Origin of the sequence: Pseudooceanicola nitratireducens (assembly GCF_900109195.1) — a bacterium.
Taxonomy (GTDB): domain Bacteria; phylum Pseudomonadota; class Alphaproteobacteria; order Rhodobacterales; family Rhodobacteraceae; genus Pseudooceanicola; species Pseudooceanicola nitratireducens.
Map to the genome: position 1 here is coordinate 121,141 of NZ_FNZG01000002.1, position 110,230 is coordinate 231,370.

The 110,230-nt window shown below is 64.0% G+C and carries 115 protein-coding genes and 1 tRNA gene (2 of these 116 running past the window's edge); 69 read left to right on the forward strand and 47 right to left on the reverse strand.

Going from position 1 to position 110,230, the window contains the following annotated elements:
- From paaA to BMX99_RS06435, 8 genes are all read right to left on the reverse strand, one after another.
- A protein-coding gene (paaA, locus tag BMX99_RS06400; RefSeq protein WP_093448881.1) for a 1,2-phenylacetyl-CoA epoxidase subunit PaaA crosses the window boundary here: on the reverse strand, positions 1–415 show its 5' end (the start). 560 nt of this gene lie to the left of the window's left edge; 415 of the gene's 975 nt are visible here — the first part of the coding sequence; the start codon lies at positions 413–415; its stop codon lies off the left edge, out of view.
- A gap of 168 nt (positions 416–583) precedes the next feature.
- Complete coding sequence (locus BMX99_RS06405) at positions 584–1,456, reverse strand: PaaX family transcriptional regulator (protein WP_244525482.1); 873 nt, start codon at positions 1,454–1,456, stop codon at positions 584–586.
- A complete protein-coding gene (paaK, locus tag BMX99_RS06410; protein ID WP_093448884.1) occupies positions 1,428–2,723 on the reverse strand; it encodes a phenylacetate--CoA ligase PaaK in 1,296 nt (431 codons plus the stop codon). Before paaK ends, BMX99_RS06405 begins: the two co-directional genes overlap by 29 nt.
- Positions 2,720–3,118 (reverse strand): hydroxyphenylacetyl-CoA thioesterase PaaI, encoded by a 399-nt coding sequence (gene paaI, locus BMX99_RS06415; RefSeq protein ID WP_093451133.1) that lies wholly within the window; start codon positions 3,116–3,118, stop codon positions 2,720–2,722. The genes paaK and paaI overlap by 4 nt, the downstream gene beginning before the upstream one ends.
- A 476-nt stretch (positions 3,119–3,594) precedes the next feature.
- Positions 3,595–3,670: transfer RNA gene (locus tag BMX99_RS06420), tRNA-Thr, on the reverse strand.
- A 45-nt stretch (positions 3,671–3,715) separates the two neighbouring features.
- Entirely contained in the window at positions 3,716–5,245 is a 1,530-nt protein-coding gene (locus tag BMX99_RS06425) for a heme biosynthesis protein HemY (RefSeq protein ID WP_093448888.1), read from the reverse strand.
- A 12-nt stretch (positions 5,246–5,257) separates the two neighbouring features.
- The gene (locus BMX99_RS06430) at positions 5,258–6,541 is read right to left on the reverse strand and encodes a COG4223 family protein (RefSeq protein ID WP_093448892.1); all 1,284 of its coding nucleotides are present in this window, start codon (positions 6,539–6,541) and stop codon (positions 5,258–5,260) included.
- Positions 6,542–6,589: 48 nt separating this feature from the next.
- A complete protein-coding gene (locus BMX99_RS06435; protein WP_093448896.1) occupies positions 6,590–7,318 on the reverse strand; it encodes a uroporphyrinogen-III synthase in 729 nt (242 codons plus the stop codon).
- Between the two features lie 97 nt (positions 7,319–7,415).
- On the opposite strand from BMX99_RS06435, the gene tsaD reads away from it, so the two are divergent.
- From tsaD to BMX99_RS06460, 5 genes are read left to right on the forward strand one after another with little or no spacing between them, the layout of a single operon-like run.
- Positions 7,416–8,504 carry a tRNA (adenosine(37)-N6)-threonylcarbamoyltransferase complex transferase subunit TsaD gene (gene tsaD / locus BMX99_RS06440; RefSeq protein WP_093448901.1) on the forward strand — a complete coding sequence of 363 codons (1,089 nt, stop codon included), beginning with the start codon at positions 7,416–7,418 and terminating at the stop codon, positions 8,502–8,504.
- Positions 8,501–9,454, forward strand: a complete 954-nt coding sequence (locus BMX99_RS06445) for an NAD(P)H-dependent glycerol-3-phosphate dehydrogenase (RefSeq protein ID WP_093448905.1) — start codon at positions 8,501–8,503, stop codon at positions 9,452–9,454. Before tsaD ends, BMX99_RS06445 begins: the two co-directional genes overlap by 4 nt.
- A gap of 2 nt (positions 9,455–9,456) precedes the next feature.
- A complete protein-coding gene (locus BMX99_RS06450) occupies positions 9,457–9,729 on the forward strand; it encodes a YciI family protein (protein ID WP_093448909.1) in 273 nt (90 codons plus the stop codon).
- Positions 9,729–10,142 carry an EVE domain-containing protein gene (locus BMX99_RS06455; protein WP_093448915.1) on the forward strand — a complete coding sequence of 138 codons (414 nt, stop codon included), beginning with the start codon at positions 9,729–9,731 and terminating at the stop codon, positions 10,140–10,142. Before BMX99_RS06450 ends, BMX99_RS06455 begins: the two co-directional genes overlap by 1 nt.
- Positions 10,143–10,170: 28 nt before the next feature.
- Positions 10,171–10,602 (forward strand): DUF1761 domain-containing protein, encoded by a 432-nt coding sequence (locus BMX99_RS06460; RefSeq protein WP_322788136.1) that lies wholly within the window; start codon positions 10,171–10,173, stop codon positions 10,600–10,602.
- Positions 10,603–10,617: 15 nt separating this feature from the next.
- On the opposite strand, the gene BMX99_RS06465 is transcribed toward BMX99_RS06460, so the two are convergent.
- The 3 genes from BMX99_RS06465 to ahcY form a co-directional block, all read right to left on the reverse strand.
- Positions 10,618–11,061 (reverse strand): GNAT family N-acetyltransferase, encoded by a 444-nt coding sequence (locus BMX99_RS06465; RefSeq protein ID WP_093448925.1) that lies wholly within the window; start codon positions 11,059–11,061, stop codon positions 10,618–10,620.
- 92 nt (positions 11,062–11,153) lie between these two features.
- Positions 11,154–11,495 carry a DUF2853 family protein gene (locus BMX99_RS06470; RefSeq protein ID WP_093448929.1) on the reverse strand — a complete coding sequence of 114 codons (342 nt, stop codon included), beginning with the start codon at positions 11,493–11,495 and terminating at the stop codon, positions 11,154–11,156.
- Positions 11,496–11,721: 226 nt separating this feature from the next.
- Positions 11,722–13,107 carry an adenosylhomocysteinase gene (gene ahcY / locus BMX99_RS06475; RefSeq protein ID WP_093448933.1) on the reverse strand — a complete coding sequence of 462 codons (1,386 nt, stop codon included), beginning with the start codon at positions 13,105–13,107 and terminating at the stop codon, positions 11,722–11,724.
- Between the two features lie 191 nt (positions 13,108–13,298).
- On the opposite strand from ahcY, the gene BMX99_RS06480 reads away from it, so the two are divergent.
- From BMX99_RS06480 to BMX99_RS06490, 3 genes are all read left to right on the forward strand, one after another.
- On the forward strand, positions 13,299–13,982 hold the full coding sequence (locus BMX99_RS06480) for a VPLPA-CTERM sorting domain-containing protein (protein WP_093448937.1): 684 nt from the start codon (positions 13,299–13,301) through the stop codon (positions 13,980–13,982).
- Positions 13,983–14,103: 121 nt separating this feature from the next.
- Complete coding sequence (locus BMX99_RS06485) at positions 14,104–14,700, forward strand: hypothetical protein (RefSeq protein WP_093448941.1); 597 nt, start codon at positions 14,104–14,106, stop codon at positions 14,698–14,700.
- Positions 14,697–15,179 carry a GNAT family N-acetyltransferase gene (locus tag BMX99_RS06490; protein WP_409371774.1) on the forward strand — a complete coding sequence of 161 codons (483 nt, stop codon included), beginning with the start codon at positions 14,697–14,699 and terminating at the stop codon, positions 15,177–15,179. Before BMX99_RS06485 ends, BMX99_RS06490 begins: the two co-directional genes overlap by 4 nt.
- Positions 15,180–15,186: 7 nt before the next feature.
- On the opposite strand, the gene BMX99_RS06495 is transcribed toward BMX99_RS06490, so the two are convergent.
- The 3 genes from BMX99_RS06495 to BMX99_RS06505 all read right to left on the reverse strand — a co-directional run bounded on the left by BMX99_RS06495 (position 15,187) and on the right by BMX99_RS06505 (position 16,923).
- Complete coding sequence (locus BMX99_RS06495) at positions 15,187–15,570, reverse strand: hypothetical protein (RefSeq protein WP_093448947.1); 384 nt, start codon at positions 15,568–15,570, stop codon at positions 15,187–15,189.
- A gap of 94 nt (positions 15,571–15,664) precedes the next feature.
- Entirely contained in the window at positions 15,665–16,213 is a 549-nt protein-coding gene (locus BMX99_RS06500; protein ID WP_093448953.1) for an ActR/PrrA/RegA family redox response regulator transcription factor, read from the reverse strand.
- Positions 16,214–16,296: 83 nt separating this feature from the next.
- Positions 16,297–16,923, reverse strand: coding sequence for an SCO family protein (locus BMX99_RS06505; RefSeq protein WP_093448957.1), 627 nt, complete (start codon positions 16,921–16,923; stop codon positions 16,297–16,299).
- Positions 16,924–17,012: 89 nt separating this feature from the next.
- On the opposite strand from BMX99_RS06505, the gene regB reads away from it, so the two are divergent.
- The 8 genes from regB (at position 17,013) to trxA (ending at position 28,866) form a co-directional block, all read left to right on the forward strand.
- Positions 17,013–18,410 (forward strand): sensor histidine kinase RegB, encoded by a 1,398-nt coding sequence (gene regB, locus BMX99_RS06510; protein WP_093448962.1) that lies wholly within the window; start codon positions 17,013–17,015, stop codon positions 18,408–18,410.
- Between the two features lie 83 nt (positions 18,411–18,493).
- Positions 18,494–20,020, forward strand: a complete 1,527-nt coding sequence (locus BMX99_RS06515; protein WP_139199449.1) for a PAS-domain containing protein — start codon at positions 18,494–18,496, stop codon at positions 20,018–20,020.
- A 43-nt stretch (positions 20,021–20,063) separates the two neighbouring features.
- Entirely contained in the window at positions 20,064–20,531 is a 468-nt protein-coding gene (tsaE, locus tag BMX99_RS06520) for a tRNA (adenosine(37)-N6)-threonylcarbamoyltransferase complex ATPase subunit type 1 TsaE (protein ID WP_093448970.1), read from the forward strand.
- Complete coding sequence (locus BMX99_RS06525; protein ID WP_093448974.1) at positions 20,524–21,534, forward strand: aminoglycoside phosphotransferase family protein; 1,011 nt, start codon at positions 20,524–20,526, stop codon at positions 21,532–21,534. The genes tsaE and BMX99_RS06525 overlap by 8 nt, the downstream gene beginning before the upstream one ends.
- On the forward strand, positions 21,534–22,205 hold the full coding sequence (locus BMX99_RS06530) for a nucleotidyltransferase family protein (RefSeq protein WP_093451135.1): 672 nt from the start codon (positions 21,534–21,536) through the stop codon (positions 22,203–22,205). Before BMX99_RS06525 ends, BMX99_RS06530 begins: the two co-directional genes overlap by 1 nt.
- Entirely contained in the window at positions 22,198–25,125 is a 2,928-nt protein-coding gene (gene addB / locus BMX99_RS06535; RefSeq protein WP_093448978.1) for a double-strand break repair protein AddB, read from the forward strand. The genes BMX99_RS06530 and addB overlap by 8 nt, the downstream gene beginning before the upstream one ends.
- Positions 25,122–28,484, forward strand: coding sequence for a double-strand break repair helicase AddA (gene addA, locus BMX99_RS06540; RefSeq protein ID WP_093448983.1), 3,363 nt, complete (start codon positions 25,122–25,124; stop codon positions 28,482–28,484). The genes addB and addA overlap by 4 nt, the downstream gene beginning before the upstream one ends.
- Before the next feature lie 61 nt (positions 28,485–28,545).
- Complete coding sequence (gene trxA, locus BMX99_RS06545) at positions 28,546–28,866, forward strand: thioredoxin (protein ID WP_093448987.1); 321 nt, start codon at positions 28,546–28,548, stop codon at positions 28,864–28,866.
- A gap of 70 nt (positions 28,867–28,936) precedes the next feature.
- Here trxA and BMX99_RS19470 read toward each other — a convergent pair whose 3' ends face one another.
- On the reverse strand, positions 28,937–29,452 hold the full coding sequence (locus BMX99_RS19470) for a hypothetical protein (RefSeq protein WP_139199451.1): 516 nt from the start codon (positions 29,450–29,452) through the stop codon (positions 28,937–28,939).
- An 83-nt stretch (positions 29,453–29,535) separates the two neighbouring features.
- A complete protein-coding gene (locus BMX99_RS06550) occupies positions 29,536–30,411 on the reverse strand; it encodes a hypothetical protein (RefSeq protein WP_244525483.1) in 876 nt (291 codons plus the stop codon).
- A gap of 137 nt (positions 30,412–30,548) precedes the next feature.
- On the opposite strand from BMX99_RS06550, the gene hslV reads away from it, so the two are divergent.
- The 3 genes from hslV to BMX99_RS06565 all read left to right on the forward strand — a co-directional run bounded on the left by hslV (position 30,549) and on the right by BMX99_RS06565 (position 33,627).
- Positions 30,549–31,106: an ATP-dependent protease subunit HslV gene (gene hslV, locus BMX99_RS06555; RefSeq protein ID WP_093448996.1), complete on the forward strand. Its 558-nt coding sequence runs from the start codon at positions 30,549–30,551 to the stop codon at positions 31,104–31,106.
- 9 nt (positions 31,107–31,115) lie between these two features.
- Entirely contained in the window at positions 31,116–32,423 is a 1,308-nt protein-coding gene (hslU, locus tag BMX99_RS06560; RefSeq protein WP_093449000.1) for an ATP-dependent protease ATPase subunit HslU, read from the forward strand.
- A 94-nt stretch (positions 32,424–32,517) separates the two neighbouring features.
- The gene (locus BMX99_RS06565; RefSeq protein WP_093449003.1) at positions 32,518–33,627 is read left to right on the forward strand and encodes an alpha/beta hydrolase; all 1,110 of its coding nucleotides are present in this window, start codon (positions 32,518–32,520) and stop codon (positions 33,625–33,627) included.
- 19 nt (positions 33,628–33,646) lie between these two features.
- Here BMX99_RS06565 and BMX99_RS06570 read toward each other — a convergent pair whose 3' ends face one another.
- From BMX99_RS06570 to BMX99_RS06580, 3 genes are read right to left on the reverse strand one after another with little or no spacing between them, the layout of a single operon-like run.
- Positions 33,647–34,243, reverse strand: a complete 597-nt coding sequence (locus BMX99_RS06570) for a Smr/MutS family protein (RefSeq protein WP_093449009.1) — start codon at positions 34,241–34,243, stop codon at positions 33,647–33,649.
- A complete protein-coding gene (gene mltA, locus BMX99_RS06575; RefSeq protein WP_093449013.1) occupies positions 34,240–35,274 on the reverse strand; it encodes a murein transglycosylase A in 1,035 nt (344 codons plus the stop codon). Before mltA ends, BMX99_RS06570 begins: the two co-directional genes overlap by 4 nt.
- Complete coding sequence (locus BMX99_RS06580; protein WP_093449018.1) at positions 35,271–35,933, reverse strand: Tim44/TimA family putative adaptor protein; 663 nt, start codon at positions 35,931–35,933, stop codon at positions 35,271–35,273. The genes mltA and BMX99_RS06580 overlap by 4 nt, the downstream gene beginning before the upstream one ends.
- Positions 35,934–36,064: 131 nt before the next feature.
- Between BMX99_RS06580 and BMX99_RS06585 the strand changes: the two genes are divergently transcribed.
- Positions 36,065–36,577, forward strand: coding sequence for an FxsA family protein (locus BMX99_RS06585; RefSeq protein WP_093449023.1), 513 nt, complete (start codon positions 36,065–36,067; stop codon positions 36,575–36,577).
- A gap of 104 nt (positions 36,578–36,681) precedes the next feature.
- Complete coding sequence (secB, locus tag BMX99_RS06590) at positions 36,682–37,173, forward strand: protein-export chaperone SecB (protein WP_093449028.1); 492 nt, start codon at positions 36,682–36,684, stop codon at positions 37,171–37,173.
- Between the two features lie 47 nt (positions 37,174–37,220).
- On the opposite strand, the gene dnaQ is transcribed toward secB, so the two are convergent.
- From dnaQ to BMX99_RS06610, 4 genes are read right to left on the reverse strand one after another with little or no spacing between them, the layout of a single operon-like run.
- A complete protein-coding gene (dnaQ, locus tag BMX99_RS06595) occupies positions 37,221–37,913 on the reverse strand; it encodes a DNA polymerase III subunit epsilon (RefSeq protein WP_093449034.1) in 693 nt (230 codons plus the stop codon).
- Positions 37,906–38,499: a dephospho-CoA kinase gene (coaE, locus tag BMX99_RS06600; RefSeq protein ID WP_093449038.1), complete on the reverse strand. Its 594-nt coding sequence runs from the start codon at positions 38,497–38,499 to the stop codon at positions 37,906–37,908. The genes dnaQ and coaE overlap by 8 nt, the downstream gene beginning before the upstream one ends.
- On the reverse strand, positions 38,496–39,341 hold the full coding sequence (locus tag BMX99_RS06605) for a shikimate dehydrogenase (protein ID WP_093449043.1): 846 nt from the start codon (positions 39,339–39,341) through the stop codon (positions 38,496–38,498). Before BMX99_RS06605 ends, coaE begins: the two co-directional genes overlap by 4 nt.
- Positions 39,338–39,934 carry a Maf family protein gene (locus BMX99_RS06610; protein ID WP_093449049.1) on the reverse strand — a complete coding sequence of 199 codons (597 nt, stop codon included), beginning with the start codon at positions 39,932–39,934 and terminating at the stop codon, positions 39,338–39,340. The genes BMX99_RS06605 and BMX99_RS06610 overlap by 4 nt, the downstream gene beginning before the upstream one ends.
- Before the next feature lie 406 nt (positions 39,935–40,340).
- Here BMX99_RS06610 and BMX99_RS06615 point away from each other — a divergent pair, with 406 nt between their 5' ends.
- From BMX99_RS06615 to BMX99_RS06645, 7 genes are all read left to right on the forward strand, one after another.
- Positions 40,341–40,787: a CopD family protein gene (locus BMX99_RS06615; protein ID WP_093449053.1), complete on the forward strand. Its 447-nt coding sequence runs from the start codon at positions 40,341–40,343 to the stop codon at positions 40,785–40,787.
- 121 nt (positions 40,788–40,908) lie between these two features.
- The gene (rho, locus tag BMX99_RS06620) at positions 40,909–42,180 is read left to right on the forward strand and encodes a transcription termination factor Rho (RefSeq protein WP_093449058.1); all 1,272 of its coding nucleotides are present in this window, start codon (positions 40,909–40,911) and stop codon (positions 42,178–42,180) included.
- Positions 42,181–42,205: 25 nt separating this feature from the next.
- Positions 42,206–43,489, forward strand: coding sequence for a tRNA uridine-5-carboxymethylaminomethyl(34) synthesis GTPase MnmE (gene mnmE, locus BMX99_RS06625; protein ID WP_093449062.1), 1,284 nt, complete (start codon positions 42,206–42,208; stop codon positions 43,487–43,489).
- Between the two features lie 11 nt (positions 43,490–43,500).
- Complete coding sequence (mnmG, locus tag BMX99_RS06630) at positions 43,501–45,366, forward strand: tRNA uridine-5-carboxymethylaminomethyl(34) synthesis enzyme MnmG (RefSeq protein ID WP_170848670.1); 1,866 nt, start codon at positions 43,501–43,503, stop codon at positions 45,364–45,366.
- Between the two features lie 2 nt (positions 45,367–45,368).
- Positions 45,369–45,968 carry a 16S rRNA (guanine(527)-N(7))-methyltransferase RsmG gene (gene rsmG, locus BMX99_RS06635; protein ID WP_093449070.1) on the forward strand — a complete coding sequence of 200 codons (600 nt, stop codon included), beginning with the start codon at positions 45,369–45,371 and terminating at the stop codon, positions 45,966–45,968.
- A complete protein-coding gene (locus BMX99_RS06640) occupies positions 45,961–46,770 on the forward strand; it encodes a ParA family protein (RefSeq protein WP_093449073.1) in 810 nt (269 codons plus the stop codon). Before rsmG ends, BMX99_RS06640 begins: the two co-directional genes overlap by 8 nt.
- An 11-nt stretch (positions 46,771–46,781) precedes the next feature.
- Positions 46,782–47,675, forward strand: coding sequence for a ParB/RepB/Spo0J family partition protein (locus tag BMX99_RS06645; protein ID WP_093449076.1), 894 nt, complete (start codon positions 46,782–46,784; stop codon positions 47,673–47,675).
- On the opposite strand, the gene BMX99_RS06650 is transcribed toward BMX99_RS06645, so the two are convergent.
- The 4 genes from BMX99_RS06650 to rph are packed head-to-tail and all read right to left on the reverse strand — an operon-like array spanning position 47,659 to position 50,492.
- Complete coding sequence (locus tag BMX99_RS06650) at positions 47,659–48,018, reverse strand: YbaN family protein (protein ID WP_093449084.1); 360 nt, start codon at positions 48,016–48,018, stop codon at positions 47,659–47,661. The genes BMX99_RS06645 and BMX99_RS06650 overlap by 17 nt on opposite strands.
- Positions 48,019–48,021: 3 nt before the next feature.
- Positions 48,022–49,176, reverse strand: a complete 1,155-nt coding sequence (gene hemW / locus BMX99_RS06655; RefSeq protein WP_244525484.1) for a radical SAM family heme chaperone HemW — start codon at positions 49,174–49,176, stop codon at positions 48,022–48,024.
- Entirely contained in the window at positions 49,169–49,777 is a 609-nt protein-coding gene (gene rdgB, locus BMX99_RS06660) for an RdgB/HAM1 family non-canonical purine NTP pyrophosphatase (RefSeq protein WP_093449099.1), read from the reverse strand. Before rdgB ends, hemW begins: the two co-directional genes overlap by 8 nt.
- 1 nt (position 49,778) lies before the next feature.
- On the reverse strand, positions 49,779–50,492 hold the full coding sequence (rph, locus tag BMX99_RS06665; RefSeq protein WP_093449104.1) for a ribonuclease PH: 714 nt from the start codon (positions 50,490–50,492) through the stop codon (positions 49,779–49,781).
- 145 nt (positions 50,493–50,637) lie between these two features.
- On the opposite strand from rph, the gene hrcA reads away from it, so the two are divergent.
- Positions 50,638–51,702 (forward strand): heat-inducible transcriptional repressor HrcA, encoded by a 1,065-nt coding sequence (gene hrcA, locus BMX99_RS06670; RefSeq protein WP_093449108.1) that lies wholly within the window; start codon positions 50,638–50,640, stop codon positions 51,700–51,702.
- Positions 51,703–51,711: 9 nt separating this feature from the next.
- Complete coding sequence (locus BMX99_RS06675) at positions 51,712–52,269, forward strand: nucleotide exchange factor GrpE (RefSeq protein WP_093449113.1); 558 nt, start codon at positions 51,712–51,714, stop codon at positions 52,267–52,269.
- Positions 52,270–52,356: 87 nt separating this feature from the next.
- On the opposite strand, the gene mutS is transcribed toward BMX99_RS06675, so the two are convergent.
- Positions 52,357–54,975: a DNA mismatch repair protein MutS gene (gene mutS, locus BMX99_RS06680; RefSeq protein ID WP_093451138.1), complete on the reverse strand. Its 2,619-nt coding sequence runs from the start codon at positions 54,973–54,975 to the stop codon at positions 52,357–52,359.
- Between the two features lie 147 nt (positions 54,976–55,122).
- On the opposite strand from mutS, the gene BMX99_RS06685 reads away from it, so the two are divergent.
- The 5 genes from BMX99_RS06685 (at position 55,123) to BMX99_RS06705 (ending at position 60,687) form a co-directional block, all read left to right on the forward strand.
- Complete coding sequence (locus BMX99_RS06685) at positions 55,123–57,384, forward strand: NADP-dependent malic enzyme (RefSeq protein ID WP_093449117.1); 2,262 nt, start codon at positions 55,123–55,125, stop codon at positions 57,382–57,384.
- Complete coding sequence (locus BMX99_RS06690; protein ID WP_093449121.1) at positions 57,384–58,256, forward strand: ribokinase; 873 nt, start codon at positions 57,384–57,386, stop codon at positions 58,254–58,256. Before BMX99_RS06685 ends, BMX99_RS06690 begins: the two co-directional genes overlap by 1 nt.
- Positions 58,257–58,342: 86 nt before the next feature.
- Positions 58,343–58,756, forward strand: coding sequence for a DUF7282 domain-containing protein (locus BMX99_RS06695; RefSeq protein ID WP_093449126.1), 414 nt, complete (start codon positions 58,343–58,345; stop codon positions 58,754–58,756).
- Positions 58,757–59,074: 318 nt separating this feature from the next.
- Positions 59,075–59,971, forward strand: a complete 897-nt coding sequence (locus BMX99_RS06700; protein WP_093449131.1) for a D-amino acid aminotransferase — start codon at positions 59,075–59,077, stop codon at positions 59,969–59,971.
- Entirely contained in the window at positions 59,968–60,687 is a 720-nt protein-coding gene (locus tag BMX99_RS06705) for a sulfotransferase-like domain-containing protein (RefSeq protein WP_093449135.1), read from the forward strand. The genes BMX99_RS06700 and BMX99_RS06705 overlap by 4 nt, the downstream gene beginning before the upstream one ends.
- 22 nt (positions 60,688–60,709) lie before the next feature.
- Here BMX99_RS06705 and BMX99_RS06710 read toward each other — a convergent pair whose 3' ends face one another.
- On the reverse strand, positions 60,710–60,994 hold the full coding sequence (locus BMX99_RS06710) for an SCP2 sterol-binding domain-containing protein (RefSeq protein WP_093449139.1): 285 nt from the start codon (positions 60,992–60,994) through the stop codon (positions 60,710–60,712).
- A 317-nt stretch (positions 60,995–61,311) separates the two neighbouring features.
- Complete coding sequence (locus BMX99_RS06715) at positions 61,312–62,535, reverse strand: argininosuccinate synthase (RefSeq protein WP_093449144.1); 1,224 nt, start codon at positions 62,533–62,535, stop codon at positions 61,312–61,314.
- A 161-nt stretch (positions 62,536–62,696) separates the two neighbouring features.
- On the opposite strand from BMX99_RS06715, the gene ilvA reads away from it, so the two are divergent.
- Positions 62,697–63,932, forward strand: a complete 1,236-nt coding sequence (ilvA, locus tag BMX99_RS06720) for a threonine ammonia-lyase IlvA (RefSeq protein ID WP_093449148.1) — start codon at positions 62,697–62,699, stop codon at positions 63,930–63,932.
- 21 nt (positions 63,933–63,953) lie between these two features.
- Here the strand turns inward: ilvA and BMX99_RS06725 are convergent, their stop codons facing one another.
- The gene (locus BMX99_RS06725) at positions 63,954–64,292 is read right to left on the reverse strand and encodes an Hpt domain-containing protein (RefSeq protein WP_244525485.1); all 339 of its coding nucleotides are present in this window, start codon (positions 64,290–64,292) and stop codon (positions 63,954–63,956) included.
- Between the two features lie 120 nt (positions 64,293–64,412).
- Between BMX99_RS06725 and BMX99_RS06730 the strand changes: the two genes are divergently transcribed.
- Positions 64,413–65,708, forward strand: coding sequence for a PP2C family protein-serine/threonine phosphatase (locus tag BMX99_RS06730; protein WP_093449152.1), 1,296 nt, complete (start codon positions 64,413–64,415; stop codon positions 65,706–65,708).
- A gap of 39 nt (positions 65,709–65,747) precedes the next feature.
- Here the strand turns inward: BMX99_RS06730 and BMX99_RS06735 are convergent, their stop codons facing one another.
- Complete coding sequence (locus BMX99_RS06735) at positions 65,748–66,182, reverse strand: NUDIX domain-containing protein (RefSeq protein WP_093449157.1); 435 nt, start codon at positions 66,180–66,182, stop codon at positions 65,748–65,750.
- Between the two features lie 84 nt (positions 66,183–66,266).
- Here BMX99_RS06735 and hslO point away from each other — a divergent pair, with 84 nt between their 5' ends.
- The 6 genes from hslO to BMX99_RS06765 all read left to right on the forward strand — a co-directional run bounded on the left by hslO (position 66,267) and on the right by BMX99_RS06765 (position 72,736).
- The gene (gene hslO / locus BMX99_RS06740) at positions 66,267–67,256 is read left to right on the forward strand and encodes an Hsp33 family molecular chaperone HslO (protein ID WP_093449161.1); all 990 of its coding nucleotides are present in this window, start codon (positions 66,267–66,269) and stop codon (positions 67,254–67,256) included.
- A complete protein-coding gene (locus BMX99_RS06745; RefSeq protein ID WP_093449165.1) occupies positions 67,246–67,848 on the forward strand; it encodes a CoA pyrophosphatase in 603 nt (200 codons plus the stop codon). Before hslO ends, BMX99_RS06745 begins: the two co-directional genes overlap by 11 nt.
- Positions 67,848–69,014 (forward strand): CCA tRNA nucleotidyltransferase, encoded by a 1,167-nt coding sequence (locus tag BMX99_RS06750; protein WP_093449169.1) that lies wholly within the window; start codon positions 67,848–67,850, stop codon positions 69,012–69,014. Before BMX99_RS06745 ends, BMX99_RS06750 begins: the two co-directional genes overlap by 1 nt.
- A 42-nt stretch (positions 69,015–69,056) precedes the next feature.
- Positions 69,057–70,904: an ABC transporter ATP-binding protein gene (locus tag BMX99_RS06755; RefSeq protein WP_093449173.1), complete on the forward strand. Its 1,848-nt coding sequence runs from the start codon at positions 69,057–69,059 to the stop codon at positions 70,902–70,904.
- A 39-nt stretch (positions 70,905–70,943) separates the two neighbouring features.
- Positions 70,944–72,167 carry a class I SAM-dependent RNA methyltransferase gene (locus BMX99_RS06760; RefSeq protein ID WP_093449177.1) on the forward strand — a complete coding sequence of 408 codons (1,224 nt, stop codon included), beginning with the start codon at positions 70,944–70,946 and terminating at the stop codon, positions 72,165–72,167.
- 68 nt (positions 72,168–72,235) lie between these two features.
- Positions 72,236–72,736 (forward strand): L,D-transpeptidase family protein, encoded by a 501-nt coding sequence (locus BMX99_RS06765; RefSeq protein ID WP_093449182.1) that lies wholly within the window; start codon positions 72,236–72,238, stop codon positions 72,734–72,736.
- A gap of 80 nt (positions 72,737–72,816) precedes the next feature.
- Here the strand turns inward: BMX99_RS06765 and dalA are convergent, their stop codons facing one another.
- A complete protein-coding gene (gene dalA / locus BMX99_RS06770) occupies positions 72,817–73,365 on the reverse strand; it encodes a divisome-associated lipoprotein DalA (protein WP_093449186.1) in 549 nt (182 codons plus the stop codon).
- 190 nt (positions 73,366–73,555) lie between these two features.
- Between dalA and BMX99_RS06775 the strand changes: the two genes are divergently transcribed.
- Together BMX99_RS06775 and BMX99_RS06780 are read left to right on the forward strand one after the other, a co-directional pair.
- The gene (locus BMX99_RS06775; RefSeq protein WP_093449189.1) at positions 73,556–74,176 is read left to right on the forward strand and encodes a L,D-transpeptidase; all 621 of its coding nucleotides are present in this window, start codon (positions 73,556–73,558) and stop codon (positions 74,174–74,176) included.
- Positions 74,177–74,318: 142 nt separating this feature from the next.
- On the forward strand, positions 74,319–74,498 hold the full coding sequence (locus BMX99_RS06780; RefSeq protein WP_093449191.1) for a hypothetical protein: 180 nt from the start codon (positions 74,319–74,321) through the stop codon (positions 74,496–74,498).
- A 170-nt stretch (positions 74,499–74,668) separates the two neighbouring features.
- Here BMX99_RS06780 and hemH read toward each other — a convergent pair whose 3' ends face one another.
- Positions 74,669–75,712 carry a ferrochelatase gene (gene hemH, locus BMX99_RS06785; RefSeq protein ID WP_093449195.1) on the reverse strand — a complete coding sequence of 348 codons (1,044 nt, stop codon included), beginning with the start codon at positions 75,710–75,712 and terminating at the stop codon, positions 74,669–74,671.
- 51 nt (positions 75,713–75,763) lie between these two features.
- A complete protein-coding gene (locus BMX99_RS06790; RefSeq protein ID WP_093449198.1) occupies positions 75,764–76,597 on the reverse strand; it encodes a methyltransferase domain-containing protein in 834 nt (277 codons plus the stop codon).
- Positions 76,598–76,644: 47 nt separating this feature from the next.
- On the opposite strand from BMX99_RS06790, the gene BMX99_RS06795 reads away from it, so the two are divergent.
- From BMX99_RS06795 to BMX99_RS06810, 4 genes are read left to right on the forward strand one after another with little or no spacing between them, the layout of a single operon-like run.
- Entirely contained in the window at positions 76,645–77,343 is a 699-nt protein-coding gene (locus tag BMX99_RS06795) for a ComF family protein (protein WP_244525486.1), read from the forward strand.
- Between the two features lie 29 nt (positions 77,344–77,372).
- A complete protein-coding gene (gene grxC / locus BMX99_RS06800) occupies positions 77,373–77,627 on the forward strand; it encodes a glutaredoxin 3 (protein ID WP_093449206.1) in 255 nt (84 codons plus the stop codon).
- Positions 77,627–78,460: a carbon-nitrogen hydrolase family protein gene (locus tag BMX99_RS06805; protein ID WP_093449209.1), complete on the forward strand. Its 834-nt coding sequence runs from the start codon at positions 77,627–77,629 to the stop codon at positions 78,458–78,460. Before grxC ends, BMX99_RS06805 begins: the two co-directional genes overlap by 1 nt.
- On the forward strand, positions 78,457–78,897 hold the full coding sequence (locus tag BMX99_RS06810) for a MarR family winged helix-turn-helix transcriptional regulator (RefSeq protein WP_093449214.1): 441 nt from the start codon (positions 78,457–78,459) through the stop codon (positions 78,895–78,897). Before BMX99_RS06805 ends, BMX99_RS06810 begins: the two co-directional genes overlap by 4 nt.
- Before the next feature lie 35 nt (positions 78,898–78,932).
- Here the strand turns inward: BMX99_RS06810 and ubiG are convergent, their stop codons facing one another.
- Positions 78,933–79,673 carry a bifunctional 2-polyprenyl-6-hydroxyphenol methylase/3-demethylubiquinol 3-O-methyltransferase UbiG gene (gene ubiG, locus BMX99_RS06815; protein WP_093449217.1) on the reverse strand — a complete coding sequence of 247 codons (741 nt, stop codon included), beginning with the start codon at positions 79,671–79,673 and terminating at the stop codon, positions 78,933–78,935.
- 50 nt (positions 79,674–79,723) lie between these two features.
- Between ubiG and pip the strand changes: the two genes are divergently transcribed.
- Both pip and BMX99_RS06825 read left to right on the forward strand, forming a co-directional pair.
- Positions 79,724–80,707, forward strand: a complete 984-nt coding sequence (gene pip, locus BMX99_RS06820) for a prolyl aminopeptidase (protein WP_093449220.1) — start codon at positions 79,724–79,726, stop codon at positions 80,705–80,707.
- Complete coding sequence (locus tag BMX99_RS06825; protein ID WP_244525487.1) at positions 80,704–81,639, forward strand: glycine reductase; 936 nt, start codon at positions 80,704–80,706, stop codon at positions 81,637–81,639. Before pip ends, BMX99_RS06825 begins: the two co-directional genes overlap by 4 nt.
- 34 nt (positions 81,640–81,673) lie before the next feature.
- Here the strand turns inward: BMX99_RS06825 and holA are convergent, their stop codons facing one another.
- The 3 genes from holA to leuS are packed head-to-tail and all read right to left on the reverse strand — an operon-like array spanning position 81,674 to position 85,835.
- Positions 81,674–82,699: a DNA polymerase III subunit delta gene (holA, locus tag BMX99_RS06830; protein ID WP_093449223.1), complete on the reverse strand. Its 1,026-nt coding sequence runs from the start codon at positions 82,697–82,699 to the stop codon at positions 81,674–81,676.
- Positions 82,700–82,705: 6 nt separating this feature from the next.
- Entirely contained in the window at positions 82,706–83,197 is a 492-nt protein-coding gene (gene lptE, locus BMX99_RS06835; protein ID WP_093449225.1) for an LPS assembly lipoprotein LptE, read from the reverse strand.
- Complete coding sequence (leuS, locus tag BMX99_RS06840) at positions 83,184–85,835, reverse strand: leucine--tRNA ligase (RefSeq protein WP_093449228.1); 2,652 nt, start codon at positions 85,833–85,835, stop codon at positions 83,184–83,186. The genes lptE and leuS overlap by 14 nt, the downstream gene beginning before the upstream one ends.
- A gap of 137 nt (positions 85,836–85,972) precedes the next feature.
- Between leuS and BMX99_RS06845 the strand changes: the two genes are divergently transcribed.
- Positions 85,973–87,217, forward strand: coding sequence for a glycosyltransferase (locus BMX99_RS06845; RefSeq protein WP_093449231.1), 1,245 nt, complete (start codon positions 85,973–85,975; stop codon positions 87,215–87,217).
- Positions 87,218–87,322: 105 nt separating this feature from the next.
- Here BMX99_RS06845 and BMX99_RS06850 read toward each other — a convergent pair whose 3' ends face one another.
- A complete protein-coding gene (locus BMX99_RS06850) occupies positions 87,323–87,808 on the reverse strand; it encodes a DUF3576 domain-containing protein (RefSeq protein WP_093449234.1) in 486 nt (161 codons plus the stop codon).
- A gap of 269 nt (positions 87,809–88,077) precedes the next feature.
- Between BMX99_RS06850 and BMX99_RS06855 the strand changes: the two genes are divergently transcribed.
- Together BMX99_RS06855 and BMX99_RS06860 are read left to right on the forward strand one after the other, a co-directional pair.
- Positions 88,078–88,944, forward strand: coding sequence for a porin (locus BMX99_RS06855; RefSeq protein ID WP_093449236.1), 867 nt, complete (start codon positions 88,078–88,080; stop codon positions 88,942–88,944).
- Positions 88,945–89,146: 202 nt separating this feature from the next.
- Positions 89,147–89,794, forward strand: coding sequence for a YggS family pyridoxal phosphate-dependent enzyme (locus tag BMX99_RS06860; RefSeq protein ID WP_093449239.1), 648 nt, complete (start codon positions 89,147–89,149; stop codon positions 89,792–89,794).
- A 6-nt stretch (positions 89,795–89,800) separates the two neighbouring features.
- Here BMX99_RS06860 and BMX99_RS06865 read toward each other — a convergent pair whose 3' ends face one another.
- Positions 89,801–90,277, reverse strand: a complete 477-nt coding sequence (locus BMX99_RS06865; RefSeq protein WP_093451145.1) for a L,D-transpeptidase family protein — start codon at positions 90,275–90,277, stop codon at positions 89,801–89,803.
- A gap of 2 nt (positions 90,278–90,279) precedes the next feature.
- Positions 90,280–91,356 carry a GTP cyclohydrolase II gene (gene ribA / locus BMX99_RS06870; RefSeq protein ID WP_093449242.1) on the reverse strand — a complete coding sequence of 359 codons (1,077 nt, stop codon included), beginning with the start codon at positions 91,354–91,356 and terminating at the stop codon, positions 90,280–90,282.
- A 202-nt stretch (positions 91,357–91,558) separates the two neighbouring features.
- Between ribA and BMX99_RS06875 the strand changes: the two genes are divergently transcribed.
- Entirely contained in the window at positions 91,559–92,245 is a 687-nt protein-coding gene (locus tag BMX99_RS06875) for a response regulator transcription factor (protein WP_093449245.1), read from the forward strand.
- A gap of 249 nt (positions 92,246–92,494) precedes the next feature.
- Positions 92,495–93,358 (forward strand): DMT family transporter, encoded by an 864-nt coding sequence (locus tag BMX99_RS06880; RefSeq protein ID WP_175480268.1) that lies wholly within the window; start codon positions 92,495–92,497, stop codon positions 93,356–93,358.
- A 32-nt stretch (positions 93,359–93,390) separates the two neighbouring features.
- Here the strand turns inward: BMX99_RS06880 and BMX99_RS06885 are convergent, their stop codons facing one another.
- On the reverse strand, positions 93,391–94,578 hold the full coding sequence (locus BMX99_RS06885) for a MalY/PatB family protein (protein ID WP_093451148.1): 1,188 nt from the start codon (positions 94,576–94,578) through the stop codon (positions 93,391–93,393).
- Positions 94,579–94,733: 155 nt separating this feature from the next.
- On the opposite strand from BMX99_RS06885, the gene def (BMX99_RS06890) reads away from it, so the two are divergent.
- The 5 genes from def (BMX99_RS06890) to BMX99_RS06910 all read left to right on the forward strand — a co-directional run bounded on the left by def (BMX99_RS06890) (position 94,734) and on the right by BMX99_RS06910 (position 97,289).
- On the forward strand, positions 94,734–95,252 hold the full coding sequence (gene def, locus BMX99_RS06890) for a peptide deformylase (RefSeq protein ID WP_093451151.1): 519 nt from the start codon (positions 94,734–94,736) through the stop codon (positions 95,250–95,252).
- Complete coding sequence (def, locus tag BMX99_RS06895) at positions 95,249–95,746, forward strand: peptide deformylase (RefSeq protein WP_093449250.1); 498 nt, start codon at positions 95,249–95,251, stop codon at positions 95,744–95,746. Before def (BMX99_RS06890) ends, def (BMX99_RS06895) begins: the two co-directional genes overlap by 4 nt.
- 125 nt (positions 95,747–95,871) lie before the next feature.
- Positions 95,872–96,777 (forward strand): methionyl-tRNA formyltransferase, encoded by a 906-nt coding sequence (fmt, locus tag BMX99_RS06900; RefSeq protein ID WP_093449252.1) that lies wholly within the window; start codon positions 95,872–95,874, stop codon positions 96,775–96,777.
- An 11-nt stretch (positions 96,778–96,788) separates the two neighbouring features.
- Positions 96,789–97,028: a hypothetical protein gene (locus BMX99_RS06905; RefSeq protein ID WP_093449255.1), complete on the forward strand. Its 240-nt coding sequence runs from the start codon at positions 96,789–96,791 to the stop codon at positions 97,026–97,028.
- Positions 97,029–97,052: 24 nt separating this feature from the next.
- Entirely contained in the window at positions 97,053–97,289 is a 237-nt protein-coding gene (locus BMX99_RS06910; RefSeq protein WP_093449258.1) for a GlsB/YeaQ/YmgE family stress response membrane protein, read from the forward strand.
- A 13-nt stretch (positions 97,290–97,302) separates the two neighbouring features.
- Here BMX99_RS06910 and radC read toward each other — a convergent pair whose 3' ends face one another.
- The 3 genes from radC to dnaK all read right to left on the reverse strand — a co-directional run bounded on the left by radC (position 97,303) and on the right by dnaK (position 101,494).
- Positions 97,303–98,067: a RadC family protein gene (radC, locus tag BMX99_RS06915; protein WP_093449261.1), complete on the reverse strand. Its 765-nt coding sequence runs from the start codon at positions 98,065–98,067 to the stop codon at positions 97,303–97,305.
- A 291-nt stretch (positions 98,068–98,358) separates the two neighbouring features.
- A complete protein-coding gene (gene dnaJ / locus BMX99_RS06920; RefSeq protein ID WP_093449264.1) occupies positions 98,359–99,501 on the reverse strand; it encodes a molecular chaperone DnaJ in 1,143 nt (380 codons plus the stop codon).
- A 79-nt stretch (positions 99,502–99,580) separates the two neighbouring features.
- Entirely contained in the window at positions 99,581–101,494 is a 1,914-nt protein-coding gene (dnaK, locus tag BMX99_RS06925) for a molecular chaperone DnaK (protein WP_093449267.1), read from the reverse strand.
- 223 nt (positions 101,495–101,717) lie between these two features.
- Here dnaK and BMX99_RS06930 point away from each other — a divergent pair, with 223 nt between their 5' ends.
- Positions 101,718–102,323 carry an alpha-ketoglutarate-dependent dioxygenase AlkB family protein gene (locus BMX99_RS06930; protein WP_093449270.1) on the forward strand — a complete coding sequence of 202 codons (606 nt, stop codon included), beginning with the start codon at positions 101,718–101,720 and terminating at the stop codon, positions 102,321–102,323.
- On the opposite strand, the gene BMX99_RS06935 is transcribed toward BMX99_RS06930, so the two are convergent.
- Complete coding sequence (locus tag BMX99_RS06935; RefSeq protein WP_093449273.1) at positions 102,320–103,141, reverse strand: ABC transporter permease; 822 nt, start codon at positions 103,139–103,141, stop codon at positions 102,320–102,322. The two genes, BMX99_RS06930 and BMX99_RS06935, sit on opposite strands and share 4 nt — an antisense overlap.
- Positions 103,142–103,257: 116 nt before the next feature.
- On the opposite strand from BMX99_RS06935, the gene cysQ reads away from it, so the two are divergent.
- From cysQ to BMX99_RS06970, 7 genes are all read left to right on the forward strand, one after another.
- Entirely contained in the window at positions 103,258–104,091 is an 834-nt protein-coding gene (cysQ, locus tag BMX99_RS06940; RefSeq protein ID WP_093449275.1) for a 3'(2'),5'-bisphosphate nucleotidase CysQ, read from the forward strand.
- Between the two features lie 13 nt (positions 104,092–104,104).
- Entirely contained in the window at positions 104,105–105,346 is a 1,242-nt protein-coding gene (locus BMX99_RS06945; protein ID WP_093449278.1) for a glycosyltransferase family 2 protein, read from the forward strand.
- A gap of 136 nt (positions 105,347–105,482) precedes the next feature.
- The gene (gene galU, locus BMX99_RS06950) at positions 105,483–106,376 is read left to right on the forward strand and encodes a UTP--glucose-1-phosphate uridylyltransferase GalU (protein ID WP_093449281.1); all 894 of its coding nucleotides are present in this window, start codon (positions 105,483–105,485) and stop codon (positions 106,374–106,376) included.
- Between the two features lie 13 nt (positions 106,377–106,389).
- The gene (gene galE / locus BMX99_RS06955; protein ID WP_093449284.1) at positions 106,390–107,373 is read left to right on the forward strand and encodes a UDP-glucose 4-epimerase GalE; all 984 of its coding nucleotides are present in this window, start codon (positions 106,390–106,392) and stop codon (positions 107,371–107,373) included.
- Positions 107,333–108,616 carry a glycosyltransferase family 4 protein gene (locus tag BMX99_RS06960; RefSeq protein WP_093449286.1) on the forward strand — a complete coding sequence of 428 codons (1,284 nt, stop codon included), beginning with the start codon at positions 107,333–107,335 and terminating at the stop codon, positions 108,614–108,616. Before galE ends, BMX99_RS06960 begins: the two co-directional genes overlap by 41 nt.
- A 28-nt stretch (positions 108,617–108,644) precedes the next feature.
- A complete protein-coding gene (locus BMX99_RS06965) occupies positions 108,645–109,673 on the forward strand; it encodes a glycosyltransferase family 2 protein (protein ID WP_093449289.1) in 1,029 nt (342 codons plus the stop codon).
- On the forward strand, positions 109,670–110,230 hold the start of the coding sequence (locus BMX99_RS06970; protein ID WP_093449291.1) for a DUF5927 domain-containing protein. The gene runs 1,146 nt beyond the window's last position; the window shows 561 of its 1,707 coding nt (coding positions 1–561); it begins with the start codon at positions 109,670–109,672; its stop codon lies off the right edge, out of view. The genes BMX99_RS06965 and BMX99_RS06970 overlap by 4 nt, the downstream gene beginning before the upstream one ends.

The following is a 110,230-nucleotide window of genomic DNA, read 5'->3' on the forward strand; positions in this document are numbered from 1 at the left end:
CGACCAGCCAGCCGATCATGCCCACGTCGGCCCAGGTCAGGGTGGGATAGTTGAAGATCGAGGAATACTTGGCCTTGCCCGAGAGCAGCTGTTCCGTCAGCTCATCCCGCGACACGCCAAGGGTTTCGGCGGCGCAGTACAGGTACAGGCCATGCCCGGCCTCGTCCTGGACTTTGGCCAGCAGGATCGCCTTGCGCTGCAGGCTGGGGGCGCGGGTGATCCAATTGCCCTCGGGCAGCTGGCCAACGATTTCGGAATGGGCATGCTGGCTGATCTGGCGGATCAGCGTCTTGCGATAGCCCTCGGGCATCCAGTCGCGCGGTTCGATCCGCACGTTCCGGTCGATCTTGTCCTGAAAGGCCTTGTCCTGGTCCGACGTGCCCGCCTGACCGCTTTCAACCATCTGAGCATACATGATGTGATCCTCCTCGCGCAGAGGAAATACATCACATATTTTAGCTTGGGTCAATAATTGCGTGATGCTTTTGGAAAAGACCCGGCCGGGGCGGCGGCGGAGAGATGCGCCTCCGGCGGGGATATTTCGGGCAAGAGGATGTCAGGGGCGCGGGAAGGGCCGGAGATGTCAGGCCTCGGCCAGGTCGGCGATGCGGCGGGCCATGCGCGCCTGATCGGGCAGAAGCGGGCCGTTGCGGTCGACGAATCCACTGGTGACGGCCTGATCCGCGGCGGGCGACAGCGCCAGGTAGAGCCGGGCAAAGAGGCTGCGGGCCTGCGGCGCGGGCCAGCCTTCGGGCAGCATGCCAAGCGGCAGGGCCGGGTCGCGCAGGGCGATGCGGCGGAAGGCATGGACCAGCAGCAGCCGCAGGCCCAGGGCCGCCGCGCTGTCGGCGCGCACGGCCGAGAAGCCCGAAACGAATCGCGCCATGTCGTCCTGAAGGCCGGGCAGATCCCAGGCCTGGGCAGCCAGCGCGGTCAGGTCGTCTTCGGTCGTGGCGCGGAAATGCGGGGTGCCAAGGGGGGGCAGCGGTTCGCCCCGGTCGGGACGGATGGCCAGATGCGGACGCGCCAGCCCGAAACGCAGAGCAGTGAGCCGGGAGAGCAGCGCATCCCGGTCCTCGCCCACGGGCAGGACGACCATGTGCCAGCCGCGCAGTGGGTCGGCGCGCGGCGGCGCATAGATCAGCCGGGCGGCGCGCTGGAATTCGCGCTCGGCCTCGGGCGAAAGGCGGTAATAGCTGCGCCGGCCCTCCTTGAACCCGACCAGCTGGCCGCCGCTGACAAGGCGGCTGACCGCCGTGCGTACGCGGCTTTCACCGATGCCGACGGCGGCGCAGGCCTCGATGATATTGCCCATCCAGAGTTCGCCGCCGCGCGGCGCGACCACGTCGCCGTAGAGCGTGACGATGAAGGCCCCGGCCGAGACCGGGAAATCCCGCAGGATGGCGGCAATGGCGGGATCGCCGCTGCTATCGGGCTGGGCGGTTGTCGAAGACACGTCTGGCTTTTCCTTCCGATCGCGACAGCGTGCCGGGGCGCGTCAGTTCGACCTTGGCGGAAATGCCGATCACAGATTTGATGTGATGCGCCAGTTCGCGATCCTGGGCCCCGTCCCCGGTCCCTACCGCTTCGCATTTCACCAGCATCGTGTCCATCCGGCCCTGACGATCCAGGTGGATTTCGTAATGCGGGGACAGGCCGCCGACCTTGAGGATCTGTTCCTCGATCTGGGTGGGGAAGACGTTGACGCCGCGCAGGATGATCATGTCGTCGGACCGGCCCGTGACCTTTTCCATCCGCCGCATGCTGCGGGCGGTGCCGGGCAGAAGGCGGGTCAGGTCGCGGGTGCGGTAGCGGATGATCGGGAAGGCTTCTTTCGTCAGCGAGGTGAAGACCAACTCGCCCATTTCGCCATCGGCGACGGGTTCGCCGGTCTCGGGGTTCACGACCTCGGGGTAGAAGTGGTCTTCCCAGATGTGCAGCCCGTCCTTGGTTTCCACGCATTCCTGGGCGACGCCGGGGCCGATGACCTCGGACAGGCCAAAGATATCAACGGCGTCGATGCCGAAGGCGTCCTCGATTTCGGTCCGCATGGAATTGGTCCAGGGCTCCGCGCCGAAGATACCGACGCGCAGGTTGGAGGCACGCGGGTCCTTGCCGGCGGCGCGGAAGGCATCAAGGATCGACAGCATGTAGGAGGGCGTGACCATGATGATCGAGGGGCCGAAATCCTCGATCAGGGTCACCTGGCGTTCGGTCATCCCGCCCGAGACAGGCACGACGGTGCAGCCCAGTTTCTCGGCCCCGTAATGCGCGCCAAGCCCGCCGGTAAAGAGCCCGTAACCATAGGCAATATGGCAGACGTCACCGGGCGCACCGCCGGCGGCACGGATGGACCGCGCGACGACGCTGGCCCACATGTCGATGTCAGTCTTCGTATAGCCCACGACGGTCGGTTTGCCCGTGGTGCCCGAGGAGGCATGCACGCGCGCCAGCTGATCCTGCGGCACGGCGAACATCCCGTAGGGGTAGTTGTCGCGCAGGTCCTGTTTCACCGTGAAGGGGAATTTCGACAGATCTGACAGGGACTTGAGGTCATCGGGATGCACACCCGCCGCGTCGAACTTGGCCCGGTAGACCGGCGATCCGGCATAGGCGCGGGACAGGGTGTCCTTCAGGCGGGTCAGCTGCAGCGCGGTGATTTCGTCGCGGGATGCGGTTTCGATCGGATCGAGGGCGACGCCCCGGGGGTTGGTGGCGTTCATGCGTCCTGCTCCTGATGGAAATGCTGGCCTTTGACGGCGCGGGAATGGCCGCGGAAGCTGGCGATCAGCGTGCCGTCCTGGTTGTGCACCATGACGTCATACAGACCCGAGCGGCCCTGCAAAGTGACCTCTTCTGCGGTGGCGGTCAGCACATCGCCGAGGCGTCCGGGGGCGTGGAAGGTCACCGCGCAATGCTGCGCCACGGTCATCTGGTTGTGGCTGTTGCAGGCGAAGGCAAAGGCGCTGTCGGCAAGGGTGAAGATATACCCGCCGTGGCAGGTCGCCAGCCCGTTCAGCATCCGCGCCTCGACCGGCATCCGCATGGTGCAGCGGCCGGGCGCGATCGCGGCGATCTCCATCCCCAGGCCCTGGCTGGCCTGGTCGTTGGCCCACATGGCCGCGGCCGAGCGTTCGGCAGTCTCTTGCGACACGGTTTCCTCCTCCCTGTCGTCCTCCCCCCGGGATGCGAATATGGCACAATATTTCACAGCCCCTCGAAAAAGTGTGTCGCATAAACCGGGGGGAGCGGTCAATCCGCCCTGTTGACCTGCGCCCGTTGCAGACGAAAGGGGGCGACACGAGACATATGTCTCAGGGCCAGCGCCAGAAGGCCCGCGGGACGCGCCCTGCGAGACCGCGCAATCAGGAAGCCCGGAAGAAAACCGCCCGCTATCGTGGGATGGGACATGATCAAGGACCAGATGAAATGCCCCGCCAGTCCAGGGCAATCATCCGATCTGAAAACCCCGCCCGTGCGGGCATCATCGGGGTGTTCCCGAAGTCGATCAGGTCGCGATGGGAAAAAGCGCAGGCACGCGCACCGGTATCCAGTCCGGGACCGGAGGGGTGTTTTCTGACCGTTAAAGGAAAGTGGTGCCGCTGAAGGGACTCGAACCCCCGACCCCATCATTACGAATGACGTGCTCTACCAGCTGAGCTACAGCGGCCCCGTGAGGGCGGGCTATAGCACCCCGCCCCGGTCAGGGAAAGACCTATTCTTTCACACCTTCCTTGGGCTTTTCTTCGGCCTCATCGGCGTCATCCTCGGCGCGTTCGGCAATGATTTCCGCCTCTTCCGCCTCGATCACCGGATCCTCGACCACCGGGTCGTGGGGGGCGGGGGTGCTGGCCGGGGTCGCGTCCTCGATCTGGCCGACGATCAGCGGCAGCATGGCGGTCCCCATGGCGCTTTGGCTGTCGGCGGCCGGGGCCGGTTTCCAGGCCAGGGTGTCGAATGCCCCGCAGTTGTCGCAGACCGGGGTCCAGCTGGCGTGGATCTGGTGGCAGTTCTCACAGGTCCATTGCGGGCCGCGCGGCGCGGTGACGGCGCGGGCCAGCCAGCCCTTGACGATCGCGTCCGAAGCCCCCTCGCCGCGTTCGATTGCCGCCATGATGGTCAGCACGCGCGCATCGGGATTTTCCGTGGCCAGGTTGCCCAGGGACCGGCGCGCTTCGGGGAAATCCTCGGCGGCGATGTTCAGCTCTGCCATCAGCAGGCGGGATTCGCGGTGCGTGGGTGCGGGGGCGACCAGTTTCTGGAACCGCTTGAGACGATCCTTAGGGCTCTCCTCGGGTTCGATCTCGGCGAAGGCACCGGCCAGGTCGGGGTGCGGCGAGGCCTCCCAGGCCTTTTTCAACACGCGGGCGGCGTGGCGCTTGTGGCCGTTTTCGATATAGGACCGCGCGGCCATGACGGCGGCGGGGATCAGGTCGGGCGACAGTTTGTTCGCCTCGATCGCGGCTTCACGGGATTCGATGCTGGCCCCTTCGGCAAAGACGCCCTTGGCCTCGCTCAGCGCGAGTACGGCATCGCGGCGGCGGTGCACGTCGCGCGGCAGGTTGCCGTGACGCAGTTTGGCCTTCAGCGTGGCGCGGGCCCCTTTCCAGTCGCTGCGCTGCGCCTGCAGTTTCAGCAGGGTGTCCTGCACCTCTTCGTGGCCGGGCTTGATGGCAAAGGCCTTTTCCGCCAGCGCCAGCGCGGTGTCGGTGTCACCCTCGGCCAGCTTCTGTTTCATGATCCCGCGCACGCCGACAAAGCGGGTGGAATCGTCAGACAGAAGCTTCTTGTAGGCCTGTTCGGCCTTGCGCTTGTCGCCGACCATCTCGGCGGCCTGGGCGGTCAGAAGCGTCGTCAGTTCCGGGCGGTGCAGGTATTTCTCGGCCTTGGCGGCCTTGGACATGGCGCGCCGCCCCTCGCCCGAGGCCAGCGCCATCATGCCCTCGCTCAGCGCGTCAAAGCCCTTGCGTTCGCGGTTGCGGTCGAAATAGCGCGACAGGGCGGTTTCATCGCCGTTGATGAACCGCAGCAGCGCGATGACCAGCGCGAACAGCTTGAGGAACAGCCAGACCGCAAAGATCAGCACGATGGCCGCGATCACCGCCTTCAGCGGGGTCAGGTTGACCTCGATCCCGCCCATGGCGATGCGCACGCCGCCCTGCATGTCCAGCAGGTAGCTTGCCCCGAGGGTTGCGGCCGCCACCAGCGCGACGAAAACGACTATCTTCACAAGAGACCAGAGCATCGGCGGCGTTCCTTAGTTCGAATTCAGTTCGGCCAGCAGACCGTTGGCGGCCTGGGTCGCGGCCAGGCGGGTTTCGGCCCGGGCGGTCCAATCGGCCAGCTCGGCGCGGGCGGGTTCGGGCAGCGCCTTGATTTCCGTCAGGGCCGTGGCCAGATCGCCCTGGGTCACCGCGGCCTCGGCCCGGCTAAGCACCGCGTCGGGATCATCGCCTTCGCGCGGGTTCAGCGACCGGACCCCCAGCTGGGTGCGGAAGAAGTCCCCGACCGAGGAATTGCCCGCCCCACGGGTCACGGCCAGCGCGTTGCGCGCGGCCTCGGGGAAGTCGGCGCGCAGGTCCGACAGGGTGGCGACCCCTTCGGCATTGGCCGACAGCGCATCGGGGATCTGGGTGCCGGTGGTCGAAAGATTATCCAGCGCCTCGGCAAAGCCGTCCCCGTTGTCCAGCGCGGACAGCACGCGGGTCACGGCGGCCCGCGCCTGGGTTTCCGAAGACCGCGCGGCCGCGTCGGCCTTCATCGCTTCGGCCTGGGCGACCATGCCTTCGACTTCTTCGCGCTGCTGGCGCATGGCGTCCTGCAGGCGGGTCAGCTCGGCCTCGTAGGCGGAGATCGCCTGATCCGAAACGCCGCCTTCTATCGGGGCCTTTTCGACCTCGGCCATGCGGTCGGTCAGTTCGACCAGCTGCAGGGCAATGCCTTCGACACGGTCAGAGAGTTCGGCAATGGCGGCCACGTTGGTTTCAGTCGAGGCGGTCACCGGGGCCAGATCGGCGGCGGGCGGGATGGCTGCGCGCAATTCCGCGATCACCTGTTCCTGTGCCTCGATCTTGGCCTGCAGGTCCGCGTTTCCGCCCAGGCCGGGGATCGCGCCGCCGGTGCCCAGGGCTGCGGCAAAGCCCAGCCCGGCGGCGACAACACCGCCCAGGGCCAGCGGCAGGAAGCCGCCGCGCTTTTCGACCACCACTTCGCGGGTGACCTCTTCGGGTTTTTCCAGGATCGGCGGGGTGTCTTCTGCGGGGGTGTCGGCACCGCCCGTATCTTCGCCATCGGTGTCGATACGGTCGTCTTCGCCGGCAACCGTGGTCGCCGTATCGGGCGCGTCGTCGCCAAAGGCTTCGTCGCGGTCGGGTTCGGGAAGATCGATGCTGTCGGTTGTCTCGGCGGGCGGCACCGTGTCGCCCGCAGGCTCGACCGGATCGGCGGGCAGGGTTTCTTCGGCCTGGGTCTGGGCCGTTTCATCGTCGATCCCCTTGGGGTTTTCGACATTGGCCACCTGGGGAACTTTCTTATCCGCCACTAAAATCGTCCTTTCGAATCCCTGCTTTGCAATTGCAGCAACAGCACCTTAGTCCGCGCCCCCTATCCCCTCAACCCGCCGAAGGGTCGCATCCACGGCATCTGCCATGGCCCGCGCATCAGGAGAGGTCGCGATGCTTCTAGATTTGGCATCGATCGCCGCTGCGGCAAGGTCTGCGTTGCGGCTGATTAAGATCAGGTGAACCTGCGCGCCCTTCGGACATAGCGCGGCAAAGCGGGCCGCCGTGCGCGGGGAATAGAGCGGAACGATGACCGGGGCGGGGCCCGACAGCAGCTGCCGCGCCTCATCGCTCAGATCGCAAAGATCCTGGGCATAGATCACCGCCGCATCGGTCGGCAGGCCAGCGGCGGTCAGCCGGGGGGCGATGTCGCCCCGGGCGCTTTCCCCGCGCAGGTGCAGGATTGGCGCCTCGGGGGGATTGGCGCGCAGATCGGCCACCAGCGCCTCGGCATCGCCGCCGCTGGCGCGGGCGGGATGGCCGGCGTCCCGGGCGGCGCGGGCGGTGGCCTCGCCCACACAGACGGCGGGCAGTTTCGGGCCGTTCAGCGCCGCATAGGCCCGCACCCCGTTGCGCGAGGTGAAGATCAGGCTGCGATAGCGGGTCATGTCGGGCAGATCGCCTGCCGCACGGATCGCCAGCAAGGGCGAGACAACGACCCCGCATCCGGTCCGCGCCGCAAGGTCACGGGCGGTGTCGGCCCCTTCGGGCGCGGGCCGCGTCATCAGGATCACCGGGCGCATGGTGGGGCGCATCATCCTGTCGTCCTCCCTTGGGTCGACGGTGTCGGGCCATTGTTTCAGGGTCCCTGCGGTGTTACCTGCGGGACAGGTTTCATGCAATCGGCGGACGAAGATGTCGCAACTGACGATCCTCGGGCTGGAAAGCTCTTGCGACGATACGGGCGCGGCGGTGGTGCGCGGCACGCCCGGCGACGCGACTGTATTGTCTTCGGTGGTCGAGGGGCAGAATTCCCTGCACGAGGCCTTCGGCGGCGTCGTGCCCGAAATCGCCGCCCGCGCCCATGCGGAACGGATCGACGTGGTGGTGCGCCATGCGCTGGAACGCGCCGGCATTTCCCTTTCGGATCTGGATGGCGTGGCCGTGACCGCGGGTCCGGGGCTGATCGGCGGGGTCATGTCGGGCGTGATGTGCGCCAAGGGCATTGCGATCGGGGCGGGCCTTCCGCTGATCGGGGTGAACCACCTGGCAGGCCATGCGCTGACGCCGCGGCTGACCGATGGCGTGGCCTTCCCCTATCTGATGCTGCTGGTGTCGGGCGGGCATTGCCAGTTCCTGCTGGTGCGCGGCCCCGAGGATTACAGCCGCCTCGGCGGCACCATCGACGACGCCCCGGGCGAGGCCTTTGACAAGACCGCGCGGCTTCTGGCCCTGCCCCAGCCTGGCGGCCCCTCGGTCGAGGCGGCGGCGCTTGATGGCGATCCCAAACGCTTTCGCTTTCCCCGGCCCCTGCTGGACCGGCCGGGATGTGACATGTCATTCTCGGGGCTGAAGACCGCGCTGCTGAGGACGCGGGACGAGGTGATGGACGACAACCGGCTGAAGGCCTCGGACCGGGTGGATCTGTGCGCCGGGTTCCAGGCCGCCGTGGTCGATGTGCTGGTCGAAAAGACCCGCCGCGCCCTGGCAATCTATTTGCAGGATGCGCCCGCCGTGCCGGTGCTGGCCGTTGCCGGGGGTGTCGCCGCAAACAAGGCCATTCGCGCTGGATTAGAGACTGTTTGTGACCAGATGTCCGTTCAGTTCACCGCCCCGCCGCTGGCGCTATGTACCGACAATGGCGCGATGATCGCCTATGCGGGGCTTGAGCGTTTCGCAGGCGGTGCGCAGGATGACATGACCCTGGCCGCCCGGCCCCGCTGGCCCTTGGATCAGGCGGCGGCGGGCATGCTGGGCGGCGGCAAGAAAGGACCCAAGGCATGACAAGCGTGATCGGTGCGGGTGCATTTGGCACGGCCTTGGCGATTTCCCTGGGCCGGGCCGGGACGGTGACGCTTTGGGCACGGGATGCGGATCAGGTGGCGGCGATGGTGCAGGCGCGGGAAAACGCCGCCCGCCTGCCCGGCATTGCCTTCCCCGACGCGCTGGCGCTGTCAGACGATGCCACCGCCCTGCCCGAAGGCCCCGTGCTGCTTGCCGTGCCGATGCAGAAACTGCGCGACGCCCTGCGCGACCTGCCGGATTTCGGCACCCGCCCCCTGGTCGCCTGCTGCAAGGGGATCGAGCTGACGACCGGCCAAAGCCCCACCCAGGTCATCGCCGAAATGCGCCCCGACGCCCCCGCCGCGATCCTGACGGGTCCGTCCTTTGCCCAGGACATCGCGCGCGGTCTGCCGACCGCCCTGACCCTGGCCTGCGCCGATGAAACCACCGGAAAAGCCCTGCAACAGAGCCTGACCACCCCGAATATCCGGGTCTATCGCACCACCGATGTGCCGGGGGCGGAAATCGGCGGCGCGGTGAAGAACGTCATGGCCATCGCCTGTGGCGCGGCCATCGGAGCGGGGCTGGGCGACAGCGCCCGCGCGGCGCTGATGACGCGGGGCTATGCGGAAATGCAGCGCATGGCGCTGGCGCTTGGAGCGCAGGCGGATACGCTGGCCGGGCTTTCGGGCTTCGGGGATCTGGCGCTGACCTGTACGTCGGACCTGTCGCGGAACTTCCGCTTTGGCCTGTCGATCGGGCGGGGCGAAGCGTTCGACCCCTCGGTCACGGTCGAGGGCGCGGCAACCGCGCGCGCCCTGCAGGCGCGGGCGCGGAAAATGCAGATTGATATGCCGATCACCGACGCTGTTGTCGGTCTGATCGACGGAAACCTGGACGTGGGCCGCGCGATGGCGCTGCTTCTGTCGCGTCCCTTGAAGGAGGAATGACAATGCTGGTTGCCCTGATGGCCCATGACAAACCCGGTGCGCTGGACGTGCGCAAAGCCAACCGTGACGCGCATCTTGCCTATATCAAGGACACCGGCGTCGTCGCGCAGGCGGGCCCCTTTCTGGATGCCGATGGCCAGATGTGCGGATCGCTGGTGATCCTGGACGTCGAGGACATGGCCGCGGCCGAGGCCTGGGCAGCGGGCGATCCCTATGCCAAGGCGGGCCTCTTCGACAGCGTCACCCTGAAGACCTGGAACCGGGTGATCGGCTGATGCGCTATTGGCTGTTCAAATCCGAACCCGACACCTGGGGCTGGGATGACCAGGTCGCCAAGGGTGAGGCGGGCGAAGAATGGGACGGGGTGCGCAACTACCAGGCCCGCAACTTCATGCGCGAAATGAAGCTGGGCGATCTTGGCTTCTTCTATCACAGCCAGAAAACCCGCGAGATCGTCGGCATCGTCGAGATCTGCGCCGAGGTACATCCCGACAGTTCCACCGATGATCCCCGCTGGGAATGCGTGGACATCAAGGCGGTCAAGCCGGTGCCGCGCCCCGTCACCCTGGACCAGATCAAGGCGACGCCCGAACTGGCCGAAATGGTGCTGGTCAAAAGCTCTCGGCTGTCGGTTCAGCCGGTCACGCCCGAGGAATGGGACCTGATCTGCAAGATGGGCGGTCTTTAACACTCGCCAGATCCTGGTGCGCGGGCCTATGGTTGATCCAGGTAAACGCGATCAGGAGGGTGAGATGGGCGCGATTGCAGTATTGGTGGCCGCCGTGGCGGGATTTGCCTTTGGGGCGGTCTGGTACATGACTTTGTCGAAACCCTGGATGGAGGCCGCGGGTGTGCCCGTGGGTGCGGACGGACGTCCGGCCAACGGCGGGTCGAAGACGCCTTTCATCATTGCCGGGATCGCGATGATCCTGGTGGCCGGGATGATGCGGCACATGTTCGCCATGGCCGGGATCGACGGCGCGGTGAAGGGGCTGGTGGCAGGTCTGGGCGTCGGCCTGTTCTTCATCACCCCCTGGGTTGCGATGAATTATGCCTATGCCATGCGGCCCGCACGGCTGACCCTGATCGACGGCGGCTATTCCGTTCTGGGCGCGGGCGTCATCGGGCTGGTGCTGGGGCTGTTCTAAGGGAAACCCCCTTAGTCAGAGCCGCTTTTCGAAATAGACACGGTCGAAACCGTCTTCGCTTTTCCGGGCGGTTTCGGCGTATCCCAGGCGCGGATAGAGGGTCAGGTTCCCCTCCATCTTCACGTTGGTGTACAGCTTGACGGTCTGCAGCCCTTCTTCGCGGGCGGCCTTTTCGCAGTGCTCGATCAGCTTGCGGCCCAGCCCCTGCCCCGCCGCCTCGGGCAGAAGGGCCACGATATCCAGATGCATCGCCCCTGCTTCGGCGTGATAGGCGATGAACCCCTGAAAGCTGCCATCCCCGGTCTCAATCACATGGACATCGCCGGCCTCGACCAGGGCGGCGTAGTCGGCGTGCATGGGTGCGGGATCCTGACCCATGTCCAGCCGATAGCCGGAAAAGGCCTGAACGGCGCAGTCACGCAGAAGGGGCAGGTCATCCAGGGTGGCAGGGCGGATCATGGCGATATCCGTGAAACAGGGTCGAAAGAGGGGGGCAAAAAACAAGGGCCCGACAAGGTCGGACCCCCGCGTGTCACTGGTCGGACAGGCAATCAGCCGTAGACGGATTCCTTGCCGAAATGCTTGACCAGCATGTAATAGACCACCGCGCGGTACTTGTTGCGGTTGGATTTGCCGTAGGTCTCGATCACGCTGTCGATGGCTTCCATCAGCGCGGGGCTGTCGGCCAGGCCCAGCTTCTTGATCAGGAAGTTTTCCTTCACCGTCTCAAGTTCGCCTTCCTGGCTGGCCGCCACGGTCGAGGCGTCGGCGTTGTAGATCGACGGACCGCAGCCGATGGTCACCTTGGTCAGCAGATCCATGTCGGGGGTCATCCCGCACTTTTCCTTCAGGTCTTCCGCGTATTGCGCGATCAAATCGTCACGTTTGCCCATATCTGTCCCTTCCAATGATCGGCCGCCTTAATCCTTGATCACGGCCCTGCGCATATGACCCTATCGCGCCTCATGTCTGGGTAAAGAAAAAAAACCCGCGCCACCGCAGATCGGCCGGTTACGGGGCGTCAGGGCGGTCGCGTCGGTCTTGCGGGCACGAAAAAACCCCCGGACGGTCGCCCGGGGGTTTCGATTCAGCCGATTGAGCCAGCCGCTTGGGGCAGGATCAATAGCGGTAGTGTTCCGGCTTGAACGGGCCTTCGGGCGTGACGCCGATGTAATCTGCCTGCTCCTTGTTGAGCGAGGACAGCTTGACCCCGATGCGGTCCAGATGCAGGCGCGCGACCTTTTCATCCAGGTGCTTGGGCAGGATGTAGACCTTGTTCTCGTACTGGTCGCCCTTGGTGAACAGTTCGATCTGCGCCAGCACCTGGTTGGTAAAGGACGCCGACATCACAAAGGACGGGTGGCCGGTGGCGTTGCCCAGGTTCAGCAGGCGGCCTTCGGACAGCAGGATGATGCGATTGCCGTTCGGCATCTCGATCATGTCCACCTGTTCCTTGATATTCGTCCACTTGTGGTTGCGCAGGTTGGCGACCTGGATTTCGTTGTCGAAGTGGCCGATGTTGCCGACGATCGCCATGTCCTTCATCGCGCGCATATGCTCGATCCGGATGACGTCCTTGTTGCCGGTGGTGGTCACAAAGATGTCGGCGATGCCGACGACCTCTTCCAGGGTGGTGACCTGGTAGCCGTCCATCGCGGCCTGAAGCGCGCAGATCGGGTCGATTTCCGTCACGATCACACGGGCACCCGCACCGGACAGCGACGCGGCCGAACCTTTGCCCACATCGCCATAGCCGCAGACCACGGCGACCTTGCCGGCCATCATGGTGTCGGTGGCGCGGCGGATGCCGTCGACCAGAGATTCCTTGCAGCCGTACTTGTTGTCAAACTTCGACTTGGTGACGCTGTCGTTGACGTTGATCGCCGGGAAGGGCAGCTGACCGTCGCGCACCAGCTGGTACAGGCGGTTCACGCCGGTGGTGGTTTCTTCGGACACGCCCATGATCGCGTCGCGCGTCTTGGTGAACCAGCCCGGCGAGGCCGCCATGCGCTTGGCGATCTGCTTCTTGATCACCTCTTCCTCTTCGGACGAGGGCACGGGGATGATGTCTTCGCCCGCTTCGGCGCGTGCGCCCAGCAGGACGTAAAGCGTTGCGTCGCCGCCATCGTCCAGGATCATGTTCGGGCCGTCCGCGAACATGAAGGATTTGTCCAGGTAATCCCAATGCTCTTCCAGGGTCTGGCCCTTGATCGCGAAGACCGGCACGCCTGCTTCGGCGATTGCGGCGGCTGCGTGGTCCTGGGTCGAGAAGATGTTGCACGACGCCCAGCGGACATCGGCACCCAGGGCGACCAGGGTTTCGATCAGCACGGCGGTCTGGATCGTCATGTGCAGCGATCCGACGATGCGCGCGCCCTTCAGCGGCTTCGCGTCACCGTATTCCGAACGCAGGGCCATCAGCCCGGGCATTTCCGTTTCCGCGATGTCGAGTTCCTTGCGGCCGAATCCGGCCAGAGAGATGTCTTTGACGATGTAGTCGGCCATCGGATTGCTCCTGCAAAATGGGTCGGATGCGGCCTAGCACCCCCACCCCTGATGGGCAAGCAAAGCCACCCGTCACGCCCCCTTTTGGCGCAAAAGCATGAACAGTTTGTTGTGATTTTAAAGATAATCATGGATTACCCTGGCGTCGCTTTTTCGATAGGAAAAGGACATTGCATATTTTGGGGGACGAAATGTCTTTTCTGACGAAATTCAAACGGGGTCTTGCGACCCTGACCACCACCTTCACCCTGGCGCTTGGCCTGGCCAGCGTCACCGCCACCGACGCCCAGGCTGTCGGCATCCCGCACCTGGCCTATGCCAATGCGTCGGGCAGCTTCATGCTGGACAACAACGCCGTTGACGAAACCTTTGCCCTGGGTCTGGGCGGCACCTTCAGCGCCGGTTTCGATCCGCTGCAGATGTCCGGTGTGACCGCATCCACCGTTCTGGAAGTGACCGGGTCGCTGGACATCACCAGCCCCTTCGGCCCGATGTCGTTTTCCGACAGCACCCTGATCACCGCCGGCGCACTGGCCGGACTGCTGAACAACATCCTGTCGAACTCGGTCGTGAGCGGGCTGATCAGCCACATCCTGTCGAACGATCCGGCGGGCTATCCGCTGCTGGGCGGCACGCTGACGTCGAACTATTCGAACGTCGTCACCGGCCCGACCGACATCACCGGCGACTTTACCCTTGGCTACGCCCACAACCAGACCGCGCTGCCCGGCCTGCCGAGCATCCTGGTGCCCGGCAGCTTCAGCGCCGCGCTGACCATCGACGTGGTGCCCCCGGCGGTTCCGCTGCCCGCGACCCTGCCGCTGATGCTGGCCGGTTTCGGCGGCCTCGTCGCCCTGCGGCGCAAGCGCGGCTGACCCGAGCAACGCCCTGACCTGACCAATGAAAGGACGGCTTCGGCCGTCCTTTTCTTTTGGCCGCGCCTGTGGTGAAACCGGGGCAGTGCGGAACGGGGCATCGCGGAACAGGGATCAGCGGATGGCGAAACAGACACGGGCATGGCAGCGGATGCTTTCGGGGCGTCGGCTGGACCTTCTGGACCCGACCCCGGTGGACATCGAGATCGAGGACATCGCCCATGGCCTTGCCTTCGTCGCGCGCTGGAACGGGCAGACTCAGGGCGATTACCCCTATTCCGTGGCCGAACATTCACTGCTGGTCGAGGCGCTGTTTTCCCGGATGGAGCCGAAGGCCACCCCCTCGGACAAGCTGAACGCGCTGCTGCACGACGCGCCGGAATACGTGATCGGCGACATGATTTCGCCGGTCAAGGCCGCGGTGGGGCCGGGCTATGGCGCGCTGGATGATCGTCTGACCGCCGCGATCCACATCCGCTTTGGCCTGCCCGCGCAGACGCCGGTGAAGCTGAAGAAGAAGATCAAGAAGGCCGATACGGTTTCAGCCTGGATGGAGGCGGTGCAGATCGCCGGGTTCTCCATCGGTGAGGCCGACAAGATCTTTGGCCGCCCCGATGCCGCGCTGATCGAGGGGCTGGACATCCACCTGCGCCCGCCGGTCGAGGTGCGCCGCGATTTCACCGCCCGCCACGCCGAACTGCTGAAGGAGATGAGCTGATGCATATCCGCCGCGCGGGGCGACTGGACGCACGGGCCATGGCCGACCTGCTGAACGAGGTCATCGCGATTGGCGGCACCACGGCTTACGTCGATCCGGTCAATGCCGATTATCTGACGGCGCGCATGGCCGAAGATCATGCCATCTGGCATCTGGCTGAAGATGACGCCGGTGAATTGCTGGGTTTTCAGTGGGTGTCACCAATGGAAGGCACGGATGAATTCGTCGCTGAAATCGCCACCTTCGCCCGTGCGGGCCGCACCGGGCTGGGCATCGGATCGGCGCTGTTCGAGGCCACCAAAGCCGCCTGCATCGCCGAGGGTTACAACTGGATCCGCGCCAATATCCGTGCCGACAATGCGGGCGGTCTGGCCTATTACCAGTCGCGCGGGTTTGAGGATTACGGCCGGATCGAAGGCCACCGGATGGGCAACGGTCAGGTCGTGGACAAGGTGCTGAAGCGGTACGAGCTGCGCTGAGGCGCGATCAGTCCTCGGGGTTTGGCGTGACGGGACGCGCGCGAAGGACCGGGCCCTGATGCGCCACCGCGGCGGCGGGTTTTCCGAACGAGGGTTCGCGCCGGTCCTTTGCCTGCGCCGAAGGTCCAACCGAAGCAGGGGCCGTTGCCACCACCGCAGACCGGGCGCTTTTCTTCAGGCTGGCGTCAATGCTTTTCAACGATCCCCGCATGTCCGAAATCATCAGGATCGGCGCAAAAGCCATGACCGAGAAGACAAAGCTGACGCCAAAACCGATCAGCGCACCGGCCACACCAGCCTGAAAATACCCGATCGCCGTGGCGACGATCAGCAGCACCCAAAGCGCGACTTCCGCAAGGACATCGTAGGATCTGATGATGACCCGGATCATGAGCATTCTCCCGCAGGTTGGACCGGCCCGGGCAAGGGCCAGACCCGCCCAATACCCTTGGACGGGGCCACTGCGAAGAGGGGGATGGATCACATCAGCGTGGTGAGCGTTTGGCCAGGATGCGCTGCAGCGTACGGCGGTGCATGTTCAGGCGCCGGGCGGTTTCGCTGACGTTGCGGTCGCACAGCTCGTACACCCGCTGGATATGTTCCCAACGGACTCGGTCCGCGCTCATCGGGTTTTCCGGCGGCGGGGGCAGTTCGTCCCCACGGGCCAGCAGGGCGTTGGTGATATCGGTGGCATCGGCGGGTTTCGCCAGATAGTCGGTCGCGCCGATCTTGACCGCGGCCACGGCCGTGGCGATGGCCCCGTAACCGGTCAGCACGACGATGCGGCTGTCGGGACGCTTTTCGCGCAGCACCTCGACCACGTCGAGCCCGTTGCCGTCCCCAAGCCGCAGGTCGCAGACCGCATAGGCGGGCGGACGGTTGGTGACGATGGCCTTGCCGGCGGCGACGCTGTCGGCGGTCTCGACTTCGAAACCGCGTTTCTCCATCGCCTTGGCCAGCCGTTTCAGAAACGGTTCGTCGTCATCCACCAGCAGGAGGGTCTTGTCCTCGCCCAGATCCAGCTCTTCAGCCATGCGACAGGTCTCCTGCTTGTGTGCCTTTTTAAGGTCTTACGGTTCTACCTTGCGTCCGGATCAGCGTCAAATGTCGGAACGTCCTACATCGCGTCCAGGAAACAGCCGATCTGCTCGGCCATCTTGTCGGCGGGAATGTCGCGGCGGAAGAATTCAACAAAGCCTTCGCCGGGCAGCGTCAGGTAGGAAAAGGTCGAGTGGTCGACCAGGTAATAGTCGTCGCCATCTTCAGACGGCTGCTTCTTGAAATAGGTGCGATAGGCCTTGCTGGCGGCGGCGACCTGTTCCGGCGATCCGGTCAGACCCAACATGCGGGGATGCAGGTAGTCGGTGAAATCGGCCAGCTGTTCGGGGGTGTCACGCTCCGGGTCGATCGAGATGAAGACCGGCTTCACGATCTTGCCCTGCTCTTCCAGGATGGTGACGGCCTCGGCGTTGCGGGCGGCGTCATAGGGGCAGATGTCGGGGCAATAGGTATAGCCAAAGTAGATCAGCGTGGGTTCGTCGATCACATCGACATCCGTCACCGTCTGGCCGGTTTCATCCACCAGCGTGAAGGGCCCGCCGATCTGACCCGCGCCACCGGCCACCGCACTGGCGCGGCACTGGGCGAACCGGTCATCCGCACCGCGTCCCATGGTGACGACATAAATTGCGCCGCACAGGGCAATGACAAGAATGGCCGAAAGGATGGCGATGATACGGGTCATGTCTGTCCCTTGGTGTGATTGCGCGTTCGTGGTGGCACACATATCAAGGGGGGGACAGGGTGCAATTGAGACAAGAGAGCACATCCACCATGGCAAACACAGACTTTCCAGTGCTCAAAGGCCAGGAACGGGGCAATTGGATCCGTCTGCGCACGATCACATTGTTGCGATGGGGCGCAATCTTCGGCCAGCTGGCCGCGCTTCTGGTGGCGCAGCATATCTACGGGCTGGCGCTGGAATACGGTCTTTGCTTCATGGTCGTCGGCGTTTCGGTGATCGGCAACCTGGTCGCCAGCTTCGTCTTTCCCGAAAGCAAACGCCTGTCCGAGGCCGAGAACCTGCTGATCGTTCTGTTCGATCTGGTGCAGCTGGGGCTTCTGCTGTTCCTGACGGGGGGGCTGCACAATCCCTTCTCGATCCTGGTGATCGGGCCGGTGACCGTGTCGGCCATGGCGCTGACGGGCCGGTCGACGATCTTCATCGGCACCATCGCCATCACCATCGTCACACTTCTGGCCGAGGTGCATCTGCCCCTGCGGACCTCTCAGGGGTTCATCCTGCAGGTCGCGGATGTCTTTCTGTTCGGGCAATGGCTGGCGATCGTGATCTCGGTCATCTTCCTGGGCATCTATTCCCGCTGGATCGCGACCGAGATGCATTCCATGTCCGACGCACTTCAGGCGACGCAGATGGCGCTGGCGCGGGAACAGAAGCTGACCGACCTGGGCGGCGTGGTGGCCGCCGCCGCGCATGAACTGGGCACGCCGCTGGCCACGATCAAGCTGACCTCGTCCGAGCTGGCCGAGGAGCTGGACGACCGCCCCGACCTGGCCGAGGACGCGCGGCTGATCCGCGATCAGGCCGACCGGTGCCGCGACATCCTGCGGTCGATGGGGCGCGCCGGGAAGGATGACCTTCACCTGCGGCAGGCCCCGCTGAGCACGGTGATCGAAGAAGCCGCCGAACCGCATGTGAACCGGGGCAAGGCGGTGCATTTCGGCTTTGGCCCGGAAGAGGGCGGCGATCCCCTGCCGCCGTCGATCCTGCGCCAGCCCGAGCTGATCCACGGGCTGCGCAACCTGATCCAGAACGCAGTGGATTTCGCCGAGGCCAACGTCTGGGTCGAGGCACAGTGGTCCGCCGATGTCATCGCCATCCGCATCATGGACGACGGGCGGGGTTATGCGCCGCAGGTCATCGGGCGGATCGGCGATCCCTTTGTCCGTCGCCGCCGCTCGGCCCCTGATCCGACGCAGCGCCCGGGGTACGAAGGCATGGGCCTTGGGTTGTTCATCGCCAAGACGCTTCTGGAACGCACGGGGGCGGAGCTGAGCTTTGCCAACGGTGTCGACTGGTTCGGCCGGTTGGGCACCAATTCGGAACGCACCGGCGCGGTGGTCGAGGTCGTCTGGCCCCGCACCAAGATCGACGCCGTGGCAGGCGTCAACGCCATCCCCGTCGGAGAAAATCCCACCTTCACCGGTTGACGCTTAATAACGTCAGGTTATTGTGTTTACCGATCGTAAACTAATTTGGCGTCTTGTTAAGGTTGTGTTTCTGGGTGGCGATCATGGCTCTTGGCCTATGGGATTTCCTGTTGATCTGCGTCGTCTGTGTGCTGACGGCACTTCTGGTTCTGCCGGTGCTCTGGCGCCAACTGGACAAGCGGTCTTCGGGTCAGGGCGACGCCGGTGCGCTGCGCCTTGCCAACGGCCGCGTGGTGGAATGCGACGCGTCCTTGCAGCTGCAACTGGACGGTGACGGATGGACCGGCGATCTTCGGGATCTCAGGCCCTATTTCTCGTTCCGGTTCAGCGGTCTGCCCGTGACCTTCCCGGTCTATCATGCCGACGGCAGTTGGAGCTTTCAGCCCCATTCGCCCTCTGATCCCGCGGTCCTTCTGGTGGTACGCAAGGGCGGCGTGCTGTCGATCGTGCTGGATGACCCCGGCAGCACCCAGACTATGGCGGATCATGTCACGGCTTTTCGCGCCTATGTGCACAGGATGGCCAAGTGGATTTCCGATGCGACCCCGCATCCCAACTGGATGCTGGATCCAGATGGCAAGGTCATCTGGTCTAATCTTGCCTACAAGGCGCTGAAGCGGCATGCAGCCGAGCCGGCCGCCGAAGATCTGCCTGTCCTGCGCTGCGGGCAGGAAGACGCCCCCTATACCGAACGCCATCAGAACCGCGTGCGGTTCCGTACAAGGGATGACCTGCCGGACCGCTGGTATGATGTCACCGTCTCGCCCAGGCGGGGGCTGACCCTGTACCTCGCCACCGATGTCACGGCCGTGGTGAAGGCCGAAAAGGCGCAGCGGTCTTTCGTGCAGACCCTGACCAAGACCTTCGCCCAGCTGTCGACCGGGCTGGCGATCTTTGATCGCAACCGGCGGCTGGCACTGTTCAATCCGGCGCTGATCGACCTGACGTCTCTGTCGCCGGAATTCCTGTCGGCCCGGCCCAATTACCAAAGCTTTTTCGACAAGCTGCGGGATGAGATGATCATGCCCGAGCCGCGCAATTATTCGAACTGGCGCGACCAGATCTTGGACCTGATCTCGCGCGCCGAAAGCGGCCAGTACGAAGAAACCTGGAACCTGGCGCAGGGCAAGACCTATCGGGTCACCGGGCGGCCGCATCCCAACGGGGCCGTCGCCTTCCTGTTCGAAGACATCAGCGCCGAGGTCACGCTGACCCGCCGGTTCCGCGAACAGCTGGACATCGCCCAGGCGGTGATGGAGTCGCTGGATGACGCGATCGCCGTCTTCTCGCCCCAGGGGGTGCTGAGCTATACGAACCCCGCCTACCAGGATCTTTGGGGGATCAGCGGCGGGGCGACGCAGCTGGACCAGAAGGTGGCGGATGTCTCGTCCCATTGGCAAAAGGTCTGCGGCCCCGATCCCACCTGGGGCGATTTCCGCGATTTTGTCGTCGGCTTCGGGGACCGCTGCGAATGGGACGCCCGCGTCAGGATGAGCGATGGCCGCCAGATGGATTGCCGTTTCAAGCCGCTGCAGGGCGGGGCAACGCTGGCAACCTTCCGTATCCTTCAGACCCGGGTGCCGCTGCAGGAAATCAGCTCCTACTCCTGACGCTTGTGCTTGCGGCCCGGGGCGGCACAAGTAATGTCGGCCTATGTCGGAATTCAGCCATGTCGTCCTGTCCCGAACCGCGGACCAGACTGCCGCGCTTGCGCAGCACATCGGCGCGGGCCTGCGGCCGGGCGACGTTCTTCTTCTGGAAGGGCCGGTCGGGGCTGGCAAAAGCCATTTTGCCCGCGCCCTGATCCTGTCGCTGCTTGAGGTGCCCGAGGACGTGCCCTCGCCCACCTTCACGCTGGTTCAGACCTACGACACCCCCCGGGGCGAGGTCTGGCATTCCGACCTGTACCGCCTGTCCAGCCCGGACGAGGTGATCGAACTGGGCCTGACCGAGGCCTTCGAGGACGCGATCTGCCTGGTGGAATGGCCCGACCGTCTGGGCGATCTGTTGCCCGAAGGCGCCCTGCGCATTGCGCTTTCGCCCGAGGGCGACGATATCCGCCGCATCACCCTGACCGGCCCCGCGCGCTGGCAGTCGCTTCTGGAGGATGCCGATGTCTGAGACCCCTTCTGAGACCCCCCGCGAGACGCTGAAACAGGCGTTCCTGGACACGACCCCCTGGGCACAGGCGGAACGGTGGATGATCGCCGGCGATGCCTCGAACCGGAAATACGACCGGCTGCGGATGGGCGACGACACCGCCATCCTGATGGACGCCCCGCCCGAGAAGGGCGAAGACGTCGCGCCCTTTGTTGCCGTTGCGGATTACCTGACCGGGCTTGGCCTGTCGGCCCCGAAGATCCTGGCCCGCGACATGGCGCGCGGTTTTCTTCTGCTGGAAGATCTGGGCGACGATCTGTTTGCGCGGGTGGCCGTGGCTGATCCCGCGCTGGAAACCCCGATGTACCGCGCCGCCATCGACGCGCTGATCGCCCTGCACCGCGCCGATCCGATGCCGGGGCTTGCCGCCTATGACGCCGGGGTGATGACCCCCCTCGCCGCGCTGGCCTATGACTGGTACCTGGCCGAAAGCCTTGGTGCCCGTCCGGACGCTCGCGCGGAATTCTGCACGGCGATGGGGCCGCTTCTGGCCGGTCACGCTGCAACCGACGTCACCATCCTGCGCGATTACCATGCCGAGAACCTGCTGTGGCTGCCCCACCGCGATGATGCCGCACGGGTCGGATTACTGGACTTCCAGGACGCGATGCTGGGCGATCCGGCCTATGATCTGGTCTCGCTTCTGATGGATGCGCGTCGCGATGTCCCGCCCGCGCTGGCCGATGAGATGATCGGTTACTATACGCAGGCGTATGGCCTGGACCGCGCGGCGTTCGAGACCCGCTATCACGTGGTCGGTGCCCAGCGGAACCTGCGCATCCTGGGTGTCTTCGCCCGGCTGTCCCGCCGCGATGGCAAAAAGCATTATGTCGATCTGATCCCGCGCGTCTGGGATCACCTGATGGTCAACCTTGCGCATCCCGCGCTGGCCCCGGTCGCCGCGCTGATCAAGCGCGATCTGCCCGCGCCGGATGCGCAGATCCTGGACAGGTTGCGCCGATGATGCCCGATGCACTGATGCTGTTTGCCGCCGGGTTCGGCACCCGGATGGGCGCGCTGACCAAGGATCGGCCCAAGCCTCTGGTCCAGGTCGCGGGGCGTCCGCTGATCGACCATGCGCTGGACCATGCGCGCGGCGTGATCACCGGACCGAAGGTTGCCAACCTGCATTACCTGCCCGACCAGCTTGAAGATCATCTGGCCGGCACCGATGTGCATTGCCTGCGCGAAGGGCCCGAGATCCTGGAAACCGGCGGCGGGCTGCGCAATGCCCTGCCGCTGCTTGGGTCGGGTCCTGTGTTCACGATGAACTCGGATGCCGTCTGGGCCGGGCCGAACCCGCTGCAGATGCTGCGCGATCACTGGCGCGACGGGATGGAGGCGCTGCTGCTGTGCATCGACCCCGCCCGCGCCGTCGGCCATTCCGGCACCGGGGATTTCCTGCCCGGTCCTCCGGTCACGCGCGGCCCGGGGCTGATCTATACCGGGGCGCAGATCCTGCGGACCGAGGGGCTGATGCAGATCGAAGAGGCGTCATTTTCCCTGAACCTGCTGTGGAACGACATGCTAAAGCGCGGCACGCTGCATATTCTTCCATACGATGGCGAATGGTGCGACGTGGGCCGCCCTGAAGGCATCGCCCTGGCCGAGGACATGCTGGCCCGCCATGTTTGATCCATCCGACAAGCCCCGCCTTTTCGGCCTGCCGCCAGGTGCAGATTTTCCCAGCCACCTGGTCGACGGTCTGATCGAACGCGCGGCGCATTTCGGGCCGGACCTGCTGGGCAGGACCACGCTGATCGTCAACACGCGGCGGATGGCGCGGCGGATCCGGGCGCTGTTCGATGCCGGCCCTCCGGGGCTTGTCCCGCGCATCCGGCTGGTCACCGACCTGGGCGAGGATATGGCCCTGTCGCGCATCCCCGCGCCCGTGTCGCCCCTGCAGCGGCGGCTCGAGCTGATCCCCCTGGTCCGCGCCCTGATGGAGCAGGAGCCGGACATCGCCCCGCGCGCCGCCCTGTTCGATCTGGCCGACAGCCTGGCGCGGGTCTTTGACGAAATGCGCGGCGAAGGCGTGTCCTTTGACGCGATCCGCGATCTGGATGTCTCGGCCCATTCCGATCACTGGGCGCGGGCGCTGAAGTTCCTGACCATCGTCGACGCGGTCGAAGATGACACCCCGGTGCCCGACCCATCGGCGCGGATGCGCATGGTGGCCGAAGCCCTGGCAAAGGATTGGGAAACCACCCCGCCCGACGGGCCGGTGATCGTCGCGGGCTCTACTGGGTCGCGCGGGGCGACGAATCTGCTGATGCAGGCGGTGGCGCGGCTGCCGCAGGGGGCCGTGGTGCTGCCCGGTTTCGATTTCGACCTGCCGCATGCGGTCTGGGAAAGGAACCTGAACGACGCCCTGACCGGAGAGGACCACCCCCAGTACCGCTTTGGCCGCTTGATGGCGACGCTTGGGCTGAAACCCCGCGACGTGGCCCGCTGGCGGTCGACCGACCAGAACGACGCGCGCAACCGCCTTTTGTCGCTGGCCATGCGCCCGGCGCCTGTGACGAACCAATGGCTGACCGAAGGCCCGCAGCTGCGTGACCTGGACGTGGCGATGCGCGGGGTCACATTGCTCGAGGCACCTTCGGCCCGGGAAGAGGCGCAGGCGATTGCCCTGCGACTGCGCAAATCGGCCGAGGACGGGCAGCGTGCCGCGCTGATCACGCCCGACCGTCTGCTGGCGCGGCAGGTCAAGGCGGCGCTGGACCGTTGGGACATCCTGCCTGACGATTCCGCCGGTGAACCGCTTAGCCTGACGCCGCCAGGCCGGTTCCTGCGCCAAGTGGCCGAGCTGTGGCACTCCGACGGAACCGCGGGCGATCTGCTGGCGCTGCTGAAACATCCGCTATGCCATTCCGGCGCCGATCGCGGCCCGCACCTGGTGCTGTCCCGCGCGCTGGAGCTTGAGCTGCGGCGCAACGGCCCGCCCTTCCCCGATGCCGACACGATCCGCCGCTTTGCCGCCGAACGGCCCGAGGCGATCGCGCCTGCCTGGGCCGATTGGGTGATCCGGCTGGCGCGTCCGGTCGCGGATCAGGTGATGACGCTTTCCGATCGGCTGGATCATCTGATCGTCCGGGCCGAGGCGTTGTCGCGCGGCTCGACCGCTGATACGGACGGACGGCTGTGGCTGGGCACCGCCGGCGAAGGCGTGCAAGCCAAGATCGCCGACCTGATCGAGGCCGCCCCCGTGACCGGAGAAATCGGGCCGCAGGATTTCTCGAACATGCTGAACGCGGTGCTGCGCGGGGCCGAGGACCGCGACAGCACCACGCCGCATCCCGACATCCTGATCTGGGGCACGCTTGAGGCCCGGGTGCAGGGCGCCGACCTGGTGATCCTGGGCGGTCTCAACGAAGGCACCTGGCCCGAGATGCCGCCCCCCGATCCCTGGCTGAACCGCACCATGCGCGCCCAGGCGGGCCTGTTGCTGCCCGAACGCACCATCGGGCTGTCGGCGCATGATTTCCAGCAGGCCGCCGCCGCACCCGAGGTCTGGATCACCCGCGCCCTTCGGGGAAGCGAGGCGGAAACCGTGGCCTCGCGCTGGCTGAACCGGCTGACCAACCTGCTGACCGGGCTTGGCGCAAGCGGACAGGGCGAATTGGCCGCCGCCCGCGCCCGTGGGGCAGAGTGGCTGCACCTGGTCGAGGCGCTGGACCGGGTCGACAGCGTGCCGCCCGCGCCGCGCCCCTCGCCCAGCCCGCCACCCGCTGCGCGGCCACGCAAGCTGTCGGTGACGCAGATCAAGACGCTGATCCGGGATCCTTATGCGATCTACGCCCGCGAGGTTCTGCGCCTGTCACGGCTGGACCCGCTGATGAAGGAACCCGACGCGCTGGAACGCGGCACCAAGCTGCACAAGGTGATGGAGGTCTTCGTGCCTCAGGTCACCGAAGACCCCAGCCTGCTGACCGAGGATCACCTGATCGCCGTCACGCGCGAAGTTCTGGGCGAAGAAGTCCCCTGGGCCGAGGCGCGGATCCTCTGGCTGGCGAAGATGGCGCGCAATGCCGCCGCTCTGATCGACGGCGAACGCAACCGCCAGGCCGCCGGGCATCCGGTCGGGTACGAGGTCGGCGGGCGCGCCACCCTTTCGGGCACTGGGTTCGACCTGACGGCCAAGGCCGACCGCATCGACCTGGACGCCAATGGCAATGCGCTGATCTACGACTACAAGACCGGGCAGATGTCGTCGCCCAATGCGCAGATGTCCTTTGACCTTCAGCTTCTGCTGATGGCGGCAATGGCGGAACGGGCCGCGTTCCACCAGATCGACCCGCGCCACGTGGTCCGCGCGGCCTTTGTCGGGCTGGGGTCGGACACGAAAGAGGTCGACGCGCCGCTGGACAAGATTTCCTCCGATGAGGTCTGGGCCCGGTTCGAAGGCCTGATCCGGCGTTACCTGGACGACGGCCAGCCCTTTACCGCGCGGCGTGCCATGTTCAAGTCCACGGATCAAAGCGATTACGACCACCTGGCCCGCTACGGCGAATGGGACATCGCCACCCCCGCACGGAAGGAGCCGGTGGAATGATCCGCGACGCGGCAACCCAGCGCCAGGTCGATGCGGCCCGGCCCGATGTCTCGACCTGGCTGGCGGCGAATGCAGGGTCCGGCAAGACGCGGGTGCTGACCGACCGTGTGGCGCGTTTGCTGCTGGATGGCGTGTCGCCGCAGCACATCCTGTGCCTGACCTACACCAAGGCCGCCGCGACCGAGATGCAGAACCGGCTGTTCAAGCGTCTGGGCGCCTGGGCCATGCTGCCCGACGCCGATCTGCGCGCCGAACTGGCCACGCTTGGCGTGGATCAGGGGGTGAACCCGGAAAAGCTGGGCCATGCGCGCACCCTGTTTGCCCGCGCGATCGAAACGCCAGGCGGGCTGAAGATCCAGACGATCCACTCGTTCTGCGCCTCGCTTCTGCGACGCTTCCCGCTAGAGGCCGGGGTCAGCCCCCAGTTTACCGAGATGGAGGACCGCCAGGCCGCGCTGCTGCGTGCCGAGGTGATCGACCGCATTGCCCGCGGTCCTCAGGCGCATCTGCTGGAACGGGTGGCGCTGTTCTATTCCGGCATGTCGATGGAATCGCTTGGCGCCGCGATCACCGGCCACGCCGATCAGCTGGCCCGCCACCCCGGACGCGCCGCCCTGGCCCAGGGGCTGGGCTTACCCGCCGGCTACGACGCCGCCCAGCTGCTGGACGAGGTTTTCCTTGGCACCGAAATGGACGATCTGGCCGCCCTGATCGAGGTCTGCAAAGCCAGCGGGACGAACGATCAGAAGACGGCCGCGAAACTGGCGCAGATCACCGGGCCGAACGCCGCCGCGCTGGCGATCCTGGAAGGGGCCTTCCTGACCGGGGCCGGCGCGAAGGACCCGTTTACCGCCAAGATAGGGTCACTTCCTGCGAAGAAGGCGCAGAAGGACAACCCCGATCTGATGGACCGGATCGACCCGCTGATGGCCCGGGTCGAGACCGCGCGCGACCGGCGTCTGGCGCTGTCGGTGCTGGACAAGACCGAGGCGCTTTATGACCTCGCCACCGTGTTCCTGCGCGACTACGCCCATGCGAAACTGCTGCGCGGGGCGATGGACTTTGACGACCTGATCCTGCGGACGCGGGATCTTCTGACGAACCGCGATGTCTCGGCCTGGGTGCTGTTCCGGCTGGACGGCGGCATCGACCACATCCTGGTGGACGAGGCGCAGGATACCTCGCCCGTGCAATGGCAGGTGATCCAGGCCCTGGCGCGGGAATTCACCAGTGGCGAAGGCGCGCAGGACGACAAGACGCGCACCATCTTCGTGGTGGGCGACAAGAAACAGTCGATCTATTCCTTCCAGGGGGCCGATCCGTCCGGGTTCGACCGCATGCGCGAGGATTTCGGCGAACGGCTGGCCGCGCTTGGCACGCCGCTACAACGCATGGCGCTGGCGCATTCCTTCCGGTCGTCGCCTGCGGTGCTGTCTCTGGTCGATCAGGTCTTTGAAGGCCGGGTCGAGGCCGGGTTCTCGCCTGAGGAAACCCATATTGCCTTTCACGACACCCTGCCCGGCCGTGTCGATCTGTGGCCCGCCATCGAAAAGACCGACCAGGAAGAGGACGGCGAATGGGACGATCCCGTCGATCTGCCCGGCGCGCAGGATCACAACGTGGTTCTGGCCGACCGGATCGCGACCCGCATCCGCCGCATGATCGACGACCGCACCCCCCTGCCCCTGGGTGGTGGCAAGGCGCGGCCCCTGCACGAAGGCGACATTCTGATCCTGGTGCGCCGCCGCGCCCGGCTGTTTCACGAAATCATCCGCGCCTGCAAATCCAGGCGGTTGGAGATCGCCGGGGCCGACCGTCTGAAGATCGGGGCCGAGATGGCGGTGAAGGATCTGACCGCGCTGCTGTCCTTCCTCGCCACGCCCGAGGATGATCTGAGCCTGGCTGCGGTGCTGAAATCGCCGCTGTTTGGCTGGGATGAACGGGCGCTGTTCGATCTGGCCCACAAACGCGAAAGCCGGCACCTCTGGCCCGCGCTGGACCAGCACCCCGCGCATGAACCGACCTGGAGCGTGCTGCGCGATCTGCGCGACAATGCGGATTTCCTGCGGCCCTACGAGCTTCTGGAACGGGTGCTGGTGCGCCACGACGGGCGGCGGCGCATGATGGCGCGGCTTGGGGTCGAGGCGCAGGATGGCATCGACGCGCTGCTGGATCAGGCGCTGGCCTATGAACGCAGCGAGATTCCCAGCCTGACGGGCTTCCTAATCTGGCTTCAGGGCGACGACCCCGAGGTCAAACGCCAGATGGAAAGCGCCGGGTCGCGCATCCGGGTGATGACCGTGCATGGCTCCAAGGGGTTGGAGGCGCCGGTGGTCTTCATGCCCGAAACCCAGGCGCGCCGCGTGCAGCCCGGTGGCGACCTGATCGCGGGGGATGGTATCGCCTGGTGGAACACCCGCGCGGACGAGGCCCCGGCGACCCTGCGCGAGCTGGAAGAAACCCGCCGCCGCAAGCAGGAAGAAGAGGCCGACCGCCTGCTGTATGTCGCCATGACGCGGGCCGAGAAATGGCTGATCGTGGCCGCCGCCGGCGATCTGGGGAAAAGCGGCGACACCTGGTACGACCGGATCCGCAACGGGATGGTCAAACTGGGCGCGCTGCCACTTGAGGCGCCGGGCGGCGAAGGGCTGCGGCTGGAAACCGGCGACTGGACGGCGCTTGAGGTCAGCGACCCGCCCGCGCCCGTCGACCGGTCTGTCGCCCTGCCCGACTGGGCGCAGCGCCGTCCGCCGACGCCTGCGCATCCGGGCAAGACGCTGGCACCCTCGGATCTGGGCGGGGCCAAGGCTCTGCCGGGCGAAGACGGCCTGGACGAAGAGGCCGCGAAGCGTCGGGGCCGTCAGGTGCACCGCCTGCTGGAACACCTCGTCGGCGTCGATCCGGCAGAATTCGACACCCTGGCCGCCGATCTGCTGGCGCGCGGGCCCGACCGGGCCGAGGGCGAGGAACTGGCCCTGCTGGGCACCGAGGCCCGGCGCATCCTGCAGGCCCCGCATCTGGCGCATATCTTCGGGCCCCAGGCGCTGGCCGAGGTCTCGGTATCCGCTGCGTTGGCAGAACTGGACGGGCAGCGGATCCATGGCACGATCGACCGGCTGATCGTGTCGGACGACCATGTTCTGGCGGTGGATTTCAAGACGAACGCAAGCGTGCCCGACACGCTGCACCAGGTGCCCGACGGGCTTATGCGCCAGATGGGGGCCTATGCCGCCGCGCTGACGCAGATCTATCCCGACCGCCGGATCGAGGTCGCCCTGCTGTGGACGCGGACCGGGACGCTGATGGTGCTGCCTCATGATATTGTGATAGCGGCCTTGCGCGCTACTACAGCTTCTTGATCTTCCCCCGATGGCTCCTTAGGTTGACGTCCCAAGCGCAGCCCCGTTCAGGAGACTTCCCATGTCTACAGTCGCAGTGACCGACGATACCTTTGAATCCGAAGTGAAAAACTCCGATGTCCCCGTCGTGGTGGACTTCTGGGCCGAATGGTGCGGCCCGTGCAAACAGATCGGCCCGGCCCTGGAAGAACTGGCGGAAGAGTTTGGCGGCAAAGTGAAAATTGCCAAGGTCGACGTTGATTCGAACCCGAACAGCCCGATGCAGATGGGCGTGCGCGGCATCCCCGCCCTGTTCATCTTCAAGAACGGCGAAGTGGTGTCGAACCGCGCCGGCGCGGCCCCCAAGGCCGTGCTGAAATCCTGGATCGAAGAGTCGATCTAAGCCTGACGGCATTTGCGAATTTCAAAGGGCACCCCCGGCGGGTGCCCTTTTTCATTTCATTGCATGGCCATTAGTCGATGGAACGGCGACCGATCAACCAGCCTGAACCCGTTACCAAAAGAGCATCTTGATGTGGAATTTCATCAAATTCCTCAATTGTTATCGTTTCACCAGGATTGGCAGCTTTTGAAGAAGACGAGGTTTTAATGACCTCACCCATTGAGCCTTCGAGCTCATATGTGACGCTAATCAGCTTTTTCTCGTCGGTCAGGTTCGTGACGCTGAATTCCCACTTATAGAGTACAGTGGAAACAGGCCTGTTCCACAAATCCCAAAAACTCCCAATTTTTAGGGTTTCTGTTTTGACTCTCAACCCTCTGAAACTGTCGTAAACATACGCAAGGGGCGGATCTTCTTTTTCGTCATCACCCCAGTCGATACGAGTATCCGGAGCCTTGCTTGCTGCGCCGAATTCACGCGGTATCTCTCTATTATATGCCACATATATGTTAAAAAACCCCAACAACAGAACCGCAACTGGAAGGGAGGTAAATCCCAAACCATACCATACAGGGTGATATCTCATGTTTTCCTCAAATTATCTTGGTTGCTTCCTATTTTTGAAGAAACCCAATTTCAAGAGTACGGAACAGACAGGGACAAGGGAAATTACCACCCTGCCCGGTCCAGCGCCGCGCCGATGCTTTCGCGCACCGTAGGGTGGCCCGCGTTGACGCTGTTCATCTGCCAGAACCAATAGACGTAGCGGGCGAAATCCGGGGCATGGCCGGCGATGCGGTCAAAGGCCGTCAGATCCTCGGGCGTGGCTTTCAGGCAGATGTGGTGGAAATCAATCTGACCGAACAGCACCGAAGGCTTGCCAAAGAACATCGCGTTGAAGGCGGCGGCGGAATTCATCGTCACCACGTAGTCGCAGCTTTGCAGCAGCGGCTCCATCTGGCCCATGACGATGCGCAGGCGCGGATGGGCGGCGGCAAGCGCGTCCAGCGTGATCAGATCGGCCTGGGTATAGGCCTCTTTCGGGTGCAGGCCGGCCACGACGCGGCGGGTGCGGTCCGACTGCAGTGTGTGGCGGATCATGTCGACGGGCGTGCAGCTTTGGAAGGACCGCTTTTCACGGATCCGGCCCTGCAGCGGGACATAGATCAGACCTTTGCGGCTGGCCTGTTGCGGGGCGTCGTTGAACAGGCGTTTTTGCCAGCGGGCATAGAAGGCTGTGGCGTCCGATTCAGGGACTATTGCAGCGGAATAGTCGGATTTTGCCACATGCCAGCTCCAGCGCTCTGCGCTCGGCTCGATCGCCCAGAAGGGGTAGTGATAGACGCGGCGAACACAGAGCCCCCCGGGCGGGGGTGGCACCATATGGGTGATCGCCCGCGTGCCCGGCCCGCGCCCCAGATCGCCCTGATCGGCAAAATCCACCCCATGCCCCCGGTCGCGCAGGACCGCGACCAGATGGGCAAAGAAATTATGGTCGCCATTTTCGGCACTACGCCGCAGAACAGGGTCTAAGTATAGGGTCACATGCTTGGCCATGGGGCGACGCTATCCCCGGACCCCGGCGGGCTCAAGATCAGGCGCCGCCAAGCGGGCAAAAAGGCCCAAGGGTTGTCGCCGGGCGGTCCGCGTCTCATATAGTCCGTCAACGACAGGAGCATTGAATGGCACAGAACGAATTTCCCGGCTGGCACGGCACCACGATCATCGGTGTGCGCAAGGGCGGACAGGTGGTTGTGGCCGGTGACGGCCAGGTCAGCCTGGGCCAGACCGTGATCAAGGGCAGCGCCCGCAAGGTGCGGCGGCTGTCCCCCGGCGGCTATGATGTGGTCTGCGGCTTTGCCGGATCCACCGCCGATGCCTTTACCCTGCTGGAACGGCTGGAAGCCAAGCTGGAGGCCACGCCCGGCCAGCTTCAGCGCGCCAGCGTCGAACTGGCCAAGGACTGGCGCACCGACAAGTACCTGCAAAAGCTCGAGGCGATGCTGATCGTCACCGACGGCAAGGAATTGTACGTGATCACCGGTGCCGGCGACGTGCTGGAACCCGAACACGGGATCGCGGCCATCGGATCGGGCGGCAATTACGCCCTGGCCGCCGCGCGCGCCATGATCGACAGCGACCAGTCGGCCGAAGACATCGCCCGCAAGGCCATGTCCATCGCCGCCGACATCTGTGTCTATACCAACGGAAATCTGACCGTCGAAACGATCGACGGCTAAGGAAACCATATGACCGACCTGACCCCCCGCGAAATCGTATCGGAACTGGACCGTTTCATCATCGGCCAGAAGGATGCCAAACGTGCCGTGGCCGTGGCGCTGCGGTCGCGCTGGCGGCGTCGGCAGCTGGCCGATGACCTGCGCGACGAGGTGTTCCCGAAGAACATCCTGATGATCGGCCCGACCGGTGTCGGCAAAACCGAAATCTCGCGCCGGCTGGCGAAACTGGCCCGTGCGCCTTTCATCAAGGTCGAGGCGACCAAGTTCACCGAGGTCGGCTATGTCGGGCGGGACGTGGAACAGATCATCCGCGACCTGATGGACAGCGCCGTCGCCATGGTGCGCGAACACATGCGCGAGGACGTCAAGGCTTCGGCCCACCAGATGGCCGAGGACCGCGTGATCGAAGCCATCGCCGGGACCGACGCCCGCGACAGCACGAGAGAGATGTTCCGCAAGAAGCTGCGCAGCGGAGAGCTGGACGATACCGAGATCGAGCTGGACGTGGCCGACAACTCCAACCCCATGGGCATGATGGATATTCCCGGGCAGCCGGGCAGCCAGATGGGCATGATGAACCTGGGCGACATCTTCGGCAAGGCCTTTGGCGGACGCACCGTGCGGCGCAAGATGAAGGTGTCTGAAAGCTACGAGGTCCTGATCGGTGAAGAGGCCGACAAGCTGCTGGACGATGAAACCGTGAACCGCGCCGCGCTGTCGGCGGTCGAGGAAAACGGCATCGTCTTTCTGGACGAGATCGACAAGGTCTGTGCCCGGTCGGATGCGCGCGGCGGCGATGTGTCCCGCGAAGGCGTGCAGCGCGACCTGCTGCCGCTGATCGAAGGCACCACCGTCAGCACCAAGTACGGCGCGGTGAAAACGGATCATATCCTGTTCATCGCCTCCGGCGCCTTCCACGTCGCGAAACCCTCGGACCTGCTGCCGGAACTTCAGGGCCGTCTGCCCATCCGGGTCGAGCTGAATTCTCTGACCGAGGCCGATTTTGTCGCCATCCTGACCGAGACGGACAACGCCCTGACGCGCCAATACACCGCGCTGATGGAAACCGAAGGCGTCACCGTCGACTTCACCGAAGATGGCATCGCCGCCCTGGCCCGCACCGCGGCCGAGGTGAACCAGTCGGTGGAAAACATCGGCGCCCGGCGGCTTTACACCATCATGGAGCGCGTCTTCGAAGAGCTGTCGTTCCACGCGCCGGACAAGTCGGGCGAAAAGATCCTGGTGGATGCCGGTTTTGTCGAGGCGAATATCGGTAAGCTCGCTGCCTCGGCCGATCTAAGCCGCTACGTGCTGTGATCGCCACATGACACCGGCCCGCGCCTGCTTTGACGCATTGGCGCGGGCCGGACCTTCGGCTTAGCTAGACGCAGGTTTGTCCAATCGGGTCGCCATGCGTCTGTTCCTTCTGCTTCGTTTCCTGATCCTTGGTCTTGTTCTGGCCGGGTGTGCCGATCCGACCTATGCGCCGGTGCGGCCCGACACCGGGGGGCTGGGCGACATTCAGGGCGTCATTGTCGTCACCAACCGCGCAAGGACGGGCGACGGTTTCTATGGATCGGGCCGCAGCGACGTGATGTCCTATCAGGCCGTCGATGTGTCGATCCCGCGCGACAGGGCCATGGGGTCCCTGCCCGTCTCTATCCGCAATGCAAAGCCGGGGCAGCATTTCCTGATCTCGGGCAGTCGCGGCCTTGCGGGCCGGGACGGGTTCCGCACCGATCTACGCCGATCCCTGTCGGCCCTTCCGGGGGATGAACGCGATCTGCTGATCTTTGTTCACGGCTACAACAACTCCTATTCCGACGGGATCTATCGCACCGCGCAGCTGATGCATGATTTCGACGTAAAGGGGCTGGCACTGCATTACTCCTGGCCCAGTGCGGCGCATCCCCTGGGCTATTCCCATGACCGCGACAGCCTGCTGTTTGCCCGCGACGGGCTGGAAGCGATGCTGCGCGACGTCGCCGGGACGGGTGCACGCAACGTGGTTCTGGTCGGCCATTCGCTTGGGGCGATGCTGGTGATGGAAACCCTGCGCCAGATGGATATCCGCGATCCCGGCCTGCCCGACAGGCTGCTGAACGGGGTCGTGCTGATTTCGCCCGACATCGACGTGGATCTGTTCCGCGCGCAGGCTCATCGTATTCGCACCCTTCCGGAACCCTTCGCGATCTTCACGTCGCGCAAGGATCGCGCGCTTCAGCTGTCGTCGCGGGTCAACGGGAAATCGGAACGTCTTGGCAGCCTGTCTCAGGCCGAGGAGCTGGCGGATCTGAACGTCACCGTCGTCGATGTGACCGCCTTCAGCACGACGATGGCGCAGTCGCATTTCACCGCCGGATCCTCTCCGGGGCTGATCGCGCTTCTGTCGCAGGGGCGGGCGCTGGATCAGACCTTTGCCACGCCGAACCGGGCGACACGGGCGGGGCTTCCCGGTGTCGTCGTGACGGTGCGCAATGCGACGCAGGTGATCTTGTCGCCGGGGCTGCTGCGCAATTGATTTCAGGATCAGCCGGGGATCAGCGCATCCGGCGCAGATAGACGTAATAGGCCCCGCCGCCGCCATGGCTTTGATGTGCCGGGGTGATCTGAAGCACCAGCCCGGACAGGGGCGGCACCGACAGCCAATGGGGCACGTTGTGGCGCAGGATGCCACGGCGCACGGGGATCGGCCCGTCTTCGTCGCGGTCCTTGCCCTTGCCGGTGATCACCAGGACCAGACGCCGCCCTTCGCTGGCGGATCGCATGATGAACCCGGTCAGCGCGGGATGGGCGCGGTCCATGGTCATGCCATGCAGGTCGATCCGCGCCTCGGGCGACAGCTTGCCACGCTTCATCCGCGTGTGGGTCTTGCGATCCATATGGACCGGGGCCTTGTGCAGACGGTCCGCAACGCTGCCCATCAGGTCGTGACCGGGCGCACCCCCCTGCCCTTTCTGGCCCAGCCGGAAGGCCGGCAGGGGATCGCGGGGCGCGGGGCCGGATTTGACCTCTGGCTTGGCGGGTGTCTTGCGCGCCTCGGGATCGGGTTTCAGCTTGGGGCGGTGCATCCGTTCCGCCGTGCCAGCCACCTTCCGCCAGAGGTCAAGCTCTTCCGGGCGAAGACGGCGGCTCATAGGTTGTCCTCGGGCAGCTGGGCATAGGCGCGCTGGATCGGAAGCAGCACGACCATGCGGCCGGGGTCCTTCATGCGCCCTGCCCTGCGGCCGGCCTTGTCACCGGTGCCGATGAAGACATCCGCGCGCTGCGTGCCCTTGATTGCGGATCCGGTGTCCTGGGCGACGGTCAGACGACGCAGCGGGACCTCTCCGCGGACTTCGATCCAGACGGGCGCGCCAAGGGGCGTGAATTCGGGATCGACGGCGATGCTGCGCCCGGGGGTGATCGACCGGTTCATGGCGCCACGCGGCCCTTCGGAGGGGTTAAGATCGTCGATTTCGCGGAAGAAGACATAGCTGTCGTTGTGGCGCAGAAGCTCGGGCCCGTCGATGGGATTGCGCCGCACCCAGTTCTTGATCACCTGGGCCGAGACCTGGTGCACGGAATAGACCCCGCGCCGCACCAGTTCGCGCCCGACGGATCGGTATTCATGACCGTTCTTGCCGCCATAGCCGACACGGATCATCGTGCCATCGGTCAGGCGGATCCGGCCAGAGCCCTGGATTTGCAGAAAAAACAGCTCGACCGGGTCATCGACCCAGGCGATTTCCAATCCACGGCCGGTCAGGGCATCGGTGGTCTCGATCTCGCGCCGGGACAGGTAGGTGCCGTGCCGTGCCTCGGGCGGCATACGGTAGATCGGATAGCGGTACATGTCCGTCCTGCTGCGCGATCCCCGCAGTTCCGGTTCGAAATAGCCGGTGAACAGAGCATCGTCGGGATCACCGATCAGGACAGGCGTGAAGAACAGTTCGAAAAAGGTGCGGGCGTTGGTCTGCTGGCCTGCAATGGAACAGATCGACCGCCAGTCGGGGGCGGTCAGATCGGGGCAGGTTTCCAGAAAGGCATCCAGGGCTGCGGCATGGTCGTCCTTGTCCCAGCCGGAAAGCTGGGCATAGGACAGGATCCGGTAAGGGGTTTCAGCCCAAGCCCCGGACCCGGCAAGGGTCAGGGCGGCCAGCACTGCGGCCAGCCGCGCGCCGATCATTCGCCCGTGGCGACAAGCTGCCAGTTCGGATCGTCGCTTCCCATGTTGCGGGCAAAGGTCCAGACGTCGCGCTGCGTCTTGACGGCCTTGGGATCGCCTTCGATCACTTCACCGGCGCGGTCGCGCACGGCAAAGGTCAGCTGGCCGACGAAGCGCACGGTCAGTTCACCTTCGCGGGTGGCCTCGTCCAGTTCGGCATCGACAAGCTGCAGTTCCTTGACGCCGACGAAATCGGCCTCGACCGTCAGGCCCTTGGCTTCGCGTTCGTTCACCACGTAGGCAAAGCTTTCGTATACCTCGTTCGAGAGGAAGGGTTTGATGTCGGCCATCTCGCCCTTTTCGAAGCCCATCAGGATCATTTCATAGGCACCGCGCGCGCCAGACAGGAATTCCGACACGGAAAACGACGGCTCAAGCTGTTTCATGCGGGCCAGGGCACCGGCGGCGGGGCTGTTTTCCGGAACATGGTCGATGATGTCGTGGTCAGGGCCGCCTTCGATCACCTCAAAGTTACCGCGGGTGTCGGTGGTGGTCGGGCCAGACCGCGGCACGGGCGGCTTTTCAAAGCCGTCGCGCGTGCCCAGAACGGACCGCAGACGCAGGATCAGGAACACCGCGATACCGGCAAGAACCAACAGCTGAAGAATAGGCGAGTTCATCAAATCCCCTTCGGGTACAGAGCGCTTGGACTGGTCGGACATGGAAATGGCCCGGTTCCGTCCTTATGTAGGTGACAGGGTGCGGTAAGTCTACTGCACCGGGATTTAACTGGGACATACAGGAGGCCCCCATGTGGCTGTTGCTGGCCTTTATCGCCATTCCGATGATCGAAATCGCCCTGTTCATTCAGGTCGGCGGTCTGATCGGGCTGGGCTGGACGCTTCTTATCGTTCTTGGCACCGCGATCCTGGGCACCTGGCTGGTGCGCACGCAGGGGGCCATGGCGATGAACAACCTGCGCCGCAGCTTCTCCGAATTGCGCGACCCGACGGAGCCATTGGCCGATGCCGCGATGATCCTTGTGGCGGGCGTGCTGCTGCTGACCCCGGGGTTCTTCACCGACGCGCTCGGGTTTGCCCTGCTGACGCCGCCCTTCCGCCGCGCGGCCTTTGTCTGGCTGCGCAGCAAGGTGAAGGTGCAGTCGTTTTCCATGGGCCAGGGTATGGATCGGGGCATGGGATCCGCGCAGGGTCCGTCGCGGCGCCATACGCCCGACCATGAAGACGTGATCGACGGCACCTATCACGAGGTTTCGCCACCCAAGCAGCCGACGCATAATCCGTCGGGCTGGACCAAGCATTGATCGCTGGCGCCCTGCTAATCCAGGCGGGGCGTGGCTTTTCGTTGAGACGCCCGGCGCAAGCTGATAGAGCGCTAGGCGATTGACAAACCCTTTGGGAGAGATTGATGGCCGAGGCTGATACCGGCGCCGCACCGCAGGCACCGCAGATCAAGATGAATGTCCTGTCGCAATACATTCGCGACATGTCCTTTGAAAACATCCTGGCGCAGAAACCCGCGTCGGGTCAGGTGCAGCCGGACGTGAAGGTCCAGGTCGCGCTGGACGTAAAGAAGCGTGAAGCCGATCACCAGTTCGAAGTGGTGATGAAGCTGACGGTGAAATCCGTCGCTCAGGGCACCGAAGACGCGCTGTTCCTGCTGGAAGTCGAATATGCCGGCCTGTTCCACATCGAAGGCGTGCCGGAAGACCAGATGCACCCCTTCCTGCTGATCGAATGCCCGCGCATGCTGTTCCCCTTCGTGCGCCGCATCGTGTCGGATGTGACCCGCGACGGTGGCTTCCCGCCGCTGAACCTGGAAAACATCGACTTCGTGAACCTGTACCGCACGGAACTGCAGCGTCGCGCCGCAGCCCAGCAGCCGGTCGGCACGGCCTAAGCCCTTGCCGAACCCATAGGCCTGATCCGACGGGATTCTGACCGGGATCAGGCCGAATAGGTTTTCCAGATCGCGCCGTCGCCCAGCTTGTCGACAAATTCGGCATGGGCGGCGGCTTCTTTTTCGGTGATGCGGCTGTCCAGCTTTACCGGGCGCGGTTTCGGCCGCCAGTCATCCGCCGCCTGACCGTTGGATCCGCCGCTGCTGGTGGCCAGGCCAAAGTCCGGCTGTCGTCCCCCGACCAGTTCCAGATAGACCTCGGCCAGGATTTCTGAATCGAGCAACGCGCCGTGCAGGGTACGGGACGAGTTGTCGATGCCGAACCGCCGGCACAGCGCATCCAGCGAGGCAGGAGAGCCGGGGAACCGCTGCCGCGCGATGGCCAGCGTGTCGATTGCCTGTTCCCAGGGGATCTGCGGCAGGTTCAGCCAGCCCAGTTCGGCGTTCAGGAACTTGATATCGAAGGCGGCGTTGTGGATCACCAGCTTGTCGGTCTTGATGAAGTCCAGAAACCCCTGGGCCAGATCCTTGAACAGGGGCTTGTCGCGCAGGAAATCGTCGCCCAGCCCGTGCACCTTGAAGGCCTCTTCCGGCATGGGACGTTCGGGGTTGATATAGACGTGATAGGTTTCGCCGGTCGGCACGTGGTTCCACAGCTCGACCGCGCCGATTTCCACCAGACGGTCACCCTGAAAAGGCTCAAACCCGGTTGTTTCCGTATCAAGGACGATCTCACGCATCTGCCAGTTCCTTCCGGATCTTCGCAACAATTGCCCGGACCTGATCGCGGGCGTGGTCCAGAGTATCGGTGATGACGACATGATCCGCCAGCGCGCGTTTCTCGGCGTCGGGCATCTGCTTGGACTTGATCATCATGAACTGGTCTTCGGTCATGGTGCCACGGGCCAGGACCCGGTCACGCTGCACATCTTCGGGGACCGAGACAACGACGGTGGTGTTCACCATGCGGTGGCCAGAGCCTTCGAACAGCAAAGGGATGTCCAGCACCACGATATCGGCGTCGCTTTTTGCGATAAAAGCTTGGCGATCCTCGGCCACCAGCGGATGCACGATCTGTTCGATCTGACGCAGAGCCGTGGGATCGGCGGCAATCGCGGCCTTCAGGGCGTCGCGGGACACGGTGCCATCAATCACCGCATCGGGAAAGGCGTCCTGCATCGGCGCAACGGCCGCGCCGCCAGCGGAATACAGGCGATGCACGGCGGCATCGGCATCCCAGACGGCACAGCCTTCTTCGGCAAAGATCTTGGCGGTGGTGGATTTCCCCATGCCGATGGATCCGGTCAGCCCGATCAGATAGGTCATGCCAGAACCGCCTTTCGGGTCGCATCGGTCACGACAGGCGTCGCGCCAAACCAGCGTTCAAAACCGGGCACGGCCTGATGCAGCAGCATGCCCAGACCATCGACGGTCTGACAGCCCCGGGCGGCGGCGGTGCGCAGCAGATCGGTTTCCAGCGGGGTATAGACGATATCGGTCACCAGCTGATCGGCGTGCAATTCAGACAGGTCCATCTCCAACGGCGCCTTGCCAGCCATGCCAAGCGCGGTGGTATTCACGACCAGACGGCCGTCGCCCAGACGGGCAGGGGCCTTGTCCCAGTCGATCACCTCGATGTCGCCGTCGAAGGCCTGGGCCAGATCCTCGGCCCGGGCGCGGGTGCGGTTCGACAGGATCAGGCGCGGCACCCCGGCATCCAGCAGAGAACAGATCACCGCGCGGGCGGCACCCCCGGCCCCAAGGATCACTGCCGGACCCGAGGCAGGATCCCAGTCGGGCGCGGACTGGCGCAGGTTTTCCAGGAACCCGAACCCATCCGTATTGTCCGCGTGCAGCGTGCCATCGGGACGGAAGGTCAGCGTATTGGCGGCGCCGATCTTTTGCGCGCGGTCGGAAATCTCATCGGCCAGATCCATCGCCATTTCCTTGTGGGGCAGGGTGGCGTTGACCCCGCGAAACCCCATTTTCGGCAATGTTTTCAGGGCCTCTTTCATATCCTCGGGTTCGATATGCAGGGGCACGTAATGACCCGTAAGACCCATCTGATCCAGCCAGTGACGAAACAGCACGGGCGATTTGGAATGCGCGATCGGGGCACCGATGACACCGGCAAGCGGCAGCTGGGGCAGGGCATTTGGCTGGGTCATGTGGTGATCATCCCACGGTCGTTCAGGAAGGTCAGAAGGGGCAGAAGCGGCAGCCCCAGGATCGAGAAATAGTCGCCGTCGATGCGCGCGAACAGGCGGCTGCCCTCGGCCTCGACCTGGTAACCGCCGACGCAGTATTTCACCGCGTCCCAATTCCGCGACAGGTAGTCGTCGATATAGGCGTCGGACAGCACGCGCATGGTCAGTCGCGCCTCGCCTATGAACCGCCAGATCGGCCGGGCCTCGTGAAAGATCACGGCGGCGGAATAGAGGCGATGCGTCTGACCCGACAGACGGCGCAGCTGATCGCCGGCCTCTTCGATGCTGGCGGCTTTGGACAGAAGCGCGCGGTCCAGCTCCAGCACCTGGTCGCAGCCCAGCACGAAATCCTCGGGGTTTTTCACGGCAATCCGCTGCGCCTTGGCCTCGGCCAGGGCGTCAGAGATATCGCGCGGGCGGGTGCCCTCGGCCAGAAGCGAGGCCTTGATCATCTCTTCATCGACGGGCGCGGTCTGGACCCGAAAGGGCACCTGCGCGCGGGTCAGAAGCTCGGCCCGAATGGAGGAACCAGAAGCAAGGATGAGCTGGGACATGTGGATAAGATCCGGGAAAACGTTAGGGATTTGTTAAGGGTGGTTTCTGAAGAATTAACACCCCGGAGGCAAGACGTGGGAAACCATCCCCGTTCTCCCATCCGATGCACCCATCTGTCCCTGTGTTGGCAAGGGTAACTTGAACCCCGTGGATGGATCGCTTGGCCCAAGTTTTGCCCCAAAGTTGATCCCAGTTTTCCCAAAAGCGCCGTAAAGTCGCAAGCAATTGTGAAATATAGGAAAATCACCGTCATCGCACGGGCAAGGGGATTTCGTACACACAGTTTCCCACAGGATGTGGCGAAATGTGGGCAGCTTTGTGGCAAGTCAGTAATCCACAGAAAGTCGCGCCCCTACTAATATCATCAATCTTTTTCTTTTATATTTTTAAGAATAAGGAAGACGGATGACCGACCTTCTCGCGACCCTCTATCCGTGGACCCTGTCCCTGCACATCATGTCCGTGATTGCCTGGATGGCGGGTATCTTCTATCTGCCCAGGCTCTTCGTGCATCACGTGGAACAGGCCGACAACGCGCAGACCGATGAATTGTTCCAGATGATGGAGCGAAAGCTTCTGAAGCTGATCATGAACCCTGCCAGCATCGCCACCTGGATCTTTGGCCTGATGCTGGTCTTTACGCCGGGGATCGTCGACTGGGGCATGGTCTGGCCCTGGACCAAGGCGGCGGGCGTTATCACCATGACCTGGTTCCATCATTGGCTTGGGAAACGGCGCAAGGACCTTGCCGCCGGGACCAATAGGGTGACCGGACGCCAGTACCGGATGATGAACGAATTACCGACGCTTCTGATGATCCTCATCGTGCTCTCGGTGGTGGTGAAGTTCTGACAGATTGACTTGGGGCCCTGTGGCCCTTAAATCGCTGTCCAAGCCGCCCGTCCGGGCGGAGCGATTCCCCATTCTGAAGGTCCAGCGCGCCCCCCAAGGGGCCGGACGCCGGAGTTATTCCATGACCACGAACCGTTTGAACCTGTCCGACCTCAAGGCGAAAAGCCCCAAGGACCTGCTGTCCATGGCCGAAGAGCTTGAGATCGAGAACGCCTCGACCATGCGCAAGGGTGAGATGATGTTCCAGATCCTGCGGGAACGTGCGGACGAGGAATGGGAAATCGGCGGCGACGGCGTGTTGGAAGTGCTGCAGGACGGCTTTGGCTTCCTCCGCTCTCCGGAAGCTAACTATCTGCCGGGCCCGGATGACATTTACGTCTCGCCCGACATGATCCGCCAGTATTCGCTGCGCACCGGTGACACGGTCGAAGGGCTGATGAAGGAACCCGACGAGAACGAGCGGTACTTCGCCCTGACCAGCGTCACGCAGATCAACTTTGAAGACCCGGAGAAGGCCAAGCACAAGGTGTCGTTCGACAACCTGACGCCGCTGTACCCGGATGAGCGTCTCAAAATGGAGATCGAGGATCCAACCATCAAGGATCGCTCGGCCCGGATCATCGACCTGGTGGCCCCGATCGGCAAGGGGCAGCGATCGCTGATCACCGCGCCGCCGCGGACCGGTAAGACGGTTCTGCTGCAGAACATCGCCAAGTCGATCGAAACGAACCATCCTGAATGCTACCTGATCGTCCTGCTGATCGACGAACGTCCCGAAGAGGTGACGGACATGCAGCGGACCGTGAAGGGCGAGGTGATCTCCTCGACCTTTGACGAACCGGCGACGCGCCACGTTGCGGTTTCGGAAATGGTGATCGAAAAGGCCAAGCGCCTGGTCGAGCATAAACGAGATGTTGTGATCCTTCTTGACTCGATCACAAGACTTGGTCGTGCCTTCAACACTGTGGTGCCGTCCTCGGGTAAGGTCCTTACCGGTGGTGTGGACGCCAATGCTCTGCAACGTCCCAAGCGGTTCTTTGGTGCGGCGCGGAACATCGAAGAGGGCGGTTCGCTGACAATCATCGCGACTGCGCTGATCGACACCGGCAGCCGGATGGACGAAGTTATCTTCGAAGAATTCAAGGGCACCGGTAACTCGGAAATCGTGCTGGATCGCAAGGTCGCGGACAAGCGCGTCTATCCGGCGATGGACATCCTGAAGTCCGGCACCCGGAAAGAAGACCTTCTGACCGACAAGATCGATCTGCAGAAGACCTTTGTCCTGCGTCGCATCCTGAACCCGATGGGCACCACGGACGCGATCGAATTCCTGATTTCGAAGCTGAAGCAGACCAAGACGAACAGCGAATTCTTCGATTCGATGAACGGCTGATCCCGCGCCCTTGGGAGGGGCGATTATGGATACGATCTTTGCCCTGGCTACGGCGCCCGGAAAAGCGGGCGTCGCTATCGTGCGTTTGTCGGGGCCATCGGCCTGGCAGGCGGTTGCGGCGCTATGCGGCTCTGTTCCTGCGCCCAGAGTCTCGGGTTTGCGGGTTCTGACCGGCCGTGACGGCGTGCTGGACGAAGCGCTGGTGCTGACCTTTGAAGAGGGCGCAAGCTTTACCGGAGAGAAGGTGGCCGAGTTTCAGCTGCATGGATCCACAGCCGTGGTCGATGCGGTTTTGGCTGAACTGGGCGCGATGGAAGGCCTCCGCAGCGCGGAGGCCGGCGAATTTACCCGCCGTGCCTTGGAAAATGGGCGGCTGGACCTGGCCCAGGTCGAAGGGCTTGCCGATCTGATCGACGCGGAAACCGAAGTGCAGCGCAAACAGGCGCAGCGTGTTCTGTCGGGAGAGCTGGGCGACAAGGCCGAAAGCTGGCGGCGCGATCTGATCCGCGCGGCGGCCCTGATCGAAGCGACGATTGATTTCGCCGATGAAGAGGTTCCCGTCGACGTCAGCCCCGAGGTGATCGCGCTTTTGATGCGTGTCCGGGGTGATCTTGAGAAAGAGATCAAGGGCGTTGGCATTGCGGAACGTTTGCGCACCGGGTTCGAGGTTGCCATTGTCGGCGCGCCGAACATCGGGAAGTCGACTTTGCTGAATGCGCTGGCAGGGCGGGATGCGGCGATTACCTCGGACGTGGCGGGGACGACGCGCGACGTGATCGAAGTTCGGATGGATCTTCAGGGCTTGCCCGTGACGATGCTGGACACGGCTGGCTTGCGGGAAACTGAAGATGCCGTCGAAGCGATTGGCGTCGAGCGGGCGAAAGTCCGGGCGCAGCAGGCGGACATGCGGGTTTTCCTTGTTGCGGAAGGCGAGGCACCTGCCTTTGATCCCTTGGACGGCGACTTGGTTCTGGTCGGCAAGGCGGATCTGGTTGGCGAAGTTGCTGGGCGTGTGTCTGGCGTTACTGGATTCGGCGTGTCTGAACTCGTTGCCTCGGTTCGCGATCGGTTGAAGACGCTGGCCGCTGGACGCGGTGTTGCCACGCGGGATCGGCATCGCTCGGCCATGGTGGTTGGTCTTGCTGACATTGAGCGCGCGCTGGAAAAGATCGGAGCGGGGGGCGAGGTCGCCGAACTAGCTGCGGAAGATCTTCGCGCATGTGTTCGCGCGCTGGATTCTTTGGTTGGCCGGGTCGATGTCGAAATGCTATTGGACGACATCTTCTCAAGTTTTTGCATCGGCAAGTAGGAGTGTTTCACGTGAAACAATCTGACTTCGACGTTATCGTGATCGGCGGAGGTCACGCAGGCAGTGAAGCCGCGGCAGCGTCCGCGCGCCTTGGCGCGCGGACCGCGCTGGTTTCGCTGAAAAAGGCAGGCATCGGTGTGATGTCCTGCAATCCGGCCATCGGCGGTTTGGGTAAGGGCCACCTGGTTCGCGAAATTGACGCCATGGACGGTGTGATGGGCCGGATTGCAGACCTTGCCGGGATTCAGTTCCGTCTGTTGAACCGGCGCAAAGGTCCAGCAGTGCAGGGGCCGAGGGCCCAGGCAGACCGCAAGATCTATCGCACCGAAATGCTGCGAGAGCTGGAAGGCACGCAGAACCTGACGATCGTTGAAGGCGAAGTCGTAGACCTGATCCTGCAGTCCGGCGCGATTGCCGGCGTCGTTCTGGCCGACGGGGCCGAGCTGAGCGCCTCTGCCGTTGTGCTGACGACCGGAACGTTCCTGCGCGGCGTGATCCATATTGGCGATGTCTCGAAACCCGGCGGTCGCATGGGCGACAAGCCCTCGGTCAAACTGGCCGAGCGTATCGATCAATTTGCTCTTCCGCTTGGTCGTTTGAAAACGGGGACTCCTCCGCGCTTGGATGGGCGAACGATCAATTGGGATGGGCTGGAAGAGCAGCCGGGAGACGATGATCCGACGCTGTTTTCCTTCCTGTCCAAGGGTGTTTTCGCGCCGCAGGTGTCTTGCGGGATCACGCATACGAACGAAAAAACGCACGAGATTATTCGCAGAAACCTCGACCGCTCGGCCATGTACGGCGGCCATATCGACGGGATCGGCCCGCGCTATTGCCCGTCGATCGAGGACAAGATCGTTCGCTTTGCCGATAAGACCTCGCACCAGATTTTCCTGGAGCCCGAGGGCCACGATGACCCGACGATTTATCCGAACGGGATTTCGACCTCGCTTCCTGTCGACGTGCAAGAGGACTACATCCATTCGATCAAGGGTCTGGAAACCGCGAAGATCCTGCAGCCCGGCTATGCCATCGAATACGATTACGTCGATCCTCGTGCTTTGGATCTGACCCTGAACGTCAAGGATGTCCCCGGTCTGTACCTCGCGGGGCAGATCAACGGAACAACCGGGTATGAAGAGGCTGCGGCACAAGGTCTGGTGGCCGGCCTGAACGCCGCCGCGAAATCAATGGACAAGGAAGAGATTCGGTTTAGCCGGTCGAACAGCTATATCGGCGTGATGATCGACGATCTGACGACGCGCGGTGTCACAGAGCCGTATCGCATGTTCACCTCTCGCGCAGAATTCCGCCTGTCGCTGCGTGCGGATAATGCCGATCAACGGCTGACCCCCCTGGCGTTGGACCTTGGCTGCGTCGGCGAAGTCCGTCGTTCGGCTTTCTCGGACAAGATGGAGCGTCTGGAAGCGGGTAGGGGGCTTCTTGAATCGGAAAGCTATTCGCCTCAGGACGTCGCGAAGATCGGCGTGAAGGTCAGCAATGACGGGACGCGCCGCAATCTGTACCAATTGCTTGCGTTCCAGGATGTAGCTTTCGAAGACCTTGGTCAGCTTTTGCCTGCGATTGAAGGGATTGATCCAGAGATCCAAGAACAGTTGGCGAAAGATGCGCTTTATGCGAATTACATCGCGCGTCAGGAAAAAGATGTCGAGGCCGTCAAGCGGGATGAGGCGCATGTTATCCCGGCAAACCTCGACTATGCTTCGCTGGATGGCTTGTCGTCGGAGCTTCGTTTGAAGCTGTCGAGCGCCAAGCCTGAGAACCTGGCTCAAGCGGCTCGTGTTGAGGGGATGACTCCGGCCGCGTTGACTTTGCTGCTGGCCCGGATCCGTAAACAGGCGAAGAAATCGGCGTGACGATGCTGGACAATGTTTCACGTGAAACACTCGATAAGCTCGAGCATTACGCAGATCTCTTGGCCAAGTGGAATCCACGCATCAATATCGTGGCAAAGTCCACGATAGGGGAGGCCTGGACGCGGCACATTGTCGATAGCGCGCAGGTTTTTGCGGCCTCCGACAAACAGGACGGGCAGTGGCTGGACATGGGCAGCGGCGGGGGATTCCCTGGGCTGGTCTGCGCCATCATCGCGGCAGAGAAGTCACCGGACCTGAAGTTCACCCTGGTGGATTCCGATCAACGAAAATGCGCCTTTCTGCGCAATGTCGCGCGCGAGACCGGGACGCAGGTCACCGTGATTGCGAAACGTTTGGAACAGATTGACCCGGTCAACGCGGATGTCATATCGGCCCGCGCCCTGGCCAGTTTGTCTGATCTGCTGCCTTTTGCAAAACGGCACGGAAATCAGGCAGCGACGGTGCTTTTTCAAAAGGGCCGTAACTGGCAGGCCGAAGTCGCAGAAGCCAGCCGGGATTGGCGCTTCCAACACGAAGTTCTGCCCAGTACAACTGATCCCGAGGCAGTGATCCTGAGAATCAAGGAACTTGAGCATGTCTGATATTCTGAACATGGGCGGACCGAAAATCGTGGCGATTGCCAACCAGAAGGGCGGGGTGGGCAAGACGACGACGACGATCAACCTTGCTGCGGCGCTGGCGGAATTCGGGAACAACGTGCTGATCATCGATCTGGATCCGCAGGGCAACGCCTCGACCGGGTTGGGGATCGAAACCGAAGCGCGCGAAAACACGACTTACGAGCTGATCCTGGATGACGCGGCGCTGGAAGATGTGATCCTTGCCACCGACGTGAAGGGGCTGAGCATCGTTCCGTCGACGGTCGATCTGTCCTCGGCCGATATTGAATTGATCGCGAACGAAAAACGCAGCTTCCTTTTGCACGACGCGCTGCGGCAGCCGGCGATGGAAAAATATGGTTTCGACTATATCCTGATCGACTGCCCGCCGTCGTTGAACCTGCTGACGGTCAACGCGATGGTCGCGGCGCATTCAGTCCTCGTCCCACTGCAAAGCGAATTCTTTGCGCTGGAAGGTCTGTCGCAATTGATGCTGACGATCCGAGACGTGCGCCAATCCGCGAACCCGAACCTGCGAATGGAGGGTGTCGTTCTGACGATGTACGACATGCGCAACAACCTGTCGCAACAGGTCGAACAGGATGCGCGGGATAACCTTGGCGATATCGTCTATCAGACCCGAATCCCGCGAAATGTGCGTGTCAGCGAAGCGCCGTCCTATGCGATGCCCGTGCTGGAATTCGACACGACATCGAAAGGGGCCCAGGCCTACCGGGCCCTGGCGCAAGAGTTTCTGGCAAAGAACGAACCGGCCGAAGCTTGAGGAGAATGAGCATGAGCAAGAATCAAAGAAACCGCGGCCTCGGGCGTGGGCTGTCGGCCTTGATGGCGGATGTGAACGCGGATCAACCGTCGGTGGCGGCCGAGGCTCCGGCTGGGCCGCGCCGTCCGGACCTGCTTGTTCCGGTTGAAAAGGTTGTTCCGAACCCGGACCAGCCGCGCCGCACTTTTACCCAGGCTCAACTTGATGAACTCGCTGCTTCGATCAAGGAGAAGGGGATCATCCAGCCCCTGATCGTGCGCGAACGGGGTGAGACATATGAAATCGTTGCCGGTGAACGTCGCTGGCGTGCTGCGCAGATTGCCAAGTTGCACGAAATTCCGGTGTTGCTCCGCGACTACGACGACACCGAAGTGCTGGAAGTCGCGATCATCGAAAACATCCAGCGGGCGGATCTGAACCCGGTGGAGGAAGCCGCCGGCTACCGTCAGCTGATGGACCGCTTTGGCCACACACAGGAAAAACTGGCCGAGGCGCTTGGGAAAAGCCGCAGCTACATTGCCAACCTGCTGCGCCTGCTGAACCTTCCTACGGATGTGCAGGATCTGCTGAAGGATGGGAAACTGTCCGCCGGGCATGCACGGGCATTGATTACTGCTGACAATCCCTCAGTCCTGGCGGCCCAGGTGATCGCGGGCGGGCTGTCGGTTCGGGAAACCGAAAAGCTGGCCAACCAGGAAAAACCAGAGCCGAAGAAGGCGAAAACCACTGCCGCGCCCGAGAAGGACGCAGACACCCGTGCGCTGGAAGGGGACCTGTCCGCGGCGCTTGGCATGAACGTGACGATCAACCACCCGGCCAGTGGCGATGGCGGCACGATCAGCATCCGCTACAAGGATTTGGATCAGCTGGACGAATTGTGCCGGATCCTCAGCGCGGCCCGTTAGGACGCGTCCAGAGGAACAGCATCACGCAAGACAGCGTGACGGCCTGGATCGCAATCAGATGCCAGGCCAGGCCCATCACGACCGAAAGCAAAAGAACGGCGGCGCAGGCAAGCGTCGCCATTTTCTTTGCGCGCGGGGCCACGGCACCATGTGTCTGCCAATCCACGATCGATGGCCCAAATGTAGGGTGCGTTAACAACCACTTGTGTAGGCATTCAGAGGAACGGGCAAAGAAGAAGGCGGCCAGAAGGATGAAGGGCACGGTTGGAATCAGGGGCAGGACCACGCCGACAAAGCCGCAAAGCAGGCTTAAACAGCCAAGTCCGGCCCAAAGATAGCGCATCCGTTACTCCAACAGTTTGGCGATCACCGCGTTCAGGACCAGCCGACCCTGGTCGGTGGCGCGCAGAATGGGTCCGCTCTGCTCAACCATGCCCATATCGGAAAGTTCCTGCAAAGAGGTTGAGGGTAAGGGGCGTCCGGCCAAGGCGCCATAGCGGTCGATGTCGATGCCGTCCGACAGGCGCAGGCCCATCAGCAGGAATTCGGTCGCCTGATCGTCGAACGTCAGGGCGCTGCGCAACTTGTCGCCCGAACCCTGTTCCACATGTGACAGCCAGGCGTCGGGCATGCGGATCGCCTCGGTCGCCAAGCGGGTGCCGTTCAGGGTCAGGCGGCCGTGGGCACCGGGCCCAATGCCGACGTAATCGCCATACCGCCAATACAGCGTGTTGTGCCGGGATTCAGCGCCGGGGCGGGCGTGGTTGCTGACCTCGTAGGTGTTGAACCCGGCGGCCACGGCAACCTCTTGCGTGATGTCGTACATCGAGGCGCTGTCGTCTTCGTCAGGCAGCCCGCGCAGCTTGCCGATGCGGTAACGATCCCCAAAGGTGGTGCCATCTTCGATCGTCAGCTGATACAGCGAAAGATGGTCAATCGCCATATTCAGAGCCTGTTTCAGCTCGGCCCGCCATTGATCGGGGGTCTGGTCCTGACGGGCATAGATCAGGTCAAAACTGACGCGATCAAAGGTGGATCGGGCGATGTCGAAGGCCTTCAGCGCCTCATCCACCGAATGGATACGGCCCAGACGTTTCAGATCGCGGTCGTTCAGGGCCTGAATACCCATGGAAATGCGCGAGACGCCGGCCTGATTATAGGCTCTGAACCGGGCGGATTCGACCGAACCGGGGTTTGCCTCAAGCGTGACTTCCAGATCATTGGCACGCGGCCAATGGTGCCGAATGCGGTCAAGGATGGCATGCACCGTTTCAGGCGGCATTAGGCTGGGCGTGCCGCCGCCGAAGAACACCGACCGCACGACGCGGCCCGGGGTTTCCGCGGCGTGGCGGTCGATCTCTTTCAGATAGGCGGACAGCCAGCGCGCCTGATCAATCTGGCGCGAGACATGGGAATTGAAGTCGCAATAGGGGCATTTGGCCTGACAGAAGGGCCAGTGGATATAGATGCCGAACCCGCCGGCTTCCCAATCCTCAGCCAAAACAGCCGTCGACGAGTTTGCGGAAGGCATCCGCGCGGTGCGACATGTCGTGTTTGCGGGCCGGATCCATTTCACCGAAGGTTTCGGTTTCGCCGTCGGGCAGAAAGACCGGGTCAAAGCCAAAGCCCTGATAGCCGCGCATCGGCCAGACATAGCGGCCGTTCACCTTGCCCTCGAACACCTCGTCGTGGCCGTCGGGCCAGGCCAGGACGAGGGTGCAGTTGAAGGCGCAGGTCCGGGGTTCGGGCGCGGACTTTTCCTCAAGCAGGGACCAGACCTTGGTCATTGCCATGGGAAAATCGCGCCCGTCCGGGGTTTCCGCCCAATCGGCAGTGAACACGCCCGGCGCGCCATTCAACGCGTCGACCGTGATGCCGCTGTCGTCTGACAGGGCCGGCAGCCCGGTGGCCTTGGCGGCGTAATGTGCCTTGATCCGGGCGTTGCCGACAAATGTGTTCTCGGTCTCTTCCGGTTCATCCAGTCCGTGATCGGCGGCCGAAGACACTTTGATGCCAAACGGCGTCAGGAGAGCCGCGATTTCCCGCAGCTTCCCCTTGTTGTGGCTGGCAATAACCAGTTGATTTTCTTCGAACTTTCGCATTTCAGCTACAGGCTGCCTTCTGGATTTCGACCAGTTCGCCCACGCCTTTTTCGGCAAGGTCCATCAGCTTGTCCATCTGCTCACGCGAGAAGGTAGAGCCCTCGGCGCTCATCTGTACCTCGATCAGCTTTTTCGATCCGGTCAGGATGAAGTTGCCGTCAACTCCGGCGTCGCTGTCTTCGGGGTAGTCGAGGTCGAGCACCGCCTGGCCGGCGTAGATGCCGCAGGACACGGCCGCCACGGGATCGACCAGCGGATCGCTGACCACGTCGCCGGCCTTCATCAGCTTGTTCACTGCAAGGCGCAGGGCAACCCAGCCGCCGGTGATCGCGGCACAGCGGGTGCCGCCGTCGGCCTGGATCACATCGCAGTCGATCGAGATCTGGCGTTCACCCAGGGCAGAACGATCCACGCCGGCGCGCAAGGCGCGGCCGATCAGGCGCTGAATCTCGACGGTGCGGCCGCCCTGTTTCCCGGCCGAGGCCTCGCGCCGCATCCGCGACGAGGTCGAGCGGGGCAGCATGCCGTATTCGGCGGTGACCCAGCCCAGGCCCGAGCCCTTGATGAAGGGCGGCACGCGGTCTTCGATCGTGGCGGTGCAGATCACATGGGTGTCCCCAACCTTGATAAGGCAGGACCCTTCGGCGTGTTTCGTGATCCCGGTTTCGATTGAAACCTGGCGCATTTCGCTTAAATCTCGTCCTGATGGTCGCATGGGATATCCCTTTCCAAAGCTTGGGTCCGGCCGGAGCTTGGGCCCGATCTGGGTTTGGGATAGTCCTGCCTTGACGGGGAACGCAAGCCCGGACTGGGTGCGCCTGTTTCGACATTCGACCTCGGTGGAGGGGTCTGACGACGCAATGAACGACAAGACACGCATTCTGAACGAACTCAACGACCGGTCGCGCGAAGTGTTTCGCCGCGTGGTCGAAGGCTATCTGACCAACGGAGAGCCGGTCGGATCCCGCACCCTGACCCGCAGCATGAGCGAAAAGGTCAGCGCCGCGACGATCCGCAACGTCATGCAGGACCTGGAATTCCTGGGCCTTCTGGACAGCCCGCATGTCAGCGCGGGTCGGATCCCGACGCAGCAGGGGCTGCGGATGTTCGTGGACGGGCTGCTTGAGGTCGGGGATCTGGACAACACCGACCGCGAAAAGATCGACGCGACCATTGGCAACGGTGGCGGTGACGTGGGCGGAATGCTGGATCGCATCGGGTCTGCGCTGTCGGGGGCGACGCAGGGGGCGTCGCTGGTGCTGGCGCCCAAGCATGAGGCGCCGATCAAACATATCGAATTCGTCGCACTCGGGTCCGACCGGGCGCTGGTCGTGCTGGTCTTTGCCGATGGCCACGTGGAGAACCGCCTGTTCCATCCGCCGCCGGGCCAGACGCCGTCGTCTATGCGCGAGGCGGCGAACTTCGTGAACGCCCTGGCCGAGGGCCGCACGCTGAGCGAGCTGGGCCAGGTCATCAAGACCGAGATCGCCAAGCGGCGGCAGGAAATCGACGTTCTTGCCCGCGATCTGATCGATTCGGGTTGGGCCGAATGGGACGATCAGGGCGCGCGGTATGAACGGCTGATCGTGCGCGGACGGGCCAATCTTCTGGGCGAAGACGCCGCCGAAGAGGACTTGGAACGCATCCGCACCCTGTTCGACGATCTGGAGCGCAAGCGGGATATCGCGGAATTTCTGGAACTTGCCGAAGAGGGCGAGGGCGTGCGGATTTTTATCGGCTCGGAAAACAAACTTTTTTCACTTTCGGGTTCCTCTCTGGTGGTCTCTCCCTATATGAACGCGGACCGAAAGATCATCGGTGCGGTCGGGGTCATCGGGCCCACGCGGCTGAACTATGGACGCATCGTGCCGATTGTGGATTACACCGCGCAGCTGGTAGGCCGGATGATCGCGGACCGGAGTTAGAGGTAGACAATGGCTGGACCTGAAAACGACGACTTCCTGGATGACATCGATGCCGCCGAGGCCGATGCCTATGCGGATGAAATCGACGAGATGGACGACGAAACCATCGAAATCGATGCCCTGCGTGCGGAACGTGACGGGCTGAAGGACAAGTGGATGCGCGCGATGGCGGATGCCGAAAACGCGCGCAAGCGGGCCGACAAGCAACGCCGCGAAGCCGAGCTGTACGGCGGGTCGAAACTGGCGCGCGATCTGCTGCCCGTCTACGACAACATGAAGCGCGCGCTGGAAGCGGCGGGCGAGAAATCCGAAGAGACCTCGGCGCTGATCGAAGGCGTCGAGCTGACGATGCGTGAACTGCTGAACACCTTCAAGAAGCACGGGATCGAGCCGATCGTTCCCGAAGTTGGCGACAAGTTCGACCCGAACGTGCATGAAGCCATGTTCGAGGCCCCGGTGCCCGGTACCAAGGCCGGCGACATCATCCAGGTGTCCGCCGAAGGGTTCTGGCTGTCGGACCGCCTGCTGCGTCCGGCGCAGGTTGGGGTGTCGTCGACACCGGCCTGAGTTTTCGCCTGTGTCAGGGTCTGATCCGGCCAGGGCCGGATGCCTGCGGCGCGAGTATTTTCGGCAAGATGATCGAGGGGCGTTGCGCTATTGGCGCGACGCCGCTTTCAATTTGTACAGCATGTCGAGCGCATCGCGCGGCGTCAGGTCGTCCGGGTTGACCTGATCCAGAAGGTCCAGCGCGGGCGAGGCGGCGGGCGCGGGTGCGGCCACGGGGGCAGGGGGCGCGGCGGCGAAAAGCGGCAGGTCGTCGATGATCGCCTTGGGTTTCTGGCCGCCTTCGCGGTCGCCTTTTTCCAGCGCATCGAGCACTTCGCGGGCACGGGCGACGACGCTGTCGGGCAGACCGGCGAGGCGCGCGACCTGGACACCATAGCTGCGGTCGGCGGCACCGCGAATGACCTCGTGCAGGAAGATCACGTCGCCATCGTGTTCGCGTACCGCGACGGTGGCGTTTTCGACGCAAGGCAGTTTGCCCGCCAGTTGCGTCATCTCGTGGTAGTGCGTGGCAAAGAGCGCGCGGGAACGGTTGACCTCGTGCAGGTGTTCAAGCGTGGCCCAGGCGATCGACAGGCCGTCGTAGGTCGCGGTGCCCCGGCCGATTTCATCCAGGATCACCAGGGCGCGGTCATCGGCCTGATTGAGGATGGCGGCGGTTTCCACCATCTCGACCATGAAGGTCGAACGGCCGCGCGCCAGGTCGTCGCTTGCGCCGACGCGGCTGAAGAGCTGGGAAATCGTCCCTATTTCGGCGGATTCCGCCGGAACATGGCTGCCCATCTGGGCCAGAAGGGTGATCAGTGCGGTCTGCCGCAGGAAGGTCGATTTACCGGCCATGTTGGGGCCGGTCAGCAGCCAGATCGACGAGGGATCGCCGGACAGGTCGGCGTCATTGGCGATGAAGGGCGTGCCGTCGCGGCGCAGCGATTGTTCGACCACCGGGTGGCGGCCGCCGGTGATGCGCAGGGCGCGGTCGTCGGTGATCTTCGGGCGACACCAGTTTTCTGCAATCGACAGATCGGCAAGCGCGGTGGCAAGGTCGAGTTCGGACAGCGCGCGGGCGGTGTCCGTCAGGTCGGACGAGCGGGCGAGGATTTCCGATTTCAGCCTGTCATAGAGCCGCTTTTCGATATCGAGCGCGCGGCCCCCGGCGTTGAGGATGCGGGTCTCCATCTCGCTGAGTTCAGGCGTGGTAAAGCGCAGCTGGTTGGCGGTGGTCTGGCGATGCTTGAACCTTTCGTTCAGCGGTTCGGACAGCATCTTGTCGGCGTGGGTCGCGGTGACCTCGATGAAATAGCCCAGCACGTTGTTGTGCTTGATCTTGATCGAGGGGATGCCGGTCAGGTCGGCGTATTCGGTCTGCATCGCCGCGATGACGCCACGGCCTTCGTCACGCAATTGGCGGGATTCGTCCAATTCAGTGTCGAATCCGGGGGCGATGAAGCCGCCGTCGCGGGTCAGAAGCGGGGGTTCGGCCACAAGGGCCGCGTCGAGCAGGGACAGCAGATCGTCATGGCCGGTCAGGGCGCCGGTGGCCTGGGCCATCAGCGGCGGCAGATCGGCGGTGGACAGCTGGGCGGTGATCGCTTCGGCTTGGGTCAGCCCGTTGCGGATCGCGGCCAGGTCGCGGGGGCCGGCGCGGTCGATGGCCAGGCGCGACAGGGCGCGGTCCAGGTCGGGCACGCGGCGAAGGGCCTCGCGCAGGGATTTTGCGGTCGGGCGATCCGCGACCATGGCATCGACGGCGGCGAGACGGTCGTTGATCGTGGTGATGTCGCGCGACGGGCTGGAAAGACGGCGTTCCAGCAGGCGCGCGCCGCCCGGTGTCACGGTGCGGTCGATGGCCGACAGCAGCGATCCGGCGCGGCCACCGGACAGCGCATGGGTCAGTTCCAGGTTGCGGCGGGTCGCGGCGTCGATCTGCACCGTGCGGTCCGAGGCTTCGCGCAGCGGTTTGCGCAGCAGCGGCAGTTTGCCCTTTTGCGTGATGTCGAGGTAGTCGACGATGGCGCCCATGGCGGCGATCTCGGCACGGGTGAAGGTGCCGAAGGCGTCGAGCGACGCGATCTTGAACAGCGCGCAAAGCCGGTCCGTGGCGCTGGTGCTGTCGAAGGATCCGCGCGAAAGCGGCGTCAGCGAAATCCCGAAATCAGAGACTGTTTCAGCGTAATCGCGTTCGATTTCGTCCGGGATCAGCAGTTCCGACGGGGCCAGCCGCGCCAGCTCCGGGCCCAGGCGGACGGTGGCCATGGGCATGACGTGGAAGGCCCCGGTCGAGATGTCGACCCAGGCCAGCGCTGCGTCGTCGCGCACCACGGCAAAGGCGGCAAGGTAGTTGTGCCGGCGGGCGTCCAGCAGGCTTTCCTCGGTCAGGGTGCCGGGGGTGACAAGGCGGACGACGTCGCGGGCCACCACGGATTTCGACCCGCGTTTCTTCGCCTCTTCGGGGGATTCCATCTGTTCGCCGACGGCCACGCGAAATCCCTTGCGGATAAGTGTCAGCAGGTAGTTTTCCGCCGAATGTACCGGAACGCCGCACATGGGGATGTCTTCGCCCAGGTGTTTGCCGCGTTTGGTCAGCGCGATGTCGAGCGCCTCGGCCGCGGCGACGGCATCGTCGAAGAACAATTCGTAGAAGTCGCCCATCCGGTAGAACAGCAGCGCATCGGGATATCCTGATTTGATCTCAAGATATTGCGCCATCATCGGCGTGACGGTGTCTTTGGCCACGTGAAACCCCCCGGTTGGATTGGGGGGGACCTTACAAATCCCTCTTCGCAGGCGAAAGCCGAAATGGTTGAGTGACGTGCAGGCATTGGGTAAGACGCCAAAGCCCAATGAGGAGTAGGCCACATGTCCAAGTCGAAATCCCGGATCACGCCTGAAGACGCGCTGGCGTTCCACCTGGAACCCGCCCCCGGCAAATGGGAGGTCTCGGCCACGGTCCCGATGACGACACAGCGCGATCTGTCGCTGGCCTATTCGCCGGGCGTTGCTGTTCCATGTGAAGCAATCCACGCCAACCCGGAAACCGCCTATGATTACACCAACAAGGGCAACCTTGTGGCCGTGATTTCCAACGGGACGGCGGTTCTTGGGCTGGGCAACCTTGGCGCGCTGGCCTCGAAACCGGTGATGGAGGGCAAGTCGGTCCTGTTCAAACGCTTTGCGGACGTGAACTCGATCGACCTTGAGCTGGACACCGAGGACACCGAAGCCTTCATCAACGCGGTCAAGCTGATGGGCCCGTCCTTTGGCGGCATCAACCTGGAAGACATCAAGGCGCCCGAGTGTTTCATCATCGAACAGCGCCTGAAGGAAGAAATGGACATCCCCGTCTTCCACGACGACCAGCACGGCACCGCCGTGATCTGCGCCGCCGGTCTGCTGAACGCGCTGAAGATTTCCGGCAAGAAGATCGAGGACTGCAAGATCGTGCTGAATGGCGCGGGTGCGGCTGGGATCGCCTGCATCGAACTTCTCAAACGCATGGGCGCGCGGCACGAGAACTGCATCGTCTGCGACACCAAGGGCGTGATCTACCAGGGCCGTACCGACGGCATGAACCAGTGGAAATCGGCCCATGCCATCACCACGGACCTGCGCACGCTGGAAGAGGCGATGGAGGGCGCGGACGTCTTCCTGGGTGTCTCGGTCAAGGGCGCGGTGACGCGGGATATGGTCGCCAGCATGGCCAAGGATCCGGTGATCTTCGCCATGGCGAACCCCGATCCCGAAATCACCCCCGAAGAAGCCCACGAGGTACGCGAAGACGCCATCGTTGCCACGGGCCGGTCGGATTATCCGAACCAGGTGAACAACGTCCTTGGTTTCCCCTATCTCTTCCGTGGCGCACTGGACATCCACGCCCGCGCCATCAACGACGAAATGAAGATCGCCTGCGCCGAGGCCCTGGCCGAACTGGCGCGCGAAGATGTTCCGGACGAGGTCGCGATGGCCTATGGCAAGGCGCTGACCTTCGGGCGGGATTACATCATCCCGACGCCCTTCGATCCGCGCCTGATCTACCGCGTGCCGCCCGCCGTGGCGCGGGCCGGCATGGACACCGGGGCCGCGCGGCGCCCGATCGTCGACATGGACGCCTATGAGCTGAGCCTGAAGTCCCGCATGGATCCGACGGCGAACATCCTGCGGTCGATCAACACGCGGGCGCGGAATGCGCAGGCCCGCATGATCTTTGCCGAAGGCGATGACCCCCGCGTGCTGCGCGCGGCCGTCATGTACCAACGCAACGGCCTGGGTGAGGCCCTGGTTGTCGGACGCGAAGCGGATGTGAAGAAAAAGCTCGAGGCCGCCGGTCTCGGCGACGCGGTGGGCGAATTGAAGGTCGTCAACGCCGCCAACACCGAGCACCTGGATGAATACAAGGCCTTCCTGTACAACCGGTTGCAGCGCAAGGGCATGGATCAGCACGACATTCACCGTCTTGCGGCTCGGGATCGTCACGTCTTTAGCGCGCTTATGCTGGCCCATGGGCATGGCGATGCGCTGATCACCGGGGCGACGCGGAAATCGGCGCATGTGCTGGAACTGATCAACCACGTCTTCGACGCCGATGCGGCGCATGGGGCGGCCGGTGTCACGGCGCTGATCCACAAGGGGCGGATCATCCTGGTTTCGGATACGCTGGTGCACGAATGGCCGGACGAGGAAGACCTGGCCAATATCGCCGAACGCTGTGCCGAGGTCGCCCGCGACCTGGGTCTGGAGCCACGCGTGGCCTTTGTCAGCTTCTCGACCTTCGGCTATCCGGTCTCGGAACGGGCCGAGAAGATGCACGTGGCGCCCAAGGTTCTGGCGCAGCGCGGTGTGGATTTCGAATTCGACGGGGAAATGACCGTGGACGTGGCGCTGAACGCCCGTGCGCGCGAAAATTATCCCTTCGCCAAGCTGACCGACAACGCCAATATCCTGGTGGTTCCGGCCCGCCATTCGGCCAGCATCAGCGTCAAGATGATGCAGGAACTGGCCGGGGCCACGGTGATCGGGCCGATCCTGTCGGGCGTCGACAAGCCGATCCAGATCTGTTCGACCGGCTCGACCGTGAACGACATCCTCAACATGGCGCTTCTGGCGGCCAGCAAGGTCAGCTGATGGCGATCTGGAACCTTGGCTCGGTGAATGCGGATCTGGTCTATCGCCTGCCGCATCTTCCCGCGCCGGGGGAAACGCTGGCCGCGCTGTCGCATCAGCGGGGCCTGGGCGGCAAGGGCGCGAACATGTCCGTGGCCGCCGTGCGGGCCGGCGGTGATGTGCATCATATCGGGGCCGTGGGCGAAGACGGCGTCTGGATGCGCGACCGGCTGGAAGACTACGGGGTCGGCGTGGCCCATATCCGGGTGGTCGATGCGGCCTCGGGTCATGCGATCATCGCGCTGGATGGATCGGGTGAAAACCAGATCATCATTCATCCCGGGGCCAATATCCTGGTCGAGATGCCGGTGCTGGAAGAGGTGCTGTCCCGTGCCAGTGCCGGGGATATCGCCGTCTTTCAGAATGAAACCAACGTGCAGCGCGACTTTGCCCGGGCTGCGCGCGATCGCGGTCTGCGGGTCTGCTATGCGGCGGCGCCCTTTTCGGTCCAGGCGGTGCGCGACGTGCTGGACCAGATCGACATCCTGGTGATGAACGCGGTCGAAGCCGCCCAGTTGGAGGCCGAGATGGGCCTGGCCGTGGCGGATATTCCCGTGGCGGACGTGGTGATCACGCTTGGGGCGGATGGATGCCGCTGGCTGCACCAGGGGCGCGAACGGCATTTCGATGCGCCGCGCGTCACGCCGGTCGATACCACCGGTGCGGGCGATACGTTCACCGGCTACCTTCTGGCGGCGCTGGACAACAAGCAGGACATGGCGCGTGCCATCAGCCGGGCCCAGATGGCCGGTGCGGTCATGGTAACAAGGCTGGGAACGGCCGACGTGATCCCCACCCAGGATGACATCGACCAATTTTTTGCAAGTTTCTGAACATCGCCTGAAACTTATTCCCGAAGCCTTACGTGATTGGATGTGACGGCCGAGATTGGCCGCTATCCAACACGGGAGCTTTTTGAATGAAACGTTTTGTACTGACCGCCGCAGCCATCGTAACCGCCGGCGCCGCTTTTGCAGCGAGCCACGGCATGGCACCGATGGTCGAAGGCATGGACCAGGATGTCTCGGGCGGGACCGTCACGGCATCCAAGATCGTTGCGCCGGAAAACGGCTGGCTGGTGGTGCACCGCACCGACGCCGAGATGAAGCCGGGCCCCGTGGTGGCCTATGCGCCGATCCGCATGGGTGAGACCATGGACGTGACCGCGATCCTGACGGAAGAGGTCGCCTCGGGCGAGATGCTGATGCTCATGGTGCACTCGGAAGCGGGCGGCATGAAGACCGGCATCTTCGAATACACCCTGGGTGCAAAAGAAGACGGTCCGATCAAGCCCGATGGCAATCTGGTGATGAAAGTCATCACGGCCAAGTAATCGGCTAAGTCATCTGGCAAGAAACCCACCCAGCCGGGCAGGACCGATCACCGGCCCTGCCCGCAAGATGCCAGACCACATAGATAATTCGGCCTGCCCCACAGGTTCGGATGCCGGTTCGAAGGGTCTTTCGTTGTGGTGGTGCCCCGGACCGGCGAAAGGGACCGCGCCCCAGAAACCGCGGTCCCTTTCTTTTTGTCCCGTCCATTTCGGCGCACTCCCGGTGCTGGGCGATGTCCCGACGCGGGACCGCCGCTTGGCAATCCGCATCCAGTTTCCTAGCCTGCCCGAAACGGGGACAGAGCCAGGAACAATGCGATGCAGGACCAGACCACCCATGACGCCGTCGAAGATCCGCGCAATGCGGATCTGAAATTTCATCTCAACGGCCGGATCGTCGGAGGAGAGGCCGCCGTCGTCAGCATCTACGACAGCGGCTTCATGCTGGGCGACGGCATCTGGGAAGGGCTGCGGCTGTACGATGGGCGCTGGGCCTTTTTGGACGACCACCTGGACCGGCTGTTCGAGGCCGCGAAGGCCATCGACCTGGACATCGGCATGACCCGCGATCAGGTCGTTCAGGCGTTGGAGGATCTGCGCAAGGCCAACGGCATGCAGACCGACGCCCATGCCAGGCTGATGGTGACGCGGGGCCGCAAGGTGCGGCCGTTCCAGCATCCGTCGCTGTCGCGCTCTGGTCCGACGGTGGCGATCATCATGGAACATTCGGTGCCCCAGGCCGGGCGGCCTTTGCGCCTGGCCACGGTGCCGCATGTTCGGGGGCTGCCGATGACGCAGGATCCCAAGCTGAATTCCCATTCCAAGCTGAACTGCATCCTGGCTTGTATCGCCGCCGAAAAGGCCGGCGCGGACGAGGCGCTGATGCTGGATGTGCATGGTTTCGTGAACACCACCAATGCCTGCAACTTCTTCATCGTGCGGAAAGGGGCGGTTTGGACCTCGACCGGGGATTACTGCATGAACGGCATCACCCGCGCCAAGGTCATCGACCTGTGCCGCGCCAATGACATCCCTGTGTTTGAGAAGAACTTTTCCCTGGTCGACTGTTACGGCGCAGACGAGGCTTTTGTGACCGGCACCTTCGGCGCGCAATCCCCGGTCGGAGAGATCGACGGACGCGTGATCGGCAGCGGCGAGATCGGCCCGGTGACGGAACGGATCCGCGCGCTGTACAAGGACCTGGTGGCGCAATGAGGATCGCCTGCTGGTCCGGCCCGCGCAACCTGTCGACGGCGATGATGTACTGCTTTGGGCAGCGGGCCGATTGCGCCGTGGTGGATGAACCCTTCTATGCCGCTTACCTGGCCCAGACCGGGCTGGCGCATCCGATGCGGGATGCGGTCCTGGCGTCGCAATCGCAGGATGGTGCAGAGGTCGCGGGAATGCTGGCAGGCGACGTGCCCGGGGGACGCGCGCTTTGGTATCAGAAGCACATGTGCCAGCATATGATCCCGTCGATTCCGCGCGGTTGGATGGCCGGAGCAAAGCATGTCTTCCTGATCCGCCATCCCGCCCGCGTCGCTGCCAGTTTCGCCAAGGGGTACGAGGCGCTGACGCTTGAGGATATCGGGTTCCTGCAACAGGCCGAGCTGTTCGATTTCGTCACTGAATCAGGGGGATATCCCGTGGTGATCGACAGTTTCGACATCCGCCGGGACCCCGAGGGGATGCTGCGCAAGCTGTGCGACGCGCTTGGCATCGGGTTTGATCCGGCGATGCTGTCCTGGCCTGCGGGTGGCATGGCAGAAGACGGCATCTGGGCCCCGCATTGGTACGGGGCCGTGCATCGGTCGACCGGTTTTGCTGGCCCCGAGGGGGACCTGCCGGAGCTTTCGGACAAGCTGGCCGAGATTGCCGAGGCCGCAATGCCCGCCTATCGCGCGATGGAGGCGCGGAAGATCCAGCCCTGAGGTCGGGTGGATGCGGCTACGGTTAGCCCAACAGCTGGCTGAGCTTCAGTGCCACGGACATGTCGCCCGTGACCTTGATCTTGCCCATGGCAAAAGCGGTCATCGGGTTCAGCTTGCCCGCGATCAGCTTGGCCAGGTTCGGTTCCGAGATGCGGATCGTGCAATCGGCGTCGCGGCCATCCAGATGGGCGGTGTCGCCATCCAGCGTGATTGCGCCGTCGTCGCCGCAGTCGAACTTGATCGAATTGTCCAGAGGTTTGCGGGCCAGCGCCTGTTGCAGCGTGGCGGCGATATCGGTCAGTGCCATGAATTTCGTGTCCCTGATGGCTTTGCGCAATCTAGGGGGTGGGTGTGAAGATTTCGCAATCGTGACGCTGCGTTGGGGGGTGCCTTTTTGCGGGGTGGTCTGACCACGTAAGCGGCGCGGCTTGGCTGGCGTCGGGCGGGCGAGGGGTTTTACCCCCTCGCGCTCCCCCAGGATATTTTTGGCAAGAGGATGGGGGTGGGGGGCGTGAAATAGGATGGGGGGCGTGAAATAGGATGGGGGCGTGAATAGTGGATTAGGATGCAAAAAAGCCGCCGGGGTGGGGACCGGCGGCTTTTCCGTGTGGTGTGGTGCGCGGCTTACTTGAAGCGGCGGTTGCGCGCGGCCAGAAGTTTCAGGCGCAGCGCGTTCAGCTGGATGAAGCCCTGGGCGTCCTTCTGGTCGTAGGCACCGGCGTCTTCTTCGAAGGTCACATGGGCCTCGGAGTAGAGCGAGTGGTCGGACCAGCGCGCGATGGTGCGGGCGGAGCCCTTGTAGAGCTTGAGACGGACGGTGCCTGTCACGTGCTCCTGGCTCTTGTCGATCAGGGCCTGCAGCATTTCGCGTTCGGGCGAGTACCAGAAGCCGTTGTAGATCAGTTCCGCGTAGCGCGGCATGATCGAATCCTTCAGGTGTCCAGCACCCGAATCCAGCGTGATCTGTTCGATTCCGCGGTGCGCTTCGAGCAGGATGGTGCCGCCCGGCGTTTCATAGACGCCGCGGGACTTCATGCCGACAAAGCGGTTTTCCACCAGGTCGAGGATGCCGATGCCGTGTTTCCCGCCCAGCTCGTTCAGCTTGGTCAGGATGGTGGCCGGCGACATCGCCTCGCCGTTGATCGCCACCGCGTCGCCCTTTTCGAAGGTGATCTCGACGATCTCGGGGGTGTCGGGGGCATCTTCGGGGCGGGTGATGCGCTGCAGCACGTAGTCGGGCGCGTCCTGGGCGGGATCTTCCAGCACCTTGCCTTCGGACGAGGTGTGCAGAAGGTTCGCATCCACCGAGAAGGGCGCTTCGCCGCGTTTGTCCTTGGCGATCGGGATCTGGTGCTGTTCGGCGAATTCCAGAAGCTTGGTCCGCGAGGACAGGTCCCATTCGCGCCAGGGGGCGATGACCTTGATCTCGGGGTTCAGGGCATAGGCCGAGAGTTCGAAGCGAACCTGGTCGTTGCCCTTGCCGGTGGCGCCATGGGCGACGGCATCGGCACCGGTCTGTTCGGCGATCTCGATCAGGCGCTTGGAAATCAGCGGACGCGCGATCGAAGTGCCCAGCAGGTAGAGCCCTTCGTAAAGCGCATTGGCGCGGAACATCGGGAAGACGAAGTCGCGGACGAATTCTTCGCGGATATCTTCGATGAAGATGTTCTCGGGCTTGATGCCCAGAAGTTCGGCTTTCTTGCGGGCGGGATCAAGCTCCTCGCCCTGGCCGAGATCGGCGGTGAAGGTCACGACCTCACAATGGTATTCGGTCTGCAGCCATTTCAGGATGATCGAGGTGTCGAGGCCCCCGGAATAGGCCAGGACGACTTTCTTCGGCGCGCTCATGCTGTCCCCTTGTCTTGGTTCTGCTTGTCTTGGTTCCGCCGGGCGATAGCGGGTTTTGGACAGGCATACAAGGTGCTGCGCCTTGTGAGGCAGGGCGATGCCGGCGAAGGCGTCTATGCTCTGGGCTTGTTTCGCGGACGGCAAAGGGGCAATGAAGACGAATGAGCGATATCGAAATCTTCCGGGACCGGGCGCGCGCTGCGATGGTGGCGATGCGGCAGGTCTTTCCCGCCACGCCCCTGATGCGCAACGATCACCTGTCGGAAAAGTTCGGGGCCGAGATCTGGCTGAAGCGCGAAGACCTGACGCCGGTGCGGTCCTACAAGCTGCGCGGGGCGTTCAATGCCATGCGGCGGGCGCAGGGGGCAGATCTGTTCGTCTGTGCCAGCGCCGGGAACCATGCGCAGGGCATGGCCTATATGTGCCGCCACTTCGGCAAGCGGGGCGTGATCTTCATGCCGGTGACAACGCCGCAGCAGAAGATCGACAAGACGCGGATCTTTGGTGGCGACTTCGTCGAGATCCGGCTGGTGGGCGATTACTTCGATGACACCCTGGCCGAGGCGCAAAGCTTTTGCGCGGCCGAGGGTGGGCATTTCCTGGCTCCCTTCGACGATGACGACGTGATCGAAGGGCAGGCAACCATCGCCGCCGAGATCGAGGCCGAGCTGCCGGGCGGGGCCGATCTGATCGTTCTTCCCGTGGGCGGTGGGGGGCTTTCGGCCGGGATCAGAAGCTATTTCGGCCCGGATCAGAGCCTGAAGTTCGTCGAACCTGCCGGCGGTGCATCCCTGGCTGCGGCGGTCGAGGCCGGGGGCCCGGTGACCCTGAACAAGGTCGACAGTTTCGTCGATGGGGCTGCCGTGGCGCGGATCGGCGCGCGGCCCTGGGACCGGCTGAACGGCATCGACAGAGCGGATGTCCTGGCCGCGCCCGAGGACCGGATCTGCACCACCATGCTGGAGATGCTGAACATCGAAGGCATCGTGCTGGAACCGGCGGGCGCGCTGGCGGTGGATGCGCTGGATGCGATCCGGGATCAGATCCGGGGCAAGCGGGTGATCTGCATTACCTCGGGCGGGAATTTCGATTTCGAACGGCTGCCCGAGGTGAAGGAACGTGCGCAGCGGTTTTCTGGGGTGAAGAAGTATTTCATCCTGCGGCTGCCGCAGCGGCCCGGGGCGCTGAAGGAGTTCCTGAACCTGTTGGGGCCGGGCGACGATATTGCGCGCTTTGAATACCTGAAGAAATCCGCGCGCAACTTCGGGTCGGTTCTGATCGGGATCGAGGCGAAGGAGGCCCGCGATTTCGAAGGGCTGTTCCAGCGGCTGGATGACAGCGGCTTTGCCTATCGGGACATCACGCAGGACACGATCCTGGCCGAATTCCTGATCTAGCGCCCCCTGTACAAGCCGCGTCTAAGCCGCGATTCGCATCGGAAATTCCGCCAGGAACAGGTCGCGGCTTTCGCGGTAGACCTGTCCCAGCTGTGTCAGGTCGACCTGGTCGGGCAGGCCGCGGGCGGCCAGTGCTTCGCCTTCGGCGGCGAGGGTGGTGAAGCGGTCGAACCCCAGGTTCAGCGCGCATCCCTTGACGAAATGCAGGGCCGATTCCAGGTCTTCGGCCATGCCGATGGTCTGCATGGCGGTCTCGGCCTCTTCCATGAACAGGGCGATGACCTCGTCCAGGCCGTCACGGCCGACGTCGTTGCACAATTCGCGGACCTTGGCCCAATCTATCAGCTCGGGTGTGTTCATGCGGTCCTTCATAGCGGCGCGGGCTTACCGAATTCTCAATCGATGCAAAAAAATTCTCGCGTTAATGGTTTGTTGGGACCGGGGTGCCAATCTGCCGGGGTTGAGGCACGGACAGGCGGCATGGATCAGGCAAAGCGCGACTCGGCGGCCGGGCAATGTCCGGTCGCTCCGCACCCGGCATCGGGGTCGTTGTCGGGCGAACGGGCCGGGGCGCGGCGCGTGCTGGTGGTCGACGACAGCAAGATGCAGCGCCGCATCCTGGCGGTGACCCTGGCCAAATGGGGCTACAGCGTGGAAGAAGCGGGCAGCGCCGACCAGGCCATCGACATCTGCCGCCGGGCCCCGCCGGATATCGTCATTTCCGACTGGATGATGCCCGGCATGTCGGGGCCGGATTTCTGCAAGATCTTCCGGGGCATGGCGCGGGACACCTATGGGTATTTCATCCTTCTGACCTCGAAGGCCGACAAGGTCGACGTGGCCGAAGGGCTGATCAGCGGGGCGGATGATTTCCTGACGAAACCGGTGAATTCCGGCGAACTGCGCGCGCGTCTGACGGCGGGCGACCGCGTGCACCGCATGCACTGGGAACTGACGCGCAAGAACCGGCTGATCGCGGACACGCTGCATGAATTGCAGCAGCTTTACGATTCCATCGACAGCGACCTGATCGAGGCGAAGAAGCTGCAGCAATCCCTGGTCCGCGAACGCGAGGTTCGGATTGGCCCGGCGCGGATTTCGCAGCTGCTGCGTACGGCAGGGCGGGTCGGCGGCGATCTGGTCGGCTTTTACCCGGCGGGGCCGGACCGGGTGGCGGTGTTTTCGCTGGATGTTTCGGGGCATGGGATCAGCTCGGCGCTGATGACGGCGCGGCTGGCGGGGTTCCTGTCTTCGTCCGTTCCGCAGCAGAACATCGGGCTGGGGCCGGACGGAACGGCGCTTCGGCCCGACCGGATTGCCGCCCGGCTGAACGAAATCGCGCTGCGGGAATTCGATGGCGGGCATTATTTCACTCTCGCGCTGGCGGATCTGGACCTGCGCGACGGGCACCTGCGGCTGGTGCAGGCGGGCCATCCGCATCCGCTGATCCAGCGGGCCGAGGGGCGGATCGACATGCTGGGGCAGGGCGGTTTCCCGGTCGGACTGATCGACGACGCCGGGTTCGAGATGATCGAGGCGCGGTTGAACCCCGGAGACCGGCTGATCCTGGCCTCGGATGGGGTGACCGAATGCGCCGATCCGCAGGGCACCCTGCTGGGCGACGAAGGGTTCATCCGCATGCTTGAAACATTGGCCGAGGTGCCGGGCCGCAGGCTGTTGGAAACCATCGCCTGGAAGCTGGCCGATCGCACCGCCGAAGACCGGTTCGAGGATGACGTATCGGCCATCAGCCTGGAATACCTGCGCCCCGGCTAGGTGGTGAAATCAGACTCTGAACCGGGCGATTTCGAAGGATCAGCGCAGCAGCCGGGCCACCAGATCGGCGCTGCCGGTTTCCGCCAGAAGATCCACCGCCAGATCGGCAGGCGTCCAGATCGCGGTATGGCCGGGTTCGCGCGGCGGCCCATGGGGGCGGATCGGACGGGCGACATAGATGGCGCAGATCTTCTCGGCCCATTTGTCGTATTCGGGCATATAGGTGAACCGCCGGAAGGCCCCGATGCGACGGGGGGCGGCGATGCGATAGCCGGTTTCCTCGAACACCTCGCGGTGCAGGGCAGTAAGGGGATGTTCGCCCGGATCGATGCCGCCGCCGGGCAATTGAAATTCCGGCGTGGGTTCGGCCTGATGGGTCAGTAGAAGCGACCCGTTCAGCGGAAGGATCGCGTAGACTCCTGCGCGGAACGCATAGCGGCGATGCTTTTCGGGGGGCTCTCCGTAACGGCGCATGGGGCTCTGCCTTGTAACGGGGCATCATTGCCCCTAGGTGCTGGCCAAGATATGCCTGTGACAGGCTCAGAAGGAAACCCCACGATGATCGGATCGAAACTGGCCTGGGACGACACCGTCCTGCCCTTTCAGCTTGATGCTTCTGACGTGCGCGGCCGCGTGGCGCGGCTGGACGGCGTGCTTGGCGGCATCCTCAAGCAACATGACTACCCCCCGCAGGTCGAGGCGCTGGTCGCCGAGATGGCCCTGCTGACCGCGCTGATCGGCCAGACGATCAAGCTGCGCTGGAAACTGTCGCTTCAGGTGCAGTCCAAGGGCGCGGTGCGCATGATCGCCACCGATTACTACGGCCCCGAGAAAGAGGGCGACCCGGCCCGCATCCGGGCCTATGCCAGCTTTGACCGTGACCGGCTGACCGACAGCGCACCCTTTGACCAGATCGGCGAAGGCTATTTCGCGATCCTGATCGACCAGGGCAAGGGTATGCAGCCCTACCAGGGGATCACCCCGCTGGCCGGTGGATCGCTGCGCGCCTGCGCCGAGGCCTACTTTGCCCAGTCCGAACAGCTTCCGACCCGGTTTTCGCTGTCCTTCGGCAAGTCGACGGAAGCGGGCGGTGTCGAACACTGGCGCGCCGGCGGCGTGATGATCCAGGTGATGCCCGAGGCCGGCGAACATGTCGCCGGTGAGGGCGGCACGGGCGAAGGCGGTCTTCTTGTGGCCTCGGACCTGGTTGAAGGCGACCGGGAAGAGGATTGGAACCGCGTGAACTTCCACCTTGATACGGTCGACGATCTAGAGCTGATCGGCCCAAGCGTCGCGCCGACCGATCTGCTGGTCCGACTGTTTCACGAGGAACAGCCGCGCGTCTTCGGATCCCAGCCGGTGCGCTTTGGCTGCACCTGTTCCGAGGATCGCGTGCGTCAGTCCCTGTCGATCTATTCCGCCAAGGATATCGAGAAGATGACCACCGACGACGGCCAGGTCACGGCGGATTGCCAGTTCTGCGGCGCGCATTACGTGCTGGATCCGAAAAGCGTCGGCTTCGAGGCCGGAACATCGGATGAAGGCTGACGCCCGGGTTTATGATCGCATCCGCGAGGCCCTGTCCCGCCCGGGGCAGGGCTCCTCGGATTTTGATCTGAACGGGGCTGGGGGGATCGCAGATCCCTCCAAGCTGCGGCCGGCCGGTGTGCTGGTGCCGCTGATCGAACGCGACGGCCAGGTCAACGTGATCCTGACCAAGCGGACCTCGCATCTGAAGCATCACCCCGGGCAGATCGCCTTTCCCGGGGGCAAGGTCGAACCGACTGATGCCGATGTCACCGCCGCCGCGCTGCGCGAATCCCACGAGGAAATCGGCCTGCCGCCCGAGCTGGTCGAGGTTCTGGGCTACCTGCCCAAGCATGAAACGGTCAGCGTCTTTTCGATGACGCCCGTTGTTGCGCGGGTGACGGCGGATTTCGTCAAACGCCCCGAACCCGGTGAGGTCGAAGAGGCGTTCGAGGTCCCCCTGGCGCATCTTCTTGATCCGGCGAACTACCTGGTGCACGGGCGCCGCTGGCGCGGGCAGCGCCGGTATTATTACGCCGTGCCCTATGGGCCCTATTACATCTGGGGTGCCACGGCGCGGATCTGTCGGGTTCTTGCGGATCGGATGGCGTGATGCGGGTCACGGGTGCCTGGCTGACGCATCCGGGAACGCGCGCCGTCTGTGATGCGCTGACCGGGGCCGGGCATCAGGCGCTGTTTGTCGGCGGCTGCGTGCGTGATGCGCTTCTGGGCCGTGCGGTTGGGGATATCGACATCGCCACCGACGCCACGCCCGACCAGGTGATCGCGGCGGCCAGGGCCTCGGGCCTCAAGGCAGTCCCCACGGGCATCGACCACGGCACCGTCACTCTTGTGGCCGAGGGGCTGGGGCACGAGGTCACGACCTTTCGTCACGACGTGGACACCGACGGCCGCCACGCCACCGTAGCCTTTTCCACCGACGTGGCCAAGGACGCGGCGCGGCGCGATTTCACCATGAATGCGCTTTATGCCCGGCCTGACGGCACGCTGGTTGATCCCCTGGGCGGGCTGGCGGATCTGAAGGCGCGGCACCTGCGCTTTGTGGGCGACCCGGATCAGCGCATCGCAGAGGATTACCTGCGCATCCTGCGCTATTTCCGGTTTCACGCCTGGTATGGCGATCCCGACCGTGGGATCGATGCCGATGCCCTCTCGGCCATTGCCGCGGGGGCCGAGGGGCTGGAACAGCTGTCCCGCGAACGCATCGGGCGCGAGGTGATCAAGCTGCTGCGCGCCCCCGATCCCGCGCCCTCCGTTGCCGCCATGCGCCAGACCGGCGTGCTGGGCCATGTGCTGCCCGGTGCCGATGACCGGGCGCTGGCTGTTCTGGTGCATCTGGAAGGCGATCTTCCCGCCGATCCGCTGCGACGTCTGGCGATCCTGGGCGGGGTGGATGTGGCGGATCATCTGCGCCTTAGCCGGGCCGAGGCAAAGCAGCTGGATCTGCTGCGCGACGGCATAGGCGACATGCGTGGGGCCGGCGAATTGGGCTATCGCCATGGGGTCGCGACGGGGCGCGACATCCTGCTGTTGCGGGCGGCGCTGTTTAAAACACCGCTGGACCCGCAGGCCACGGTTGATCTGGAAAAGGGCGCAAAGGCGCAATTTCCGGTAGCGGCCAAGGACCTGATGCCCGCCTATCAGGGCGCGGCACTTGGGGCTAAACTCGCCGAATTAGAGACGAAATGGATCGCCTCGGGCTTTGCGCTGACGCGCAGGGACCTGTGCGGGAATGACACTGCCCCGGGGGATGGCTGAGCGCGCGAAAGGGTCTACATTGAGCCGGAAAGGTAGTTTCCGATGCACTTGATGTCCCGCCTGATCGATCCGTTCAAACCCGCCGACGGCCCGCCGCCGACCACGCTTGTGCCTTACATCAACTGGATGCTGAAAGGGGCCTGGCCGATCGTGATGATCGCCGTGGTGCTGTCCGCCCTTGCCGGCACGGTCGAGGTCGGATCGGCCTGGGTGCTGGGCGCGGTGATCGACAGCGCGACCCAGGCGGGGCCGGATCAGGTGTTCCAGGGCGAAAGCTTGATGCTGATCTTGTTGGCGCTGGCCTTCTTCACGCTCGCCCGGCCGGTGATGATGGGGCTGAGTTCCGCCGCCAACACGCTGTTCCTGATGCCCAATATCTTCAGCGTGACGCTGTCGCGGCTGTATCGCTGGACGCTTGGGCAAAGCGTGACCTATTTCGACGACGATTTCGCGGGCCGCATTGCGCAGAAGCAGATGCAAAGCGCCAGCGCCATGACCGAAATCGCGATGGAGACGATCAACTCGGTGGTCTTCGCGCTGGCCTCGCTGGTCGGCTCGGCGCTGTTGCTGATGACGATCGACAGCGGGCTTCTGGTGGTCTTTGCGCTTTGGATGGTCGCCTATGTGGCGCTGATCCGGTATTTCCTGCCGCGCATCCGCAAGCGGTCCAAGACGCGGGCGGCGGCGCGGGCGATGGTGTCAGGCCAGGTCGTCGACACGATCACCAATATCAAGACGGTCAAACTGTTCGCCCACGCCGATCACGAAGATCGCGTGGCCTTGGGGGCCATCGGCACCTTCCGCCAGCGCGCGCTGGAATTCGCCCGTGTCATGGTCGCCTTCCGCGTCACGCTGTTTGCGCTGTCGGGCCTGTTGCCGGTGCTGCTGGTCGGCGGGGCGCTTTGGGTCTGGTCTTCGGGCGGGACCAGCCTTGGGTCCGTGGTGGCGGCGGGCACGGTGGCGATCCGGCTGGCGCAGATGTCGGGCTGGGTGTCCTTCACCTTGATGGGGATCGCGTCGAATATCGGTGAGGTCGAGGATGGCATGCGCACCCTGGCGCGGCCGGTCCGGTTGCAGGATCAGCCCGGTGCGCGGGATCTGGCGGTGCCCGACGGGGCCATCCGGTTCGACGGTCTGGGCTTTGCCTATGGGCGCGACGTGGGTGGCGTGCAGGACATCACGCTGGACATCGCGCCGGGCGAAAAGATCGGCATTGTCGGGGCTTCGGGCGCGGGGAAATCGACGCTCGTCGCGCTTCTCTTGCGGCTCTATGATGCGGAACAGGGTCGCATTCTGATCGACGGGCAGGACATCGGCACGGTGACGCAGGACAGTCTGCGGCGGCAGATCGGCATGGTCACGCAAGACACCGCGATGTTCAATCGCTCGGCGCTGGAAAACATCCGCTATGGCCGTCCCGACGCGACCGAGGAAGAGGTCTTTGCCGCCGCCCGCAAGGCCGAGGCCGACACCTTCATCCGCGCGCTGTCCGACCATCTGGGCAACGAAGGTTACGAGGCCCGGCTGGGCGAACGCGGCGTGAAACTCTCTGGCGGGCAAAGGCAGCGGATCGCCCTGGCGCGTGCCATCCTCAAGGACGCGCCGATCCTTGTGCTGGACGAGGCGACCTCGGCCTTGGACAGCGAAGTCGAAGCCTCGATCCAGGAGGCGCTGGAAGGCGTGATGCAGGGCAAGACGGTGCTGGCCGTGGCGCACCGTCTGTCGACCATCGCGCATATGGACCGGATCATGGTGCTTGAGGCCGGGCGCATCGCGGAACTGGGCACGCATGAAGAACTTCTGGCGCGTGACGGGCTTTATGCACGCTACTGGGGGCGGCAGTCCGGCGGCTTTATCGGGTCCGAGATGGAAAGCGCGGCGGCGGAATAGGCTTGGCCTTTCGCCTTCGGTCGCGCTAATCGGGGCGGCATGACGGAACATGTGATTGAACGGCTGGGACATCAGGGCGACGGAATCGCGCCCGGCCCGGTCTTTGCCCCGATGACCCTGCCTGGAGAGGTGGTGAGTGGAACCCTGAACGGCCAGCGGCTGGATCAGGTGCGGATCGTCACGCCCTCGTCCGATCGGGTTGCCGCGCCCTGCCGGCATTTCAAGACCTGCGGCGGCTGCCAGGTGCAGCACGCCAGCGACGGCTTTGTCGAACATTGGAAGGCCGGGATCGTGCGCGAAGCGCTGCGCGCCCAGGGGATCGAGGCCGAGATCGCCGGGGTCGAGACCTCTCCGCCCAAGTCGCGCCGCCGCGCGGGTCTGTCGGCGCGGCGCACGAAAAAGGGCGCGATGGCGGGCTTTCATGGCCGCGCCTCTGGCACCATCGTGGAAATCCCCGACTGTCAGCTGCTGCACCCGGATCTGATCGCCGCCCTGCCCGTGGCCGAGGCGCTGGCCGTCGCCGGTGGATCGCGCAAGGGTGAGCTGAACGTGTCCGTCACCCTGTCGGACGGCGGGCTGGACGTGGCGGTGCGCGATGGCAAGCCGCTGGACCGCGATCTTGAGGTCGCGCTGGCCCAGCAGGCCGAGGCGCTGGATCTGGCGCGGCTGTCCTGGGACGGTGAGGTCATCGCGATGCGCCGCGCGCCCGGTCAGATCTTTGGCCCCGCCCGCGTCGTGCCGCCGCCGGGGGCCTTTCTTCAGGCGACACCCCAGGGCGAAGCCGCGCTGCTGCGTGCCGTGACGGAAATCACCGAAGGGGCCGCGAGGATCGCGGACCTGTTCGCCGGCTGTGGCACCTTTGCCCTGCCGCTGGCCCGCCGGGCCGAGGTTCTGGCCGTGGAAGGCGACCGCGCCATGATCGCCGCGCTGGATCGCGGCTGGCGCGAGGCGCAGGGCCTGAAACGGGTCGAGGGCGTGACCCGCGATCTGTTCCGAAACCCCCTTCTTCGGGACGAATTCAAGGGCATCGACGCCGTGGTCATCGACCCGCCCCGCGCCGGGGCCGAAGCGCAGGTGACCGAACTGGCCGAGGCCCGCGTGCCGGTGATTGCCCATGTGTCCTGCAACCCCGTGACCTTCGCCCGGGATGCCGCGCGGCTGATCGCGGCGGGATACGCCATGGGGCCGGTCCGGGTTGTCGATCAGTTCCGCTGGTCGAGCCACGTGGAGCTGGTGGCGGGCTTCCGCCTCACATCAGCGTGAGCGGCAACGCCGCGCTACCGTGACGCCCGCGTTTTCGGTATAAGGCCGAAAAAAACGAGGCAGTGTTCATGCGTATTCTTTCTATCGTGCTGATGCTCGGGCTGATGCTGGGCCTGGCCAGCTGCGGGTCGTCGAAGTTCGGCACCTATCGCGGCCCCGAGGTGACCCGGGTTCTGGTCTACAAGGCCGACCGCAAGATGTACCTGATGCACCATGAAAAGGTGCTGAAAAGCTACGACATCTCGCTTGGGTTCGCGCCGGTCGGGCACAAGCAGTTCGAAGGCGACGGCAAGACCCCCGAAGGCACCTATCGGATCGACCGCCGCAACCCGAACAGCGAATTCCACCTGTCGGTCGGGATCAGCTATCCCAACACCAACGATGTGGCCTTTGCGGCCTCTCAGGGGAAAAGCGCGGGCGGCGACATCTTCATCCACGGCTATCCCGAACGGTTCAAGAAGGCCCCGGTGCCGGACTGGACGGCGGGCTGCATCGCGGTGAAGGACAAGGAGATCGAGGAGATCTACGCCATGGTCCGCGACGGCGCGATCGTGACGATCTATCCCTGATCGGATCCCACAATTCAGACAAAAAAAACAGGCCGGGGTTCGGCCTGTTTTTTGTTATTTTTCAATTGGTTGGGCCGGGTTTACATGCCCGGCTGGCCCGCGCTCATCGAGCCCATGATCATGGTCCACCAGATCTTGCCGTTGTTTTCCTGGTACCAGGCAAAGCCCATGTCGGTGGCACGGCGGTCCAGGATCACGCGGCGGGTGTCGTCCTGATCCATCCAGGCCGACAGGGTCTCAAGCTCGGTCTCATAGGTTTCCGAGATGTTTTCACCGATCAGCAGGCCCGCGTATCCGACGCGCTGCACCCGGTCGATGGGCGAAGACCCGTCGGACCCGAAGTGCCAAGGGCGGTTCTGGCGCGACATGTCCTGCGCATGGGTGGCGGCGGCGGCGGTCAGGCGGTTGTCCAGCTGAACCGGCGCGGCCCCGGATGCGGCGCGCAGGGCGTTCACAGAATCCAGGATCTCGTAGGGGATCTTGGCCTTGCCGTTTGCCGGGATGCGATAGAGTTTCGGCAGGGGTTTTCCATCCGCGGCCAGGCGCGGCGGATTCGAGCTGACCGGCACCGCGGGGGTACAGGCCTGAAGGGCGATCAGCGTCGAGGCAATCAAAAAGGCAAACCGCATGGTCGGTAAATCCCGGTCAAACATCGTTCGGTTAGGCTTAGCGAAAGCGGCGTGAGGATTCAAACCCACTTCGGCGTGAACACGGGCGTGTTGCCGCCCGATGGAACCAAGTCAACGCGGATTGATTTGTTTCTGCGCAGTTTGCCCCATATAGTCAGGTATCCCCAATTCCGATCCATTCAGGTCTGATATGAGCAGCACTTTCCATTCCCGCCGCGCCTTCCTGGCCGGCACCGCCGCGACGCTTGCGGCCCCTGCGTTTGCGCAGCAGGCGGACGAATCCCTTTATGCGTCGCCCTTCGAAAATTCCACCGAGGTCGAGCGCGACCTTGATGAACCGGCGGTCCGCCGCAATATCTCTAGCTTCCGGTCGCTGGACTGGCGGCCCTATTTCTCGAACACGCGCAACGGTGCGATCCTGGTCGATATCGACAGCCGCGCGCTGCACTACTGGTCCGAGGATCAAAGCGATTACCGCCTGTATCCGACATCCGTTCCGGTCAGCGAAGAACTGACCCGCCGGGGCCGCACCACGGTGATCCAGAAGGTTGTTAAACCGACCTGGCGCCCGACCCCCGCGATGCGTAAGCGCAACCCGGAATGGCCGTCGGTCGTGGAAGGCGGTGCGCCGGACAATCCGCTTGGTCCGCTGGCATTGTATCTGGGATGGACCTACTACCGGATCCACGGCACCCACGACACCCGCAAGATCGGGCGCAAGTCGTCGAACGGGTGCATTGGCCTTTATAATGAACATATCACCCAGCTTTTCGACCTGACCAAGGTCGGAACCCAAGTGTTGCTAATTTGACGACATCGCGGCGATGCAGCATGGCGGATGCTTAACAAGCATTTGCAATCGCCAGAATTTGCTGCTTAGAACGAAGTACGAGGTAAGTCTTGGGTGCCGGATAGGTGTGTTTGCCGTCCGGCGTATATCTGGAGGATACGATATGAAAAAACTCGTTCTCGCCGCAGCTCTGGCCGCAGCAGCTTCGACCGCAACCGCAGGTTCCTACGCGGAGCCGGTTGTTGAAGCACCCGTCATCGTCGAAGAAACCGCTTCTTCGTCCGCTGGCATCCTGATCCCGCTGCTGCTGCTGGCCGTCGTGGCCGTTGCTGCATCGAACTAAGATCAGCTGATTCAGTTCAGGGAAAAGGCGGTGCTTCGGCACCGCCTTTTTTCGTTTGGGGTCTTCGATATATCGGGATTGCGCGCCGCCGGGGTGATCCGGGCCGCAGTCCGGCCCGGTCCTTGATCCAACGGTCAGCACCCCAAGGCTGTGCCCAAGGGCTGGACCTGTCAGTCCAGCCAGCCCTTCAGGTTTGCCTCAATCTGCCCGGTAAGCGCGGCGATATGGGCCTCATCGTCGTTCAGGCAGGGAATATAGGTGAATTTTTCACCACCCGCGTGTTCGAAGCTTTCCTTGATCTCTTCGTTGATCTCTTCCAGCGTTTCGATGCAGTCGGCGCTGAAGGCGGGCGCGATCACGGCGATCTTCTTGTTGCCGGCCTCGGCCTGGCGCGCGACTTCTTCGACCGTGTAGGGCTGCAGCCAGTCCTCGGGGCCGAATTTCGACTGGAAAGTCGTCATGATGCGATCGTCGGACCAGCCCAGCCGTTCCTTCAGCAGGCGCGTCGTCTTCTGGCACTGGCAATGGTACGGGTCGCCCTCGGTCAGATAGCGGAACGGCAGACCGTGGTAGGAACAGATCAGTATATCGGGCTGTTCGTCGGCCGCGGCATAGGCGCGTTCCACCGATGCGGCCAGCGCGTCGATATAGGCGGAATCGTCGAAATAGGGCGGCAGGGTGCGGGTCGCGGGCTGCCACTTTTCCTCCATCAGGGCGCGGAAGAACTGATCGTTGGCGGTTGCGGTCGTGGCCCCGGCATATTGCGGATAAAGCGGGCAGAACAGGATCCTGGTGCAGCCCTCGGCCACCATCTTCTGCACCTTCGACTTCGTCGAGGGATTGCCGTAGCGCATGCAGTAATCGACCATGACCTGATCGCCATAGCGGTCGTGCAGGGCGGTGGTCAGCTTGGCCACCTGCTGTTTGGTGATCGTCATCAGCGGCGATTCATTCGCCTCTTCGTTCCAGATCGACCGGTAGGCCGCGCCGGATTTGAAGGGGCGGATGGTCAGGACGATGCCCTGCAGGATCGGCTGCCATTTCCACTTGGGATAATCGATCACCCGCTGGTCCGACAGGAATTCGTTCAGATAGCGGCGCATCGGCCAATAGCTGGTGTCGTCGGGCGTGCCGAGGTTGGCGATCAGCACGCCAACCTTTTCACGGGGGAGTTTCGGGTGATCCGCGGGGGCATGTGCCGGGCATTCGCTCATATTCAGTCCCTTGCTCTTGTTAGACCGGACCTAGCGAGTTCCGGCGCGTCGTCAATCCTTCAGGGGCAAATCGCGCGCATTCAGCGCATCTGCCAGCCGTGTGGTGGCGGACCCGGGGCGCAGCGGCTTGGGCTGGCTGTCGTCGGGGGACCAGCCCGTCAGGGTGACCAGATCGAAGGTCGCGGGGATGCGGTGGTCTGCCGACGGGTCGCCATAGGCTTCGGCATAGATCTCGGCGGCGCGCAGCAGCACGCGGGGCCGCGTCGGGTGGCGCAGGCGCCCCGCCAGGGAGTTGCCTTCGCCCATGTGGCGCAATTCGCGCATAAGGTGCAGGGCAGACGGGTAGGTGGCGGTAAAGGGATGCCCGTCCGCCACCGGAAGGGCCAGGCCCGCGCGTTGCAGCAGCCCGCCCATGTCGCGGATCTCGGCCATGGGGGCGACGCGGGGCGACAGGCCGCCGGTGACCTCGGCCTCGGCCTGGGCGAGGGCGGCACGCAGTTCCGACAGGGTCTGACCGCCGGGGAAGACCGCCAGGAAAAGCCCGTCGGGACGCAGGGCGCGGGCGCATTGGATGATCTGGCCCAGGGGATCGTCGGCCCAGTGCAGCGCCATGGCGTGGATCACCAGATCCTGCGTGCCGGGGGTCAGGTCCAGCACCTCGTCATCCGGGATGATCCGCGCCGAGGGGCCAAGGGCATTGGCCCATTTCCCGGGGTGGCCGGTGACGATCACCGCGTCCGTGAACGATCTATTAACCATGGCGAGGCGATCCTGAATGTCCTCGATGGCGAGATCATGCAGAAACAGCGCCTCGTCCCGCGTGCGGGCACGGTTGCGGGCAAGGGCTGTGCGGTCGGTCAGGCGGGGTGGCGCGGATTGGGTCATGGGGGATAGATATGCGGGCATCACGGGTCGTGCAAACGGCATTGCGGATGATCTATCCGCCGACCTGCCTGGCCTGCGATGCCCGGGTCGAGACGGAACAGGGCCTGTGTGGTGCCTGCTGGCGCGAGACGCGGTTTGTCAACGCGCATCCCTGTGACGCCTGCGGTGCGCCGCTTGCCGGGGATCACGCGGAACCGGGCGAGCTGTGTGACGATTGTCTGCGCGTCGCGCGGCCTTGGGTCGCGGGGCGCACGGCGCTGATCTATGGCGGCACGGGGCGGCGCATCGTGTTGGGGTTGAAACACGGTGACCGGCTGGACCTGATGGGGCCCGCTGCGCGCTGGATGGCGCGGGCGGGTGGCGATCTGGTGCAGCCCGACATGCTGGTCACGGCCATCCCGCTGCATTGGCGGCGGCGGGTAAAACGGCGCTACAACCAAAGCGTTGAACTGGGGCGCAGGGTGGCGCGGCTGCTGGATCTGGACTTCTGCCCCGATGTGCTGATCCGGCCCCGGGCGACGCCGGTGCTGGACGGCAAATCCCCGGCGGATCGCCTGCGCACGCTGGACGGCGCGCTGGTCCTGAACCCCGCGCGGCAGGGGCTGATCGCCGGGCGGCCGGTGCTTCTGGTCGACGATGTCATGACCTCGGGCGCGACGCTTTCGGTGGCAAGCCGCGCCCTGACGCAGGGTGGTGCCGCGAATGTGCGGGTCCTGACACTGGCGCGGGCGGTGAAAGAGGCTTAGGTTCCGGCCAAACAAGGCTGGAGGCCCGGATGAAACCTGTCACGATCTACACCACGCCCATCTGCGGATTCTGCGCGGCGGCCAAGCGTCTGCTGGACCAGAAGGGCGTGTCCTACGATGAAATCGACGTGATGCGCGACGCCGAGAAGAAGCAAGAGATGATGCAGCGCGCCGGTCGTCACACCGTGCCGCAGATCTGGATCGGCGAAACCCACGTGGGCGGCTGCGACGATCTGTATGATCTGGAACGCTCGGGCAAGCTTGACCCGATGCTGGCCGCCTGATGAAGGCCGCGCTGCTTCAGATCACCTCGTCCGATCAGCCGGATGACAACCTGCAGATGTTGCGCGGCATGGTCCGTGACGCGGCGGCGCAGGGCGCGGGTTTTGTCCTGACGCCCGAGGTCAGCAACTGCGTCTCGACCAGCCGCAGCCACCAGGAGGCCGTGCTGGAGCCGGAGAAGGGCAACACCTTCCTCGCCGGGATGATCGAAGAGGCGCGCGCGCAGGGCGTCTGGCTTCTGCTTGGGTCCATCGGGGTGAAGACCGGCGATGCGGACGGGCGCTTTGCCAACCGGTCCTTCCTGATCTCGCCGCAGGGCGAGATCGCGGGCTGGTACGACAAGATCCACATGTTCGATGTCGATGTGTCGGAAACGGAAACCTACCGCGAATCCGCCGGGTATCGCCCCGGCGACCGCGCCGTGGTGGCCGACGCGGGCTTTGCCAAGATCGGAATGTCGATCTGTTATGACCTGCGGTTTGCGCGGCTGTATCGCGTGCTGGCCCATGCGGGGGCGCAGATCCTGACCATACCGGCCGCCTTTTCACCTGTGACCGGTGCGGCGCATTGGGAATCGATCCTGCGTGCCCGCGCGATTGAGACCGGGTGTTTCGTCCTGGCCCCGGCGCAATGCGGCACCCATGCCGCCAGCACTGGCAAACAACGCAGCACACACGGGCATTCGCTGGTCGTTGCCCCCTGGGGCGAGGTTCTGCTGGACGCCGGCACCGAACCCGGCGTTTATTGCGTCGACCTGGACATGGCCGCCGTGGCCGAGGCGCGACGCCGTGTCCCTTCGCTTACCCACGACCGGGAGTTCACGCTGGACCAATGACGGATCCCAGAAATGCCCTTGCCATTGCGCTGTTCAGCGAAATCCTGACGGCCGACCAGCTGGTGCGCAACCGGCTGTCGCGGGTGATGCCCAAGGGGATGGAGATTTCGCATTTTTCCGTCCTCAACCATCTCGCCCATATCGAGAAGGAGAGGACCCCGGCCCAGCTGGCACAGACGTTTCACGTGACGCGCGGGGCGATGACCAACACGCTAAGCCGGCTTGAGACGGCCGGTTATGTGCATATCCGCCCCGACTGGGACGACGCGCGGCGCAAGATGGTCGGCATCTCGCGGGCGGGGCGTCTGGCGCGGGATACGGCGCTGGAAGGGATTTCTCCGATGGTGGAAGAGCTGATCGGCGAACTGGGGCCCGACAAGGTGCGGGCGGTGCTGCCGATCCTGCGCGAATTGCGCGGCAAGCTGGAACAGGATTAGACCCTGTTCCGCCGTTTCGTGCCTGTTTTCGCGCCTCAGCGGCGCAGCGATGCGGTGACGTAGTTCACGCTGAGATCCCGGTCGGACAGCCGCCATTGCCAGGACACCGGATTGAAGGTGAAGCCCTTGCGATCCACCGGCTCCAGCCCCGCGTTGCGCAGCAGGTCGAACAGCTCGTCCGGGGTGATGAACTTGTTCCAGTCATGCGTGCCCTTGGGCAGCCAGCGCATGACGTATTCCGCCCCCACGATGGCCATGGCAAAGCTTTTGGGATTGCGGTTGATCGTCGAACAGATGTGGATGCCGCCGGGTTTGAGCAGGTCATGACAGGCGGTCAGATAGGCCAGCGGATCGGCCACGTGTTCCACCACTTCCATGTTCAGCACGGCGTCGAATTGCTCGCCCGCGGCGGCCAGCGCCTCGGCTGTGGTGTGGCGGTAATCGATGGTCAGGCCGGATTGCTCGGCATGGATGCGGGCCACGGGGATGTTGCGTTCGGCGGCATCGGCGCCGACGATCGTCGCGCCCAGCCGGGCCATGGGTTCGCACAAAAGCCCGCCACCGCAGCCGATGTCTAGGATGCGCAGACCTTCGAACGGGCGGTCCGCCGAAAGATCGCGGCCATATTCGGCGGCGATCTGCGTGGTGATATAGTCCAGCCGCGTCGGATTAAGCATGTGCAGTGGCTTGAACTTGCCGTCCGGGTTCCACCAATCGGCGGCCATGGCTTCGAACTTTGCGACCTCTGCCGGGTCGATTGTGCCGGTTGATTGCATTTCCTGATCCTTGGGGTCATGCTGATTTGCAACTCTATATAGGGCAGATCATGGACAAGTCCTCGGGCCAAAAGAGCGCATCTTCCTTTCTTTATCCCCCGATCGATCCCTTCGATCAGCGGATGCTGGATGTGGGCGACGGCCACACGATCTATGTGGAACAGGCGGGCAACCCGGACGGGCAGCCCGTGGTGGTGTTGCATGGCGGACCGGGCGGCGGCTGCAGCCCGGCGATGCGGCGCTATTTCAACCCTGACCATTACCGCGTGATCCTGTTCGATCAGCGCGGCTGTGGCCGGTCGCGGCCCCATGCCAGCGTCACCGACAACACCACATGGCACCTCGTGTCGGATATCGAACTGATCCGAGAGACCCTGGGCATCGACAAATGGATCGTCTTCGGCGGCAGCTGGGGCGCGACCCTGTCGCTGATCTATGCCCAGACCCATCCCGACCGCGCGTCCCACCTTGTGCTGCGCGGTGTCTTCCTGATGACCCAGAGCGAGCTTGACTGGTTCTACCAGGGCGGGGCCGGGGCCTTCTGGCCCGAGGCCTGGGCGCGCTTTGTCGATCCCATTCCGGTCGAGGAACGTGATGATCTGATCGCGGCCTACCACCGGCGGCTTTTCGGCGACGACATGGTGGTGCAGACGAAATACGCGAGCATCTGGTCGTCCTGGGAAAACTCTCTGGCGTCGATGCGGACGGGCGGCATGGGCGGCGAGGCCCCCGGTGATTACGCCCGCGCCTTTGCCCGGTTGGAAAACCATTATTTCACCAATGCCGGCTGGCTGGACGAAGATGGCCAGATCCTGCGTGATCTGGACCGGATCGCGCATATTCCAGGGGTCATCGTGCAGGGCCGCTATGACATGATCTGCCCGCCGCGCATGGCCTATGAATTGGCCAGCCGCTGGCCGAACGGGCAGCTGCGGATCGTCGATCACGCGGGTCATGCGCTGTCCGAACCCGGCATCTCGGCGGAACTGGTGCGGGCGATGAACCGCATCGCCGGCGAAAAGGCGGTGGCGTGAGCGGGCTGGAGGCCACGCCCGATCCCGCGGCCGGACAGGCCGCCCCCCATGACGTGCCCGTGCCCTACATGCAGCGCACCCGGGACTGGTACCTCGCCCTGGGGTTCGACAACCCTTACGTCTGGGCGCATTACCGCGATGTGCCCTTTGCGCCGCTGAAAAAGCCTGTGACGCAGGTCAAACTGGCGCTGATCACCACCGCCGCGCCCTATCAGGCGGACAAGGGCGATCAGGGGCCCGGCGCGCCCTACAATGCCGCTGCCAAGTTCTATTCGGTCTATTCCGGCGACGTGCGCGACGACCACGATCTGCGGATCGCGCATGTGGCGATCGACCGCGACAATACCACGATGGAAGACCCGGGCAGCTGGTTTCCCCTGCCCGCCCTTCGCGCGGTCGAGGGGCGGCTGTTCGGATCGCTGACCGACCGCTTCCACGGGCTGCCGACGAACCGGTCGGTGCGGCACACGCTGGCGGTGGATGCGCCCGAGATCCTGCGCCGCGTGCAGGAAGACGGGGCCGAGGCCGCGCTTCTGGTGCCCAATTGCCCGGTCTGCCACCAGTCCGTGACGCTGATCGCGCGGCATCTTGAGGCCGAGGGGATCCCGACGGTGATCATGGGTTGCGCCCGCGACGTGGTGGATCACGTCGGCGCGCCGCGGTTCCTGTTTTCCGATTTCCCCCTGGGCAATTCGGCGGGCAAGCCCAAGGATCCCGACAGCCAGGCACAGACGCTGGCGCTGGCGCTGCGGGTGCTGGAACAGGCCCCGGCGGCGCGCACAATGGTTCAGAACCCGCAGATCTGGTCCGAGGATCCCGCCTGGAAGCTGGATTATTCCAACGTCGCCACGCGGAGCGAGGAAGAGATGGCCCAGCACCGCGCCAAGGCCCATGCGGATCGGGAAATCGCCCGCCAAATCCGCCAGGGTTAGAGCCTGAATTCGGGTCTTTTCCGGCGCGGGTGCCCTAGCGCCGCGCCATCATCGCCAGACGGATCAGCGACCGTTCCACCAGCGCCATGGCCGGGGCCGTCTGCGCGGCGGACCGCAGGGCCAGGTCGGTCTGGGTAATCTCGGTCAGGGCGGCCTGAAGTTTCTGCGCGCCCCAGCCCTGGGCCTGGCGCAGCACCTTGTCGCGACGCGGGCCAAAGACCGGCGGGCGCACTTTGTTGATGCCCTCGTTCGAGCCGCCGGGATGGGCGGCCACGGCATAAAGCGTGCGGAAATGGCGCATCAGCCCGATGCACAGCGTCACCGGCTGCGTGCCCTGCGCCCGCAGGCGCTGCATCAGCGGGCCGATCTGATCCGATTTCGCCTCGGCCACGATGTCGAGAAGATCGTCGATCTCGGCCTCGGTCGAGGCGGGGGCGATGGCGGCGATGTCTTCGGGCAGTACGGCGGTGTCGTCGCCGAACTTGTACAGCACCAGCTTTTCCAGCGTCTGGCGGAAATCACCGGGGTCGATGGCATTGGCCAGGGCGCTCAGGTCGCGCAGCGCCTCCTGGCTGAGGTTCTGCAGGCCCGAGCGCTTCAGCTCGGCCTCGATCTCTCCGCGTGTCGGCGGGTTGTCGTAGATCGCGGCGGCATAGGCGTTGACGTGGGTCTCAAAAAACTTGCGGAGTTTCGACGTGGGCTTCAGCTGCCCGGCGGTGATCACCACCTGGGCGTCACCCGCCTGCCAGTCCTGCAGCGCGGGCAGGATCGCGGGGGCGTGGGCCTCGGTCGCGTCTTCGACAAAGACGACGCGGGGGCCGGGGAAGAAGCCCACGGCCTTGATCGCATCGGTCAGCATCGCGGGGTCGCGGCGCACCTCGGCCCCGTTCATGCGGGTCAGGCGCATTTCCTCTTCGCCATTGGGGCCGACCAGGGCGGCGACGGCCTCTTGCCGTTTCAGGGCGATGCGCATGCCGTCCGCGCCATAGATCAGCAGCCCGGTCTTGTCCGGGTCGGGCCTGGCAAAATAGCTGGTCGCGTCGCGGGGCGAAAGTTTCATCGCGGATCAGGAGGCCGGGGCCGCAGCGATCAGCCGGGTGACGATCTGATCGGCCAGGATGACCATCAGCCGGTCCTGCGCATCGGTCCGTGCGGCGGTGGTGGCCACGGTGCTTCCGGTGGTGGAATAGCCGGTGAACCCGCCAACATTGCCCTGGGTGACAACCGCCCCGTCGGGGCCGGTCAGGGTGTAATCGGCGCTGCCGACGATTTCGAACCGGCGGGTCACGTTGGTCGAGGTCACGGCGATGCGTTCGTCGCTGGTGGTGATCGCGGTGGTCAGTTGGTAATCGCCGCCGGGCGCATGGCCCAGGCGGCGTTCGATCTGCTGGTTCAGCAGGTACTCCAGCCGCGTCTGCGGCGCGGCCAGCGCGATATTGCGCGTGACCGACGCCGCGTTGCCGCCCGGCCCATAGGCCGGGGCAAAGCCGCAGGCCGACAGCACCAGCGTCAAAGACGCCAGTCCCGCCAGCAGATTGCGTCGCTTACATGACCACATTCACGATCCGTCCGGGGACAACGATGACCTTCTTGGGCTGGGCCCCATCCAGCGCCCTTTGCACAGCATCGGTGGCCAGGGCGAGTTTTTCAACCTCGGCCTTGTCCATGTCCTTGGGCACGTCGATTTCGCCGCGCCGCTTGCCGTTGACCTGGATCGGAAGCGTGACCGTATCCTCGATCAGCATCGACTCGTCCGCCTGGGGCCAGGGCGCTTCGGTGATCAGGCCTTCGCCGCCCAGGGTTTGCCAGATCTCTTCCGACAGGTGCGGGGTCATGGGCGACATCAGCTGGGCCAAAGTCTTGATCGCCATGCGTTTCGCCACGACCCCCGCCTTGGATTTGGCGATGGTATTGGTGAACCCGTAGAGCTTGGCGATGGCGGCGTTGAAGCCGAAGCTGTCGATGCCAAGGGTCACATCCTTGATGGTCTTGTGCATCTCGCGCAGCAGCTGCTCGTCCGACCCGGCCGTGTCGGCCTCGCCATCGGTCAGCTCGGCGGCAAGACGGTAGACGCGGGCCAGGTGTTTCGACGCGGCCTCGGCGCCCGAGGCGGTCCATTCCACGTCACGCTCCGGCGGGCTGTCGGACAGGACGAACCAGCGCGCGGTATCGGCCCCGTATTGCGAGATGATCTGCACCGGGTCGACCACGTTGTTCTTGGACTTGGACATCTTGGCCGAGGGGATGATCGTCACCTCGGTCCCAATAAGAGCTTCGGCTACTGCGGCGGTGAAGAGTGGATCATCCTCACTAGAGACGCCCTCTGATTTCATCCAAAGTTCCACGTTCTCTCGAAGGAAGGCGCGCTGTTTTCCTCCAACATTCGCTAAGACGACTTCCTCGGGGTAGTGATAGACCGGCCGGCCATCGGTGCCGGTGGTCTGGTAGATCGCGTGCGTCACCATGCCCTGCGTGAACAGCGCATCAAACGGTTCCTTCGCCGTCTCGGGCAGGTGGCCGCAGATATGCATCGCCCGCGCGAAGAAGCGCGAATAGAGCAGGTGCAGGATCGCGTGTTCGATGCCGCCGATATACTGATCGACGTTCATCCAGTATTCGGCCTCGGTCAGATCGGTAGGGGTATCGGCGCGCGGCGCGGTGAAGCGGGCGAAGTACCACGACGAATCGACAAAGGTGTCCATCGTGTCCGTCTCGCGCCGGGCCGGTTTGCCGCAGGAGGGGCAGGGCACGTCGCGCCAGGTCGGGTGACGGTCCAGCGGGTTGCCGGGGATGTCAAAGGACACATCGTCGGGCAGCTGGACGGGCAGGTTTTCCTTTTTCTCGGGCACCACGCCGCAGGCGTCGCAATGCACGACCGGGATCGGGCAGCCCCAATAGCGCTGACGGGACAGGCCCCAGTCGCGCAGGCGGAACTTGGTCACGCCATGACCGACACCGTTCTTTTCGCAGAAATCGACGGCTGCGTTGACGGCTTCGTCTCCGGTCTGGACCTCGTCGCCGGCGATCAGGCGGGTATAGCGGACCTTTTCCGATTTGGTCGGCACGAAGGGCGCGGCCTGGATGTCGTGATCGCCTTCGGTCGGAAGGAAGGTGTCGATGATCGGCAGGCCGTATTTCGTCGCGAACTCGTGGTCGCGTTCGTCATGGCCGGGGCAGCCGAAGATCGCGCCGGTGCCGTAGTCCATCAGGATGAAGTTGGCGATATAGACCGGCAGTTCCCAGGCGGTGTCAAAGGGGTGGCGGACCTTCAGCCCGGTGTCAAAGCCCAGCTTTTCGGCCTTTTCCAGCGCCTCTTCGGTGGTGCCGCCCTGGCGGGCCTTTTCACAGAAGGCTGCAACCTCGGGCGAGGATTTCTCAAGATCCTTGGCCAGCGGGTGGTCGGGCGAAATGCCGACGAAGGAGGCCCCCATCAGCGTGTCGGGGCGGGTGGTATAGACCTCGACCCGGTCATGGCCGTGCGGCGCGTCGATCAGCGAGAAGGCGAATTGCAACCCGCGCGACTTGCCGATCCAGTTGGCCTGCATGGTCTTCACCTTGGCGGGCCAGTTGTCCAGCGTATCCAGCGCGGACAGAAGCTCGTCAGAGTAATCCGAGATCTTGAAGAACCATTGCGTCAGCTCGCGCCGTTCGACCAGCGCGCCAGACCGCCAGCCGCGCCCGTCCTCGACCTGTTCGTTGGCCAGGACGGTCATGTCGACCGGGTCCCAGTTCACCACGGCGTTCTTGCGGTAGACCAGGCCCTTTTCCAGGAAATCCAGGAACAGCGCCTGCTGCTGGCCGTAGTATTCCGGGTCGCAGGTGGCGAACATCCGCGTCCAGTCCAGCGAGAAGCCAAGCGGCTTCATCTGCGCGACCATCGTGTCGATGTTGGAATAGGTCCAGTCCTTGGGGTGGCCGCCATTGGCCATCGCGGCGTTTTCCGCCGGCATCCCGAAGGCGTCAAAGCCCATGGGGTGAAGCACGTTGTGGCCGGTGGCCATCTTGTAGCGCGCAACCACGTCGCCCATGGTGTAATTGCGGACGTGCCCGATGTGGATGCGCCCCGAGGGGTAGGGGAACATCTCTAGCACGTAATACTTGGGCTTGTCGGCGGTGCGTTCGGCGTGGAACACCCCGGCCTCGTCCCAGGCCTTTTGCCATTTCGGTTCGATCTCGGCGGCGGAATAGCGCGACATGCCGGTTCCTTCCTGAAGTGCGTTTGGCGTGGGTGATATGCGCCGCGCGACCAAGCGTCCAGAGCTTTGCGCCCCCGCGGTGCTTGGCGCGGGTCCCCGGGCCTGTATATGGTGCGGCAAACAGGCGGGCCGCAGGCATGAAGATCCTATTCATCCACCAGAATTTCCCCGGGCAGTTCAAGCACCTTGCGGTCGAGCTGGCCCGGCAGGGCCACGAGGTCAAGGCGCTGACCCTGCGGGTCAAGGAACGCACCCGGTGGAACGGTGTCGATATCCTGCCCTATGCGCTTCAGAAACGGTCGGAACAGCGCACGCACCCTTGGGTCCTTGATCTGGACAGCAAGGTGACGCGGGCGGAATCCTGCTATCGCGCGGCGCGGATGCTGCGCGATCAGGGCTATGCGCCGGATGTCATCATCGCGCATCACGGCTGGGGCGAGGCGATGTTCCTGCGCGACGTCTGGCCCGCCGCCCGCATGGGTCTGTATTGTGAGCTGTATCACCTGACGGACTATCCGCACGCGGGCTTCGATCCGGAATTCCCGGTCCCCGACCAGATGGATGCAGAGATCCGTATCCGTCTGAAGAACCTCAACAATCATCTGCATTTCGAGGCCGCGCAGGCGGGCATCAGCCCGACGCATTTCCAGGCGGACACCTTCCCGCAGCCCTTCCGCGACAAGATCACCGTGGTGCATGACGGGATCAATACCGACATGCTGCAGCGGCGCGACGACGTGCGGTTCGAGATCGAGGGTGGCCCGGTCCTGACCCGCGAAGACGAGGTCGTGACCTTCGTGAACCGCAACCTTGAACCCTATCGCGGCTATCACGTCTTCATGCGGGCGCTGCCGCGCCTGCTGCGCGAACGGCCCCATGCGCAGGTGGTCGTGGTCGGTGGTGACGGCGTGTCCTACGGGGCGCGGCCGCCCAAGGGGCAGACGTGGAAGCAGATCTATATAGACGAGGTGCGCGACCGGATTCCCGACGCCGACTGGGCGCGGGTGCATTTCCTGGGGCGCATCCCCTATGACCGCTTCGTGCGGCTGCTGCAGGTCGGGCGGGTGCACCTGTACCTGACCTATCCCTTCGTCCTGTCCTGGTCGCTGTTCGAATCGATGTCCTGCGAGGCGGCGATCGTCGCCTCGGCCACCGCCCCGGTGCAGGAGGCGCTGACCCACGATGTCACCGCGCGGCTGGTGGATTTCTTTGACGGCGATGCCCTGGTCGATCAGGCGATTGATCTGCTTGAGGACAGCGCCGCCCGCGACAGGCTGGGCCGTGCGGCTCGGGCGCATGTCCGTGACACCTATGATCTGCGCCGCCATTGCTTGCCACGGCAGCTGAAGTGGGTCAGCGATCTGGCGCAGATGTCTGTTTGATCCGGGGAGCGTCGCCGGACAGCCGCAGGGCAATTGACGTCACGACAAAGAAAAGCCCGGACGATCAGGTCCGGGCTTTCGAATTCCTTGGGGTTGCTGCGGCCGTTACAGTTTGCCATCGGCCGTGCGCAGCTGGCGGGCGCGGGTCAGGATCGCATCTTCAACCGCGCGCTGCGTGCCGGCCGCCACCGGGCCGCTGCGGGTCATGATCGCCACGTTCAGCGAACGTGCGTCCAGTGCCGGGTCCTTGATATAGATCGTCGCGCGATAGGCACGGCCACCGCCGGGCGGGGTGCCATAGCCGGTCACGATCACGCCGGTGAAGGGGTCGATCGTCTGAACGGGCAGGAAATCAAGCACTTCCAGCGACGCATTCCAGAGATAGCGGTTGACCGCGACGCGGTCACCTTTGTCGCGCTGCTGGCGCAGAGCGTCCCAGATCGTGGTCTGTTTACGGTCCAGGCGCTCAATCTCAAGCTGGTCGGCAACCTCGCGGGCCGAGCCGGGCGCGCCGCCCGTGAAGCCACCGAATCGACCGCAACTGGCGACGACCAGAACAGAGATCAGAAGAATGACGGCTTTGACGTTCATATCGGGGCCCCGCAATCGAAATCCTGAACACTCCTAAAGAAGGCCACGGGTCTGGGCAAGTTGTAATGGTTACAAAGCCATTAACACGCGCATCCCGCGTGTAATGGCGGGGGGGATGAAACGGACTGTGGCAATGCTGCACCATTTTTCGGTCGAGTCCGCAGGCCGCTTTGAGCAGACTTGCAAAGAGAGGGCGAAAAGAGCGAAACGTCTGCCATACCCAGACGGGAGACCGGGCTGGGCTGACTTGTGAAATCGAGGGAAAACCTATGAAAAAGATTCTCTTCGCGACGACCGCTCTCGTTGCCACCGCTGGCGTCGCAGCCGCAGACGTCTCCGTCTCGGGCCGCGCAGCTTTCGGTCTGCGTCACAACGGCGTGACCTCCACCACCGTTCTGACCAACAACTTCGACCTGTACTTCTCGGGCACCACCGAGACCGACGGCGGCGTTGCACTGTCGGCCACCTTTGAAATGGAAGGCCTGGGCAACACCGGCAACTACACCAAAGGCACCGCGGTCACCTCGACCACCGTGTTCTCGGCTTCCGCAGGCGGCCTGACCTTCTCGTACGGTAACACCGACGGCGCGTTCGACAAAGCAATGGTCGAAGTTCACCGCATCGCCGGCATCGGCTACGAACTCTGGGGCGGCACCTCCTTCATCGACAACAACGATGGCGGCCAGATCGCACGTATCGACTACGCAATGGGCGATTTCGCTGTTGCTCTGTCCTACGCAGGCTTCGACAAATCCACCGGCATCGGCGCCAAGTACTCCACCGACATGGGTTCCGCAAAGCTGACCCTGGGCGCTGGTTACGAATCGCAGACCGGCGACGACTACTGGGGTCTGTCGGCCAAAGCTGACTTCGGTGCATTCTCGGTTGCTGCTGGCTACGCAGACTCCAAGAACAACACCGTCTTCAACGGCACCTGGAACATCTCCGCTCAGTACTCCGCAAACGGCCTGACCGTTGGCGCGAACTACCTGGACTCCAAAACCGCCAACACCGACGGTTACACCGTGTTCGGTTCGTACAACCTGGGTGGCGGCGCATCGCTGTTCGCTCAGTACGGTGAGCGTGCCAACGGCACCACCAAAACCGGTTCGCTGGGTGTTGCATTCTCCTTCTAAGTTCTACGCTTAGAAAAGAATTCACGGATGGGCAGACCTTCGGGTCTGCCCATTTCCGTTTCGGGGCCGGGGTTTCCCCCCACGTCTGACCCAAGGGCCTGTCGTGCATGCGGCGGGCCCTTGGTGGTTTTGGGGGGTGTCCGCCTGATCGGGGCCTGCTGACATCTGGACGCGGGCCGGTCTTCGTGACATCCCTAGGCCCATGTCGCTGACCGAAATCACCACCCGCCTGACCAAAGCCGCCCAAGACGCCGGACGCGATCCGGCCAGTGTGACGCTGATTGCCGTGTCCAAGATGCAGCCGGACGAAAACGTCCGCGCCGTGCTGGAACAGGGCCACCGCGTCTTTGGCGAAAACCGCGTTCAGGAGGCGGCCGGGAAATGGCCCGGCTTCCGCGAGGATTTCGGCGATATCGACCTGCATATCATCGGCCCCTTGCAGACAAACAAGGCCCGTCAGGCGATGGAACTGGCCCAGGCGATCCATTCCGTCGATCGCCCCAAGCTGGCCACCACCCTTGCGCGGCTGGCGGATGAAATCGGGTCCTGCCCCGACCTGTTCATCCAGGTGAACACCGGGGAAGAGCCGCAGAAAGCCGGGATTCTGCCCGCCGACACGGATGCCTTCGTGAAAGAGGTCCGCGATCTGGGGCTGCCGCTGAAGGGGTTGATGTGTATTCCCCCGGTCGAGGAAACGCCCTCTCTCCACTTTGCGCTGCTGGCCAAACTGGCCGCGCGCAACGGGCTGGAGGGGTTGTCCATGGGCATGTCCGGCGATTTCGAACAGGCGATTGCCCTGGGTGCGACCCATGTGCGGGTCGGGTCCGCCATTTTCGGTGCGCGGAGCTAAAGAAGCCTAGACCAGAATCGCTGTGCCCGGCGGCGTGACCGAGGCCAGCCAGCGGATGTCCTGACGCGAAAAGGCCAGGCAGCCTTCGGTCGGGAATCCGGGGCGGCGCCATTGGTGCAGGAAGATCGCCGATCCCGCGCCCGGCGTGGCCAGCGGCCAGTTCCAATCGCTTAGCAACACGATGTCATACAGCGGATCGGCGCGGCGCAGGTCTTCGTGGCTGCCCGCATAGGGGGCCTGGACCAGCTGATTATAGTCCGCGTCCCCGGCCTCATCCGACCAGAGCATCCCCGGCAGGATCGGCTGCGCCCAAGGCGCGGGGGCGGGCACACGGTCGGGACGATACAGACAGCCCACCACATGCCAAAGCCCGCGCGGCGTGGCCCCATCGCCTTCGCGTTTCTCGGTGCTCAGCCCGCCGCGCCCGATAGAACAGGGCAGGGTGATCTGGCCGACGCGCAGGCCCGCAGGGGTCAGGCGCAGGGTCACAGCAGATGCCCGGACTTGGCGGCCTTGGTGGCGAGATAGGCGGCGTTATGCGGATTTTCCCCCACCTTCAGCGGCACGCGTTCCGTCACGGCGATGCCGGCACGTTCCATCATCGCAATCTTGTTGGGGTTGTTGGTCAGCAGTCGGGCCGAGGTGAACCCCATTTCCTTCAGCAGGGCGGCACCCAGCCGGAAATCGCGTTCGTCGTCCTCGAATCCCAGGCGGTGGTTGGCCTCGACCGTGTCAAAGCCCTGATCCTGCAGCGAATAGGCGCGCATCTTGTTGGCCAGGCCGATGCCGCGCCCTTCCTGGTTCAGATACAGCAGCACGCCCGCGCCCTCTTGCCCCATCTGGGCCAGCGCGCCGGCCAGCTGCGGGCCACAGTCGCATTTCAGCGACCCCATGACATCGCCGGTGAAACAGGCGGAATGCAGGCGGGCCAGCACGGGCTTGTCGCGCGGGGGGCGGCCAATCTCGACGGCGTAATGTTCTTCGCCCCCGTCTTCGGGGCGGAAGACATGCAGGCGGGAATTCTCGGCCGAAAGAAGCGGAACGCGGGCCCCTACAATCGGATGCAGCGGGCTGGCCTGGTCCAGGATGTCGCGCGTGGGCTGGGCGTTGATACGGGTCAGACCGGCGGGGACCTGTGCCAGCGAAGCGTTCAGGGCGGCGGGCAGAAGCCGGGCGGATTTCAGGATTCGCAGCGCCAGGCGGTCCAGATCGGCGGTGCCGTCGCGCAGGGCAACCAGCGGGCCCTTCATCGGTTTGCGCAGATCGTCGGCCGGATCGGCCACGGCGTTCAGCCAGGTCAGGTCGACGTCACGCGGCAGAACGATGCGGGCCAGGTCGCCGTCATAGGCGCGGGCCTTCAGCGTCTCGGCCCGGCGGCCGGTGATCGCCAGATGCGGGCGGTCGGGCAGGGCGCAGAGATCGGCAAAACGGTCCGGCGACAGGGTCTCTACCGCGGCGACGATCAGGCAGCGGTCCCCGTCCACCAGCACGACGGGCAGCCCCATCCGCAGGTCGGCGCGGGCACGGGACAGGATTTCGGTGGCGTCTGGGATCAGGGACATGGCGGGGCCTTTCGGAACGTCGGACCTTATCTAAGCCATAAGATTGCAGAATTGAAACAATATCACATTTGCAGACACGTCCACGTGAGCCGCCGGTAGCATTCCTTGCCGAATGGGTGATGCACGCTCATGTGATCGGCAGCAGCGCAGGGCGCGGGCCGTCTTTGGTCCCCCGCCGGCGCAGAAGATAGGAGGGCCGAAGATGGCACAGCTGAAACGTATCCTGCTGGTCGATGACGACGATGACCTGCGCGAAGCGCTGAGCGAACAACTGGTGATGACCGAGGATTTCGACGTCCTCGAGGCCGACAATGGCGCCTGCGCCATGCAGAAGGTGAAGGAAAGCCTGTTCGACCTGCTGATCCTGGACGTCGGCCTGCCCGACACCGACGGGCGAGAGCTGTGCAAGCTGATGCGCAAGCAGGGGGTGAAGGCCCCGGTGCTGATGCTGACCGGCCATGACAGCGATGCCGACACGATCCTGGGCCTTGATGCGGGCGCGAACGATTACGTGACCAAGCCCTTCAAGTTCCCGGTGCTTCTGGCCCGCATCCGCGCCCAGCTGCGCCAGCACGAACAAAGCGAAGACGCCGTGTTCCAGCTGGGGCCCTATACCTTCCGTCCCAGCATGAAGGTGCTGATCACCGAGGACGAGAAAAAGATCCGCCTGACCGAGAAAGAGACGAACATCCTGAAGTTTCTTTACCGGTCGTCGGATGGTGTCGTGGCCCGCGATGTGCTGCTGCACGAGGTCTGGGGCTACAACGCCGGTGTGACGACTCATACACTTGAGACGCATATCTACCGCCTGCGCCAGAAGATCGAACCCGACCCCTCGAATGCGCGTCTTCTGGTCACCGAAAGCGGTGGGTATCGGCTGGTGGCTTAAAAGTCACAACCACAAGGAGAACATAGAGTAAGGAAATCCTGCCTTATTCTTGCCTGTTAAATGATGGTATCATGTAATCAGGCTCCTTCGTGGAACCATCCCGCACATATCCGGGTTTGATATGTACCTCCCTGTTGGACTTGCCCGGGCCTTGTGCCCGGGTTTCTTTTTGCCCGCATCCGTGAAATCAGTGATCCCACAAGGACGGGCCGGGAACGGCCTGCGACGGGGCAGAAGCGGGGACGCCGGGTGGATCTGGGCATATTTCTGTTGTCATTCAGCGCTGCGGTCTTCCTGGCGCTTGGGCTGGTGTTGACCACCTTCGGGCTGCGCAGCCTGTCGCCGCTGGTCGGGGCGTCCTACAGCGTGCCGACGTCGTTCGTGATGTTCCTGGTGATCTCTCCGGTGACGGTGGATCTGTCGGGGCTGGACTGGCGGGCGGCGGCGATCTTTGCGGCAGCGGGGGTGTTCTATCCGGCCGTTGTCTCGATGCTGAATTTCATGTCGAACCGGGCGCTTGGCCCCAACCTGACCGGCGGGCTGGGGAACCTGTCGCCGATCTTTGCCATCGGCCTGGCGGTTGTGCTTCTGGGCGAACTGCCAAGCGTGGCGCAATGGGCGGGGATCGCGGCGGTCTGCGCGGGGCTGGTCCTGCTGGCGCTGGACCGGGCGCGGCGCATCCCCGGCACGCGGCTGAAACTGCTGGCGGTGCCGCTGGCCGGGGCCTTCTTTCGCGGCGCGGTGCAGCCCGTGGTGAAACTTGGTCTGCTGATCTGGCCTTCGGCCTTTGCGGCGGCGCTGCTGGGCTATCTGATGTCGTCGCTGGTGATCTGGATCATGCGGCTGGCCACGGGGCAGAAAACCCCGCCGGGCGCGCGGGCGGGTGTGCTGTGGTTCATGTCCATCGGGCTTTGCAACGGGATCGCGTTGGTGCTGCTGTACCTCGCCCTCGGGCGGGGCGAGGTGGTGCAGGTGTCGCCGGTCGTCGCGCTGTATCCGTTGCTGACCATCGGGCTGAACCGGATGATCCACGGCGATCGCAGCATGGGCCCCCGCGGGCTGCTGGGCAGCCTTGTGTCGGTCGCGGGGGTGATCGTGGTTCTGCTGGGCTAGGGCCGGTTGCTGCCGGCCCTTGAGCCGGTCCCCTACTGGAGATCAGCGAAGGCGTCCTTCATCCGCGCTACGGCCTCTTCCACGCGGGCGCGGGGGGTGGCGAGGTTGAAGCGCTGGAAGCTTTCGCCGCCGGCACCGAAACTGTCACCCTGGTTCACCGCGATCCTCGCATCCTTGAGGATGCGGCGCTGCACCTCGGTCGTATCCATGCCGGTGTCGGTGAAATCGACCCAGGCCAGATAGGTGCCCTGAAGCGGCATCGACCGGACACCGGGAATGGCATTGATGCCCTCGTCAAAGATCCGGCGGTTGCCGTCGATATACTCCATCAGGGCATCGACCCAGGCGGCCCCTTCGGGCGTATAGGCGGCGGTGACCATGTGCTTGCCGAAGGCGTTCGGGGACAGGCCAAGCGCGCTCATCTTCGCGTCGAAGCGGAGGCGCAGGTCGGGATCCGAGATGATGACATTGCCGGTGTGCATGCCGGCCAGGTTGAAGGTCTTGGTGGCGGCGGTCATCATCACCAGGCGGTCGGCCGCGCCCTCGATCAGCGCCATCGGGATGTGCTTTTCGCCGGGCATCACCAGGTCGTGGTGGATTTCGTCCGAAACGATTATCAGATCGTGGCGCTTGGCGAAGTTCAGCACGCCGGTCAGTTCTTCGCGCGTCCAGACGCGGCCACCGGGATTGTGCGGCGAACAGAGCACCAGCATCTTTTCATTGCCGGTCATCATCGCGTCGTAGGCGTCGAAATCCAGCGTGTAGCGGTCGCCGTCGCGGGCCATCGGGCATTCCACGACCTGGCGGCCGGCGGCGCGGATGACGCGGAAGAAGGCGTGGTAGATCGGGGTGAACATGACGACGCCGTCCCCGGGATCAGTGAAGGCCTCGACACACATGCCGGTGCCGTTGACCAGACCATGGGTCGAGAAGATGTGGCCTGCGTCCACGCTCCACCCGTGGCGGGTCTGCATCCACCAGCAGATCGCGTCCAGATAGGCGCTGTCGTCACCGAAATAGCCGAAGATGCCGTGATCGGCGTAGTCGCGGACCGAAGCGAGGACCGATTGCGGCGGGCGGAAATCCATGTCGGCGACCCACATGGGGATGCCATCGTCAGAGGAGACGCCGCAAAAATCCTCCATCTTGTCCCATTTGGCGGAATGGGTGCCGCGCCGTTCGATCAGCGTGTCGAAATCCGGGGTATTGGGAGTATTCATGGTCATCCTCTGGTCTGTCCGGACCCTGATTTGCCTGGGGTCCATCCGGGGCCCATGGTCCGTCCCGGGAGGCTAGCGATTGCGCAGGCAGAGGCAAGGGGGGGCACCGTCCGGGCGATGTTGCGCAGATGCAAGGCTTGGCTTACATGAACCGCATGATCAGACCTATCCTCATCCACCCCGATCCGCGCCTGAAGAAGGTGGTCGATCCGGTATCCGACATCACGGACGAGCTGCGTGCCGTGGCCGACGACATGCTGGAGACGATGTACGACGCCCCCGGTATCGGGCTGGCAGGCCCGCAGATCGGCCTGATGAGCCGGCTGATCGTGCTGGATTGCGTGAAAGAAGAAGGCGCGGCCCCCCGTCCGCTGATCATGTTCAATCCCGAGATCATCGCATCTTCGGATGAAAAATCGGTGTACGAGGAAGGCTGCCTGTCGATCCCCGAGCAATACGCCGAGGTGACGCGCCCGGCCGAGGTGACGGTTACATGGATGGACCGGGACGGAAACGCCTGCGAAGACAGTTTCGACGGGCTCTGGGCGACCTGCGTGCAGCACGAGATCGACCATCTGAACGGCAAGCTGTTCATTGATTACCTCAGCCCGATGAAGCGTCAGATGATGACGCGGAAATCGCAGAAGCTGAAACGCGAACGGGCCCGCGCGTGACGGTCCGCCCGGTTCTGCACTGGCCCGACAAGCGGCTGCGCACCCCGGCCGCGGATGTGGCCGAGATCACCGATGACGTGCGCGCCATCTGGGACGACATGATCGACGTGATGGAGGCCATGCCCGGCGTTGGCCTGGCCGCGGTGCAGATCGGCGTGATGCAGCGGCTGGCGGTTGTCGATGCGTCGGACACGCGGGGCAAGGCGGTGCGCATGGCCAACCCCGAGGTGCTGCATGCCAGCGTGCAGCCGCGCGAGCATGAAGAGGCCTCGCCCTGCCTGCCGGGGGTGTCGGCAAAGATCACCCGCCCGCGCGCGGTGACGGTGCGGTTTCTGAACGAGGCGGGCGAGATCGAGGAGCGGGATTTCGTTGGCCTGTGGTCGACGAGCGTGCAGCATCAGATCGATCACCTGGCGGGGAAGATGTATTTCGACCGGCTGAGCAAGGTGAAGCGGGACATGTTGCTGAAGAAGGCGCGGAAGCTCCGGGGCTGATCGCGTTGGACCGGGGGCGGGCGGCGGTGGTCGCCGGACCCCGTGCCGGGGCCCACGCCCCCCGCCGGCGAGAGGCGCTGCCTCTCGCGCTCTCCGGGATATTTTTGGCAAGAGGATGAGGGCAGATGCGCGTTATTTTCATGGGAACGCCGGAGTTTTCGGTGCCGGTTCTGGAGGCGCTGGTCGAGGCCGGGCACGAGATTGCCTGTGTCTATTGTCAGCCCCCCCGGCCTGCGGGGCGGGGCAAGAAGGATCGGCCGACGCCGGTGCATGCCCGCGCGCAGGAGCTGGGGCTGGAGGTGCGCCATCCGGTGTCGCTGAAGGGGGAGGCGGCGCAGGCGGAGTTTGCCGCGCTTGAGGCGGATGTGGCAGTGGTCGTGGCCTATGGGCTGATCCTGCCGCAGGCGGTGCTGGATGCGCCGAAGTTCGGCTGTCTGAATATCCATGCGTCGCTTTTGCCGCGCTGGCGCGGGGCGGCACCGATCCATCGGGCGATCATGGCGGGCGATGCGGAAACCGGGGTCTGCATCATGCAGATGGAGGCGGGGCTGGACACTGGCCCGGTGCTGTTGCGCGAGGCGGTGCAGATCGGAGCCGAGGAGGTGACCGCGGGCCTGCATGACCGGCTGTCGGAGCTGGGTGCGCGGCTGATCGTCGAGGCGCTGGAGCAGCTGCCGGAGCTGGAGCCGGAGGTGCAGCCCGAGGGTGGCGTGACCTATGCCAGCAAGATCGACAAGGGCGAGGCGCGGGTGGATTGGAGCCGCCCTGCGGAAGAGGTCGACCGGCTGATCCGGGGGCTGTCGCCCTTTCCCGGGGCCTTTGTCGAGGTGGAGGGTGAGCGCCTGAAGCTGCTGGCCTCGCGCCTGGGGGACGGGCAGGGCAGGCCGGGCGAAGTGCTGGATGACGCGCTGACGGTGGCCTGCGGGCAGGGGGCGGTGCAGCTTTTGCGGTTGCAACGGGCCGGGAAGGGGGCGCAGGATGCGGAAGAGTTTCTGCGCGGGCGGCCCCTGTTGAAGGGCACCCAGCTGTAAAGAGGGCGGTGATGTTTCCCACGCTGATCGGAACTGTCGTGATTGCCGGGATCGTTGGCTATGCCTCGGAACGGGTGGGGTTCACGCGCAACGGGGTGCTGCCGTCGATCGTGATCTGCGTCGGCGGGGCCTTCCTGTTCTATTTCGTCCGGGTGATGTTCGGCATCCGGCTGTTTTCGCCGGGGGTGGATGCGATCCTGTCGTCGCTTGGGGCGCTGGTGATCGTGCCGACGCGGTATCGGCGCAAGTAGTCTGGGTCAGCTAGGAGGGGTTTCATGGGTGTGATCTGGTTGTTGATCGTGGGCGCGGCGGCGGGATTCCTGGCGACACGGATCATGGATGTGAAGGCCTCGGTTCCGGCGACGATCGCGATTGGCATGGGCGGCGCGCTGATTGGCGGGATGGTGCTGCGCATGGCTCTGGCCTTCATGGGTATGCTGGGCGGGCTTGTCGGGGCCGTGCTGGGCGCGCTTCTGCTGATCTGGCTGTGGCAGCAATACGGGCCGAAATAGCGCGGGCCCGGGGCTAGAGAAGCCCGTTTGCGCGGAAGCTGAATTCACAGGATTTGCCGATCACCAGGTGGTCATGGATCGTCAGGCCGAGGGCCGCGGCGGCCTGGGCGACCTGCGCGGTCATGTCGATATCCGGCTGGCTGGGCGTGGGATCGCCCGAGGGGTGGTTGTGCACCAGGATCAGCGCGCTGGCGTTCAGTTCCAGCGCGCGTTTCACGACCTCGCGCGGGTAGACGGGCACGTGATCCACTGTGCCACGCGCCTGGGGTTCGTCGGCAATCAGGGTGTTCTTGCGGTCGAGAAAGAGGATGCGGAACTGTTCGGTGTCCCGATGCGCCATGGCGGTCTGGCAATAGTCCAGCAGCGCCTGCCATGAGCTGAGGACAGGCCGGTTCAGCACCCGGGCCCGCATCAGGCGCTGTGCTGCGGCCTCGATCAGTTTCAGTTCGGCCACGATGGCGCGGCCGATTCTGGGGAGCTTCAGAAGCTCGGCCTCGGGGGCGGTGATGGTGGCGTCGAAGCTGCCGAAACGGTCCAGAAGCGCGCGGGCGAGGGGCTTCATATCGGTGCGGGCATTGGCCCGGAACAGCACCATTTCCAGCAGTTCGTAGTCCGGCATGGCATCGGCCCCGCCATCGAGAAAACGATCGCGGAGCCGCGCCCGGTGATCGGCGATATACGAGGGAAGTTTCGCCGGAGGGGCCGAGGGTGCCGGTTCGCGTGACGTGGCGAACAGGGGCAGCGGAGGTTCGTTGAGTGAGTGGGGCTGCGACGGCATGGGCGCAGAATGGGGGTGTTTGGTTAAGGTTGGGTTAATTTCCCGAGGGCGCTGGCGGATATGGAAAAGGCCCCGCGCGGGTGCGTCGGGGCCTTTGATTTGGTGGGGGGCGGTCGCAGGTGTCGCGGGATGGTGATCCCGGGGCTCCGCCCGCAAAATGACCGAAAGGTCCACTGGACCTTTCGTCCGCGCCCGAGGGCGCGGATGTTGGTCCCGGGGCTCCGCCCGTGATGTCCCCACAACCTCCACTGGAGGTTTTGCCTGCGCCCTTCGGGGCGCAGGTTCGGGACATCACCCCTTCATGCTATCCCAGAAGCCGCGGACGGATTTCAGGAAATCCCTGTTCTCGGGGCTGTTTTCCTCGGACAGCTCGTTGAATTCCTTCAACAGTTCCTTCTGGCGCGCGGTCAGGTTGACCGGCGTTTCGACCGCAAGTTCGATCATCATGTCGCCGGCACCGCCGCCGCGCAGGGCGGGCATGCCCTTGCCGCGCAGGCGCATTTGGCGACCGGATTGCGAGCCTTCGGGGATCTTTACGCGGGACCGTCCGCCGTCGATGGTCGGGACCTCGATATCGCCACCAAGGGCCGCGGTCGTCATCGACACGGGCACGCGGCAGAAGAGGTTCGGACCCTCGCGTTCAAAGATCTTGTGGGCCTCGACCTCGATGAAGATGTACAGGTCGCCCGCAGGACCGCCGCGCATCCCGGCCTCGCCCTCTCCGCCAAGGCGGATGCGGGTGCCGGTTTCGACACCGGCAGGGATGTTCACCGACAGCGACCGGTCGCGTTCGACGCGACCCATGCCGTGGCAGACCTTGCAGGGGTTCTTGATGATCTGGCCGGCGCCGGAACAGGTCGGACAGGTGCGTTCAACGGTGAAGAAGCCCTGCTGCGCGCGGACCTTGCCCATGCCGGAACAGGTCGGGCAGGTGGCGGGTTCGGACCCGCCTTCGGCGCCAGAGCCGTTGCATTCGCCACATTGCACCGAGGTCGGCACCTGGATCGTCTTCTGAAGGCCGTTGTAGGCATCTTCAAGCGAGACGCGCAGGTTGTAGCGCAGGTCGGACCCGCGCGTCGCGCGCTGACGTCCGCCGCCGCCACGCTGGCCCATGAAATCGCCGAAGAGATCGTCGAAGACGTCGGAAAAGGCGCTGGCGAAATCGCCCTGCTGGCCGCCGCCGGGACGCCCGCCACCGCCCATGCCGCCTTCGAAGGCGGCGTGGCCAAAGCGGTCATAGGCCGCCTTCTTGTCGGCGTCCTTGAGGCAATCGTAGGCCTCGTTCACTTCCTTGAACTGCTCTTCCGCCTTGGGGTTGTCCGAATTGCGGTCGGGATGCAGTTCCTTGGCCTTCTTGCGATAGGCCTTCTTGATGTCGTCAGCGCTGGAGCCCTTCGGCACGCCCAGCACGTCGTAATAGTCACGTTTTGCCATATGGGTGGTCCCCCTTCAGGAACGGATAGGGCCGGCCCGCCCGAAGGTGGACCGGCCCCAGAGGTTCCAGCGCGGTCAATTAAGCCCGCTTGTTGTCATCGAGATCTTCGAAGTCGGCGTCGACGATGTCGTCGTCGTCACCGGCCGGACCGGAATCCGCCGCAGTGGGTTCGTCGTCCGCTTCGTCCTGGCTGGCCTTGTAGATCGCCTCGCCCAGTTTCATGGCCGATTCGGTCACGTTCTGGATGCCGGATTTGATCTTCTCGGCGTTGTCGGTCTCAAGTTCGTCCTTGAGCGCGGCAATGGCCAGTTCGATCGCTTCGATGGTCGAGGGGTCGACCTTGTCCGCGTGCTCTTCCATCGACTTCTCGGTCGAGTGGATGAGGCTTTCGGCCTGGTTCTTGGCTTCGATCAGCTCGCGGCGTTCCTTGTCCGCCTCGGCGTTCTCCTCGGCGTCCTTGACCATCTGTTCGATGTCCGCATCGGACAGACCGCCCGAGGCCTGGATGGTGATCTTCTGTTCCTTGTTCGTGCCCTTGTCCTTGGCCGAAACAGACACGATGCCGTTGGCGTCGATGTCGAAGGTCACCTCGATCTGGGGCATGCCGCGGGGCGCCGGCGGGATCTGTTCAAGGTTGAACTGACCCAGCATCTTGTTGTCGGCCGCCATTTCACGTTCACCCTGGAACACGCGGATGGTCACGGCGTTCTGGTTGTCCTCGGCGGTCGAGAAGACCTGGGACTTCTTGGTCGGGATCGTCGTGTTGCGGTCGATCAGGCGGGTGAAGACACCGCCCAGGGTTTCGATACCCAGGGACAGCGGGGTCACGTCCAGAAGAACAACGTCCTTCACGTCACCCTGCAGAACACCGGCCTGGATCGCGGCACCAAGGGCCACGACTTCGTCGGGGTTCACACCCTTGTGGGGTTCCTTGCCGAAGAACTTGGTCACTTCTTCGATGACTTTCGGCATGCGGGTCATACCGCCGACCAGGACGACTTCGTCGATATCCGAGGTGGACAGACCGGCGTCTTTCAGGGCGGCCTGGCAGGGCTTCATCGAGGCCTTGATCAGGTCACCGACCAGCTGTTCCAGCTTGGAGCGCGTGAGCTTCATGACCATGTGCAGCGGCTGACCGTTGGAGCCCATGGAGATGAACGGCTGGTTGATTTCGGTCGACTGCGAGGAGGACAGTTCGATCTTGGCCTTTTCGGCAGCTTCTTTCAGACGCTGCAGGGCCATCTTGTCCTGGGTCAGGTCGACGTTGTGTTCCTTTTTGAACTCATCCGCCAGGTAGTTGACGATGCGCATGTCAAAGTCTTCACCACCCAGGAACGTGTCGCCGTTGGTGGATTTCACTTCGAACAACCCGTCGTCGATTTCCAGGATGGTCACGTCGAAGGTACCACCGCCAAGGTCATAGACCGCGATGGTGTGGCTGTCTTCCTTGTCCAGACCATAGGCCAGCGCGGCGGCGGTCGGTTCGTTGATGATGCGCAGCACTTCCAGGCCGGCGATCTTGCCGGCGTCCTTGGTGGCCTGACGCTGTGCGTCGTTGAAGTAGGCCGGGACCGTGATGACGGCCTGGGTCACTTCTTCACCAAGATAGGATTCCGCGGTTTCCTTCATCTTGCCAAGGATGAATGCCGAGATCTGCGAAGGCGAATACTTCTCGCCCTTGGCTTCGACCCAGGCGTCGCCGTTGCCGCCGTTGACGACGTTGAACGGCAGGTTCTTCTTGTCCTTGGCCAGATCCGCATCATCCGCGCGGCGGCCGATCAGACGTTTCACACCGAAGATGGTGTTGGAGGCGTTGGTGACAGCCTGGCGCTTTGCAGACTGACCGACGAGACGCTCTTCGTCGGTGAAGGCGACGATGGACGGCGTGGTCCGTGCCCCTTCGGAGTTTTCGATGACCTTCGGCTGCGAGCCGTCCATGATGGCCACGCAGGAGTTGGTGGTGCCAAGGTCGATACCGATCACTTTGGACATGTTTTCAATCCCTTTCACTTAAGGCGATAGTTCCGGAGACGGACCCGAGTAACGGCATCCGCCACCGCCTGACTGGCGGCGGTCAGAGAGCTGTCCGCCGCGCTTCTGGGCGTATATAAGGAGGGGTGTTTCGCCCTGCAAGACGGGCATGAGGCAGGAATCGGCAAAATTGACGCAATGTGGCGACAAAGCCCGGGAAAACGGCGCAAAAAGGGCTGAAAACATGGTAAACCGCATCAATTTGCGCGGTTTTGACATCTACAAGGGCTATCTGGACGCGGCGGCGCAGGCCGATCTGATCGGGGCGTTGCGCGGGGTTCTGAAGGCCGCGCCGCTGTTCTCTCCGACGACGCGCTTTGGCAAGCAGATGTCGGTGCGGATGACCTCGGCCGGGGAGTACGGCTGGTATTCGGATGCCTCGGGCTATCGCTATGAACGCCGCCACCCCTCGGGCGTGGATTGGCCGCCGATCCCCGATCAGGTGCTGCAGATCTGGCGCGACCTGACCGGGGCGCATCGCGATCCGCAGTGCTGCCTGGTGAACTACTACGGCGAAGACGCGCGGATGGGCATGCACCAGGACCGGGACGAGGCGGACTTCAGCTATCCGGTGCTTTCGATTTCGCTTGGCGATGACGGGCTGTTCCGCATCGGCAACGAAGACCGGGGCGGCAGGACCGAGTCGCTTTGGCTGGCGTCGGGGGACGTGGTGGTGATGGGCGGTCCGGCGCGGCTGTTGCATCACGGGGTGGACCGGATCCGGTTCGGATCCTCGCGGGTGATGCCAAAGGGCGGGCGGATCAACCTGACCTGCCGCGTGGTGGATTAGCGTTTCGCGTCCCAGGACAGCGACACGTGGCGACGGGTGTAGAATTCGCCCATCAGCCCCAGCATGCACAGTCCGACCCCGACCAGAAGCGGATAGGTGATCGAGGAATTGTGCGGCGTGTAGTTCAGGAAGACGAAACCGCGGCACTGGTCGATGGCGTGGAACAGCGGGTTCCAGTCGAACATCGCCACCATGTAGCCGGGCAGGGAATTCGCCACGAACATCTTGCCCGAGGCGATCATGTTCGCCCGCTGGTAGACCTGCGAAAAGACCGACACGAACTGCGGGGCCCAGGGGCGCAGCGACAGCAGCACCAGCCCGACGCCGATCCCGGTGAACCAGGCCAGCAGAAGCATCCCCATGGCATAGACCGGCTGATCAATGGTGATCGGGGTGAAGGCCACGTGATAGACAAAGAGGATCAGGAACAGCGAAAGCACCTGGATATACAGCGTCGACAGCGCCGCAGCCCCGATCATGACGGCGGTGTTCATCGGGGCGTGTTTCATCATCGGCGACGTCGCCGTGCCCGCGCCCGCCACCGCGCCCAGGGTCTTCACATGGGTCATGTAAAGGAAGATCCCCGACATCAGGTACAGCAGGAAATCGCCCCGGATTGCATTGCGGCGCATGCCGAGGATTTCGAACATGGCGTAGAAGGACAGGACGAAGATCACCGCCTGAAGCATGTTGATGAAGATCGACCAGAGGGCGTGGCGATGCGACACCCGGATGGAATGCACCGCCGAATGATAGATCAGCTCGCCTATGGCGATGGCCGACCCGAATTTAGAGCGGTTTACTCTCTGCTCAAACATTGTGGTGATCCCAAAGGGGGTTGCCCGTTCATGACACGGAATGCTTGCCGATCCCTTGAGCGCCGATCATAACGACCCCAAGCCATCGTGGCAATTCACGCCGCGATATCGGGATTATGCCGGGCCACACCCGGAAATTGCAGGAGAGAACATTGGATTACGCAAAGCTGGAAACCGTCATGCGCCGCCTCGCGCTGGAAGCGGGCGACAAGATCATGGAGATCTACAACTCGGACGATTTCGAGGTGAAGACCAAGTCGGACGCCAGCCCCGTGACCGAAGCGGACGAAGCCGCGGATGCGCTGATCTCGGCCGGGCTGCGCGCGGCCTTCCCGGACGTGACCCTGGTGACCGAAGAACAGGCCACCACCCACACGGAAACCGCGACCACCTTCCTGATCGTCGATCCGCTGGACGGCACCAAGGAATTCGTCAATCGGCGTGGCGATTTTACCGTGAACATCGGCTGGGTCGAAGACGGTGTGCCGGTGCGCGGCGTGGTCTATGCGCCCGCCCGGGACCGCATGTTCTATACCCTTGCCGATGGCAGCGCGGTCGAGGAATTCGGCCCCTTCGACAAGGACAAGGTCGGTGAGGTCAAGCCGATCCGCGTGGCCGAGGCCGACAATGATGCCCTGCGCATCGTCGCGTCGAAATCGCACCGCGACCAGGCGACCGACGATTACATCGCCAAGTACAAGGCGGCCGACATGAAAAGCGCGGGATCGTCGCTGAAGTTCTGCCTGGTCGCCACCGGTGAGGCCGACATCTATCCGCGCATCGGGCGCACGATGGAATGGGACACGGCCGCCGGTCATGCGGTTGTCACGGGCGCGGGCGGCAAGGTGCTGCGCTTCGACAACCATGAACCGCTGGCCTACGGCAAGGAAGACTTTGCCAACCCCTTCTTCATCGTGACCTCGCCCTCGGTCGATCTGAAGCCCGCCTGATCGGGCATCGGTCATGACACAGCCGGCGGTTTCGGTCATCGTGGTCAGCAAGGGGCGGGGCAAAAGCCTGGCCCTGACGCTGACCGGGCTGATCCGCCAGCTGTATGCCCCATACGAGATCATCGTGGTCGCCGATGCCGAAGGCATCAGCACCGTGAAGGCCATGTGGCTTGAGGACAAGGTGAAGGCAGTACCCTTCGCCGATCCCAACATCAGCCTGGCACGGAACATCGGTGTCTCGGTCGCGGCGGGCGAGGTGATCGCCTTTCTCGACGATGACGCGGTGCCCGAACCGACCTGGCTGACCCATCTGACGGCCCCGTTCAACGATCCGCAGGTCTCGGCCGTGGGGGGCTATGTGATCGGGCGCAACGGCATATCCTTTCAGTGGACCGCCCGCGCCATCGACTATGCCGCGCGCGAGGTCGCGCTGGACGTGGAAGGCGACAGGCCCGTCGCCCTGACCCCGCCGCGCGGACAGGCAGTGAAAACCGAAGGCACCAACATGGCCTTCCGCCGGTCCGACCTGGTGCAGGTCGGCGGGTTCGATCCGGCGTATCACTTCTACCTGGACGATGCGGACCTGAACATGCGGCTGGCCAAGGCCGGGCGCGTCACCGCTATTGCCCCTTTGGCCCAGGTGCATCACGCCTTTGCGCCGTCGCCCCGGCGTGGGGCGGACCGCGTGCCCAAGGATCTGTATGAAATTGGGGCCAGCCTGCAGGTCTATCTGCGTCGTCACTGCCCCGAGGCCGAGCGTGCCGCCGTGATCGACCAGTTCCGCGCCGATCAGCAGGCGCGGCTGATCCGCCACCTGGTTACCGGCGGGCTGGAGCCGCGCGATGTCACCCGGCTGCGCAACCGCCTGGACGAAGGGCTGGCCGCCGGGCTGGGTCGGGTGCTCTATCGTCTGCCCGAGCTTCCGCATCCGTCAGAGCCGTTCCTGCCGTTTGAAAGCCGCGCGACCCAGCCCGGCACCGTGATCGCCGGACGCTGGTTCGAAGCGCGCCGCCTGCGGGACCGGGCGGCCCGCCGCGCAGAAAGGGGCGAAATCACGTCGCTGTTTCTTTTCTCGCCAAATACGCTATTTCATACGGTAAAGATGACCCCGCAGGGGGTCTGGGAACAACGTGGTGGTCTTTGGGGCAGAAGCCTGCGGTCGGATCCGATTTTCCGGCCCACCACATTCAGACGGCGCATGCTGCGGGAAATCGCACGTGTCGCCAAGGTACGCGGGATACCGCGTGATAATTGACTAGGGTGCCCGCTCATTGAACCATTAACCATCCAGAAACGCTGTTTTTGCGGCATGAAGGGTGATTGACAGGTGATTCTCTGACATATTGCGGGCCAAGGCCCATCCAGCAGTTTGCAAAAGGCTAAGACAAATTATGAAGAACAAGATCTCCAAGGCGATTTTCCCCGTGGCAGGACTGGGGACGCGCTTCCTTCCGGCAACGAAATCCATTCCCAAGGAAATCATGTCCCTGGTGGACCGCCCGCTGATCCAATACGCCATCGACGAGGCGCGCGCGGCCGGCATCAAGGAATTCATCTTCGTCACCTCGCGCGGGAAAGCCGCGCTTGAGGATTACTTTGACCACGCGCCCCAGCTTGAGGCCGAGCTGAAGAAGAAGGGCAAGACCGAGCTGCTGGAAGAGGTCAAGAACACCTCGATGGACAGCGGCGCGATCGCCTATATCCGCCAGCACAAGCCCCTGGGCCTGGGTCACGCCGTCTGGTGTGCCCGCCGCCTGATCGGCAACGAACCCTTCGCGGTCATCCTGCCCGACGACATCATCGCGGCGGAAAAGCCCTGCCTGCAGCAGATGGTCGAAGCTTTTGAAGAAAACCCCGGCAACATGGTCGCCGCGATGGAAGTCCCGAAGGAACGCGTCAGCTCCTACGGGGTGCTGGACATCAAGGAAGACATGGGGTCGCTGGTTTCGGTCAAGGGCATGGTCGAAAAGCCGCCGGCGGGTGAAGAGCCGTCGAACCTGGCGGTGATCGGGCGCTATCTTCTGACGCCGCAGATCCTGAAGAATCTGAACATGAAGCAGACCGGGGCCGGCGGGGAAATCCAGCTGACCGACGCCATCGCGCATGAGATCACCGAAGGCCGTCCGGTCTATGGCTACCGCTTCCGCGGCCAGCGTTTCGACTGCGGCTCCAAGTCCGGCTACCTGCAGGCGACCGTGTCCTTCGCGCTGTCGCGCCCGGAACTGCGCGACGACCTGATGGGCTTCCTGCGCGAAGTCGTGAACGTCGAACAGGCCGCCGAATAAGCGGATCGGTACTGTGGACAAGGTTCTTGTTACCGGCGGGGCCGGGTATATCGGGTCCCATGCCTGCAAGGCGCTGAAGGCCGCGGGGTTCATCCCCGTGACCTACGATTCGCTGGTGACCGGCTGGGAAGATGCGGTGAAATTCGGGCCCTTCGAAAAGGGCGACCTGCTGGACCGCGCGCGGCTGGACCAGGTCTTCAACGAACATCAGCCGATCGCCGTGATGCATTTCGCCGCCCTCAGCCAGGTCGGGGAATCGATGCAGAAGCCCGGGCTCTACTGGCAGAACAACGTCGAAGGGTCACGCAACCTGATCGAGGCCGCCTGCGACGCGGGCTGCATGAATTTCGTCTTCTCCTCGACCTGCGCGACCTATGGCGACCAGGACAACGTGGTGCTGGACGAGGATTCGGCCCAGCTTCCGATCAATGCCTATGGCGGGTCGAAGCGCGCGATCGAAGACATGCTGCGCGATTTCGGTGCGGCCACGGGGCTGCGTCACGTGATCTTCCGCTACTTCAACGTGGCGGGCGGCGATCCCGAGGCCGAGGTGGGCGAATTCCACCAGCCCGAGACGCATCTGATTCCCCTGATGCTGGATGCCATTGCCGGGAAACGCGATGCGCTGACCGTCTTTGGCACCGATTACGACACGCCGGATGGGACCTGCATACGCGATTATGTGCATGTGTGTGACCTTGTGGACGCACACATCCTTGGGTTGAAATGGCTGATGGACGGCAAGGCCAGTCGGGTGTTTAATCTGGGCACTGGCACCGGCTTTTCCGTGAAGCAGGTCATCGATCATTCCCGCGCGGTCACCAATCAGGCCGTGCCGTACAAAGAGGGACCGCGCAGACCCGGCGATTGCACCAAGCTTGTTTCCGGTTCGACCCGTGCAAAGGCCGAACTTGGCTGGGCCCCGAACCGGTCCACGCTTGATCAGATGATTGCCGATGCCTGGCGGTGGCATCAAACTGGGCACTACAGCAAATAAGGCACCTAGCAATCGCGTTCTTGACCTGACCCGGCTGGCCAGCCGGGCCGGGCGTAAGGCCACGGGCATCGACCGGGTCGAACTGGCCTATCTGCGCGCACTTCTGGACCGGGACACCGAATGCTATGGGCTGGTGCGCGTGGCTTTGGGCTATGTGCTTCTGGACCGGGCCGGGATGCAGTCCTTCCTGCACCGCTACGAGGGCCGGACGCCCTGGGGCGCGCCGCGGTTTGTCATGCGCTTTTTCTCGCGGCTGGATCCGTTGCAAAAGCGGGTGCACAGCGATCTGTGGCGTTTGGCGGCGGTGCGGGTCTATGGCAAGAAACTGCCCCGCCTGCTGAACGCGCTGACCGGCGAATTCACCTATCTCAACGTCGGGCATTCCAACCTGACCGAGGCGACCCTGGCCCCCATGGCGGCCAAGCCGGGCACCAGGATCACCGTCATGCTGCATGACACGATCCCGCTGGACCATCCCGAATACTGCCGGGCCGGGAGTGTCGAGAAGTTTCACGGCATGCTGCGCCGGGTGATGGACCACGCCGAGCTGGTGATCTGCAACAGTGACAAGACCCGCAGTGACGTGGTCCGCCACATGGCCGCCCTGAACGAAGAGCGCGAGGAAGAGGCGCGGGTCACCCCGCCCAATTGCATCATCGCGCGTCTGGGCACCGACATGATCCGGGCCGACGACACCGCCCTGCCGATCGAACTGCCGCAGGACCGGCCGCTGTTCCTGGCCGTCGGCACGATCGAACCGCGCAAGAACCACGCTCTGCTTCTGGATGTCTGGGAAAACTGGAACGAGGACGAAGATGGCCCGCGCCCGGTGCTGGGCATCTGCGGATCGCGCGGCTGGATGAACGAAGACCTGTTCCGCAGGCTGGACCGCACGCCGCTGCGCGGGCGCGACGTGTTCGAATGGCCGAACCTGCCCGACAAATCCATCGCCGCGCTGATGGGCCGGGCCCATGCGCTGCTGTTTCCGAGCCTGGCCGAAGGGCATGGCTTCCCCCCGGTCGAGGCCGCGATGCTGGGCACGCCCGTGATCAGCGCCGACCTGGCTGCGGTGCGCGAAACCCTTGGGGATTTGCCAGTTTACCTGGACGGCACGGATCGGTATTCTTGGGCCAAGGCCGTCAAGAGCCGTATCGAGGAAGGTCGGTCAGGGACCGGGGCAAGCGCGGGGTTCTTCCCCCCGACTTGGGATGAGCATTTCAATGTCGTCTTAAAGATGACCTGATAGCCTTCTGCCCGCAGACCCGGTGACCATGGGAAAAGGGCGGGCGTTGAGCTTCGTTTCGTCATATCGCCTACGGGTCCAGCGTCGCCGCTGGCTGATCCGCGCCGTGCGCAAACGGCGGGATCTGACATCCGTGGAGAACCGCACCCGCGCCATCCGCAAGACCGACGTTCTGCTGTTCTGCACCCTGCGGAACGAAAAGGTGCGGCTGCCGTATTTCCTGAAGTATTACCGCAAGATGGGCGTGCGGCATTTCCTGTTCGTCGACAACGGATCGACCGACGGCAGTGCCGAGTATCTACGCGAGCAGAAGGATTGCTCTCTCTGGTCGACGCAGGCGGGGTACAAGCGCGCGCGCTTCGGCATGGACTGGATGAACTGGCTGTTGCTGAAGTACGGCCACGGGCATTGGTGTCTGACCGTCGATCCCGATGAATTCTTCGTCTACCCCTTCTGCGACACGCGGCCGATCCAGGCGCTGACGGACTGGCTGGATGCTTCGTCGATCAAGTCGTTCTCGGCCATGCTTCTGGACATGTATCCCAAGGGCAAGATCGGCGCGCAGACCTATCTGCCCGGTCAGGACCCGCTTGAGATCACGTCGTGGTTCGACAGCGGCAATTATTCGATCCAGAAGAACGCGCGCTATGGCAACCTGTGGATCCAGGGCGGCCCGCGTCAGCGCGTCTTCTTTGCCGATCAGCCGGAACTGGCCCCGGCGCTGAACAAGATCCCGCTGGTGAAATGGGAACGCAAGAACGCCTATGTGTCCTCGACCCATATGCTGCTGCCGCGCGGGCTGAACCTCGTCTACGACGAATGGGGCGGGGAAAAGGCCAGCGGTTTGCTGCTGCACACCAAGTTCCTGTCCACCTTCGATGCCAAGGCCCGGGAAGAGCTTGATCGGAAGCAGCATTACAACGCCTCGGTCGAATACCGCGCCTATGCCGATCTGATTCAGGATCAGCCCGAGCTGTGGTGCAAGTGGAGCGAGAAGTACATCAACTGGCGCCAGCTAGAGATCCTGGGCCTGATGTCCAAGGGGAATTGGGCATGAGCCGCCTGGGCGTCGTCATGCTGATCCACCACGCGCTGGACCGCGCCGAACAGGTGGCGCGGCATTGGGCGGCCTCGGGTTGTCCTGTGGTGATCCACGCCGACAGCAAGGTCTCGGCCAAGGCCTATGGCAAGTTCGTCAAGGCGCTGTCGGATGTGCCGGACATCCGATTTTCGCGCCGCCACCGCTGTGAATGGGGCACCTGGGGGATCGTGGCGGCGACGCAATCGGCGTCGGAACAGCTGCTGCGCGACTTCCCGGATGTGCGCCATGTCTTCCTGGCGTCGGGGTCCTGTCTGCCGCTGCGCCCGGTGCAAGAGCTGATCGATTACCTCGACGCGCGGCCGCGTACGGATTTCATCGAAAGCGCCACGACCGCGGATGTGCCCTGGACCGTCGGCGGGCTGGATGCCGAACGGTTCACCCTGCGCTTCCCTTTTGCCTGGAAAAGGCACCGGCGGCTGTTCGACGGCTATGTCCGGCTGCAGCGGCGGCTGCGGGTGCGCCGCAAGATGCCCAATGGCATCGTGCCGCACATGGGGTCGCAATGGTGGTGC

What these genes read in the sequence shown, in the direction of transcription:
- paaK (WP_093448884.1), bottom strand. Translation starts at nt 2,723, where the DNA reads ATGAACGCCACCAACCCCCGGGGCGTCGCCCTCGATCCGATCGAAACC.
- paaI (WP_093451133.1), bottom strand. Translation starts at nt 3,118, where the DNA reads ATGTGGGCCAACGACCAGGCCAGCCAGGGCCTGGGGATGGAGATCGCC.
- BMX99_RS06425 (WP_093448888.1), bottom strand. Translation starts at nt 5,245, where the DNA reads ATGCTCTGGTCTCTTGTGAAGATAGTCGTTTTCGTCGCGCTGGTGGCG.
- BMX99_RS06435 (WP_093448896.1), bottom strand. Translation starts at nt 7,318, where the DNA reads ATGATGCGCCCCACCATGCGCCCGGTGATCCTGATGACGCGGCCCGCG.
- tsaD (WP_093448901.1), top strand. Translation starts at nt 7,416, where the DNA reads ATGTCGCAACTGACGATCCTCGGGCTGGAAAGCTCTTGCGACGATACG.
- BMX99_RS06445 (WP_093448905.1), top strand. Translation starts at nt 8,501, where the DNA reads ATGACAAGCGTGATCGGTGCGGGTGCATTTGGCACGGCCTTGGCGATT.
- BMX99_RS06450 (WP_093448909.1), top strand. Translation starts at nt 9,457, where the DNA reads ATGCTGGTTGCCCTGATGGCCCATGACAAACCCGGTGCGCTGGACGTG.
- BMX99_RS06455 (WP_093448915.1), top strand. Translation starts at nt 9,729, where the DNA reads ATGCGCTATTGGCTGTTCAAATCCGAACCCGACACCTGGGGCTGGGAT.
- BMX99_RS06460 (WP_322788136.1), top strand. Translation starts at nt 10,171, where the DNA reads ATGGTTGATCCAGGTAAACGCGATCAGGAGGGTGAGATGGGCGCGATT.
- BMX99_RS06465 (WP_093448925.1), bottom strand. Translation starts at nt 11,061, where the DNA reads ATGATCCGCCCTGCCACCCTGGATGACCTGCCCCTTCTGCGTGACTGC.
- BMX99_RS06470 (WP_093448929.1), bottom strand. Translation starts at nt 11,495, where the DNA reads ATGGGCAAACGTGACGATTTGATCGCGCAATACGCGGAAGACCTGAAG.
- ahcY (WP_093448933.1), bottom strand. Translation starts at nt 13,107, where the DNA reads ATGGCCGACTACATCGTCAAAGACATCTCTCTGGCCGGATTCGGCCGC.
- BMX99_RS06480 (WP_093448937.1), top strand. Translation starts at nt 13,299, where the DNA reads ATGTCTTTTCTGACGAAATTCAAACGGGGTCTTGCGACCCTGACCACC.
- BMX99_RS06485 (WP_093448941.1), top strand. Translation starts at nt 14,104, where the DNA reads ATGGCGAAACAGACACGGGCATGGCAGCGGATGCTTTCGGGGCGTCGG.
- BMX99_RS06495 (WP_093448947.1), bottom strand. Translation starts at nt 15,570, where the DNA reads ATGATCCGGGTCATCATCAGATCCTACGATGTCCTTGCGGAAGTCGCG.
- BMX99_RS06500 (WP_093448953.1), bottom strand. Translation starts at nt 16,213, where the DNA reads ATGGCTGAAGAGCTGGATCTGGGCGAGGACAAGACCCTCCTGCTGGTG.
- BMX99_RS06505 (WP_093448957.1), bottom strand. Translation starts at nt 16,923, where the DNA reads ATGACCCGTATCATCGCCATCCTTTCGGCCATTCTTGTCATTGCCCTG.
- regB (WP_093448962.1), top strand. Translation starts at nt 17,013, where the DNA reads ATGGCAAACACAGACTTTCCAGTGCTCAAAGGCCAGGAACGGGGCAAT.
- BMX99_RS06515 (WP_139199449.1), top strand. Translation starts at nt 18,494, where the DNA reads ATGGCTCTTGGCCTATGGGATTTCCTGTTGATCTGCGTCGTCTGTGTG.
- tsaE (WP_093448970.1), top strand. Translation starts at nt 20,064, where the DNA reads ATGTCGGAATTCAGCCATGTCGTCCTGTCCCGAACCGCGGACCAGACT.
- BMX99_RS06525 (WP_093448974.1), top strand. Translation starts at nt 20,524, where the DNA reads ATGTCTGAGACCCCTTCTGAGACCCCCCGCGAGACGCTGAAACAGGCG.
- BMX99_RS06530 (WP_093451135.1), top strand. Translation starts at nt 21,534, where the DNA reads ATGCCCGATGCACTGATGCTGTTTGCCGCCGGGTTCGGCACCCGGATG.
- addB (WP_093448978.1), top strand. Translation starts at nt 22,198, where the DNA reads ATGTTTGATCCATCCGACAAGCCCCGCCTTTTCGGCCTGCCGCCAGGT.
- addA (WP_093448983.1), top strand. Translation starts at nt 25,122, where the DNA reads ATGATCCGCGACGCGGCAACCCAGCGCCAGGTCGATGCGGCCCGGCCC.
- trxA (WP_093448987.1), top strand. Translation starts at nt 28,546, where the DNA reads ATGTCTACAGTCGCAGTGACCGACGATACCTTTGAATCCGAAGTGAAA.
- BMX99_RS19470 (WP_139199451.1), bottom strand. Translation starts at nt 29,452, where the DNA reads ATGAGATATCACCCTGTATGGTATGGTTTGGGATTTACCTCCCTTCCA.
- hslV (WP_093448996.1), top strand. Translation starts at nt 30,549, where the DNA reads ATGGCACAGAACGAATTTCCCGGCTGGCACGGCACCACGATCATCGGT.
- hslU (WP_093449000.1), top strand. Translation starts at nt 31,116, where the DNA reads ATGACCGACCTGACCCCCCGCGAAATCGTATCGGAACTGGACCGTTTC.
- BMX99_RS06565 (WP_093449003.1), top strand. Translation starts at nt 32,518, where the DNA reads ATGCGTCTGTTCCTTCTGCTTCGTTTCCTGATCCTTGGTCTTGTTCTG.
- BMX99_RS06570 (WP_093449009.1), bottom strand. Translation starts at nt 34,243, where the DNA reads ATGAGCCGCCGTCTTCGCCCGGAAGAGCTTGACCTCTGGCGGAAGGTG.
- mltA (WP_093449013.1), bottom strand. Translation starts at nt 35,274, where the DNA reads ATGATCGGCGCGCGGCTGGCCGCAGTGCTGGCCGCCCTGACCCTTGCC.
- BMX99_RS06580 (WP_093449018.1), bottom strand. Translation starts at nt 35,933, where the DNA reads ATGAACTCGCCTATTCTTCAGCTGTTGGTTCTTGCCGGTATCGCGGTG.
- BMX99_RS06585 (WP_093449023.1), top strand. Translation starts at nt 36,065, where the DNA reads ATGTGGCTGTTGCTGGCCTTTATCGCCATTCCGATGATCGAAATCGCC.
- secB (WP_093449028.1), top strand. Translation starts at nt 36,682, where the DNA reads ATGGCCGAGGCTGATACCGGCGCCGCACCGCAGGCACCGCAGATCAAG.
- dnaQ (WP_093449034.1), bottom strand. Translation starts at nt 37,913, where the DNA reads ATGCGTGAGATCGTCCTTGATACGGAAACAACCGGGTTTGAGCCTTTT.
- coaE (WP_093449038.1), bottom strand. Translation starts at nt 38,499, where the DNA reads ATGACCTATCTGATCGGGCTGACCGGATCCATCGGCATGGGGAAATCC.
- BMX99_RS06605 (WP_093449043.1), bottom strand. Translation starts at nt 39,341, where the DNA reads ATGACCCAGCCAAATGCCCTGCCCCAGCTGCCGCTTGCCGGTGTCATC.
- BMX99_RS06610 (WP_093449049.1), bottom strand. Translation starts at nt 39,934, where the DNA reads ATGTCCCAGCTCATCCTTGCTTCTGGTTCCTCCATTCGGGCCGAGCTT.
- BMX99_RS06615 (WP_093449053.1), top strand. Translation starts at nt 40,341, where the DNA reads ATGACCGACCTTCTCGCGACCCTCTATCCGTGGACCCTGTCCCTGCAC.
- rho (WP_093449058.1), top strand. Translation starts at nt 40,909, where the DNA reads ATGACCACGAACCGTTTGAACCTGTCCGACCTCAAGGCGAAAAGCCCC.
- mnmE (WP_093449062.1), top strand. Translation starts at nt 42,206, where the DNA reads ATGGATACGATCTTTGCCCTGGCTACGGCGCCCGGAAAAGCGGGCGTC.
- rsmG (WP_093449070.1), top strand. Translation starts at nt 45,369, where the DNA reads ATGCTGGACAATGTTTCACGTGAAACACTCGATAAGCTCGAGCATTAC.
- BMX99_RS06640 (WP_093449073.1), top strand. Translation starts at nt 45,961, where the DNA reads ATGTCTGATATTCTGAACATGGGCGGACCGAAAATCGTGGCGATTGCC.
- BMX99_RS06645 (WP_093449076.1), top strand. Translation starts at nt 46,782, where the DNA reads ATGAGCAAGAATCAAAGAAACCGCGGCCTCGGGCGTGGGCTGTCGGCC.
- BMX99_RS06650 (WP_093449084.1), bottom strand. Translation starts at nt 48,018, where the DNA reads ATGCGCTATCTTTGGGCCGGACTTGGCTGTTTAAGCCTGCTTTGCGGC.
- rdgB (WP_093449099.1), bottom strand. Translation starts at nt 49,777, where the DNA reads ATGCGAAAGTTCGAAGAAAATCAACTGGTTATTGCCAGCCACAACAAG.
- rph (WP_093449104.1), bottom strand. Translation starts at nt 50,492, where the DNA reads ATGCGACCATCAGGACGAGATTTAAGCGAAATGCGCCAGGTTTCAATC.
- hrcA (WP_093449108.1), top strand. Translation starts at nt 50,638, where the DNA reads ATGAACGACAAGACACGCATTCTGAACGAACTCAACGACCGGTCGCGC.
- BMX99_RS06675 (WP_093449113.1), top strand. Translation starts at nt 51,712, where the DNA reads ATGGCTGGACCTGAAAACGACGACTTCCTGGATGACATCGATGCCGCC.
- mutS (WP_093451138.1), bottom strand. Translation starts at nt 54,975, where the DNA reads ATGATGGCGCAATATCTTGAGATCAAATCAGGATATCCCGATGCGCTG.
- BMX99_RS06685 (WP_093449117.1), top strand. Translation starts at nt 55,123, where the DNA reads ATGTCCAAGTCGAAATCCCGGATCACGCCTGAAGACGCGCTGGCGTTC.
- BMX99_RS06690 (WP_093449121.1), top strand. Translation starts at nt 57,384, where the DNA reads ATGGCGATCTGGAACCTTGGCTCGGTGAATGCGGATCTGGTCTATCGC.
- BMX99_RS06695 (WP_093449126.1), top strand. Translation starts at nt 58,343, where the DNA reads ATGAAACGTTTTGTACTGACCGCCGCAGCCATCGTAACCGCCGGCGCC.
- BMX99_RS06700 (WP_093449131.1), top strand. Translation starts at nt 59,075, where the DNA reads ATGCAGGACCAGACCACCCATGACGCCGTCGAAGATCCGCGCAATGCG.
- BMX99_RS06705 (WP_093449135.1), top strand. Translation starts at nt 59,968, where the DNA reads ATGAGGATCGCCTGCTGGTCCGGCCCGCGCAACCTGTCGACGGCGATG.
- BMX99_RS06710 (WP_093449139.1), bottom strand. Translation starts at nt 60,994, where the DNA reads ATGGCACTGACCGATATCGCCGCCACGCTGCAACAGGCGCTGGCCCGC.
- BMX99_RS06715 (WP_093449144.1), bottom strand. Translation starts at nt 62,535, where the DNA reads ATGAGCGCGCCGAAGAAAGTCGTCCTGGCCTATTCCGGGGGCCTCGAC.
- ilvA (WP_093449148.1), top strand. Translation starts at nt 62,697, where the DNA reads ATGAGCGATATCGAAATCTTCCGGGACCGGGCGCGCGCTGCGATGGTG.
- BMX99_RS06725 (WP_244525485.1), bottom strand. Translation starts at nt 64,292, where the DNA reads ATGAACACACCCGAGCTGATAGATTGGGCCAAGGTCCGCGAATTGTGC.
- BMX99_RS06730 (WP_093449152.1), top strand. Translation starts at nt 64,413, where the DNA reads ATGGATCAGGCAAAGCGCGACTCGGCGGCCGGGCAATGTCCGGTCGCT.
- BMX99_RS06735 (WP_093449157.1), bottom strand. Translation starts at nt 66,182, where the DNA reads ATGCGCCGTTACGGAGAGCCCCCCGAAAAGCATCGCCGCTATGCGTTC.
- hslO (WP_093449161.1), top strand. Translation starts at nt 66,267, where the DNA reads ATGATCGGATCGAAACTGGCCTGGGACGACACCGTCCTGCCCTTTCAG.
- BMX99_RS06745 (WP_093449165.1), top strand. Translation starts at nt 67,246, where the DNA reads ATGAAGGCTGACGCCCGGGTTTATGATCGCATCCGCGAGGCCCTGTCC.
- BMX99_RS06750 (WP_093449169.1), top strand. Translation starts at nt 67,848, where the DNA reads ATGCGGGTCACGGGTGCCTGGCTGACGCATCCGGGAACGCGCGCCGTC.
- BMX99_RS06755 (WP_093449173.1), top strand. Translation starts at nt 69,057, where the DNA reads ATGCACTTGATGTCCCGCCTGATCGATCCGTTCAAACCCGCCGACGGC.
- BMX99_RS06760 (WP_093449177.1), top strand. Translation starts at nt 70,944, where the DNA reads ATGACGGAACATGTGATTGAACGGCTGGGACATCAGGGCGACGGAATC.
- BMX99_RS06765 (WP_093449182.1), top strand. Translation starts at nt 72,236, where the DNA reads ATGCGTATTCTTTCTATCGTGCTGATGCTCGGGCTGATGCTGGGCCTG.
- dalA (WP_093449186.1), bottom strand. Translation starts at nt 73,365, where the DNA reads ATGCGGTTTGCCTTTTTGATTGCCTCGACGCTGATCGCCCTTCAGGCC.
- BMX99_RS06775 (WP_093449189.1), top strand. Translation starts at nt 73,556, where the DNA reads ATGAGCAGCACTTTCCATTCCCGCCGCGCCTTCCTGGCCGGCACCGCC.
- BMX99_RS06780 (WP_093449191.1), top strand. Translation starts at nt 74,319, where the DNA reads ATGAAAAAACTCGTTCTCGCCGCAGCTCTGGCCGCAGCAGCTTCGACC.
- hemH (WP_093449195.1), bottom strand. Translation starts at nt 75,712, where the DNA reads ATGAGCGAATGCCCGGCACATGCCCCCGCGGATCACCCGAAACTCCCC.
- BMX99_RS06790 (WP_093449198.1), bottom strand. Translation starts at nt 76,597, where the DNA reads ATGACCCAATCCGCGCCACCCCGCCTGACCGACCGCACAGCCCTTGCC.
- BMX99_RS06795 (WP_244525486.1), top strand. Translation starts at nt 76,645, where the DNA reads ATGATCTATCCGCCGACCTGCCTGGCCTGCGATGCCCGGGTCGAGACG.
- grxC (WP_093449206.1), top strand. Translation starts at nt 77,373, where the DNA reads ATGAAACCTGTCACGATCTACACCACGCCCATCTGCGGATTCTGCGCG.
- BMX99_RS06805 (WP_093449209.1), top strand. Translation starts at nt 77,627, where the DNA reads ATGAAGGCCGCGCTGCTTCAGATCACCTCGTCCGATCAGCCGGATGAC.
- BMX99_RS06810 (WP_093449214.1), top strand. Translation starts at nt 78,457, where the DNA reads ATGACGGATCCCAGAAATGCCCTTGCCATTGCGCTGTTCAGCGAAATC.
- ubiG (WP_093449217.1), bottom strand. Translation starts at nt 79,673, where the DNA reads ATGCAATCAACCGGCACAATCGACCCGGCAGAGGTCGCAAAGTTCGAA.
- pip (WP_093449220.1), top strand. Translation starts at nt 79,724, where the DNA reads ATGGACAAGTCCTCGGGCCAAAAGAGCGCATCTTCCTTTCTTTATCCC.
- holA (WP_093449223.1), bottom strand. Translation starts at nt 82,699, where the DNA reads ATGAAACTTTCGCCCCGCGACGCGACCAGCTATTTTGCCAGGCCCGAC.
- lptE (WP_093449225.1), bottom strand. Translation starts at nt 83,197, where the DNA reads ATGTGGTCATGTAAGCGACGCAATCTGCTGGCGGGACTGGCGTCTTTG.
- leuS (WP_093449228.1), bottom strand. Translation starts at nt 85,835, where the DNA reads ATGTCGCGCTATTCCGCCGCCGAGATCGAACCGAAATGGCAAAAGGCC.
- BMX99_RS06845 (WP_093449231.1), top strand. Translation starts at nt 85,973, where the DNA reads ATGAAGATCCTATTCATCCACCAGAATTTCCCCGGGCAGTTCAAGCAC.
- BMX99_RS06850 (WP_093449234.1), bottom strand. Translation starts at nt 87,808, where the DNA reads ATGAACGTCAAAGCCGTCATTCTTCTGATCTCTGTTCTGGTCGTCGCC.
- BMX99_RS06855 (WP_093449236.1), top strand. Translation starts at nt 88,078, where the DNA reads ATGAAAAAGATTCTCTTCGCGACGACCGCTCTCGTTGCCACCGCTGGC.
- BMX99_RS06860 (WP_093449239.1), top strand. Translation starts at nt 89,147, where the DNA reads ATGTCGCTGACCGAAATCACCACCCGCCTGACCAAAGCCGCCCAAGAC.
- ribA (WP_093449242.1), bottom strand. Translation starts at nt 91,356, where the DNA reads ATGTCCCTGATCCCAGACGCCACCGAAATCCTGTCCCGTGCCCGCGCC.
- BMX99_RS06875 (WP_093449245.1), top strand. Translation starts at nt 91,559, where the DNA reads ATGGCACAGCTGAAACGTATCCTGCTGGTCGATGACGACGATGACCTG.
- BMX99_RS06885 (WP_093451148.1), bottom strand. Translation starts at nt 94,578, where the DNA reads ATGAATACTCCCAATACCCCGGATTTCGACACGCTGATCGAACGGCGC.
- def (WP_093451151.1), top strand. Translation starts at nt 94,734, where the DNA reads ATGATCAGACCTATCCTCATCCACCCCGATCCGCGCCTGAAGAAGGTG.
- fmt (WP_093449252.1), top strand. Translation starts at nt 95,872, where the DNA reads ATGCGCGTTATTTTCATGGGAACGCCGGAGTTTTCGGTGCCGGTTCTG.
- BMX99_RS06905 (WP_093449255.1), top strand. Translation starts at nt 96,789, where the DNA reads ATGTTTCCCACGCTGATCGGAACTGTCGTGATTGCCGGGATCGTTGGC.
- BMX99_RS06910 (WP_093449258.1), top strand. Translation starts at nt 97,053, where the DNA reads ATGGGTGTGATCTGGTTGTTGATCGTGGGCGCGGCGGCGGGATTCCTG.
- radC (WP_093449261.1), bottom strand. Translation starts at nt 98,067, where the DNA reads ATGCCGTCGCAGCCCCACTCACTCAACGAACCTCCGCTGCCCCTGTTC.
- dnaJ (WP_093449264.1), bottom strand. Translation starts at nt 99,501, where the DNA reads ATGGCAAAACGTGACTATTACGACGTGCTGGGCGTGCCGAAGGGCTCC.
- dnaK (WP_093449267.1), bottom strand. Translation starts at nt 101,494, where the DNA reads ATGTCCAAAGTGATCGGTATCGACCTTGGCACCACCAACTCCTGCGTG.
- BMX99_RS06930 (WP_093449270.1), top strand. Translation starts at nt 101,718, where the DNA reads ATGGTAAACCGCATCAATTTGCGCGGTTTTGACATCTACAAGGGCTAT.
- BMX99_RS06935 (WP_093449273.1), bottom strand. Translation starts at nt 103,141, where the DNA reads ATGTTTGAGCAGAGAGTAAACCGCTCTAAATTCGGGTCGGCCATCGCC.
- cysQ (WP_093449275.1), top strand. Translation starts at nt 103,258, where the DNA reads ATGCCGGGCCACACCCGGAAATTGCAGGAGAGAACATTGGATTACGCA.
- BMX99_RS06945 (WP_093449278.1), top strand. Translation starts at nt 104,105, where the DNA reads ATGACACAGCCGGCGGTTTCGGTCATCGTGGTCAGCAAGGGGCGGGGC.
- galU (WP_093449281.1), top strand. Translation starts at nt 105,483, where the DNA reads ATGAAGAACAAGATCTCCAAGGCGATTTTCCCCGTGGCAGGACTGGGG.
- BMX99_RS06960 (WP_093449286.1), top strand. Translation starts at nt 107,333, where the DNA reads ATGCCTGGCGGTGGCATCAAACTGGGCACTACAGCAAATAAGGCACCT.
- BMX99_RS06965 (WP_093449289.1), top strand. Translation starts at nt 108,645, where the DNA reads ATGGGAAAAGGGCGGGCGTTGAGCTTCGTTTCGTCATATCGCCTACGG.